This window comes from Streptomyces vinaceus (assembly GCF_008704935.1).
Lineage (GTDB): Bacteria > Actinomycetota > Actinomycetes > Streptomycetales > Streptomycetaceae > Streptomyces > Streptomyces vinaceus.
Map to the genome: position 1 here is coordinate 2,855,783 of NZ_CP023692.1, position 113,495 is coordinate 2,969,277.

Genomic DNA, 113,495 nt, shown 5'->3' on the forward strand with positions numbered 1-113,495 from the left:
ATGTGGCCGGTTTGCAGTTCTTGACCGGGACATGCCATAAGAGCACGCTGTGCGCGTCCGCACGGCTACCCCACACTCCCACCCAGGAGAACGCATGCGGCTCCACACACGACGCAGGGCCGCCGTCACGGCGGCCCTGCTCGCTCTCGCGCTCGGCGCGCCCGCCTACGGCATGAGCGCGACGGCGGCACCGCCCCCCACCCCCTCGACGGCCACCCAGGACGAGGCGATCGCCCAGTACGAGGTCAAGGGCCCGGCCACGGCGGCCGAACGAACGGCCCTGCTCCGTACGGGCGTCTCGATCGACGAGGTCGACGCCCGCTCGGTCGTCGTCAGCGCCGACCCCATGCAGGCCAAGGAGCTGCGGGCGCTGGGCTACAAGCTGACCGCGCTGCCCGGGCCCCCCGACCGCTCCGAGCGGGGGGTCGCGGCGACCCCGATGGACTTCCCGTCCAAGGACTCGATGTACCACAACTACGCCGAGGCCAACGCGGAGATCGACCAGCGCATCGCGCAGTACCCCTCGATCATGAGCAAGAAGGTGATCGGGAAGTCGTACCAGGGCCGGGACATCGTCGCCATCAAGATCAGTGACAACGTCGCGACCGACGAGAACGAGCCCGAGGTGCTCTTCACGCACCACCAGCACGCCCGCGAGCACCTGACCGTCGAGATGGCGCTCTACCTGCTCAAGGAGTTCGGCTCCAAGTACGGCACCGACTCGCGGATCACCGACATGGTCAACGGCCGCGAGATCTGGATGGTGCCGGACCTCAACCCGGACGGCGGCGAGTACGACATCGCGACCGGCTCGTACCGCTCCTGGCGCAAGAACCGGCAGCCGAACGCCGGCTCCTCGTACGTCGGCACCGACCTGAACCGCAACTGGGACTACAAGTGGGGCTGCTGCGGCGGCTCCAGCAGCAGCAAGAGCTCCGAGACCTACCGCGGCGCGGCCGGCGAGTCGTCCCCCGAGGTGAAGGTGGTCGCGGACTTCGTGCGCAGCCGCGTGATCGGCGGCAAGCAGCAGATCACCGCCTCGATCGACTTCCACACGTACAGCCAGCTGGTGCTGTGGCCGTTCGGGTGGACGTACAACGACACGGCGCCGGGCCTGACCGCGGACGACCTGGCCGTGTACAAGACCATCGGCACGAGCATGGCCCGCAGCAACGGCTACACGCCGGAGCAGTCGAGCGACCTGTACATCACGGACGGGACGATCGACGACTGGCTGTGGGGCAACCAGAAGATCTTCACGTACACCTTCGAGATGTACCCGTCCGAGTCGGGCAGCGGGGGCGGCTTCTACCCGCCCGACGAGGTGATCGAGCGCGAGACGTCGCGCAACCGCGACGCCGTGCTGCAGCTGCTGGAGAACGCGGACTGCATGTACCGCTCGATCGGCAAGCAGGCGCAGTACTGCACGTGATCCGGGACCGGATCGGGGCGCCCCACCGCCAGGGGGGCGCCCCTCGCCGTGCCTACGGCCTCATCCGAGGACGGCGAGGGCGTCGATCTCGATGAGCAGGCCGGCGGGCAGGCCCACGTAGACCGTGGTGCGGGCGGCCGGGGCCTCCTTCAGGCCCTGCTGCTCGAAGTAGGCGTTGTAGAGCTCGTTCATCTCGGCGAAGTGACCGGTGTCGGTCAGGTAGACGCGGATCATCATCACGTCGTCCCAGCCCGCGCCGCCGGCCTCCAGTACGGAGCGGACGTTCTCCAGCGTCTGGAGGGTCTGCTCGCGCAGGGTCGGGCCGGCGGGCGTGGGCGCCTGGCCGTCCACGTGCGGGAGGAAGCCGACCTGGCCGGCGACCTGGAGGATGTTCCCCTTGCGCACGCCGTGCGAGAAGCGGGCCGGCGGGGTGGTGTGGGTCTCGGGGGTGATGGCGGTCTTCTCGGTCACGGGGTGTCCTCGTCGTGGTGTGGGGCGTGCGGGGAGCCGGAGTACTCCCGGCTGATGGTGTCTGCGGTGCGCCGGACCAGGGGGAGCAGTTCGAGCAGTTCCCCGGCGGTGACGACGACGCTGGGCGCCGAGACGGACAGGGCCGCGACGGCCCGCCCGTCCGGCCCGCGCACGGGCGCGCCGAGGCAGTTGACCGACTCCTCGTGGCCGCCGAGGTCAGTGGCCCAGCCCTGTTCCCGTACGAGGGACAGCTCGCGCAGGAAGGCCTCCGCGTCGGGGGTGGAGCGGGCGGTGTGGCGGGGGTATTCGATGCGCTCGGCGAGGGCCCGCCGCTCGGCTTCGGGGAGGTCGGCGAGCAGCAGTTTGGCGACGGCGGCGACGGTGAGGGGGACGGGCCGGCCGATGCGGGAGTACATGCGGACGGGGTAGCGGCTCTCCACCTTGTCGATGTAGACGACCTCGTCGTCCTGGTGGAGGGCCAGGTGCACGGTGTGGCCGGTGAGGCGGTTGAGCTCGACCAGGTGGGGGTGGGCGACGGCGCGGACGTCGAGGTTCTCCACGGCCTCGGCGGCGAGCGCGATGAGCTGGGCGCCCAGGCGGTACCGGCCGTCGTTCTGCTGGCGGTAGACGAAGCCGTGCTCGTGCAGGGTGCGCAGGAGCCGCAGGGCGGTGCTCTTGTGGACGCCGAGCTCCTCGGCGACCTCGCCGAGCCCCGCCGGACCCCGCGCGAGCAGCGGCAGGATCCGCAGCGCCCGCTCCACCGACTGGCTCACGCCGTGCCCTTCCCTGCCGCCGTCGCCGTTCGGAACCCGTGCGCGTGGCCGCCCGTTGACCCCTCGTACGCAGGATGCTAGACAGCAAGCGGCACAACACGCAACGGGCGTTGCAGAGCATGCAACGCGAGGAGGAATCCGCATGGGCAGCGACGCAGTCCGACGGCTCGCCGACGAACCGCTCGACCACCGGTTCAAGGGGCTGCCGCCCGACGCCCAGCGGGCGGGCCTCACCGTCGGGCAGCTGGCCGCCGAGAAGCGGGACCTGTACGGCGGCGGGTTCACCACCCCCGTACTGACCCTCGACGCCGAGGCGCTGGAGCACAACCTCACCGCCCTCGGCGCGTACGCCGCCCGCCACGGCCTCGCCTTCGCGCCCCACGGCAAGACCTGCATGGCCCCGCAGCTCTTCGAGCGCCAGCTGGAGCACGGCGCCTGGGGCATCACCGCCGCCGTCCCCCACCAGGCCCGCGTCTACCGCGCCTTCGGGATCCGGCGGATCTTCCTCGCCAACGAGCTCGTCGACCCGGCGGCGCTGCGCTGGGTGGCCGCCGAGCTCGCCGCCGACCCCGGCTTCCGTTTCGTCTGCTACGTGGACTCGGTGCGCGGGGTCCAGCTGATGGACCGGGCCCTGCGAGGGCAGCCCCAGGTCGTCGACGTCGTCGTCGAACTCGGGGCCGGCGAGGGCGCCCGCACCGGCGCGCGCACCGACGAGGACTGCCGGGCCGTCGCCGACGCCGTGGCCGGGGCTGCGACCCTGCGCCTGGTCGGCATCGCCGGGTACGAGGCCGAGGTCCCCGGCGCCGACCCGGAGTCCGTACACGCGTACCTGCGCCGGATGACCGCGCTCGCCGTCGAGTTCGACCGGGCCGGGCGGTTCGCCGCCGATCTCGACGAGATCGTCGTCAGCGCCGGCGGCTCCGCCTGGTTCGACGCCGTCGCCGACGTGTTCGCCGAGCTCCCGGAGCTCTCCCGGCCCGTGCTCAAGCTGCTGCGCTCGGGGGCGTACGTCTCCCACGACCACGGCTGGTACACCCGCCTCACCCCCTTCAACCGGGTCCCGGAGGAGGGCGGTCTGCGCCCCGCCTTCCGGCTCTGGACGCAGGTCGTCTCCCGCCCCTCCCCCACGCAGGCCTTCGTCAACGCCGGCAAGCGCGACATCGCCTACGACCTCGGCCTGCCCGAGGCCGAGCTGGTGCGCGACGCGCTGACCGGCGAGGAGCGCCCGGCCACCGGGGTCCGCGTGGTCAAGCTGTCCGACCAGCACGCCTGGCTGGAGACCGACTCCGAACAGGACGTACAGGTCGGGGACTGGGTGGCGCTCGGGATGTCCCACCCGTGCACGATCTTCGAGAAGTGGCCGCTGATCCCGGTCGTCGAGGCCGACGGCACGGTCACCGACTACGTCCGCACCTTCTTCTAGCCGAGCCGGGCAGGTGGACCTGGTCATCCGCGGGGCCCGCGTCGTCGACGGCACGGGCGGGCCCTCGTACACCGCCGACGTGGGCGTCCACGAGGGCCGCATCGCCGAGATCGGCCGGATCCGCTCCGGCGGCCGGCACACCGTCGACGCGTACGGGCTCGCCCTGGCCCCCGGCTTCGTCGACATGCACGCCCACAGCGACCTCGCCCTGCTCCGCGATCCGGACCACAGCGCCAAGGCGGCGCAGGGGGTGACCCTCGAAGTCCTCGGCCAGGACGGGCTCTCGTACGCGCCGGTCGACGACCGGACGCTCGCCGAGGTGCGGGCGGCCGTCACCGGCTGGAACGGCACGGGCGAGGACATCGACTTCGACTGGCGCGACGTGGGCGGGTACCTGGACCGGCTCGACCGCACCGGCATCGCCGTCAACGCCGCGTACCTCGTCCCGCAAGGCACCGTCCGCGCGTACGCCCTCGGCTGGGAGGACCGCCCCGCCACCCCCGCCGAGCTCGACCGGATGCGGACGCTGGTCGCCGAGGGCCTCGCCCAGGGCGCGGTCGGCATGTCGTCCGGGCTCACCTACACCCCCGGCATGTACGCGTCCGGCGCCGAACTGACCGGGCTGTGCCGGGTGGTGGGCTCGTACGGGGGCTACTACTGCCCGCACCACCGCTCGTACGGGCGCGGCGCCCTGGCCGCCTACGCCGAGATGGTCGCCCTGGCCCGGGAGGCCGGCTGCGCGCTGCACCTCGCGCACGCCACCATGAACTTCGCGGAGAACGAGGGCCGGGCGGACGAGCTGCTGGCCCTCCTCGACGAGGCCCTCGCCGCCGGGGCCGACATCAGCCTCGACTCCTACCCGTACACCCCCGGCTGCACCACCCTCGTGGCGCTGCTGCCGAGTTGGGCCAACGAGGGCGGTCCGCGGGCCGTGCTGGCCCGGCTGCGCGACGACGCCGAGTCGGAGCGGATCCGGCACGCGCTGGAGGTGACCGGGGCGGACGGCTGCCACGGCGTCCCCGTCGACTGGTCGACGATCGAGATCGGGGGAACGGCGGACCCGGCGCACGGGGCGTACGTGGGCACGCGGTTGCGGGACTGGGAGAGCGCGCGGCGGCTGCTGCTGGCGGACCGGCTGGGACCCACGGTCCTCCAGCACGTCGGCCACGAGGAGAACGTCCGGGCGATCATGCGCCACCGGGTGCACACCGGCGGCTCCGACGGGATCCTCCAGGGCGCGAAACCGCATCCGCGGGCGTACGGGACCTTCCCGCACTACCTCGGCCACTACGTGCGCGAGCTCGGCGTGCTCTCGCTGGAGGAGTGCGTGGCCCATCTGGCGGGCCGCCCGGCGGCCCGACTGCGGCTGGCGGAGCGGGGGTTGGTGCGGGCCGGGTACCGGGCCGACCTCGTGCTGTTCGATCCGGACACGGTGGCGGCCGGGGCGACGTACGAGAACCCCCGCGTGCTGCCGAGCGGCATTCCGCACGTGCTGATCGACGGCCGGTTCGTGATGCGGGACGGGCGCAGGACGGAGGTCCTGGCGGGGCGGTCGGTCCGCAGGACTCCGTACCGGGGCCGTTGACGGCTTCCGCCTACGATGGGCGGCATGCTCGCCTTCGTCCCCGCCGCGCTGTTTTTCGTCCTCTTCTGCGTGAGTGTGCGGGAGGACCGCCGGCGCTTCCGGAACGCGGTCCTCCTGGGCCTCACCCTCATGTGCGGGTCGATCGGCCTGCTGTTCCAGATACCCGGACTGCCGTCCCCACTGGACGCGATCGCGGTCCTGCTGGTGCTGGTCGTGCCGACCCTCGGCACGCTCGTCCTCGGCGGCTACCTGATCCGCAACGGCCTGACGATGCTCCGCAAGGAGGGCCGCAGTCCGACCAACATGCTGTCCATGGCGGCGGGGCTGGGCATCTTCGCGCTGATCGCGCTGGTCCTCGGGGTGGCGGGGCGGGGCTCCCGGACCCTGGACACGGTGGTGGCGGGCCTCGTCATGCTCGTCGGTTACGTCTCCTTCCTCTTCCTCTGCTTCCTCGCCTACGCCTTCCTGTACGGGCGGATCACGGTGCGCGGGGACGTCGACTACGTGGTGATGCTGGGCTCCGGGCTGATCTGCGGCGAGCGGGTGCCGCCGCTGCTGGCGTCCCGGCTGGAGAAGGGCCGGCAGATCCACGCCGCCCAGGTGGCCCGGGGCGGGCGGACCCCGCTGCTGCTGGTCTCGGGCGGGCAGGGGTCGGACGAGAAGCTCTCGGAGGCCCGGGCGATGGCCGACTGGCTGATCGCGCGGGGCGTCCCGGAGGAGCAGATCCGGCTGGAGGACCGCTCGGCCACGACGAAGGAGAACCTCGCCTTCAGCCGCACGATCATGGCCGGTGCGGACCCCGGCTACCGGTGCGTGGTCGTCACCAACAACTTCCACGCCTTCCGGGCCGCGATGACGGCCCGCGCGGCCGGGGTCAACGGCCAGGTGCTCGGCTCCCCGACGGCCACGTACTACTGGCCGAGCGCCACCCTGCGCGAGTTCGTCGCGGTGTTCTGGGAGCACAGGACCGTGAACCTGAGCATCTGCGCCGCGATAGCGGCCGTGACGGCCTTGGCGGCGGTCGCCACGGCTTAGGCCGTTCAGGCCGTGTCTTCGGGGGTGCGGGGCCGCGCGCGGGGGCGGCGGTCCAGTAGCCGACCTCCGCGGACGCGGCTCCGGGGGCGGCGCCCTTGAGGACGACCTGGCCCAGGATCCGCCCCCCGTCCCCCACGGCCACGGCCTCCCGGCCCGCCCCGGACTACACGACGGCGAAGGCGAAGCGGCTGCCCGTCTCCCATCCCTCCTGCTGCTCGCGGACCCACCGCGCCGCGCTCGCCTCGTCGCGGACGTCGGCGCGGGCCCAGCGGCGCAGGGCCTCGTCCCGGTACGCCTCCACCAGGTCGGCGGCGTCGGACGGCCGCCACCGGCGCAGCAGGAGGGCGGGGGCGGTCGGCGTGGCGGCGGCCTCCAGCCGCGGAACGATCTCGTCCATGGGCCGAGGGTAGGGGTCCGAAGTGCGTTCATGGCGATGCCGCCGGAGGATGAGGGGACCGGGGGCCAGGAAACCGGGGGCGATTGCGAGGAGGTATCCCGATGGACAGTGAATCGGGCCAGCAGCCCAAGCGGCCGGCGAAGCTCTTCAGTGGCGGGGAACGGCCGTACGACCCTGAGGACCTCGTGATGGTGCAAGGCATGGAGCCGACTCCGGAGCGGCTCGAAAAGGCGCGCCAGCTGATCGAGAAGGAGGGGCCGCAGGTCATCGAGCGCTACCTGCCCTGACGGGGCGGTGGCACGCACGAGGCTGCTGGTGGCCCCGACCGCGGGCGCCGTTCCCGGGCCGGGGCCGCGCGGGCCGTCGCGAAGGGCTGCCGTCGGCGGCGGGAGCCCCGACAGGTGTGCTCGCGGGCGGCCGCATCCAGAATCGGCGAAGGATCGTTAAGCCGCGCGGGGGTCTGATTTCGGAGGCACCGCCATGCAGACGATCACCATCGACTGGGACCACCCCGCCGACCCGCGCCGGAGCCGCGAGCGGGACCACGTACGGGACTACGTGACCACCGGCGGACTCGACGGCCACCTGTGGCACGGGGTCCCCACCCTCCTGCTCACCACGCTCGACCGGACCACGGGCCGGACCTCCCGGACCCCGCTGATCTACGTCGAGGACGCCGGCCGCCACATCGTGCTCGCCGCCGACTGGGGCGCCGCGGAGCACCCGGCCTGGTACCGGAACCTGACCGCCCACCCGGAGGTCCGCCTCCAGGTCGGCGCGGCCGTCTTCCAGGCCGAGGCCCGCACCGCGTGCGCGGTGGAGCGCGAGGTCTACTGGCCCGCGATGACGGCCCTGTGGCCCCTCTTCGAGGACTACCAGGCGGCCGCCGCCCCGCGCGAGATCCCCATGGTGATCATCGGCAAGTAGCTCCGCTCAGGCGTGGTCGTAGACGGTGACGGCCACGCCCCGGGCGCACAGGGCCCCGCCGATCAGCGGTTCGACGCGCTCCCACTTCCCGCCGGCCAGCCCGCAGCCGATGCGCGGCATGTGCACCGAGGCGCCCAGGCCGAGCGCCTCCCCGCCGAGCGCCGCCAGGCAGCGCTCCAGCGCGTCGTAACGGATGGGCGGGCCGCCGCTGCCCGTACGTATGCCGCGCTGGGCGACCATGTTGGCCACCCAGGTGTCCGGCCGCACCTGGACCAGCCGCAGCGCGCCGAGCCCGAAGTCGTTTCCGCTGCGGCTCCGGTGCCACGCCCGGTAGTCCCGCTCGGGCTCGGGCCAGCGCTTGGAGAGCGCCAGCACGAAGCCCTTGCCCCAGCCCCCGATGTCGTTGCACACGTGCGCGATCACCTTCGGCCCCTTGGCCTGAGGACTGGTCGCGTCCCCCGCGATGATCCGTAGCTCCTTCATGTCCCGCCCCTTCCCCCTGCGACGAGCCTAGGCGCGGCCACTGACAACGGCCCCGGCCCCCGGCAACGGCGCCCGGCCGGGGGCTCGGGGTCAGAGGTATTCGCGGGCGAATTCCATCGCCCACTCCACCGCCGCGATCGGGACGCTGCCCGACAGGGGGTCGATGCTCAGCCGGGCGACCTCCCAGCCCTGGTCGTGCTCGCGGTGGATCGCGAAGTGCGCCTCCTCGGCCCACCCGGCGCCCTCGCCGCCCGCCCCGCCCCGCGGTGCCACCAGGAACTCGATCGCCCGGTCGTCACCGTCCGTGCCCTCCGTACGGATCGCCATGTCGCCGACCGTGAACTCCACCGCTGTGCCCCCACCTTCTCGCGCCTTCGACCCTCCGTCGGGTCAAGCCTGCGCCGGGGCGGCGCCACGACGCATGAGTGCGCGTACTCATGCCCGTACTCAGGCCCCGTACGCGCCCCCCGGGCCCGCCCCCCGACGTGACGAGTGCAACACCACGGATCCGGCGCCGTCCGGATCCACGTATTCCGCAGGCCGCATCGCGTCGGTGGCCGCCGTTTCGAAGGGCGGACCGGGCCGCCACCGTCCCATCATGCGAAACGGGACATATCCCTCCCCCACTCCCGTCCGGAATACCTCGGCGGACCGGCCGCGCGGCCCGTAAGCTCCCGTCATGCAGGTGATCCAGTCAACGAAACTCGCCAACGTCTGCTACGAGATCCGCGGGCCCGTGCTCGAAGAGGCCATGCGGCTCGAAGCAGCAGGTCATCGCATCCTCAAGCTGAACACCGGCAACCCCGCGGCCTTCGGCTTCGAGTGCCCTCCGGAGATCCTTGAGGACATGCTCCGCAACCTGGGCAACGCCCACGGGTACGGGGACGCGAAGGGGCTGCTCTCCGCGCGCCGCGCGGTCATGCAGCACTACCAGACCAAGGGCATCGAGCTGGACGTCGAGGACATCTACCTCGGCAACGGCGTCTCCGAGCTGATCCAGATGTCGATGCAGGCGCTGCTCGACGACGGCGACGAGGTGCTGGTCCCGGCCCCGGACTACCCGCTGTGGACCGCTTCCGTCAGCCTGGCCGGCGGCACCGCCGTGCACTACCGCTGCGACGAGCAGTCCGACTGGATGCCGGACCTCGCCGACATCGAGCGCAAGGTCACCGACCGCACGCGCGCGATCGTGATCATCAACCCGAACAACCCGACCGGCGCCGTCTACGACGACGAGATGCTGCGCGGGCTCACGGACATCGCCCGCCGCCACAACCTGGTCGTCTGCTCCGACGAGATCTACGACCGGATCCTCTACGACGGCGCCACGCACACGAACACCGCCGCCATCGCACCCGACCTGCTGACGCTCACCTTCAACGGGCTCTCCAAGAACTACCGCGTCGCCGGCTACCGGGCCGGCTGGATGGCGGTCTGCGGGCCCAAGAAGCACGCCTCGTCGTACATCGAGGGCCTGACGATCCTGGCCAACATGCGGCTGTGCGCGAACATGCCCTCGCAGCACGCCGTCGCGACCGCCCTCGGCGGCCGGCAGTCGATCGAGGACCTGGTCCTGCCGGGCGGGCGGCTGCTGGAGCAGCGCGACACCGCGTACGACCTGCTGACGCAGATCCCCGGCATCACCTGCGTGAAGCCCAAGGGGGCGCTGTACCTGTTCCCGAAGCTGGACCCGGCCGTCCACAAGATCAAGGACGACCGGCAGATGGTCCTCGACCTGCTGCGGGCCGAGAAGATCATGGTCGTGCACGGTACGGGCTTCAACTGGTCCGAGCCCGACCACTTCCGCATCGTGACGCTGCCGAACGCCAAGGACCTGGCGGACGCGGTGACCCGGATCGGGAACTTCCTGGACGGGTACGGCCAGCCGTAGCGGGCCCGGCGGCAGTCGTTGCCGGATCGAGGACAACTTTAGAACCGATCCAATGTAGGATGGCCTCCTGACCACGCAGGAGGCCTCCTCATGTACGAGCCGATCCGCACGAAGCCGGTCGTCCACCGTGTGGGCGGTCACCACTCCGACAGCCACGCGGGGTACCCGCAGAGCAGCCGCGGCGAGGCGCTGGACATCCAGCTCGCCGGGCACCTGGCGGCCCTCCTCGCCGTCACCGACGAGCTCGGCCTCGACGGCGCCGCCGCGCGGATCGCCGCGCAGGTGGCCCGGCTGCGGGGCACCGACCCGGTGCGGGTGGCCCACGCCGACACCGCGGATGCCGGTGAGCTCGCCGCCCTGCACCAGCGGGCCCACGACCTCGCCGGACGGGCTCTGGTCGTCGCCGCGTCCCGCGCCGACACCACCGTCGCGATCCTCGCCGCCGAGCGGATGGACGCCCACGCAGCCGCGCTGAACCTGGCCGGCAGCCACTGATCGGCCCCGGTCCGGGGCCGCGGAGGCTCCGGACCGGGTGCCATGCCTTTCTATGGGGTCGTCGTGAAGTCCGCGGCCGCCACCCCGCACCAGGGGACGGTGGACGCCGGCCAGATCGGCCCCAGCGCCTCGGCGCGCTCCCTGGCGGTCGGGGCCACGTTCGGGAGTTTCACCAGGGCCTGGGGCGAGCGGCCGGCGGCCGGGTCCCGGTCGGCCTTCTCGCGGAACTCCACCGTGACCACGTACGCGCCCGTGCCCTCGGGGCGGCCCGAGACCTCCACCGTCGCCACCACGCGGCGGCTGCCCGGGTCGATCCGGCAGCCGGTGACCCGTACGTCCTCCACCGCCGGCCGCGGCGGCGCCGCGCCCGGCTCGCCGCTGGCCCACACGTACAGGCCCAGCGGGGCGAACACCAGCAGGCCGGCCAGGACCGTCAGACCGACCGCCCAGCCCTGCCACTTCAACGCGCTCACGCCCATGGGACGATCCTCCCGGCCCGCCGCCCCGCCTGCCAGCACCGGCCGATCCACACAGCATTTCGAAGTGGGACCGCCTGGACACCTGACGTTCATGCAACCTGACGCGGAACGTGGGTTTCCGCGAGCACGCTGCACCCGTGAGACGCATCCTAGGAATCGCACTGGCGGTCCTCCTCCTCGGCGGCGTGATCGCCGTCGCGCTCGCCGGAGGAGAGGACGAGCCGCCCACGGCAACGAAGACCGTGAAGGGCGTCATCGGATCCGAGAAGTCCGAATACTTCCGCGACCCCGACGTCGTCAAGGCCCTGGCCGACAAGGGCTACACGGTGAAGACCGAAACGTCCGGCTCCTGGGCGATGGACCAACTCGCCCTCAAGGACTTCGACTTCGCCTTCCCCGGCAGCAGCGAGCCCGCACCGGAGATCGAGGCCGCGGCCGGCGTCAAGGGGGCGCAGACCACCAAGCCGTTCTTCTCCCCGCTCGTGGTCATCGCCCGCTCCAACGCCGCCAAGGTGCTCGTCGACAACGGCCTCGCCACGACGAACGGCAAGAACTCGGGGACCCTCCTCATGGGCCCCTACCTCAAGGCGGCCGCCGAGGACCGCAAGTGGCAGCAGCTGTCCGGCTCCGCCGCCTTCGCCGAGCTGACCGGCACGGTGTTCATCAAGACCACCGACCCGACGACCTCCAACTCCGGGGCGCTGTTCCTGGCCGCCACCTCCAACGTCGCCAACGACAAGACGGTGGTCTCCGACGAGGCCGGGATCGACCGCACCGCGCCCCTGATGCAGAAGCTGATCCGCGTCCAGGGCGCACTGGAGCCGAGCACCGACGACCCCTTCCGGGCCTTCATCTCCGGCAGCGGCGAACCGCTCATCCTGGCGTACGAATCGCAGGTGGCCTCCCTTCTCCAGCAGAAGCCCGGACCGGGGGCCACCGACGGCATGGTGGTCCTCTACCCGGACACCACCGTCAACTCCCCGCACACCTTCGTGCCGATCAGCGAGAAGGCCAAGGAGCTCGGCTCCCTCCTCGCCAACGACCCGAAACTGCGCGAGCTGGCCGTCCGGCACGGGTTCCGGCCGCAGAACGGCGTGGCCGAGTTCACCGCGGCCACCGCCGCGCACGCCGCGTACCTCAACCCGGAGCTGACCGGCATCCGCCAGGTCAGCGCACCGACCGTCAAGATCCTCATGGCGCTTGCCGCGCGCGCCAAGAGCTAGGGGGCCCACACATGACGCTGACACCACCGCAGGACGGCCCGCTCGTCCTCACCGCCCCCGAACCCGTCTCCCCCGTCGAGCGGGAGCAGGCCTCGGGCCTCGTCCCCCTCCAGGACGGGGTGCGCGAGGAGATGGCCCGCCGGGCCGGGGAGTACGTCGGCTCGCTCGCCGGGGTCGACACCCGCTCCCCCGAGTTCGCGAGCCGGATCGGGGAGATATCCGCACTCGGCGCCGGCGACATCCGCAACGCCGCCCAGCAGTCCAACCGGATGCTGGACCGGGCCGTACGGTCGCTGGGCACCGACGGGGGCGGCGACGCCCAGGCCCGCGTCGCGGGCTCCCTCGTGGAGCTGCGCCGCACCGTCGAGGACCTCGATCCGCGGGACACCCCCGCCAAGGGGGCCCGCAAGCTGCTCGCGAGGCTGCCCGGCGGCAACAGGTTCCGCGACCACGTGGCCAAGTACGCCTCCTCGCAGGCCACGCTGAACGCCGTCGTGGGCGCGCTGCGCAGCGGCCAGGACGAGCTGCGCCGCGACAACGCGGCCCTGCACACCGAGCGGGCCCGCCTGTGGGAGACCATGGGCAAGCTCCAGGAGTACGCCGTCCTCACCGAGGCCCTGGACACCGCCGTCGAGGAGCGCATCGAACAGATTGGGCGCACGGATCCGCAGGCTGCCGACGTGATGCGCGCCGACCTGCTCTTCCCGGTCCGGCAGAAGCGGCAGGACCTGCTGACCCAGCTCGCGGTCTGCGCGCAGGGCTACCTGGCGATGGACGTGGTCCGGCGCAACAACGACGAGCTGATCAAGGGCGTCGACCGGGCCGCCATCACCACCGTGTCCGCGCTGCGCATCGCCGTGATGCTGGCCTCGGCCCTCGACAGCCAGCGCGCGGTGGTGGAGCAGGTCAACGCCCTGAGGGGCACGACCGAGGAGCTGATCCGGGGCAACGCGGACATGCTGTCCACGCAGAGCGGCGAGATCCAGCGGATCGCGGCCGATCCGGCGGTGGGCGCGCAGACGCTGCGCTCGGCCTTCGCGCAGATCTACGAGACGCTGGACGCCATCGACACGTTCAAGGCGCAGGCGACCGAGAACATGGCCGTCACGGTCGAGTCCCTGACCGGGGAGCTGCAGACCGCCTCGGCGTACCTGGCCCGTACCCGCACCGCGGGTGTGCTGGAGGGTGGGCAGCGATGAGCGTGCGCGGCGCATCGGTGCGCGGACGGCTGGCGGCGGCGGTCGCGCTCGCCGCGACCTTGCTCGGGGCTTCGGCCTGCGACTCCGGCTCTCCGGATCCGGCGAAGCCCACCCGGTCGGCGTACCAGGAGGGCAAGCTGCGCGTGCTGGCCTCCAGCGAACTGGCCGACATGGAGCCGGTGCTGAAGGCGGCGAAGGCCGCCACCGGGGTCGGCGTCGAGTTCACCTGGTCGGGCACCCTGGACGCGGCCGAGCAGGTGGCCTCCGGGAAGGCCGACGGCAAGTACGACGCGATCTGGCTGTCCTCCAACGACTATCTGCGGCTGCGCCCGGAGGCCGCCGGGAAGCTCAGCAGCGAGACGCCGGTGATGTCCTCGCCGGTCGCGCTGGGCGTGCGGGCGGACGCGCTGGCCCGGCTCGGCTGGAAGCCGGAGGAGGTGACCTGGTCGACGGTGCACGAAGCGGTCGCCGCCGGGAAGCTGACGTACGGGATGACCGATCCGGTGCGCTCCAACTCAGGTTTCTCCGCGCTGATCTCGGTGGCCTCCGGGCTGTCGGGCGCGCAGGCGGCGCTGACCGACGCGGACGTGAGGACGGCGCAGCCCAAGCTGAAGGAGTTCTTCGCCGGGCAGAAGCTGACCTCGGGCTCCTCCGGCTGGCTGGCCACCGCGTACGCCAAGCGCGGGGACGTGGACGCTCTGGTGAACTACGAGTCCGTGCTGCTGTCCATGAACCGGGACGCGAAGACGGACCTGACGGTGATCCGGCCGCGCGACGGGGTGGTCACCGCCCACTACCCGCTGACCCTGCTGACCTCCGCCCCGGCCGGGGCGCGCGAGTCGGGGCGGGCGCTGACGGACTACCTGAGCGGGGCCGAGGCCCAGAAGGCGATCACCGAGAAGACCTTTCGCCGGCCGGTGGCGGCCGGGGTTCGGCCGGCGGCCGGGCTGAACGCGGACAAGCGCCGCGAGCTGCCGTTCCCGGGCACCCGCTCGGTCGCGGACGGGCTGCTGGCCTCGTACGAGAACGAGCTGCGCCGGCCCTCCCGGACGGTGTACGTGCTGGACACCTCGGGCTCGATGGAGGAGGACGACCGCATCGGGCGGCTGCGCTCGGCGCTCACCGAGCTGACGGGGACGGGCGATTCGGGGACCGGGCAGCGGTTCCGTGACCGTGAGGAGGTGACGCTCCTGCCGTTCGGCGACAAGGTGAAGAAGGTGCTGACGCACGTCGTCGAGCCGGGCAACCCGGGGCCCGCGCTGGACGCGATCCGGGGCGATGTGACATCGCTGCGGCCGGAGGGGGGTACGGCGGTGTACGGCAGTCTGAAGGCCGCGTACGAGCACCTGGGCAAGGGCAACGCGGACGCGTTCACCTCGATCGTGCTGATGACGGACGGGCAGAGCGGCGACAAGGCGAAGGACTTCGACTCCTTCTACGCCGGGCTGCCGGACGCGCAGAAGCACACGCCGGTCTTCGCGGTGCTGTTCGGGGACTCGGACCGCAAGGAGCTCACGCACATCACCGAACTGACCGGCGGGCGGCTCTTCGACGCCACCGACGGCAACGGCTCGCTGGACGGGGCCTTCGAGGAGATCCGTGGCTACCAGTAGATCCCTCGCGAGAAGGCTCGGCGCGCGTCTGCTCGCCTACGCGGAGTCGAAGAAGAACCTGGCCGCCAGCGCCTGCGGGGTGGCCGGGCTGGGCCTGACCGTCACCGGGGCGGCGGGTACGTACTGGCCGGTGGTCGTGGCGGGGCTGTACGCGGCGGGCGCGCTGATCGCCCCGCCGGAGCGGCCGGCGCCGCCGCCGCCCGGGGGCCCCACCGAGCAGCTCAACGACGTCCGGGAGCGGTTCGGACGGCTGCGGGAGTACGTGGCCGAGGTGGACCTGCCGGATCCGGCCGACGGCCGGCTCGCGGAGCTGATGGAGCTGTACGGGGCGCTGCTGGAGCCGGGGTGGGTGGCCGATGTGCTGGCCGCCGACCCGGAGTCGGTGCACGCGCTGTCGCGGGCGATCGAGCTGGACGTGCCGGAGTGCGTGGACACGTACAACCGCACGCGCTGGTGGACCCGGCTGACGCCGGGCGGTGAGTCGCCGGAGCGCCACCTGGAGCGGCAGCTCTCGCTGCTGTACGAGGAGGCGGAACGCCTGACGGCGGACCTCCGCGAAGCAGAGGTCCGCCGTCAGCAGACGCACACGACCTACCTGGAGGAGCGCGGACAACACTCCTGACAGGTACGGGGCCGGTGCTGCGGTGGGAACCGCTTGGTCGGGGGCTCCCACACCCAGGTGCCCGGAGTCTCCTCCGGACAGGTCTTTCAGCCCAGGCGCTCGACGAGCGCGTGGTACTGGTCCCACAGCTCCTTGGGAGTGTGGTCGCCGTAGGTGTTCAGGTGCTCGGGGACCAGGGAGGCCTCGTCGCGCCAGACCTCCTTGTCGACGGTGAGCAGGAAGTCGAGGTCCGCCTCGGGCAGGTCCAGGCCGTCCAGGTCAAGGGAGTCCTTGGTCGGCAGGATGCCGATGGGGGTCTCGACGCCGGCGGCCTTGCCGTCGAGGCGCTCGACGATCCACTTCAGGACGCGGCTGTTCTCGCCGAAGCCGGGCCACACGAACTTGCCCGCGTCGTTCTTGCGGAACCAGTTCACGTAGTAGATCTTCGGGAGCTTGGACTGGTCCTTGCCCTTGGCCACGTCGACCCAGTGGCCCATGTAGTCGCCCATGTTGTAGCCGCAGAACGGCAGCATGGCGAACGGGTCGCGGCGCAGCTCGCCGACCTTGCCCTCGGCGGCGGCGGTCTTCTCGGAGGCGATGTTCGAGCCGATGAAGACGCCGTGGTTCCAGTCGAAGGACTCGGTGACCAGCGGGACGGCGGAGGCGCGGCGGCCGCCGAAGAGGATCGCGGAGACCGGGACGCCCTTGGGGTCCTCCCACTCGGGGGCGATCGTCGGGCACTGGGAGGCCGGGACGGCGAAGCGGGCGTTGGGGTGGGCCGCCGGGCTGTACCCGTTTTCCGTCTGGGCGGACTCCGGGGTCCAGGCGTTGCCCTTCCAGTCGATGAGGTGCGCGGGCGCCTCTTCGGTCATGCCCTCCCACCAGACGTCGGAACCGTCCGGGGTGAGCGCGACGTTGGTGAAGACGGTGTTGGCGTACATCGTCTTCATGGCGTTGGCGTTGGTGTGCTCGCCGGTGCCGGGGGCCACGCCGAAGAAGCCGGCCTCGGGGTTGATCGCGTACAGGCGACCGTCCTCGCCGAAGCGCATCCAGGCGATGTCGTCGCCGATGGTCTCGACCGTCCAGCCGGGGATCGTGGGCTCCAGCATGGCCAGGTTCGTCTTGCCGCAGGCGCTCGGGAACGCGGCCGCGACGTACTTCGCCTCACCCTGCGGCGGGGTGAGCTTGAGGATCAGCATGTGCTCGGCGAGCCAGCCCTCGTCGCGGGCCATGACGGACGCGATGCGCAGGGCGTAGCACTTCTTGCCGAGCAGGGCGTTGCCGCCGTAGCCGGAGCCGAAGGACCAGATCTCGCGGGTCTCCGGGAAGTGCGAGATGTACTTGGTGGTGTTGCAGGGCCACGGCACGTCGGCCTGGCCCTCGGCGAGCGGAGCGCCGAGGGTGTGGACGGCCTTGACGAAGAACCCGTCGGTGCCGAGCTCGTCGAGGACGGGCCTGCCCATGCGGGTCATGGTGCGCATGGCGACGGCGACGTAGGCGGAGTCGGTGATCTCGACGCCGATCGCGGAGAGCTCGGAGCCGAGGGGGCCCATGCAGAAGGGGACGACGTACATCGTCCGGCCCTTCATGGAGCCGCGGAAGATACCTTCCTGCCCGGCGAAGACCTCCCGCATCTCCGCGGGGGCCTTCCAGTGGTTGGTCGGGCCCGCGTCCTCTTCCTTCTCGGAGCAGATGAAGGTCCGGTCCTCGACGCGCGCGACGTCGGACGGGTCGGAAGCGGCGTAGTACGAGTTGGGTCGCTTGCCCTCGTCCAGCTTCTTGAACGTGCCCTTGGCGACGAGCTCCGCGCACAGGCGCTCGTACTCGGCCTCGGAGCCGTCGCACCAGACGACCTGGTCCGGCTCGGTGATCGCTGCGATCTCGTCCACCCAGGAGATCAGCTCCTGGTGGGTCGTCGGGAGGGGAAGGGGAGCCGCGTTCTCGCGCGCCACGATTGCTCCTTGAAGAGGGGTTGTTTGGTGTTTGCCCCGTGGGGGCTGCGACCCGGATGCTTCGCGCTCCGCTCATCCGGTGCCGACCGCACTCATCTGATCATCCGGTGCATGTGCGCATATGTCCAGGGGGCCTCTCACGTGAGCATCGCCACTCCCGTCAATCTTCCGTAAAGCGCACTAACGGAAACCTACGGACCCGTAGGTAGCATGGCGGCCATGACTTCTGACGCCGCCGCCGCTCCGGCCGCACCGGAGGCCAAGCCGCTGATGCGCGGCTGGCTGCACACCGGGATGTTCCCTGCCGTGGTCATCGCGGGCCTGGTGCTGATGGCCTTCACCGAGTCGACGCGGGCGCGGGTGGCGTGCGGGGTGTACGTCCTCACGGCCTGCCTGCTCTTCGGCGTCAGCGCCGTGTACCACCGCGGCACCTGGGGGCCGCGGGGCGAGGCGATCTTGCGGCGTCTGGACCACGCCAACATTTTTCTGATCATCGCAGGGACCTATACCCCGCTGACCGTGCTCCTGCTCCCGCCCTCCACCGGACGGACGCTCCTGTGGGCCGTGTGGATCGCGGCCGCGGCCGGCATCGCCTTCCGGGTCTTCTGGGTCGGCGCCCCGCGCTGGCTGTACACCCCCTGCTACATAGCGATGGGCTGGGCCGCGGTCTTCTTCCTGCCCGACTTCCTGCACACCGGCGGCATCGCGGTCCTCGTGCTGGTGATCGTCGGCGGGCTCCTCTACAGCGCGGGCGGCGTGATCTACGGCATCAAGCGCCCGAACCCCTCGCCCCGCTTCTTCGGGTTCCACGAGGTCTTCCACTCGCTGACCCTGGCCGCCTTCGTGGCCCACTACGTCGGCATCTCGCTCGCCGCGTACCAGCACTGAGCCGGGCCGAACCCCCGTCAGGAGCCCCGGCGCCCGTCGGCGCCGGGGCTCCTGACGTCACGGGCGGCTACGTGCAGGCGTAGCCGTCGCCGTCCGGGTCCAGGCGCAGCGGGTCGCTGCCGTTGACCTTCATGCGCTTCGGGTACTGGTGGGCGGCCAGCCAGTCGCAGCGGGCCTTCGTGGTCTCCTCGACCTCCGCCGGGAACCTCGTCGGCACGCACTGGCTCGCCGAGCCGTAGTGCCGGTCGCAGCCGGCCACGGTCGGGGCGACGGGAGCCGAGTCCCGCTTCGCGGGGTTCGGTTCGGGGGCGGCCCGCGGGGCGTCCGCGAAGTCGTGGACGTGCGGGGACGGGGCCTCCTCCGCGGCCGCGAGCGCCGAGGCGCCGCCCAGGTGCACCCAGGTCGCCACCGACGGGACGCCGTTCGCGTCGACGCCGAAGAGCATGTACCAGCCGGGCGGGGCCAGGTTCGGGTTGCTGGTGACGTTGAGGTCGACGGTCGTGTCGTTCACCACCGACAACGGCAGGTCCACGTACCGCTGGTTCGGGTCCGAGGAGTGCGTGACCGCCGCCGGGCGGATCAGCTCCGCCTTGGCGATCGGCCGGTCGACGGTGATGCGCTGCGTGTCCCCGTACACCCACTGCGTGTCGATCACCGACGTGAGCTTCGGGCGCGCGCCCTTGAACAGGTACGGCGGGGTGTAAATCGACACGTTGTGGTTGTACGTGCCGTTGCCCGGGTTGTCGCCGACCGCCATGACCCGGCCGTCGGGCAGCAGGAAGGCGCCCGAGTGGTACGTCCGCGGGATCGGGTCGGCCGGCAGTCCGGCCTTGTAGGTGTTGGTCACGGGGTCGAAGAACGAGGCCTCGAAGACCGGGTCGGCCCGGTCGTGCAGCCCGCCGCCGGTCTCCAGCACCTTGCCGTCCGGCAGCAGTACGGCCGACACGTACATCTTGCCCTCGGCCCCGGTCTGCGCCCGCCTGACCCCGCCCACGTCGACCAGGCCCTGCGGCAGGTCGGGGCCGGCGGTGTACGCGGGGCTCGGCGCCTTGAGGTCGATCAGCTCGGTGAGGCGGTGGGCCGCCGGGTTCGACTCGTTGTTGCCGCCGCCGATCGTCAGGACCCGCTGGTCCTGGGCGGGCGGCAGCAGCACGCTCGCCGACTCGTCGCGCTCGTCCTTCTTGCGCAGTCCGGGTACGTCCGTGACCGTGTTCGCGCCGTAGTCGTAGACCGACGCGCCGCTGCCCTGGGTGCCGTTGCCGAAGGTGTGGCTGCCGGAGTAGAAGAGCCGCCCGTCCTGCATCAGGATCATCGAGGGGTACAGACCCCAGTACGACCAGGTCTGGTTGACCTCGTTCAACGGCAGCCACTTGTTCTGCGCCGCCGAGAACCTCTCCGCGGTGACGTTGCCCGTCGAGTCCTCCTTCAGGCCGCCGAAGGAGATCACGTCGCCGTTGCCGAGGACCGTCGCCGACGGGTACCAGTGCCCGCCGTTCATGTCGTTGGTCCGCGTGTACGCCTCGGTCGCCGGGTCGAAGACGTAACTGTCCCTCAGCCCCTGGTAGCCGATCTTGCCGTCGGCGGACGGGTACCCCTTGTTGCCGCTCATCACGAGCACGCGGCCGTCCGACAGCTGCACGTGGCCCGAGCAGAACATGTCCACCGGCGTCGGGATCGTCTTGAAGGACCCGTTCGCCGGGTCGTACACGGCCGAGGTGAACGTGCCCGCATTGAACTGGGCGATGTCGTTGCCCGAGCCCGCGATCAGCAGCACCTTCCCGTTCTTCAGCACGACCGCGTGCATCGAGCGGATCGGGTTCTTGGCGGGGATCACCTCCCACCTGCCCTTGGCGCACTCGTCGGGCGTGCCCGTGCAGGCGGGCTGCGGCGGGGCGGCGCCCACTTCCTCCAGCGCGTAGTCGTCGGTGGTGAGCGTGCCCACCCCGTAGACCGAGAGCCCCCACGTGATCTTGTCGGTGCCGGGCGGGACGGCGGGCGTACGGACCTCCGTTCGCGCCCACGCGGCGCTGACGGGCGGGTTCTGCAGGTCCGTCCAGTACTGCCAGCCCGCCGTGGTGTCGTGGCGGAAGACGGTCACGGACACGTCCGGGGTGTTCGACTTGTACCAGGCGGACAGGTCGTACTGCCTGCCCGGTACGACGGTGGGCGCACACGTGGTGTTCTCGGTGACCAGGGCCTTGCGGTCGCCGCTGAGGCGGCGGGTGAGCGAGACCTTCATGGCCTTGGTGCCGCTGTGCGCGTCGGCGACGGTCGCGTAGGTGAAGTCGTTGTCGCCCCAGCCGGACTTCTCCCAGCAGGACGGCATGTCCGCGCCGGGTGCTCCGGCGGTCTCGAAACCGGCATTGGTGAGCAGATTGGGCGGTCCGGCCGTGGCCTGCTGCGGTGCGGTGAGCAGCAGGCCCGCGGTCATCGCCCCGACGGCGGCCAGGGCGGCGCGCCGCCCGGCCTTCCGCCGGATGTTCGCTGGCATGGACGGTTCCCTTCTGTCTGTTCCGTGCGGCGGCTCGGTGGAACTCAACTCCCGTCGCCGCGAGTGGTACGGGTCGTGCGCGGCAGGTAGACGAGGGCCTCGGTGGCGGCGAACCGCAGGACGAAGGTGGTGACCAGGGCCAGGGCCGTGGCGGGCAGCACCTGCATGCCGAACCGGGCGACGAACAGGGCGATCAGCGGGATCCGCAGCAGCAGGTCGGCATTGGCCAGCAGGGCGAAACGGCCGACCCGGTCGGCCCAGTGGCGGTGCCGGCGCCGTTCGCGGAAGAGCAGGATCTCGATGAGGACGAAGTTCCAGACCACCCCGGCCTGGTTGGCGGCGATCTCGGCCGGCAGGTAGTGCACCCCGGCGTGCGTGAGCAGCCACAGCGCGAACAGGTTCGGGACGAAGCCGGAGAGCCCGATCAGCCCGAAGCCGATCATGCGGGCCAGCGGGGTCGCGGAGCGCAGCGCGGCAAGGTGGGCGAGGAACCGCAGCCCCTCGCGGGCCCCGGACTTGGACTCGCCGCAGTAGCGGTCCTGGAAGACGAACGGCACCTCGGCGACCTTGGCGGGCCGGCAGCGCACGGCCAGCTCCAGCAGGATCTTGTAGCCGAGGGGTTTGAGGGCGTCCGCGGTGACCAAGGGGCGGCGCATGGCGAAGAATCCGCTCATCGGGTCGCTGATCCCGCGCAGGGCGCGCGGGAAGAGCCCCTTGGTGAGCCAGGTCGCGCCGCGCGAGACGGCCACGCGGTAGTTCCCTGCGAGTCCGGCCCGGCTGCCGCCGGGCAGGTAGCGGGAGGCGACGACGAGGTCGGCGCCGGTGCGTTCGCCCTCCCCGACGAGCTCGGGCACCAGGTGGGGCGGGTGCTGGAGGTCGGCGTCCATGACGACGATCCAGTCCGTACGGGCCCGTTTCACCCCTTCGACGACGGCGCCTCCCAGCCCCCCGACCGCCCGCTCGCGGTGCAGGACGGAGACCGGGAAGGGCAGGTCGGGGGCGGCCTTCTCGATGACGGCCGGGGTTCCGTCCGTGGAGTCGTCCACGAACAGCACCGCGCAGGGCAGGTGGGCGGGGAGCGAGGCGGCGAGCCGGCTCAGCAACTCGCTGATGTTCCCCTCCTCGTTGAAGGTCGGGATGATGAGGGTGACGCTGCCCGCCGCGCGCTCGGCCTCCTCCTGCCGCTCACCCGGAATGGATACTTCCGGATCGCTCAGGGCGTGCGGGGTCCACAGGTCCTCGCTCATGGCGGTCAGCTCCCGTCGGCTCGGTCGGTCCTGCGGATCTCGATGCGGTCCTCGCCGGAGCCGAAGACGGCCACCACGCTCGAATGCTCCAGCGCGGCCTTCACGTTGGGCAGGTCCACCGCGTCCCGGCGGACGGTGGGCGAGGAGACCACGTAGTCGATGTCGCGCCAGCCGCGCGGCAGGGTCTTGGTGACGGCGGGGTCGAGGTCGGCCTTGTAGAACCAGACGGCGCCGAGCCCGGGCTGGAAACCGTGGTGCACGGCGTCCAGCCAGAGCGCGTCGTCCACGAGGACCCGGGTGCGCCCGGGATCGGGGACCTCCCGGCCGAGCCAGGCGGCGGCCTGCCGGTACGGGGCGTTGGCGTCGGCCGTGAGCGCGGTGCGGTCGCCCTCGTACCAGCGCGGCAGGACGTACACCGCGGCCGACAGGGCGAGTACGCCGATCAGCGCGCGGCGCCCGATCAGGCGCGACCGGCGCTCCCCGGGCGCCCGGCGGCGACGCAGCACCGCGTGCGTGACGCTGGCCGCGCCCCCTGCGAGGACCAGCGCGAGGAAGGGCAGCGCCTGGATCACGTACATCGCGGGCAGGTAGCCGGAGGGCCGCATCGCGACGGCCGCGAGGATCACGGCGGCGAGCGCCGGGCCCGCGAGCGCGCGGGCCGTGACGGACCACCTGGGGGTGGCGAGCAGCAGGAGCGCTCCGGCCAGCCCGCCGAGCGGCAGGACGGTGTCGTAGTACAGCCAGGACCGGAGCACGCCGTTCGAGCCGGATCCGGGGGTGAGGACGAAGCCCGAGCCCGGGCGGCTCATCTGGTACGTGATGCCGTCGATCAGCGAGACGTGCCCGGCACCGGGCAGCAGTTCGCTGTTGAGCAGCGCGTACAGGGGATAGGAGAGCCCGATGAGCGCGCAGGCGGTGACGGCCCCGGTGACGGCGAACTTGCGGGTGTCGCGGTGGCTGTGGCGCCACATGGTCACCAGCAGCGCCGGGAGCACCACCAGCATCGTCTCCTTGGTCAGGACGGCGGTGGCGGCGGCGAGTCCCGATCCGAAGTGGTGCCACAGGTGGCGGCTGGGGGACGCGGCCAGGCAGAAGGCCAGCAGCATCCACAGGACGGCGAGGTTGTCGAGGAAGATCTCCCGCTGGAGCACGACGGAGAGCGGGGAGAGTCCGAAGAGGGCCATCGCGAGGGCCCCGGCCCAGCGCGGCAGCCAAAGCCGGCGGGCGAGCACGTAGATCAGTACCGAACTCGCGGCCGAGACGGCGAGCATCGAGAAGCGCATCGGCGCGACGGTCATCCAGTCGGGCACGAGGAGCGAGGGCAGGTAGGTCAGGCCCGCTATCTGGATCCAGCCGAGCGGCGGATGGTCGTACCAGTACGTGTAGTGCGCGAGGCCGTCGCCCTGCTGGACGGCCCACGCCTGGGCGAGGTACGTGCCCTCGTCGTCGCTCAGGGTCGGGAAGTTCGTGATGTTCCAGCCCTGGACGAGGACGATCGCGAGCAGGACGGCCCCGCAGAGCAGCAGGTCGGGGCGGGAGGAGCGGAACCGGACGAGGGGGTGGGCCGGGGCGGGCGGCCGGACCCCGAGTCCGCCGGGACGGGTTCGCTGCTGCGGGATCAGAGGTGCGGTGCCGGCGGCCGTGGCGGTGCCGGGCCGGGGATCAGTGGCCGTGGGCAGGGTGGCGGTCACTGGTGGCCGTCCTCTCGGATCGCGGTGGACGCGCCGGCGGCGGAGACCGCGGCGGTGGCGCTGATCGGAGCGAGGTGGGCGCCGGTGTGGCTGGTCAGCTCCCACTCGTTGCGGCCGCGCTGCTCGCGCCAGACCGCCCGGATCGCGGCGCCGGCCAGCATCACCTGGTAGAACGGGCCGCCGACGACGAGCTTGAGGTAGTGCACGAAGCGGACGCGCAGCCCGTACTGGCGGCCGAAGTCGTGCAGGCCGACGATCTCGAAGACGAACGTCACCATCGCCGTGATCATGGGGAGGAAGGTGATGATCGCGATGCCGACGGGCACGTCGAGCAGGACCGCGACGGCGAAGTTGAGCGGGATGATCACCCCGGAGGCGGCCTGCATGAACGGGGTCATCAGCGTGTAGCGGGCCAGCCAGCGCTGGCCGCGGCCGGGCAGCCGCTGCCAGTCCTTCTTCCGGTAGACCTGCAGGAAGCCCTGGTTCCAGCGGGTGCGCTGCTTGAGCAGGCTCATCAGCGAGCCGGGCGTCTCCTCGCGGGTGACCATGTCGCAGTCGTACGCGACGACCACCTTCTTGCCGGCCGAGGAGAGGCGCACGCCCAGGTCGCAGTCCTCGGCGAGGCAGTTCTGGTCCCAGCCGCCGGCCTCGCGGAGCACCTCGGTCCGCACGAAGACGGTGTTGCCGCCGAGTGGGATGAACCCCTTCTCGGCGTGCAGGTGCAGCCGGGAACGGAACCAGAAGAAGTACTCCAGGCAGTTGCGCAGGCTGTACCAGGAGGAGTGGAAGTTGATGAGCTGGACCCCGCCCTGGACCACGTCGGCCGCGGTGGCGCGGAAGGCGTGGTCGACGTGGGCGAGCAGTTCGGGATGGACCTGGTCCTCGGCGTCGAAGACCCCGACGATGTCGCCCCGGCAGTGCGGGAGGGCGGTGTTGAGGGCCTTCGGCTTGTTCTTGGTCTCGTGGTGGTCGACGACGACCCGTACCCGCTCGGGGGCCCGCGCGGCGGCGGCCTCGGCCACGGCGGCGGTCGCCGGGTCGTCGTGTCCGACGATGACGATGATCTCGTAGTCGCCGTGGCTCGATTCGAGCAGCCGGTCGATCGTGTGGCTCAGGACCGCCTGCTCGTGCCGGGCCGGCAGCAGCAGCGAGAAGGCCAGCCGGCCCTCGCCGTCGGGGCGGTCGAACCGGGTGGAGGCCAGCGTCTCCGGCGTGCGCCACGCGTGCATCTGCCACCACAGCGTGAAGGCGGCCATCCAGAACAGGGCAAACGAAATCCCGAATATGACAACAGAGGTGTACAAAACGTCCCCCACAGACATGCCGCGGCACCCGGCGGCGATCGGCAAACCCCCCAGGGGATCGAGGCGGGCCCCCCGGCCCGCCCGCCCCTGCTTCCCCCAGCTCCCCCTGCTTCCCCCTCGGGCGCACCCCCCGGTGCACCCGCTCGGCGGCTCCCCCTGACGTCCGCAGACACGAGAGTAGGCAGCGAAAATGAAACCCAGGAGCCGCGGGGATAAAAACCAGGTTTCCGAACTGTCGGACCAGCAACTGGAATTGACGCTACTCCGGCGGATTCAGGGGCGAACCGCACCCAACTGACCAGCCAGCTCGACCGGGTCCGTCGTAGGCCGCGCGCAGACGAAATGTCGACACACATACGCCGTCGGAAGGTCGTGTACGAGTGTGCGCTCGTCCAGGAGGGGGAACTCGCCCCCGCTGCCGTCGGCCGCCCGCGGCAGCCCGGCCGCCACCACCGCCCCGGGAGCCGTCCCCAGCAACGCCGCCCGGTGCAGCGCGGCCAGCGCCGGATCCTCGGGGTGGCCCACCACGGCCACCTCGCGCGGACCGTCGAGCAGCGCCTCCGCGACCGCGAGCCCGTGCCCGATGAACCGCGGGACGCGCGGACCCAGCGCGTGCACGACCCCGAGGGCCCGCTCGGCCGCCGTACGGTGCGCCTCGGACCCGGTGTGCGCGGCGTACGAGAGCAGCGCGCCCGCCGCGGCCGTCCAGCCGGAGGGGGCCGCGGTGTCGGTCGGGTCCTGGGGGCGCCGGATGAGCCGCTCGGCGTCGTGCGCGGTGTCGTAGAGGGAGCCGTCCTCCGCGGTGAACCGGTCCAGGACGAGGTCGACCAGGAACCCGGCGAACTCCAGCCAGACGCCCTCTCCGGTCACGGCCGCGAGCGCGAGGAAGCCCTCGGCGACGTCGCCGTAGTCCTCCAGGACCCCGGCATTGGCGCCGACGCGGCCGTCCTTGCTGGTCCGGGCGAGGCGGGCCCGGCCGTCCATGTGCACGCGCACCAGCAGGTCCGCCGCCTCGGTCGCCCGCTCGATCAGGTCCGGCCGCTCGAAGTACGCCCCGCACTCCGCCAGCGCCGCGATCGCCAGCCCGTTCCAGGCGGCGACGACCTTGTCGTCGCGGCCGGGCGCGGGCCGCTCGGCGCGCGCCGCGAGCAGCCGCCGCCGGATGCCGTCGATCACCCCGGCGTCCACGACGGGCCCGTCCTGCGGCAGCTGGAGCACGGACTTCCCGTGCTCGAAGGTGCCCTCGTCGGTCACCCCGAAGTAGGCGGCGGCCAGCGCCGCGTCGTCCGCGCCGAGCACCTCGGCCAGCTGGGCGGGGGTCCAGGCGTAGTACGCCCCCTCGACGTGCTCGCCGCTCTGCGGGTCCTCGCTGTCGGCGTCGAGCGCGGAGGCGAAACCGCCCTCGCTGGTGCGCAGCTCGCGCACCATGAAGTCGGCGGTCTCCAGGGCGACGCGCCGCGCGAGGTCGGAGCCGGTGGCCCGCCACAGGTGCGCGTAGACCCGGCACAGCAGCGCGTTGTCGTAGAGCATCTTCTCGAAGTGCGGAACGACCCATTCCCGGTCGACGGAGTACCGGGCGAACCCGCCGCCCAGCTGGTCGTAGATCCCGCCGCGGGCCATCGCCTCGCAGGTGTCGGCGGCCATCTGGAGGGCCCCCTCGCCGCCGGTGCGCGCGTGGTGGCGCAGCAGGAACTCCAGCACCATGGACGGCGGGAACTTCGGCGCCCCGCCGAAGCCGCCGCGGACGGCGTCGTACTCGCGGGTGAGCCTGAGCAGGGCCCCGGCCAGCTCCTCGGGACCGGGCGTGCCGGCCTTGCCGTAGTCCAGCTGCCGCCCGGCGAGGTCCCGTACGATCCGCTGCGCGACCTCGTTCACCTCCTCGGGCCGCCCCACCCAGGCGGTCCGCACGCCTTCGAGGACCTCCATGAAGGAGGGCATCCCGTGCCGGGGCTCGGGCGGGAAGTACGTCCCGAAGTAGAACGGCTCGGCGTCGGGGGTCAGGAACACGGTCATGGGCCAGCCGCCCTGCCCGGTGGCGGCCTGCACGGCCTCCATGTAGACGGCGTCGACGTCGGGCCGCTCCTCGCGGTCCACCTTGATGTTGACGAAGTGCTCGTTCATGTAGGCGGCGGCCAGCTCGTCCTCGAAGGACTCGTGCGCCATGACGTGGCACCAGTGGCAGCTGCTGTACCCGACGCTGAGCAGCACCGGCACCCCGCGCTCCCGCGCCTCGGCGAAGGCCTCCGGCGACCAGGGCCACCAGTCGACGGGATTGTCCGCGTGCTGCAGCAGATACGGCGAGGTCTCATGGGCGAGGCGGTTCGACATGGCCCCATCCTCGCGCACGGGACGGGACGCCGCCGGGAGCCCGGAACGGCGTGCCTGCCGGGCGCCGGCCGGGCGCCGAGCGGGGGCCACGGCACGCCGGGTGCATCGGGGGCCGCTTGCGCGAGGTGGAACGTACATATATGCGCGGGAGCGGGGGGAGTTGGGTCAACTCCCTCTGATCTAGCTCAGATTCCTCGCGCTCGCGGCAGTCCCGGCGGACACTTGGGGCCACGTTGCCGGAGCTCTCTTGAGGGGGATGCCGATGCGGGACAGCCATCGCGGTGAGGCCGAGCGACTGTTGGAGCGGGCCGTGGACGAGGAGGCCCGGCGGGGGGCCGGGACCGGCACGCCGGTCGACACGGCGGCGCTGACGGCGCGCGGCCTGGAGGCGCTGGACGCGCTGGCGGCGAGCGCCGCCGAGGAGTACGCGGCGTACGTACGGGCCCTGGACGAGGCGGCGGCCGGGGACGAGTCCCTCGGCGAGGCCTTCCGGCGCGGGAACACCTCAACGGCCCTGCTCGTGACGGCGGTTGCGGCGGCAGCGGCCGTCGGGGCGGACCTGTCGCTCGGGGTCGGGGCCGGTACGGCACTGGCGGCCGGCGCCGTCACCGGCCTCGCCGGGGCGGTGGCCACGGTCGCCAAGGTGACCGCCCTGCACCTGCCCGCCGCGAACCGGCGCGCCGGGGTGCGCGGCCGGCCCGGCGGGCCGGAGCAGCTGCGGCTGCAGTGGCTGACGGCGCTGGAGGTGCGCGGGATACGACCGTTCCTGGAGCAGCAGCGCACGGTGGCCGCCGCGGCGCGGGGGCCCCGCCAGACCTCCCGGACCGCCGCCCCCCAGCTGCGCGGCACCGACCGCAGCGCGGAGGCCCGGCGGCGCAGCGTACTGGAGCAGTCCTTCGGTCAACTCCCCCAGACGGCCGTCTCGTTCTCGGGCCGCCGCGCCGAGCTGACCCGGATCGCGCAGTGGGTCCAGGCGGCCCGGGCCAGTACGGAGACCCGCCCGGTCGTCGTGGTGCTGCACGGCGAGCCGGGCGTGGGCCGCACGGCCCTCGCCCTGCGGGCCGCCGGCGCGCTGCGCGACCAGTTCCGCGGGGCCTGCGTGGTGGACCTGCGGGGCGGCTCGCTCAGCGGGGAGGCGCCGCTGCCGATCCGGGAGGCGCTGCTGCACCTGCTGAACCGGCTCGGCGCACCGCGCGAGCAGCTGCTGTTCCGCGAGGGGTCCTCGGCGGAGCAGCAGGTACGACGCCTGCACGAGCTGTACCACCAGCACCTCCAGGGGCTGCCGGTCACGGTGCTGCTGGACGACGCCGTGGACGCGGAGCAGGTGCGGATGCTGGTGCCGGAGCGGTCGGAGAGCCTGGTGCTGGTGACGTCCCGGAAGCCGCTGGAGCTGCCCGGCCTGTCGGCGTGGGTGCACCAGCTGCCGGTGGAGCGGCTCGGGGAGGCGGAGAGCGCGGAGCTGGTGCGCGCGGGGGCCGAGGCGGCCGGTGCGGTCCCGGCCCCGACCCCGACCCCGACCCCGGTCCCGGCCCCGGTCCCGCAGAAGGAGGACGGGGCGGACGCCCTGCGGGCCCTGCTCGCGCTCGGCGGCGGGCTCCCGCTGGCCCTGCGCGTCCTGGCCCCGCTGGCCCCGCTCGCTCCGGCCGAGGCGCAGCCCCCGGCCGGTCCCGACGCGCTGGAGGGCGCCCTCGCGCTGGCCTACGTACGGCTGCCCGAGGAGCGGCGGCGGCTGCTGCGGCGCCTGACCCTGGCCGGGCGGGCCTCGCTGGGGCCCTCGGCCGCGGCGGCGCTGATCGACGCCGACCGGGCGGCCGCCGGGCTGCTGCTGCGCGAGCTGGCGCAGGCGGGCCTGCTGGACCACGTGCGCGGGGAGCGGTACCGGATGCACGACGCGGTGCGCTCGTACGCGGCGGCGCGGCTCGCGGCGGACGAGGACCGGGCCGAGGCCTCGGCGGCGCACGGCCGGCTGATCCGCAACTACGCGCAGCTCGCCGACGCGGTGATCCGCATGGTCGACGGGAAGATGTCGACCCGCGCCCACCACTTCGGCGGCCACGGCTTCGCCTCGCTCGACGCGGCGCTGCGCTGGCTGGACGACGAGTCGAGCTTCATCACGGCCGCGCTGCGGCACTCCGAGGACGTGGACCAGCAGGCCGTACTGGACCTGCTCGGGGCGCTCTGCGACTTCTGCCTGCTGCGCGGGGACCTGTACCGGCTCGGCGAGATCAACGAACTCACCCTGGCGGTGGAGGCCGCCCGCCAGGGCGGTCCCGGCGAGGGGCGCCTGGTCCGCTCCGTGCAGTGGCGCACCGGTATCGCGGCCCGCCAGCTCGGCGAGCTGGACAAGGCCCGGACCACGCTGACCTCGGTGGTCGACCAGTACCGGGAGGCCCACCAGGACGCCGGCGCGGGCATGGCCCTCATCTCGCTCGGCATCACCTTGCACCACCAGGGCCAGCTCCCGGAGGCCGCGGCCCGCATCCGCGAGGCGCTGGTGCTCCAGGAGCCGGACGAGCTGGCCGGCGACCGCGCGTGGGCCCTGCACGCCCTCGCGGCGGTGGAGCGCGACCGCGCGCACCTGGCGGAGGCGGCGCAGCTGCTGGAGCGGTCGCTGGCCCTGCACCGGGAGAGCGAGAGCGTCCACGGTGAGGCGTGGGCGCACTTCCAGCTGGGCCAGGTGCACCTGAGGCTCGGCGACGTCCCGGCGGCGGAGGCGGAGCTGAAGCTCGCCCTCGACCTGTACGGGCGCACGCGCGACGAGCGCGGCCAGGCCTGGGCGCTGACCCAGCTGGGCCGGGCCCGCGTCGTCGACGGGGACACCGGCCCCGCGGTGGAGCGGCTGCGCGAGGCGCTGGCCAGGCACCGGGAGCAGGAGGACGCGCGCGGCGAGGCGTGGACGCTGTACTACCTCGGGCAGGCGCTGGAGGAGGGCGGCGAGCGCGACCAGTCGGTACGGGAGCTGGAGCGGGCCCGCACGATGTTCTCGCGGATGCGGGACGTGTACGGGCTGGCCCACGCCCGCCATCACTCGGGCCGGGTCACGCGCGACCAGCGGGCGGCGCAGACGGGGAACCTGCGCAACTCGGGGTTCGCCCGGCAGCTGCTCATGGACGCCCGGGCGGACTTCCGGCGGATCGGGCTGGCCCACGGGGAGGCGTGGACCTGCCTGGAGCTGGCGGTGATCGACGCGGGCAACGGACGGGTGGCGCAGGCGCTGGGTCTGTGCGAGGAGGCGGCCCGGCTGTTCATCTCGTACGGGGACCGGCGCGGGGAGGACTGGGCCCGCTTCCTGCGCTGCACGCTGCTGCCGTACGCGCTCCCGGGCGGTGCGGGCGTGGAGGAGGCCCGGGCGGAGCTGGCCCGGCTCGCCGCCGCGCCGCACACGATGCGGGACGGGCGCCTGGAGGACGGCCTGGACGCCTACGCCGTGGTGCTGGGGCGCGGGGTGGATCCGGCGGAGGGCTGGCAGGCGTGGCGGCTCGGGCTGGTCCCGAACCTGCACTCGCGGGAGATCATGGGGGTCCCCATGCCGCCCGCCTCGCCGGCGTGACGACCGGGCGGGCCGGCCGTGCGGCCGCGCGGGCCGGAGCCGGTCGCGGCCGGCCGCCGTACGGACCCGCCCGCTGCGGACCGGCCTGACGGGCGAGCCGCGGGCAGCCCGCGCTCACCGCCCCGCCCGTGGCGGGGCGGCGGCGGGCCGGCACCCGGAGCCCGGGCGCGACATGCCGGTGGAACGGCTCCCTACGGGGCCTTCTCCGCCGCCGGGGCGGCGACGGCGGCCGCTCCGGCCTCCGGGGCCTCCTTGAAGTCGACCCGGCCCATGTGCCGGCTCATCGACTTCATCAGGCCCCACACCGCCAGGGCGAGGGCCGCGAACACGATGAAGCCCAGGACGCCGGGGGTCACCTTGTTCTTGTCGAAGGTGTCCCCCGCCAGCGGAAGGAGCTCGGTCAGTGCTGCCTGCGTAGCGCTCATGGCTACGCATTCTCCCGGATGCCCTCGAAGAGGTCGGACTCGGGGAGGGAAGTGTCGACGAGCGACTTCGCGAGCTCGTACTCCTCCGTGGGCCAGACCTCCTTCTGGATCTCCATCGGGACGCGGAACCAGCCGCCGTCCGGGTCGATCTGCGTGGCGTGCGCGACGAGCGCCTTGTCACGGATCTCGAAGAAGTCGGCGCACGGCACGTGCGTGGTCAGGGTCCGCTCCTTGCGCTCGAACTCCTTCCAGCGCTCCAGCCACTCCCCGTAGGGGGACTCCATGCCGCGCGAGAGCAGCGCCTCGTGCAGGGCGACGGTGCGCGGCTTGTTGAAGCCCTGGTTGTAGTAGAGCTTCTGCGGCTGGTACGCCGGGCCGAACTCGGCCTCCGGGTACTTCTCGGTGTCCGCGGCGCCCTCGAAGGCCACCATCGAGATCTTGTGGGTCATGATGTGGTCGGGGTGCGGGTAGCCGCCGTTCTCGTCGTACGTGGTGATGACCTGCGGCCGGAAGGCGCGGATCTTCTTCACCAGGCGGCCGGCCGCCTCGTCCACGTCCTCCAGGGCGAAGCAGCCCTCGGGCAGCGGGGGCAGCGGGTCGCCCTCGGGCAGCCCGGAGTCGACGTAGCCCAGCCATTCCTGGTCGATGCCGAGGATCTGGCGCGCCTCGTCCATCTCCTTGGCGCGGACCTCGTGGATGTTCTCCTCGATGTACTTGTCACCCTGGAGCTTGGGGTTGAGGATCGAGCCCCGCTCACCCCCGGTGCAGGTCACCACCAGCACGGGAACCCCTTCGGACACGTACTTGGCCATGGTGGCCGCGCCCTTGCTCGACTCGTCGTCGGGGTGGGCATGGACGGCCATCAGTCGAAGCTGCTCGGTCAAGACAGGATCCTCTTTGAGTCGTCAGGGCGTTCGCCTCCTATAGTGACCGAATCGGGGGGTGGAAAAATTCCGGGGCTGCCCCTGGGAACCTTCAGTTCTGCCCTCCCGAAAGGAACGATCAATGAGCGCGGTGCGCGAGGGGCTGCCCGAGGGCCGGTACGGCCGGTCGGCGGACGAGCGTGCGGACCGCAAGCTCAAGATCGTCGGCTCGGTGCTGGGCGTCGGGCTGCTGGGCCTGGTCGGGTGGATCGGCTGGGACTACGTCGCGGGCCAGAGCGTCAGCGCCGAGGTGATCAAGTTCCAGGTGGTCTCGGACACCGAGGTGAAGGTGCACCTGGAGGTGCGCAAGGACGCCGGGGTCACCGGGGTGTGCACCCTGAGCTCCCAGAACGAGGAGCACGCCGAGGTGGGCCGCGCGGACTTCACCTTCGGGGCGAAGGACACGCGCGTGGACGAGATGCTCTCGCTGAAGACCACGGGCCGGGCGACGATGATCGAGCTGGTGGGCTGCCAGGCCGCGGACAAGGGCACCACGCCGACGGCAGGCTGACCTCTTTCCTGCTCACGGGCCCGATGACACACTTCATACACATGGTGTCCTCCCCCTTTTCTTCCCGAATTGTTAGGCTCGTGGTTTCGCCCGCCGCTGGCGGACAAGTAGTCCCCTGTACCGACGAGGAGCACCCGTGACCCAGACGAGCGAGAGCGTCACCTGGCTGACCCAGGCGGCGTACGACCAGCTGAAGGCCGAGCTGGACTACCTCTCTGGTCCCGCACGCACGGAGATCGCCACCAAGATCGCAGCCGCCCGCGAGGAGGGCGACCTGCGCGAGAACGGCGGTTACCACGCGGCCAAGGAGGAGCAGGGCAAGCAGGAGCTCCGCGTCCGCCAGCTGACGCAGCTCCTGGAGAACGCCAAGGTCGGCACCGCGCCCGCCTCCGACGGCGAGGTCGCGCCCGGCACGGTCGTCACCATCGCCTTCGACGGCGACGAGGACGACACCATGTCCTTCCTGCTCGCCTCGCGCGAGTACGCGTCCTCGGACTTCGAGACCTACTCCCCGCAGTCCCCGCTGGGCACGGGCGTGATGGGCAAGAAGATCGGCGAGAACGCCGAGTACGAGCTGCCGAACGGCAAGAAGGCCACGGTCAAGATCCTGGACGTCAAGCCCTTCCAGGGCTGATCACCCCACCCGTACGAGGAAGCCCCCGCCGGATCTCCGGCGGGGGCTCTCCCGTGTCCGGGGACCCCGGCGCGGCCGGCCTACGCGCTCGCCGAGCGGTACTTGCGGACCGACAGGGTCCGGAAGACCACGATGATCAGCACCGACCACAGGACCGAGGCCGTGACCGGGTGCTGCATCGGCCAGGCCGCGGGCGCCTCGTACCCCGGCGGGAAGTTGCCGAACAGCAGCCGGGCCGCCTGCACCGTGGCGCTGAACGGGTTCCACTCGGCGATGGTCCGCAGGAAGGGCGGCATGTTCTCGGCGGGGACGAAGGCGTTCGAGATGAACGTCAGCGGGAAGAGCCAGATCAGCCCGCCCGAGGTGGCCGCCTCCGGGGTGCGCACCGACAGGCCGATCAGCGCGCCGATCCAGGAGAACGCGTACCCGAGCAGGAGCAGCAGCGCGAAGCCCGCCAGCACCTCGCCGGGGCTCGTGTGGGTGCGCCAGCCGACGAGCAGGGCGACGACGGCCAGGACCACCAGGGTGAGGGTGGTCTGGACGAGGTCGGCCAGCGTGCGGCCGGTCAGGACCGCGCCGCGGGCCATGGGCAGCGAGCGGAAGCGGTCGATCAGCCCCTTGTGCATGTCGTCGGCGATGCCCGCGCCCGCGCCGGCCGTGGCGAAGGTGACGGTCTGGGCGAAGATGCCGGCCATCAGGAACTCGCGGTAGGCGGCGGGCGAGGTGCTGCCGCCGACGCTGATCGAGCCGCCGAAGACGTAGCTGAAGAGCACGACGAACATGACCGGCTGGATGACCCCGAAGATGATCATCTCGGGGATCCGGGACATCCGGATCAGGTTCCGCTTGGCGATGACCAGGGAGTCGCTGACGCCCTGGACGATGCCGCCCCGGGGGCGGGGCGCCGCGAGCTCGGGGGTCGGGGAGGTGGTGCTCATTTCTGCGCCTCCTCGTCGTTCAGGGCCGCCGTGTGCCCGGTGAGGGAGATGAACACGTCGTCGAGGGTCGGGCGGCGCAGGGCGATGTCGTCGATCTCGATGCCGCGGGAGTCCAGCTCGCGGATGACCTCGGCGAGCAGCTTGGCTCCGCCGCTGACCGGGACGGTCAGCTTGCGGGTGTGGTCCTCGACGGTGGTCTCGCCCTTGCCGAAGCCGGCGAGCACGGCGCGGGCTGCGGCGATGTGCTCGCGCTCGTGGACCACGACCTCGACGCGCTCGCCGCCGGTCCGGGCCTTGAGCTGGTCGGAGGTGCCGCGGGCGATGACCTTGCCCTGGTCGACCACGCAGATGTCGTGCGCGAGGTGGTCGGCCTCCTCCAGGTACTGGGTGGTGAGCAGCAGGGTGGTGCCGCCGGCCACGAGCTCCTGGATGACGTCCCAGAGCTGCTGGCGGTTGCGCGGGTCGAGGCCGGTGGTCGGCTCGTCCATGAACATCACGGGCGGGCGGACGACGAGTGCGGCCGCCAGGTCCAGGCGCCGGCGCATGCCGCCGGAGTACGTCTTCGCGGTGCGGTCGGCGGCGTCGGCGAGGTGGAAGCGCTCCAGCAGCTCGCCGGCCCGGGCCTTCGCCGCCCTGCCCGTCATCTGGTAGAGCCGGCCGACCATCTGGAGGTTCTCGCGGCCGGTCAGGTACTCGTCGACGGCCGCGAACTGGCCGGAGAGGCCGATGGAGCGGCGGACTTCGTTGGGGTGCTTGAGGACGTCGATGCCGGCGACCACCGCCCTGCCGCTGTCCGGCCGGAGCAGGGTGGTCAGGACGCGCACCGCCGTGGTCTTGCCCGCGCCGTTGGGGCCGAGCAGGCCCAGCACGGTGCCTTCGGGGACATCGAGGTCCACGCCGTCCAAGGCCCGTACCTCGCCGAAGGTCTTCACCAGACCTTCGGCGTAAATGGCGCCTGGCATAGGGATTCCCCCTGTGGGTATCGGGCCGGTGAACCGGTACTTTCCCAGGCAAATCTTAGGGGCGCCGGTCAAGTACCGCCCGGGTGTCAGCCCGCGCCGAGGTACGTGACGTTCACGGTGAGCAGGCTCTCGTTCGACTTCAGGTTCACCGTGGTCGACTGCTTCGTGCTGCCGATCAGCAGCACCCAGTCCGTCTTCTCGTAGCTCTGCGGCGCCGTCTCCCGCCAGCCGAGGTGCTTGAGCTGCTCCCCCAGCCGCGGCAGGGCCCATTCCGCCTGCTGCGTGGTCGTGACCGCGGTCCAGTCGACGACGCTCGCGTTCTTCGTCGTGTTCGCGTCGCCCGAGCCCTTGCCCTTCTCGGGGTCCAGACCCGCCGCGCGCAGCGAGGACTTGACCTCCTCGTCGACGGTGTCGCGGCCGAGCGGCGCCCCGGTGGGCTTGGCGGAGGGCTTGGCGGAGGGTTTGGCCGACTGGCTCGCGGCCGGCTGCTGCGGCCCCGCCGCGCCGGATCCGCCGGAGGACGAGCAGCCCGCGAGGGCGAGGGCCGCCGAGGCCGCCAGAGCGATGACTGCCGCTGATTGCGGTCTGACGCGAATGTGCACCGAGAGACTCCCACCCCATGTGAATGTGGCCGGGAGTCTCACACAAACGGCCGGATTCCGCACCCCTGTGTCACCACCGAAGGGGACAAGACCTAGCTCATCACCGTGTATCCGGCACCGTGGAGGGAGCGCGCGACCTCGGCGCAGTGCTCCGGGCCCTTGGTCTCCAGGTGCAGCTCCACCTCCACCTCCGTGAGCCCCAGCCGCGGATCGGTCCGTACGTGGCTCACGTCCAGCACGTTCGCGTCCACCGTCGACAGCACCGCCAGCAGCCCCGCCAGCGCCCCGGGCCGGTCCGCCACCCGCAACCGCAGCGACAGGTAGCGGCCCGCCGCCGCCATGCCGTGGCGCAGGATCCGCTGGAGCAGCAGGGGGTCGATGTTCCCGCCGGACAGGACGGCCACCACCGCGCCGCCTCCCCCGTACAGCTCGGGGCGGCTCAGCAGGGCGGCCACGGGGCTGCACCCTGCCGGTTCGACGACCAGCTTGGCGCGCTCCAGGCAGAGCAGCAGGGCGCTGGAGAGGGCGTCCTCGGAGACCGTGCGGACGCCGTCGAGGAGCTCGCCGATGATGTGGAACGGGATGTCGCCGGGACGGCCGACCTTGATGCCGTCGGCCATCGTGACCGGGTTGTCGACCGAGACCGGGTGCCCGACGCGCAGCGAGGGCGGGTAGGCGGCCGCACCCTCCGCCTGGACGCCGATGACCTTCACGTCGGGGCGCAGGGCCTTCACCGCGACCGCGATGCCCGCCGCGAGGCCGCCGCCCCCGATGCCGACGAGGATCGTCCGCACCTCGGGGCACTGCTCCAGGATCTCCAGGCCGACCGTGCCCTGGCCCGCGATGACGTCGCGGTGGTCGAAGGGGTGGATGAACACCGCCCCGGTGCGGTCCGCGTACTCCTGGGCCGCCGCCAGGGTCTCGTCGACGACGTGCCCGTGCATCCGCACCTCGGCCCCGTACTCCTGCGTCGCCGCCACCTTCGGCAACGGCGCCCCGACCGGCATGAACACCGTCGAGCGGACGCCGAGCAGGGAGGAGGCGAGGGCCACGCCCTGCGCGTGGTTGCCGGCGCTGGCCGCGACCACGCCGGCGGCCCGCTGCTCGGGGCGCAGGCCGGCGATGCGCACGTACGCCCCGCGCAGCTTGAAGGAGCCGGTCCGCTGGAGGTTCTCGCACTTGAAGTGGACCGGGGAGCCGGTGAGGGCGCTCAGGTGCCGGCTGTTCTCCATCGGCGTGACCCGGGCGACGCCGGAGAGCATCTTCTGGGCCCCCCGGACGTCGTCGAGGATGACCTGCGGAACGGGCACGGGCACGCGGTAGTTCATGCGGCCAGTCTCGCAGCCCCCACCGGTCACGGCACCGGGCACGGCTCGGGCAGGGATCAGGGCAGGGATCCGGGGCCCGCACAGCGGCTACAGCGGCTACAGGGGCCCACAGGGGGCGAAATCACGCCATCCGGGACGGGCCCGCCGCCCGGGTCCGGACCGCCCGTATCAGTTCTCGTACGAGGCGTACGGGCCGCCCCACGGCCGCGTACTCTGTCCCCCAACCTTGTCGGCCCCACGCGAAGAGAGCTCACGGCCATGCCCTCCAACCCGGCCAATTCCGACCTGCCCACGGCGGCCGAGGCGTCCGCCGAAGCCGGGCTCCTCGACGCGCTCCAGCACCAGGTGGCCGTCTTCGCCCGGCGCGCGGAGCAGACCCGCCTGGGCGGGGTCGGCCAGGCCCGCAACTCGATGGACCGCGCCGCGTACCTGCTGCTGAACCGGCTGGACCTGGAAGGCCCGATGGGCGTCAAGGCGCTCGCCGGCGGCATGGGGATCGACTCCTCCACCGTCACCCGCCAGGTCGCGCCGCTCGTCGACAGCGGCCTGGTCAAGCGCACTTCGCACCCCGAGGACGGGCGGGCCGTGGTCCTCGCGCTCTCCCAGCGGGGGCTCGCCCGGCTGGAGGAGGTCCGCTCCTCGCGCCGCGAGCTGATGGCGCGGGTGACCGAGGACTGGTCCGAGGAGGAGCGCGAGTCGTTCACCGGGCTGCTGACCCGGTTCAACGGCTCGCTGTCGGAGCTGATGGGCGCGGCTTCCGAGGCGGGCCCCGCCTCCTGAGGTCCGGGGCGCTCCGCCGGCCCGATCCGGAGTCCGTCCGACCTCTTGGCCGGGCGGCCCGCTGCCCGCACTATGTGGCCTGTGGACGACCACGGGCCGGGCACCTACGCGGAGTTCGAGGCCTTCGTCGCGGGTGCGGCGGGGCGGCTCCTGCATGTCGCCGTCCTGCTGACCGCCGAGCCCGAGGCCGAGCCCGCCGCCGCCCGCCGGCTGCTCGCCGGCGCGCTGGCCCGTACGTACGCGCAGTGGCGCCGGGTCCGCCGCGACGACCCGTACGACCGCACCCGCCAGGAGCTGTGCGCCGCCTTCGCCCGCACCGGCTGGCGCCACCACGGCGGTACGGGGCTCCTCGCGCCCCTCGGCCCGCTGGAGCGGCTCGTCCTGGTGCTGCGCGTGTACGAGGGCGTCGCCGAGGAGGTCACGGCCGCCCAGCTGGGGCTGCCGGTCGAGCGGGTGCGGGCGCTGTGCACCCGGGCCGTGGCGCAGGTGCGCTCCCGGGAGGCGGCGTGAGCGCCGCCGACCGCAAGGAGGAGCAGGTCAGGCGGCTGCTGGAGGGTCCGCGCCCGGTGGTCCCGGCCGGGCTCGCGGCGAGCGCCGCGGCCCGTGGGGACCGGCTGCTGCGCCGGCGGCGGGCACTGCGGCGGGCCGGCTGGACGCTGCTGGCCGCCGCGGCGGTGGCCTTCGCGGTGTGGGCCTCGCTGACCCGGCCGTGGGAGGTGCCGCCGAGCGGTGTGTCCCCGCCCCTGGAGGGCTGGTAGCCACCGCCCGGCGGCTCTCGTCGTACGGGTCGGCTAGCCGAGGGCCCGGGTCAGGTCCGCGATCAGGTCGTCGGCGTTCTCGATGCCCACCGAGACGCGGATCAGGTCCGCCGGGACCTCCAGGGCCGAGCCGGCCACCGAGGCGTGGGTCATGCGGCCCGGGTGCTCGATGAGGGACTCGACGCCGCCGAGGGATTCGGCCAGGGTGAAGACCTTGGTGCGGCCGCAGACCGCGACGGCCTCCTCCTCGCCGCCGGCGACCTGGAAGGAGATCATTCCGCCGAAGTTGCGCATCTGCTTGGCGGCGATCTCGTGGCCCGGGTGCTCGGGCAGGCCCGGGTAGAGGACCTTGGTGACCTTCGGGTGGCGCCTCAGCACCTCCACGATCTTCTCGGCGTTCTCCGCGTGCCGGTCCATGCGGACGGCCAGCGTCTTGATGCCGCGCAGCACGACCCAGGAGTCGAAGGGCCCGGCCACGGCGCCCATCGCGTTCTGGTGGTAGGCCAGCTCCTCGCCCAGTGCCGCGTCGGCGGCCACCAGCGCGCCGCCGACCACGTCGGAGTGGCCGCCCATGTACTTGGTCAGCGAGTGCACGACCACGTCCGCGCCGAGCGCGAGGGGCTGCTGGAGGTAGGGCGAGGCGAAGGTGTTGTCCACGACCAGCTTGGCGCCGGCCGACCGCGCGATGTCGGCGACGACGGCGATGTCGGTGATGCCGAGCAGCGGGTTGGACGGGGTCTCGACCCAGATGACCTTGGTCTTCGGGGTGAGGGCGGCCCGTACGGACGCCGCGTCGGAGGTGTCGGCCACCGACCACTCCACGCCCCAGCGGGAGACGACCTTCGCGAACAGGCGGAAGGTGCCGCCGTAGGCGTCGTTCGGGATGACCACGTGGTCGCCCGGGGAGAGCAGCGTACGCAGCAGGCAGTCCTCGGCGGCGAGCCCGGACGCGAAGGCGAGGCCGCGGGCGCCGCCTTCCAGCGCCGCGAGGTTCTCCTCCAGGGCGGTGCGGGTCGGGTTGCCGCTGCGGCTGTACTCGTAGCCGCCGCGCAGTCCACCGACGCCGTCCTGCTTGTACGTGGACACCTGGTAGATCGGGGGCACGACCGCGCCGGTCAGCGGGTCCGCGGTGTTGCCCGCGTGGATCGCGCGGGTCTCGAAGCTCTGGTGCTCGTGGCTGTGGTCGCTCATGGGCAGAGCTTATGGGAGGCCGGGCCGGAGGGCGGGGTGGGGCATTGGCCTTCGCGCGGGTGCGTCTGGTTCGCTTGGGTGCATGGAGATTCTGTGGTTCCTGATCGCGCTCGGCCTGCTCGTGGCCGCCTTCAGCCCGTACATACGGCGCAGGCGGGGCGGCGGCCTGCGTCTGGTCGCGCCGGGCAGCCCCGACGCGGCCGACCCCGAGAACTACGGTTTCGCCCGCCAAGAGCACCTGGACATCCGGGTGCCGGGTCCCGACGAGGACCTGATGGACGCCCTGGACACCGTGCAGCGCACCGGGCAGTGGCAGGCGGCGTCCCAGCTGCTGGCCGGCACCCCGAAGGAGGGCGAGCTGCGCTGGCAGCGGGTCCAGGCCTTCGGCGGGGCCGCGGCGCTGGAGCTGGTCGCCGAGCCGGGGGCCGGCGCGCGCTGGCTGAAGGCCTGGCGGCTGGAGGCGGAGAAGGACGCCGGCGGCGCGCAGGTGCACGCCGAGCTGCTGGTGCAGCAGGCGTGGCGGCATTCGGGCGGCGTGGGCTCGACCGACCACCGGATCATCCTGGAGGAGGCCCGGGAGGCCTGCCGCAAGGCGGCGCTGCTGGCGCCGGGCGACCCGGTCCCGTTCATCACGGAGCTGGCGGTGGCGCGGGCGCTGGGGTACTCGGAGGCGGAGTTCGACGCCCTGTGGGCGAAGGTCATCGACGTCGCGCCGACGCACATGGGCGCGCACCTGGCGGCGCTGCACTACTGGTGCGAGAAGTGGCACGGCTCGCGGGAGAAGGCGGACGCCTTCGCGCACGCGGCCGCCGCCCGCGCCCCCAAGGGCTCGCTGCTGGCGGCGCTGCCGCTGTTCGCGGTGTACGAGCACGTGCCGGACGTGGTCCTGACGAACTACTGGCGCGGCGCGGTGGTGACCCGGGCCGTCGAGGGCGCGCTGTACGCGGTGCACACCGCCCGCCAGGACGACCCGATGCTGGCCCACGTACGGCACATGCTGCTGTCGTTCCTGGTGCCCATGGAGCGCTGGGCGGAGGCGATGGAGCAGATCCGCCACGTCGACGGCTGCGTGGGCGCCCTCCCGTGGTCGGTCTCCGCGGACCCGGCGGCCCAGTACGCCGTCTTCCGCGCCCTGGCGGTGGCCGGCTACGAGGCCAACGGCGGCTCCCCGGCCACCCTCCCCCACTGACACCGCCGCGCCCGCGGGTGGCAGCCCTCCCCCCTGACTCCCACCCGCGGCAGCCCGGCACATAAGGTTGCTGTAAAGGCCCTAGGGGCCGTACGTGTGCCCAGAGCCGCAAGCCGCACCCGCTCTCTGTACCGCGCACCCGTACTCGTCACTCGCACCTGCACCGTTTCGTCCCGTGGGGGGATCTGTCCATATGGGCGCATCACTGCGCGCGCTGCGCGCCCTCGTCCTGCTCGCAGGCTTCTACCTGCTCGGCTTCATCCTGCTGGCCGTGCTCGCGGCCGCCGACTGGGCCACCGTCACCTGGCTGCACGGCGGCGTGGCCGCCAAGGTCCTCATCGTCTCGGCGGTCCTCGCGGTCCCGATCGTGCGCGGCATGTTCATGCTCCGCACCCCCAAGGGCGACCCCCTGCGTGGCGTCCCCGTCACCGAGCAGCAGGAACCCCTCCTGTGGCGGACGGTCCGCCACATCGCCGACCAGGTCGGCACCCGCGCCCCCGACGAGATCCTGCTGATCGACGAGGTCAACGCCGCCGTCAGCGAGGACGCCCGGCTGCTGGGCCTGCTGTCCGGCACCCGCCGCCTCTACCTCGGCCTGCCCCTGATGACGGGCCTGGACGAGATGCAGCTGCGCGCCGTGCTCGCCCACGAGATGGGCCACTACGCCAACCTCGACACCCGCCTCACCCCGTTGATCGTCCGCGGCCGCGCCCAGCTGATCCGCACCATCGAGCACTTCCACGAGCGCGCCGACGCCAAGGTCGCGGGCGAGCGCGCCCGGCAGGAGAAGGCCGCCGAGAAGCGGCTCGCCAAGGGCAAGCAGGCCAAGGAGGTCGACACGGCCGGCCAAGGCGCGATGTACCGGGCCATGGCGAAGATCTACACGGGGTACGCGCACTTCTACATGCGGGCCACCCTCTCCGGCAGCCGCCGCCAGGAGCTCGCCGCCGACATGGCCGCGGTCCGCGTCGCCGGCCGCGACTCCGCCGCCTCCGCACTGCGCGAGCTCAACGCCCTCGGCCCCGCGCACGACTTCTACATGGACTCGTACGCCACCCTCGGCGTCGGCGCGGGCCTGCTGCCGCGCTCCGGCCAGGTCTTCGGCGGCTTCCGGCAACTGCTCGACGCCCGCGCGCAGGAGCTGGAGGGGCTGCGCCGGGAGCTGTCCACCGAGCCCGCCTCCGCGTACGACTCCCACCCCGCGCTCGCCGAGCGCGTGGCCCGCATCGAGGCCCTGCCCGACGACGGGCGGGCGGCGCAGGCCACCCGCCCGGCGATGGAGCTCCTCGCCTCCCCGGATGCGGCGCTGGCCGCTCTGGAGCAGGCGGTCCTGACCCCGCAGGCGCTCGCGCTGACGCGGCTGGACTGGGCGGACCTCGTCCACGAGAGCATGACCGCGTACGTGGGCCGGGGCGCGCAGGAGGTCCGCGAGGCCATCACCGCCGAGGGCGTGTCGCCGGAGCCGGCGGCCCTGCTGGACGCGATCGACGCCGACCCGGCGCTGCGCTGGCGGATCGCCGACCGCTTCCCGAAGTCCGAGGAGGCGGCGGCCGCCACGGGCCGCGCGGCCCGCGAGTTCACCCGGCCCGTCCTGCGGAGCGCCCTGAGCCGGCTGGTCACCGCCGACCTCACGGCCCGCGGCGCCGCCCGCTGGCAGCTGTCCTGGTCCGACTCGGCCGAGTTGCGGTTCGCGACCGAGGGCTTCGAGGACCAGCTGGAGCTCGCCCTGGACGCCCTCGTGGCGGACCGTCCCGACACCGAACCCCTTCGAAAGCTGGTGCTCGTCCGATGCTCGGCCTGATCGTCTTCGGCGTCCTCCTGCTGGGCGGCGCCGCCTACCGCTTCATGACCGCCCGTACGAAGACCCTCCAGGGCCGGATCGCCGCCGCCGAGGCGGACAGGGGGGCCGCGCAGGACCGTACCGCCGCCGAGAAGGCCGAGAAGAAGGCGCGCGAGGCGGCCGCGGTCGTCGCGCTGGGCTTCGTCGCGGAGGAGGACCTCGACACCGAGCAGGCGCAGCCCGCGCCGCCGGAGCGGACGGCGGCGATCGCGGCCGTCCGCAGCGGCGACTGGGAGGCGGGCGCCTCCTACGTGGAGGCCGCCGGCTCGGACTGGGAGGAGCGCTGGCAGCGCGTGCGCGCCCTGGCCGAGGTCGCGGCGGAGGACGACGCGTGGCTGCTGGCGTGGCACGCGGCGCGCCCGTCGGACCCAACGGCGGCCCTGGTCGATGCCGACACCGCCGTGCAGGTCGCCTGGAACGTGCGCGGCAGCCAGGCCGGCAGCCGCACCACGCAGGAGCAGTTCCGGCTGTTCCACGAGCTGCTGGTCAAGGCACAGGCCGCCGCCCACGAGGCCCAGCGGCTGGCCGACCCGGCCGACCCGGTCCCGTACATGGTGGAGCAGCCGATCGCGCAGGGCCTGGGCTACCCGCACGACCGGTACGAGAAGCTGTGGGCCGAGATCACCGGGCGCGACCCGAGGATCCTGACCGCACACACCACGGCCCTGCAGTACTGGTGCCAGAAGTGGCGCGGCTCGCACGAGCTGGCGCTGGCCTTCGCCCATGCGTCCGCGGCCTCGGGCGCACCCGGCGAGCTGCTGTCGCTGCTGCCGCTGGTGGCCTACGTCGAGCAGGAGCTGCACGAGCAGGAGCTCACGCCGGAGACCTTCTTCAAGGAGCCGGGGCCCCGGGCGGCGGTCGACGCCGCGCTCATGGACCTGGCGGCGGCCGACCCGGCCGACCGGCGGGCGGTCCGGCTGCGGCACGTCCTCGCGTGGCTGCTGTTCTGGCAGGACCGTGACGCGGAGGCCGTGGAGCAGTTCCGGGTCATCGACGGGTACATCGGCGCGCTGCCCTGGTACTACTCGGGGACGCCGAAGGGCCGGTACCTGTACGCCCGGAACTGGGCCGTGCTGGCCACCACGGCCGAGCACGGCGCGTGAGCGGCGCGGAAGCAATGACGGAAGTATGACGTGGCGGGCGGGGGCGGGCCCCGGGGGAATCCCGGTCCGCCCTCGCCCGTTGAAGGGAGCACCCACTAGGAGGGAATCATGTTCTCGTACCGCCGCACGCCCGAGCTCCCCACCCGCGAGGAGGCCCTGCCGGGCCGCACGACCCCGCAGTTCTCGCTCCCGGACCGGCACACCGTCCTCGGCAACCCGCTCGCCGGCCCCTACCCGGCGGGGCTGGAGGTCGCCGACTTCGGCCTGGGCTGCTTCTGGGGCGCCGAGCGCAAGTTCTGGCAGACCCCGGGGGTGTGGACCACGCTGGCCGGCTACCAGGGCGGGTTCACCGAGAACCCGACGTACGACGAGGTGTGCTCGGGGCAGACCGGCCACACCGAGGTCGTACGGGTGGTCTTCGACCCGGCGCAGGTCTCGTACGCCACCCTCCTGAAGCTGTTCTGGGAGTCGCACGACCCCACCCAGGGCTTCCGCCAGGGCAACGACGTCGGCACCCAGTACCGCTCGGCGATCTACACCCACTCCGAGGCCCAGCAGGCGGAGGCCGAGGCCTCCCGCACCGCGTACCAGCAGGTCCTGACCGCGTCGGGGTACGGCGAGATCACCACGGCGGTCCTCCCGGCCGCGGAGCGCCCCTTCTGGCCCGCCGAGGCCTACCACCAGCAGTACCTGGACCGCAACATTGACGGCTACTGCGGCATCGGAGGCACGGGGGTGGCCTGCCCGATCGGCATCGCCAAGGCTCCAGGGGAATAACCGCCCACTCCGCCGACCCGGCGCCCGAGCGGCTGGCCCGGCTCTGGCAGGGCCTGACACCTGCCGGACCGCTGCTCCTTCATGAGGCTGAAGACCGCATACAGCGATCGGTGGGTGCGCTTCCACAGCCTTCCGGAGCCGAAGCGCTACGCGGCGGACGAAGAGGAGTACGCGATCGTCCTGGACCGGTACAACACGGTCCTGGACGAGCTCTTCGCAGGCGGCGAGGTGTACGTCGTGACGCCACCGCCACGCCGACTGGCTGTCCTCCCACCCCTCCGGCTACTGATCAGGACGGGTTGTATCCGTATGCCCGCATCGCGTCCAGGTGGAGCTCGTACGGACCGAAGCAGTCCGCGGCCAGGGTGGCCACCCGGGCGCCACAGGGGCAGGCACGGTTGAGTCCGCGGTCGCCGGACGGACCGCAGCATCCGCCGCTCTTCTCCCCATCCGGTAGCGGCCGGAGATCAGGTGCGTCTTCCGGGTGGATCACGATGTTGTTGCGCGGCCCGGCGGAGACCATTGCCACCCCTTCGTCGCTCCGCCAGGGCCCACGCGGTTGGGCAGGTCCGCCTTTTTCCTGGTCGGGATGCGGCACGTACGGAGCGCCCCAGGGTTCGGTCTCGATCGCGTAGTGCCCTTGCGGCAGTGGGGCCGGAGCCCGCCGACTCTCCTTGTCGCGCGCTTCCTCGTCGGGCGCCGAGGGAACGGCGGGCAGCGGCGTCAGGTTTGGCGTGAGGCTGCCGCCGCAGTTGACACACAGGAAAACGGTCATGCTGCCGTTGTAGCCGCCGCGCACGTCCCCACGCATCATCGATTCCAAGCGGAAACGACTGTCCCATTGCGGAAACGCCGACATCTGGCGGCAAGGATGCTGCGGAAGCTGTCCGGTGGCCCGGAGTGCCGGAACGGAACGTGCCCAACCCTGGGGGCTGCCCGAAGGTGAGACTGCCGTCGTGGTCCCGGCAGCCGTCCTGGAGGAGTACTTCGGTGCTCAGCGGTGAGGAGTTCGGCCGACTCTTCGAAACCTTCGAGCAGACCGCGTTCCGACTGGAGACGCTCAGCGTCTACGACGCGAAGGAAACCACGTGCAGGCAGCGGTAGTCCATATCCACATGACGAACAAAGGGGTACCAGCCAGAGGGCGGTGCCCCTTCCTTTTCGGCTCCCCGTCACTCCCGCCAGTTCGGGACCAGCAGGTCAGGGTTGAACGGGCGCCGACCTCCGCCACCCACGGGCAGGACGATCACCGCGTGCAGTGCCTCCCTGATCAGGGCACGCTTCTGCGCCAGGTCCAGCTGGCCGGAGGTCCAGCGCTCGCGCACGTCGCCGGTTACTTCGGCTGCACGCTGCTGGTTGAGGACGTGACGGGTACGGTCCGCGCGGAGTTCCTTGACGCGCGCTTCCATTTTCTGATTCTGAGGGAAGAACAGCTCATCCGAGATCTGGTCCTCCTGCCACGCCTGGAGCAGCTTGCGCTGCTTCTTCGTCAGGCGGGCCAGCTCTTCCTCCCCCACCCATTCATCGTCCGCATGCTTCGTCCTGGCCGCCCGTTCCTCCAACTTCGCGAGGACTGCCTCCGTGACGAACTCGTCAATCTTGGCTCCATTGCGACCCGTGCCGCCACAGCCGCCCATTTCCTTGCTGGGGCACTGGTAGAGATAGCCACCGGAAAGGTCCGGTCGGGCAGTGGCGCGGAGCGGCGCATTGCAGATCGGTCCGTCCGCACTAGGCTTTCCGCATCGGAGGATTCCCGTCAGCAGGTAGGACGGAGTGCGGTAGTCAGTGACCGATCCGCCGGACTTCACGTTGGGTCCGACGCGCGCCGAGAAGATGGCGTCGATAGCCATCCACTCCTTCGGCGTGATGACGGGCTCCCAGCGACCCACGATCGGCACGCCGTTGGCATCACGCACCAACTCGCCATTGTGCTTCCGCCAGCCGCACAGCCGCGGGTTCCACAGCGCGAGCTTGAGGGAGCGACTCGCCCACTCCTTGTCGTTGATCGTGCGAACGCCGGCTTCCCGCCACTCGCGGAGGATCGAGTGCAGGGACTTGCCCGCGATCACCTCGCGAGCGCCCTTCGCCAGCCACGCCGCCTCCTCGGGATTCAGCGCGAGCTTGTCGGGCTGCCAGCCGAAGGGGCGCTTCCCACCCACCGGAATGCCCAGCTCGGCGCGGGCGCGGTGCGAGCGCCGCGCACGCCGCTGCATCTTGCGCACCTCCATCTTGGAGATGACCACGCCGAAGAGCCCCATGGACTCCACGTCCTCGCTGTAGAGGTTCTTCGGCCCCTTGGCATCGGCGTAGAGGCGGCCCTCCTCGTAGGTGAGCGCGTCCACGAACCGCTCGTAGTCGCCGGCCCGCCGCGTGAGCCGGTCGTCCGCGACGACGACGACGCCGCGCACCGGCTGTCCGTCCGGCAAGTGGCCCGCCTTGAGGGCCTTCACCAGCGCCTCGAAGTCCGGGCGAACCACGCCCGCCTTGGCCGCGGACAGGTCGTTGTCGGTGTAGTGGTGCACGATCGTCCAGCTGAGACGGGCCGCCGTCGCCCCGTTCACCTTGTGCTGGTCCTCGACGCCGTGGCCGTCCCTGGCCGTGTCGGCGGAGATACGGGCGTACGAGACAACCGGGATCACCGGTGCCGCTTCGTTCACTTCCCACCCCTTTACGAAGAGTCACTAATTCTCCGCAAAGAGGGGTGGTACCTCCAGCAGTACCTGGTTAATAACCCGGACGGGTACTGCGGCATCGGCGGTACGGGCGTCAGTTGCCCGATCGGCGTGGCCAAGGCCAACGGCTGACCCTCCCGCCCGGCCCTGCACCCGTGTCCGGGCGGAGGGCCGCGGCGCGCGATCCGAGCGGTGCCCGGCGGCCTGGAGGCCGGGGGGGGGCGGCGGCCGGAGGCGTCAGATCGTCGAGGCGTCGATCACGAAGCGGTAGCGGACGTCGCTGGCCAGGACCCGGTCGTACGCGGCGTTGATCTCCGACGCGGGGATCAGCTCGATCTCCGAGCCCAGGCCGTGCTCCGCGCAGAAGTCCAGCATCTCCTGCGTCTCCGCGATGCCGCCGATCATCGAGCCGGCCAGGGTCTTGCGGCCCTGGATGACGGAGAACAGGTTCAGCTCGACCGGCTCCTCCGGGGCGCCCACGTTCACCAGCGCGCCGTCGACCTTCAGCAGGCCGAGGTACGCGTCGAGCGCGAGCGGGGCCGAGACGGTCGAGACGACCAGGTCGAAGCTGCCGGCCAGCTCCTCGAAGGTGGCCGGGTCGCTCGTGGCGTAGTAGTGCGAGGCGCCCAGCCGCAGGCCGTCCTCCTGCTTACGCAGCGACTGCGAAAGGACGGTGACCTCGGCACCCAGGGCCGACGCGATCTTCACGCCCATGTGGCCGAGCCCGCCGAGGCCGACGATCGCGACCTTCTTGCCGGGGCCCGCCTGCCAGTGCTTGAGCGGGGAGTACAGGGTGATCCCGGCGCACAGCAGCGGGGCCGCGACGTCGAGGGGCAGCCCGTCGGGGATGCGGACGGTGTAGTTCTCGTCGACGACGAGGTGCGTGGAGTAGCCGCCGTAGGTCGGCTCGCCCTGCTTGTCGCGGTCGTTGTAGGTACCGGTCATGCCCTTGACGCAGTACTGCTCCTGCCCGCGCAGGCAGTACTCGCACTCCCGGCAGGAGTCGACGAAGCAGCCGACGCCGACGTGGTCGCCGACCGCGAACTTCGTGACGCCCGGACCGACTTCGGCGACGACACCGGCGATCTCGTGGCCCGGGACCATCGGGTAGATGCCCTCGCCCCAGCCGTCGCGGACCTGGTGGATGTCGGAGTGGCAGATGCCGGAGTACTTGATCTCGATGAGGACGTCGTGCTCGCCCACGGGGCGTCGCGCGACGGTGGTGCGCTCCAGCGGGGCCTTCGCGGCGGGGGCGGCGTAGGCGGCGACCTGGGTGGCGGCTGCGGCATTGTTGAAGGACATGGTGGGGGCTCCTCGGGCACTGCTGACGGTCTGCGTGCGGTGAACGATTCCGTACCGGGCCGCCGGCAGCCACGCCCCTGTCCTGCCTAGGACCGGCGGTCCTACCCCTGACGGGGTCAGGCACACGGCCCCGCCGTCCCGGCCGCCCGGGGATACTGGCGTCATGGACCAGCTTGATCAGCGTGCCGAACTGGGCGAGTTCCTCCGCTCCCGCCGGGCGCGGCTGCGCCCCTCGGACGTCGGCCTGCCGGACTACGGCCGCCACCGCCGCGTACCGGGGCTGCGGCGCGAGGAGTTGGCGCAGCTGGCGGGCGTCTCGGTGGCGTACTACACGCGCCTCGAACAGGGACACGGGCAAAACGTTTCCGTGGAGGTGCTCGACGCCATCGCCCGGGCGCTGCGCCTCGACGGCACGGAGACGGCCCACCTGACGCACCTGGCCCGCCCCAGGCCCCGCCGCCAGCGCGCCAAGCAGTACCGGGCCGAGCACGTGCGCCCGGAGCTGCGGACCCTGATGGACGCGATGGACGGGGTGCCGGCGTACCTCCTGGGGCGGCGGCAGGACGTCATCGGGTGGAACCGCCTGGCCGCGGCGGTGTTCGGGGACTTCGGCCTGCTGCCGCCCCAGGAGCGGAACCTCGTACGGCTGGTGTTCCTGGACCCGGCGGCGGCCGAGCTCTACGCGGACTGGGACTGCCTGGCCTGCCGGGTCGTGAGCAGTCTGCGCATGTACGCGGGCGAGCACCCGGACGACGAGCAGCTGTCCGCGCTGGTCGGTGAGCTGTCGGTGAAGAACGAGGAATTCCGCCGGCTGTGGGCGGCGCACACGCTGGCGGACAACAAGACGCACGGGGTGAAGAACCTGCGGCACCCGCTGGTCGGCGAGCTGTCCCTGTCCTTCGAGACGCTGGCCCTGCCGGGCGATTCGGCTCAGGTCCTGGTCACCTACCACGCGGAGCCGGGTTCCCCCTCGCAGGACGCCCTGCGGATGCTGGCCTCGTGGTCGGCGCCCGACGCGCCCGGCGCCACCGCCTTCCCCGCCTCGCCCGCCTTCCCCGCCTCGCCCGCCTCGCCCTCTTCCTCCTCCGCCGACGGGGCCGCGGCCTGAGCCGCAGCCCCGGCGCCGGTCGGGGTCCCGGTCCCGGTCCCGGTGCCCGGAAACGACGGATGGCGGGGAGCCCCCGCCGTTTCCGGGGGGCTCCCCGCCATCCGCGGGGTTCGGTCGGGACCGGGGGTCAGGGGGCCGTCAGGAGGCCGCGCCGGCCTTCCAGTCCGCCCAGCTCATGTTCCAGCCGTTGAGGCCGTTGTCCGGCTTGATGGTCTTGTCCGGCGAGTTGACCACCGTGACCACGTCACCGATGAGCGAGTTGTCGTAGAACCAGGCCGCCGGCTGGTTCGGGTCGTTGGCACCCTGGGCGTCGTTCAGACCGACACAGCCGTGGCTCGTGTTCACGCTGCCGAAGATCGAGTCCGATCCCCAGTAGTTGCCGTGGATGAACGTGCCGGACTGGGACAGCCGCATCGCGTGCGGGACGTCCTTGATGTCGTACTCGCCCTTGCCCTCGCTGTTCTTGAAGCCGACGGTGGAGCCGTCCATGCGGGTCTCCTTGAACTTCTCGGAGATCACCATCTGGCCGTTGTACGTCGGGTTCTCCGGGGAGCCCGCCGAGATCGGGATGGTCTTGAGGACCGCGCCGTCCCGGGTGACGGTCATCTTCTTCGTCTTCGCGTCGACCGTCGAGACCTGACTGCGGCCGATCTTGAAGGTGGCGGTCCGGTTCTGCACGCCCTTGACGCCGGGGGCGCCCTGCACCCCGTCCAGCGCCAGCTTCAGCGTGACGGTGGAGCCGGCCTGCCAGTACTGCTCGGGGCGGAAGTCCAGGCGCTGCGCGCTGAACCAGTGCCCGACGACCTCCTGGCCGCTGCTGGAAGTGACGGTGATCGCCGCCTGGACCGCCTTCTGGTCCTTGATCGCCTTGTTGAAGGTGATCGAGACCGGCATGCCCACGCCGACGGTCTGGCCGTCGTCCGGTATGAACGAGCCGACGAAGCTGTTCTCCGGGGAGACGGTGGTGAAGGAGGCGTTCTCGTGCGCCTCCTTGCCCGCCTCGTCCTTGGCGGTCGCGGACAGGGCGTACTTCGTGGAGCGCTTCAGCGCGGCGTCCGGCTTCCAGCTCTTGCCGTCGGCGGCTATCTTGCCCGCCACGGCCGCGCCCTCGGAGGTCTTCAGCTCGACCGTCGTGAGGGTGCCGTCGGTGACGGCGACATTGGCGGCGTCGTTCAGGCCGACATTGGTCGCGCCGTCCTTCGGCGTGATCGTTATCTTGGCCTTGGAGGCGTCCTTGGCCGCGGCCGCGTCCACGTCCGACTGGGACTTGCTGCTGCTCGTGTCGCCGCCCTTGGCCTTGCCGTCGTCGTCGCCACCGCCGCAGGCCGAGAGCACCAGCACGCCACCGAGTACGGCGGATATGGCCACCAGGGACCTCCTCCGCCGCTTCTTGTCCGTCCTCACACGCCACTCCATCGTTGCCAGAACCCCCGAGCTTCCCCCGGCCAGCGCCGGGTGGTGCCCCGATCAAGGCAGGGAGACAGGCCCCCTGCCTCGCACCAGTCAACGCGTTCCGGGCCCGGACGGTTCCACATCACGTTTGAATGTGGGCAACCACACGGTCAGGCGTTGTCGGTCGTCTCTTCGTCGTACTCCCCATCTTCCTCGCCGAGGTCCCACTCCATCGACTCGGGGTCGTATTCGACGGGCTCGCTGCTCCAGGAGGCCTGGGCCAGCTCCACGCCGGGGATGTCCGCGACCAGGTCAGTGGGGTCGACTAGGTACGCGAGCGCCTCCGATTCGTCTTCCCGTACGGCCGATTCGGCGTGGCCGCGCTCCTCGTCCGGCATGAACTCGTCGGCCTCGATGTGCGCGAGTGCGGCGCCGGTGAGCGCCTCGGCGTCGGGCACCTCCAGTACCAAATCAACGCGAAGGCGGACGTATCGTGATGTGTCAGAAGGGTTCATACGACGGAGACTAAGCCCGCGGCAGCCCCGACTTTCCCACGACCCGCCCTTGTCCGTAGCATCACCGCACACGGCCAATTCGCTGCGTCCGCAAGGGGGATCGCACCGTGTCCGCACGTCGTCCGCTGCTCACCGCTCTCGGAGCGACCACCCTCCTCGCCGCCCTGTGGTTCGTCCCCTCGGCCGGCGCAACCGCACCGGGGCCCACGGGATCCGATCCCTCCGCCTCCACCACGTCCTCCGGTTCCGGTTCGGATTCCGGTTCCGATTCCGCCGCGCCCGGGTCCGCCAACACGGCCGGGGCCGGTTCGGTGACCACGCTGGTCTCCGGTTCCCACGACGGCTCCGGCGACGCCGCGCAGAGCGCCGGCCAGGTTCCGCTGGGCCTCGCCGACACCGGCGGCATCGACACCACCCCGTACCTGCTGGGCGGCACGCTCTGCCTGGGCCTCGGGGCCGGGTTCGTCACCTTCTCCGTACGCCGCTCGCAGGCGGCGTAGGCCCCCGGGCCCGTACGCCAGTACGTCTGTACGTCTGTACGTCTGTACGTCAATACGCTCGTACGCCCGCACCGGCCGACGCCGAAGGGCCGTCCCGGAAAGACTTCCCGGGACGGCCCTTCGCGGTACCTGTACGGCCGCCGGCCGCCGACCGCCCGCTAGGCGAGCGGGCCCGTGACCGGCTCCACCGCTGCGACGAGGCCGCCGGAGCGGACGAACGCGTCGGCCGCGGCCAGGTCGGGGGCGAGGAAACGATCCGGCCCGGGACCCTCCACACCGGCCGCCCGAGCCGCCGCGATGGCCGCCCGGCTCGCCGGGGCCGGGGTCAGCCCGTGCCGCAGCTCGATGGCCCGGGTGGCCGCGTACAGCTCGATGGCGATGATCCGGGTCAGGTTGTCGACGGCGGTACGGAGCTTGCGCGCGGCCGACCAGCCCATCGAGACGTGGTCCTCCTGCATGGCGGAGGACGGGATCGAGTCGGCGGAGGCCGGCACGGCCAGCCGCTTCATCTCGCTGACCAGGGCGGCCTGCGTGTACTGCGCGATCATCAGACCGGAGTCGACGCCGGCGTCGTCCGCGAGGAACGGCGGCAGCCCGTGCGAGCGGTTCTTGTCGAGCAGCCGGTCGGTGCGGCGCTCGGCGATGGAGCCGAGGTCGGCCGCGGCGATCGCCAGGAAGTCCAGGACGTACGCCACCGGCGCGCCGTGGAAGTTGCCGTTGGACTCCACGCGCCCGTCGGGCAGCACCACCGGGTTGTCGACGGCCGAGGCCAGCTCGCGCGAGGCGACGAGGGCGGCGTGCGCCATGGTGTCGCGGCCGGCGCCGGCCACCTGCGGGGCGCAGCGCACCGAGTAGGCGTCCTGCACGCGCGGGGCGGACTCCTCCTGGAAGTGCCCGGTGAGCCCGGATCCCTCCAGGACGGCGGCCATGTTGGCGGCGGAGGCGCCCTGGCCCGGGTGCGGGCGGATGGCGTGCAGCTCGGGCGCGAGCACCTTCTCGGTGCCGAGCAGCGCCTCCAGGGTCAGCGCGGCGGTGATGTCGGCCGACTTGTAGAGCTTGTCGAGGTCGGCGAGGGCCATGACCAGCATGCCGAGCATGCCGTCGGTGCCGTTGAGGAGGGCGAGGCCCTCCTTCTCCTTGAGCTCGACGGGCCGGATCCCGGCCTCGGCGAGCAGCTCGCCGGCGGGGCGCACGACCCCGTCCGGACCCTCGGCGTCGCCTTCGCCCATCAGGGTGAGCGCGCAGTGCGAGAGCGGCGCGAGGTCGCCGGAGCAGCCGAGCGAGCCGTACTCGTGGACGACGGGCGTGATGCCCGCGTTGAGCACGTCGACCATCGTCTGCGCGACGGACGGCCGGACGCCGGTGTGGCCGGAGGCGACGGTCTTCAGGCGCAGGAACATCAGGGCGCGCACGACCTCCCGCTCGACGCGCGGGCCCATGCCGGCGGCGTGCGAGCGGACGATGTTGCGCTGGAGCTGGGCGCGCAGCTCGGGGCTGATGTGCCGGGAGGCGAGGGCGCCGAAGCCGGTGGACACCCCGTAGACGGGTTCGGGCTTGGCGGCGAGGGCGTCGACGATCTCGCGGGCGCGGGCGAGGGCGTCGAGCGCCTCGCCGGACAGCTCGATCCGCGCGTTGCCGCGGGCGACGGCGATGACGTCCTCGGCGGTGGTCCCGGACGTCCCCACCACGACAGTGTGCATATCCATATTCAGCACCCTACGGACTGAATCGCTTCATGTCACTAGCGAGTTTCACGGGCGCCCCTTACGTCGCCTGCACGGCTCACGCCCGGCCCCGGAAGCGGCGGCGCTCCCCGGCCGCCTCCCGCGGGGCGGCGTCGGCCAGGCGGACGACGGCGGTGTCCCGGCCGGCGACGACGGGCTTCGGGGAGCGGGCGGCCTTGGCCTTGTACTGGGCGGCGTCGGCCAGCCGGAACAGCCTCCGGGAGGACTTCACGGGCCCGATCGGGTCCCCGGTCGAGGCCACCCCGCAGGCCACCCCCTCCCCGAGGTCCAGCTCGGCCGCGCGCAGGCACAGCTCCTCGGTGACCCGTACCACCTCGTCGGCCGGGGGCCCCACGCTGACCAGGCAGAACTCGTCGCCGCCGAGGCGGGCGGCGAGCGCGCCGGGCAGCATGGCCCCGCAGAGGCTGAGCACGGACCCGAACCGCTCCAGCAGCCGGTCGCCCATGGCGTGGCCGAGGGTGTCGTTGACCTTCTTGAGCCCGTTCAGGTCGCAGACGACCAGGCTGACCACGGCGGCGCCCCGCCGGTGCTCCTCCAGGGCCTCGTCGAGCCGTATGTCGACGGCTCGGCGGTTGGCGAGGCCGGTCAGGGGGTCGGTGAAGGCGAGGCGGCGGGCCTCTTCGAGCCGCTCGTTCTGGGCGAGGCCGGCGGCGACCACGGCCGCCAGGACGGTCGCGAACTCGGCGTCGTCCTCGTCGAAGTCGGGCAGGCCGGCGTCGCGGGCGACGTACAGCTCGCCCCAGGCGCGGCCGCTGAGCACGATGGGCGCCACGACGCAGGTGCCGCGCCCGCGGCGGCGCAGGGCCTCCCCGCGCCGCCCGGGGCGGCCGCCGCCGGCGGCTTCCACCCAGGCGTGCGGGCCGCCGCCCCCGGCCCAGCGCTCGTGCAGGAACTCGGTGATCTCGGGAAAGTCGTGGACGGGATAGGACTCGTCCTCGGGGAACTCCTCCTCCCCGCCGCGCAGCGCGCCCTCGTTCACGAGCACGCGCAGCCGCCCCCGCTCCCGCTCCCAGGCGGAGATCGCGGCGAACGAGCCGTCCAGTGCGAGCCGGGCCCCGCGGGCGGCGGCCCGTACGCTGTCCCGCGGCGCGCATGCGGCGGCCATGGCCTGCGCCAGGCCCACGACGGCTCGCAGCCGCCCGTCGACTCCCATCACCCCAGATTAGGGAGTTTTGCCCCCTAGTGCCCCGGCCAGTTCGGGCGGCGCTTCTCGTTGAAGGCCGCCACGCCCTCCGCGCGGTCTCCCGAGAAGGCCACCGTCCGCCAGGCCGCGTCCTCGATCTCCAGGCCCGCCGCCAGGTCCATCCCGTGGCCCAGGCGCAGGGCCCGCTTCGCCGCCCGCAGGCCCACCGGGGAGTTCGCCGCTATACGGGCCGCCAGCGCGAGCGCCTCCGCCCGGTCCGTACCCGCCGCGACCACCGAGTCGACCAGGCCCAGCGACAGCGCCTCCGCCGCCTCCACCCGCCGCGCCGTGAAGATCAGCTCCGCCGCCCGCGCCGCGCCGACCCGCCGCGGCAGCAGCTGCGTACCGCCGCCGCCCGGGATCACGCCCACCGAGACCTCCGGCAGGCCGACCACCGCGCTCTCGTCCGCCACGATCACGTCGCAGGCCAGCGCCAGCTCGAAGCCGCCGCCCAGGGCGAAGCCGTGCACCGCCGCGATCGTGGGCATCGGCAGCTCCAGTACGCCCCCGTACGCGCCCCGCGTGGTCGGCCGCTGGCGCACCAGCTCCGCGTCCGAGAGGGAATTGCGCTCCTTGAGGTCGGCGCCGACGCAGAACGCCCGCTCCACCGCCGACGACAGCACGACCACCCGCACCGAGGCGTCCGCCGCGAGCTCCGCGCACGCGTCGCCGATGGCCCGCGCCATCTCCGTCGACACGGCGTTCATCGCCTTCGGCCGGTCCAGGACCAGCTCCGCGACCCCGTCGTCATGCCGGCGCACAGCCACGAACTCAGACACGAAAGACCCTCCCGGTTAACGAACGTTACCCGGGGATCTTAGGCTTCCGCCGGGTCAGCGACCAGGGCTCCACGACCCCCAGACCGCGCACCGGCCGCTGCCACATCGGCTGGAGCGCGAAGCGGTACGCCTTCCCGCCGCCCTCCTCCGCCTCGGCCTCCTTCTCGGAGACCGGCGCCGCGCCCGTCCGGCCCAGTTCCTCCGCCATCGCCCCGTCGACGAGCACCGCGTCCTTCGGCGCTATCGACGTCAGCCGCGAGGCCAGGTTCACGGTGGTGCCGAAGACGTCGCCCATCCGGGTCGTCACCGTCCCGAACGCCATGCCCACGCGCAGCTCCGGCATCTGGGCGTCCGCTTCCATCGTCTCGATCAGCCGCAGCGCGATCTCCGCCGCCGTCGCCGCGTCGTCGGCGCAGTACAGCACCTCGTCGCCCAGCGTCTTGATCAGCCGGCCGCCGTGCGCGGCCACCAGGTCGGCCGAGGTCGTCTCGAAGGACTCGACGAGCTCGCCGAGCTCCTCCTCCTCCAGCCGCCGCGTCAGGCGCGTGAAGCCGACCAGGTCCGCGAAGCCCACCGCGAGCCGCCGGTCGACCATCTCCTCGTCGTCCGCCACCTGCACCACGCGGCCGGTGGCCGCCGCCAGCTGGCGGCGCCACACGTAGACGAGGAACTCCTCCAGCTCCGGCAGCAACAGCTCGACCAGCGGGTACGTGACCTCCGTACGGGTCATCCCCGGCTCCGGCGGCTCCGTCAGACCCTCCAGGAAGGAATCGATCTGCCATTCCGCCAGCCGGGCGGTGGTCTGCCCGGTGGACCGCGCCACCTGCACGGCCATCGGCTCGCTCAGCAGCCCGGCCTCGACCAGGCCGGCGAGGCGGCGCAGCGCCAGTACGTCGGCCTCCGTCAGGGCCTTGGCCTGGCCGATGTCCGCGAAGCCCATGGCCCGCCAGAAGCGGGAGGCGAGCTCCATTGAGACCCCGGCGCTGCGGGCCGCCTGGAACGGGGTGTACCGGCGCTCCGCGCCCAGGATCAACTGCTCCAGGCGGATGGCGAGCGGGTCGGCCGTCGGCTGCGCCGTGTGGTCGACCTCGTGGTGGGGAGTGTGCTGGTCGCGTCCGATCGGGGTGCCGGGACTGCCGGCCCCCTGGCCGGACTGGCCCGTACCACCCGTCCGGGAGGCGGACGCGCCGGACGTAGGGTCGTCGACGGTCAAGGGCCGCCTCCTGTCCATTCCGTGCGCACTGCCCTGCCGAACCGGGTGATCACCGGTAGGACCGGGATCGCCTAAACCATACGGCAGGTGTGCCGTAGCTCACTCCCCACTCCCCGCGGCGGGGGCCGCGACGCCGGGCCGGCCAGGGGGCGCCCCCAGGGGGTGTCCGGCGGGCCATGGCCGGGTCCGGGGCGGACCGACCCCGATCCGAAGGACACTCCCTAGCGCACCGACCTCAGGTGCACCACGTCCCCGGCTCCCACGGCCTCGTGCTCGCCCTCGGCCGTACGGACGACGAGCCGCCCGTCCGCGTCGACCGCTTCGGCCGTACCGGTGAGCGTGCGCCCGCCGGGCAGGTCGGCGCGTACGTGCCGGCCCAGGGTCACGCAGTCCGCCGCGTACGCCTCCTGGAGCCCGCTGGCGGCCGGATCGCCGCCCGCCGCCCGCCAGTCCCCGTACCACTGCTCCAGGGCCCGCAGTACGGCCTTGAGCAGGGGTTCCCGGTCCGTCACGGTGGCCTTGGCCAGGACCAGCGACCCGGCTTCCGGCACCGGCAGCTCGTCCTCGGTCAGGGTCACGTTGAGCCCGATCCCGATGACGACGCCGTCGCCGACGCGCTCCGCCAGGATGCCGCCGGTCTTGCGCTCCTCGCCGTTCACGTGGACGAGCAGGTCGTTGGGCCACTTGAGGACCGTGTCCACGCCGGCGGCCCGCGACAGCCCGCTCGCGGCGGCCACCCCGGCCAGCAGGGTCAGCCACCCCCACCGCTCCTGCGGTACGGAGTCGCCCGGCTTGAGCAGCACGGAGAAGAAGAGCCCGGACCGGGGCGGCGCGACCCAGCTCCGGTCGAGCCGGCCGCGCCCGGCGGTCTGCTCCTCGGCGACGAGCACGGCCCCCTCGGGCAGCCCCCCGGCCCGGGCCGCGAGATCGGTGTTGGTGGACCCGGTGGAGGCGACCACCTCCAGGGAGGTCCACAGCCCCCCGTCGCTCACGAGGGCCCGCTCCAGCGCGGCGCCCCCCAAAGGCGGCCGCTCAAGGTTCGACCAACGACCGGCGGAAGCCGCACCTGATGCATCTGATGGCGTCATGCAAGCCAGATTAGGTGTGTCAAACGCCGCACTGCCGAGCGCCATGCCCGCCGATACGCTACGCACCAGTAGCCAGCAGTAGTCAATCAATTGACCAGGCAGTTGAGACCACACAGGGAGCCGCGACCCCGATGTCACAACCCTCAGAGCCGATCGACATGCACACGACCGCGGGCAAGATCGCGGACCTGCAGCGCCGCATCGACGAAGCCACTCACGCCGGGTCCGCGCGCGCGGTGGAGAAGCAGCACGCCAAGGGGAAGCTGACGGCGCGTGAGCGGGTCGCCCTGCTGCTGGACGAGGGGTCCTTCGTCGAGCTCGACGAGTTCGCCCGCCACCGCTCGACCGCCTTCGGGCTGGAGAAGACCCGCCCGTACGGCGACGGCGTCGTCACCGGCTACGGCACGGTGGACGGCCGCCCCGTGGCCGTGTTCTCGCAGGACTTCACGGTCTTCGGCGGCGCCCTCGGCGAGGTCTACGGGCAGAAGATCATGAAGGTCATGGACTTCGCCCTGAAGACCGGCTGCCCGCTCGTCGGCATCAACGACTCCGGCGGCGCGCGCATCCAGGAGGGCGTCAGCGCGCTGGGCATGTACGGCGAGATCTTCCGCCGCAACGTCCACGCCTCCGGCGTCATCCCGCAGATCAGCCTGATCGTGGGCCCGTGCGCCGGCGGCGCCGTGTACTCCCCCGCCATCACCGACTTCACCGTGATGGTCGATCAGACCTCGCACATGTTCATCACCGGCCCGGACGTCATCAAGACGGTCACCGGCGAGGACGTGGGCTTCGAGGAGCTCGGCGGCGCCCGCACCCACAACTCCACCTCGGGCGTGGCCCACCACATGGCCGGGGACGAGAAGGACGCCATCGAGTACGTCAAGTCCCTGCTGGCGTACCTGCCCTCGAACAACCTCTCCGAGCCGCCCGCCTTCCCCGAGGAGGCGGACACCGAGGTCGGCGACACCGACCGCGAGCTCGACGTCCTGATCCCGGACAGCGCGAACCAGCCGTACGACATGCACACCGTGATCGAGCACGTGCTCGACGACGCGGAGTTCCTGGAGACGCAGTCGCTGTTCGCGCCGAACATCCTCACCGGCTTCGGCCGGGTCGAGGGGCACCCGGTGGGCATCGTCGCCAACCAGCCGATGCAGTTCGCCGGCTGCCTGGACATCGACGCCTCCGAGAAGGCCGCCCGCTTCGTGCGGACCTGCGACGCCTTCAACATCCCGGTGCTGACGTTCGTGGACGTGCCGGGCTTCCTGCCGGGCACGGACCAGGAGTACAACGGAATCATCCGGCGCGGCGCGAAGCTGATCTACGCCTACGCCGAGGCCACCGTCCCCCTGATCACCGTCATCACCCGCAAGGCGTTCGGCGGCGCGTACGACGTCATGGGCTCCAAGCACCTCGGCGCGGACCTGAACCTGGCCTGGCCGACCGCCCAGATCGCCGTCATGGGCGCGCAGGGCGCGGTCAACATCCTGCACCGGCGCGCCCTCGCCGAGGCGGAGGAGGCCGGCACCGCCGAGGAGACGCGGGCCCGGCTCATCGCCGAGTACGAGGACACGCTGCTGAACCCGTACACGGCCGCCGAACGCGGTTACATCGACGCGGTGACCATGCCGTCGGAGACCCGGGCCCACGTGGTCAAGGGGCTGCGGCAGCTGCGCACCAAGCGCGAGTCGCTGCCCCCGAAGAAGCACGGCAACATCCCCCTCTAGGACGCTGGGAGGCAGTCCCGTGGTGATCAAGGTCGTCAAGGGGAATCCGACGCCCGAGGAGCTGGCCGCCGCACTGGCGGTGGTCCAAGCGCGCGCGGCGGCGCTGGCGTCGGCGCCGTCGGGCGCCGCGCCGGTGGCCGACGCGTGGTCGGCGCCGGCCCGGGTGGCGCGGCGGACGCTGCCGCAGCCGGGGCCGCGCGCGTGGGCCCGTACGTACTGGCCCGGATAGCCGGCCCGGTCCGTACCGACCGGCCCGGACCGGCCCGGACGGGCCCCCCTCCGGTCGTGAAGATGACGTGAACGGACTGCGGCGCCTGAGTACCCGTACTCAGGCGCCGCACCCGTCGGCGGGGCCAGGATCGGGGCATGCTCTGGTCAGACCCGAAGAACGAGCCGCCCAAGGACATGCGCGACGCGCAGGCGATGGTCCGGCGGATGACCGTCGTGGTCGTCCTCGCGATGCTGGTGGTCGTGTACGTGCTGGGAGTGGGCTTCTGAGGCGTGTTCCGGGCGGGAACCCCGCGCCTACGATGGCGGGCATGACTGCTGCTGCCCAGGCCCCGGCCCACGCCCTCGTCCTCGCCTCCGCCTCGCCCGCCCGGCTCAACCTGCTGCGGCAGGCCGGGCTGGCCCCGCACGTGATCGTCAGTCACTTCGACGAGGACGCGCTCAGCGCGGATTCCCCGTCCGAGCTGGCCCTGGCGCTGGCCGAGGCCAAGGCGGGGGTCGTGGCGGCCCTGGAGGAGGCCGCGGGCGCCCTGGTGATCGGCTGCGACTCGGTGCTGGAGCTGGACGGCGAGGCGCTCGGCAAGCCGGCGGACGCCGCGGAGGCCACGGCCCGCTGGAAGTCGATGCGCGGGCGGGCCGGCGTACTGCGCACCGGGCACTGCGTGATCGACACGGCGACCGGCCGTCAGGTCTCGGCCACGGCCTCCACGACGGTCCGGTTCGGCGAGCCGACGGACGCCGAGGTGGCCGCGTACGTGGCGAGCGGCGAGCCGCTGCACGTGGCCGGGGCCTTCACCCTGGACGGGCTGTCGGCGCCGTTCATCGAGGGCATCGACGGGGACCACGGGAACGTCATCGGGCTGTCGATGCCGCTGCTGCGCTCCCTGCTGGCCGAACTGGGCGTGTCGATCACGGATTTGTGGGCTTGAGCTCCCCGAACCCCGCAGGCGGGGCGCCAGGGCCCGCGGGGGCGCCCCCTGCGGGCTCCCCGGCCGCGCCCTGGGCCGCGTCCCCGGCCGCGCCCTGGGCCGCGTAGAGCATCAGGGTCAGCACCAGCAGGCACAGGATCACCATCGTCACCGCGAAGGCGCCCCAGCCGACCAGCCCGACGGCGAGGGCGCCGAGCACCCCGTGGGTGACGGCGGCGGTGACGAGCACGACGCGGGCGAAGGTGCCGGGCGCGCGGTCGCGTACGGCCGCCACGGCGAGGAGTACGGCGCACAGCAGCAGGAACGCGCCGATCCCCGCCCCCATCGCGTAAGTCGCCATAGACATGACATTCGGATCCATGCCCGCTATGGACATCGACTGGTTGCTGGTGGTCTTGCCGAGCACGACGTGGACGAGGACCAGCACCGCCGCCTCGGCGACGAGCACGACCGCGGCCAGCCCGGCCACGAGTCTGCGCAGTACGACGCCCACGGCGAATCCACCCCCCACAGCGACCACGAGCCCGTCCGACGCCCTGGAGGCTACTAACGGGTAAACGTATGGACAAGGGGTCCGGGCAGCTTCGTTACGCGGGGTGCGCTCTCCGGCGATCACGCAAAGAATGTGTGGGCCGTTCGTAGGGACTCGACAAAGAATCACCGGGGCCCGCTGACCGGGCGAACAGAGACCTCGGATGGGTGACGGGGTTACTGTGCAGTCGGGGATCCCCCTGACCTGGGGCGCCACAAGGGCTTTCCTCACTCGAGGTGGACTCGAATCACACTCCGTGTGGGCAAGGTCACCTCTAGGGAAGGGTCGAAACGCCGTGTGGGCTGTCCCTAAACTCAGCTTGTTTCAAGGAGGGAGCCATCGTGCGCAAGGTGCTCATCGCCAACCGTGGCGAAATCGCTGTCCGCGTTGCTCGGGCCTGCCGGGATGCCGGAATCGCAAGCGTAGCCGTCTACGCCGATCCGGACCGGGACGCTCTGCATGTCCGCGCGGCCGACGAAGCGTTCGCGTTGGGCGGTGACACCCCGGCCGCCAGCTACCTGGACATCTCCAAGGTCCTGCAGGCCGCAGCCGATTCCGGCGCGGACGCCATCCATCCCGGATACGGCTTCCTCTCCGAGAACGCGGAGTTCGCCCAGGCCGTGATCGACGCCGGCCTGACCTGGATCGGCCCGCCCCCGCAGGCCATCCGCGACCTCGGCGACAAGGTGGCCGCCCGCCACATCGCCCAGCGCGCCGGCGCCCCGCTCGTCGCGGGCACCCCGGACCCGGTCTCCGGGGCCGACGAGGTCGTCGCGTTCGCCCAGGAGCACGGCCTGCCGATCGCGATCAAGGCCGCCTTCGGCGGCGGCGGCCGCGGCCTGAAGGTCGCCCGCACCCTCGAAGAGGTCCCCGAGCTCTACGACTCGGCCGTCCGCGAGGCCGTCGCCGCCTTCGGCCGCGGCGAGTGCTTCGTCGAGCGCTACCTCGACAAGCCGCGCCACGTCGAGACGCAGTGCCTGGCCGACTCCCACGGCAACGTGGTCGTCGTCTCCACCCGCGACTGCTCGCTCCAGCGCCGCCACCAGAAGCTGGTCGAGGAAGCCCCCGCGCCGTTCCTGTCGGAGGCCCAGAACGCCGAGCTGTACGCGGCGTCGAAGGCCATCCTGAAGGAGGCCGGCTACGTCGGCGCCGGCACCGTGGAGTTCCTGGTCTCCGCCGACGGCCTGATCTCCTTCCTGGAGGTCAACACCCGCCTCCAGGTCGAGCACCCGGTCACCGAAGAGGTCTCCGGCATCGACCTCGTCCGCGAGATGTTCCGCATCGCCGACGGCGAGGAGCTCGGCTACGGCGACCCCGTCCTGCGCGGCCACTCCATCGAGTTCCGCATCAACGGCGAGGACCCGGGCCGCGGCTTCCTGCCCGCCCCCGGCACCGTCACCAAGTTCGCCCCGCCCACCGGCCCGGGCGTCCGCCTCGACACCGGCGTCGAGTCCGGCTCGGTCATCGGCCCGGCCTGGGACTCCCTGCTGGCCAAGCTGATCGTCACCGGCGCCACCCGCGAGCAGGCCCTCCAGCGCGCGGCGCGCGCCCTGGCCGAGTTCGAGGTCGAGGGCATGGCCACGGCCATCCCCTTCCACCGCGCCGTCGTCGTCGACCCCGCGTTCGCCCCCGCCGACGGCAACCCGTTCACCGTCTACACCCGGTGGATCGAGACCGAGTTCGTCAACGAGATCCCCGCGTTCGCCGCCCCGGCGGCCGAGGACGCGGAGGACGAGCCGGGCCGCGAGACGGTCGTCGTCGAGGTCGGCGGCAAGCGCCTGGAGGTCTCCCTCCCGTCGTCGCTGGGCATGACGCTGGCCCGTACGGCAGCGGCGGGCGGTGCGAAGCCCAAGCGCCGCGCGGCGAAGAAGTCGGGCCCGGCCGCCTCGGGCGACACCCTGGCCTCCCCGATGCAGGGCACGATCGTCAAGGTCGCGGTCGAGGAGGGCCAGCAGGTCAACGAGGGCGACCTGATCGTCGTACTGGAAGCCATGAAGATGGAGCAGCCGCTGAACGCGCACCGCTCCGGCACCATCGTCGGCCTCACCGCCGAAGTCGGCGCCAGCCTCACCTCGGGCGCCACCATCTGCGAGATCAAGGACTGACCCCGCAGACCGTACGGAACGAAGTCGGCCCCCAGGACCCTTCCGGATCCTGGGGGCCGATCTCATGTCCGGCTCCCGGCGGCTACCAGGTGCCGGGCTGTGCCGTCCAGCTCTTCACCGGAGGCTCGAACCCGCCGTCGGCCTTGGCCTTGAAGCCGAAGAACGCGTTGCTTCCGGCGGAGTAGTTGTACATGATCGCGATGTCGTCGCGACCGTCCTTGTCGAGGTCGCCGGAGACCGGGTTCCCGGTGTTCTCCAGGTACCAGGAGTTCTCGGCGCTCTCCCAGCTCTTGACGGGGGCGTTGACCCCGCCGTCGGCCTTGCCCGTCAGGGTGAACGCGGCCGCGCGGCCGTTGTCGTACCTGTACAAGATGGCGGCGTCGGCCCGGCCGTCGCCGTTGTAGTCGCCCGACGTGAGCTTGGAGCGGTTGTAGTCCCATACGCCCGGAGCGGCGCTCCACGACTTGACGGGAGCCGCGAAGCCGCCGTCGGGCTTGCCGAACAGGGTGTACATCTCGACGGAACCGTCGCCGTGGCCGTACAGGGCGAGGATGTCGTCGCGACCGTCCTTGTTGAAGTCGCCCGTGACGTGCTTGGACTCGTTCCAGCACCAGTTGCCGGCGCCGGAGTTCCAGCTGCCGAACTGCTGCTCGAACGTCCCGTCGGCCTTCGCGAGGAAGGTGTGCGTACCGGTGGAGCAGCCGCCGTGGTCGAACATCATGGCCACGTCGTCGCGCTTGTCACCGTTGAAGTCGCCGGCGACGAGCTTGGCGGCCTTGGCGTTCCAGTTGCCCGCGGGGACGTAGGCGCTGCGCGGCAGGCTGGTGAAGGTGCCGTCGGCGTTGCCGAGGAAGGTGAACAGGGCGTTGGCGTCCTCGTAGTCGTACAGTGCGGCCAGGTCGTCGCGGCCGTCGTTGTTGAAGTCGCCGACGACCCACTGCGACTGCTTGACGCGCCAGTTCCACGCGCCGCTGTTGAAGCCGAGGACCGGGGCGCCGTATCCGCTGCCGTCGGCCTTGCCGGGCGCCAGGTAGAGCGCCATCGCGTCGCTGCCGAAGTCGTAGACGGTGGCCACGTCGGCCCGGCCGTCGCCGTTGAAGTCACCTCCCAGTTCGGTGCGCTTGTCCATGGTGCGATCGTTCGCCTTGTGCTCGACGCTGACGCCCGTGGTGTGGTTGTGGCGGATGTAGCCGCCGGAGAAGTCCTCGCGGGGGCCGCCGTAGACGTCGTACTCGTCCGACTGCGGGTAGCCCAGCCAGCTCTTCTCGGCGCCGAGGCTGACCCACTTCTCGCGGATCGTGCCGCGCACCGACCAGGCCTTGGCCGTCGTGGTGGTCCAGTAGATGGACGCCGTGTCGGAGGTCTGGCCCTTGTGGCGGAAGTGGTTGTAGCGGCCGACGTTGTCGGGGTGGTTGATCTCGTCGGTGGTCGGGTAGCCGAGCGGGCCGCTGGGGCCGCCGAGCTCGATGTACTTCTTGTAGATGGTTCCGCGCACCGACTGGCCGCCGAACTCGAACGTGAAGTAGATGGCCCCGCCGCCACCGCCGCTGAAGGTGCTGAACCAGCCGTTGTTGTCGAAGGTCACGGCCTCGTCGGAGGTGGGGTAGCCCATGACGCCCCGTTCGGCGCCCAGGCTCATCCACTTCTGGCGGATACCGTTGATGATGGTCCAGGCACCGGTGTTCGGGTGCCAGTAGATGGAGCCGTTGTCGCTGCTCTCGCCGTCCTTGCGGAAGTGCACGAAGCGGCCGACCGCATCGGTCGATTCGGTGATGTCGGTGGTCGGGTAGCCGAGCGCGGCGGTGCCGCCCGCGGCGTTGAACTTCGCCAGGATCGGTCCGCACAGCTGGCGCGGGGTGGTCGTACCCGGCTTGGTGAACGCCTGGCACTCAGACCACGGCGTGCCGCCGAGGACCAGCTTGCGGCCGGGGCCGAAGACGGACCCGCCGCTCAGGGCGCGGCCCGGGAACTCGGTGATCTGGCCGTTGCCGTCACGCGACCAGAGGTCGGCGTACCCGTCCTTCTCGAAGTCGCCGTCGCTGGACAGGTGCGGGTAGGCGGCGCCGGTGAAGCCGCTGCCGATGGAGGCGGTCCGGGCGGCCGGATCCGCGTACACCGTCAGGTCGATCAACGCGGGCGAGGTGTTGGCGGTGGTCTTCTTGCTGGTGTACTGGTGGATCTTGCCGCTGACCGTGTCGCGGGCCCAGATCTCCGGCAGCGCGTCGCCGTTCAGGTCACCGGGCGTCATGATCGTCATGTTCTGCCAGTCGGCGTTGCCGAGCAGGATCGGCTCGAAACCGGGGAAGGCGAGATCGCCGGTCAGCGTCCCGAGGTAGAGCCACAGTTTGGGGCCCTCCTTGATCAGCACGTCGGGCACGTCGTTGTCATCGGTCTTGCCGTCGCCGTTGTCGTCGTTGACGCTGCCGATCGACACCACCTGGTCAGCCTGTGCCCAGTGGTTGTGCTCCTCCGCCCCGGCGAAAGCCGTCATCTCGAAGCCCTTGGCGTCCAGGGGCTGCAGGTCGCCGTCACCCTTGCCGGGGTATACCCACAGCGTGTTGCGACTGGGGTCGCCGTTCTGCGGCCGCAGGACGAGGAGGTCCTCGATCAAGTCCTCGCTCCAGCTGTTGCGATGACTCATCGACTTGACGTTGGCGAAGGAGGCGTGGTTCAGCTTCCTGGACAGGCCGAACGTACCGTCGCCCTTGCCCGGGTGCATCCACAACTGGCCGGAGCCCGGGTCGACGCTCCACAGGTCGACGGTGCCGTCGCCGTTGAGGTCGCCGGGCTTGTCGCGCACCGGCTGGCGCTTGGCGTAGAAGAGGTAGGACTTCAGGTCCGAGCGGTTGTTGGAAGCATCCAGGCTGCGGACGTACATCACCTGCGGGCCGGCCGCGGTCGGCGTGTACTTGACGTCCACCGAGCCGCCGGCGGTGGCCGGGCTGGCCTCCTGGACCTTCGGGTCGGACTCGGTCCACCACTGGTACTTCGTGATGTCGTTCTCGCCGCCGGAGGTCAGCTTGAACGTTCCCTCGGTGCGGGCGTAGCCGGTGTTGTCCGGCTCGTTCTCGGGGAACTGCACCGAGGACACGCCCGGGAGCGAGGCGGGGCGGGTCGCGTCGATGGTGAACAGGCACTGGCCGGCCCAGGGGCCGTCCGCCGTCCCGTCGTTGCCGCGGACGTCCCAGCGGTAGGTGTTACTGCCCAGGCCCGCGGCGGGGATCGTCAGCTGGGCCATGTTGCCGTTGGCCACGGGGACGCGGGCGGTCTTCAGCGTGCCGTAGTCGTTCGCGTTCCAGTAGTGGAACTCGGCGGTCAGCGCGTTGTCCTCGGCGTCGGAGACGCGGGCGCGCAGCACGACGTTGTCGGTCGTGCCCATCTGGCCGCCGTTGCAGGCCACCGACGGGCTGGAGCTGCGCTCGTACGGGGTGGTGGGCAGCGTGTTGAACTTGGTCGAGATGCGGGCGCTGTCCGGGTTGAACTTGCGCCACGACACGTCGACGGTGTCGTTCGCGGACTTCAGGCCCATGGTCCACGCCGGCCAGTGGTAACGGGCGGCGTCGGCGACCGCGGAGGTCACGTTCAGCTCGATGGTGTCACCGTCACCGGGGCAGTTGCGGCCCCCGAAGGACTGGCCCGAGGCGTCGACCAGGCGCTTCCAGGCGGGCTGGTTGTTCCAGGTGGTGCCGCCGCCGATGGCGTCGGTGTCCCAGATCTGGAGCTGACCGGACTGGCAGCTCCAGGAACCCGCGTACTTCTGCTGGATGCGGAAGGTGGATTCCAGGATCTGCTTGTCCCACATGGACCCCATGCCGACCTGGAAGAAGGTCTTCGCGCAGACGGTGCCGCCGTTGGCGCCGTCCTTGGCGCAGCCGACGCGGGCCTCCTTGCTGAGCGTGCCGCCGTTCCAGTAGTTGGTGTTGGCGGAGTTCGCGTAGGCGGTGTGCTTGTAGGCGATCGCCCAGGCCGACTTCCAGTCGTCCCGCCACACCGGGTCGATGACGACCGGGTAGGTGGTGGCTGCGTCCGTGAGCAGCTTGCGGTCGGGCTTCAGGGTGAGCTTGGAGCCCTTGAGGTCGACGCCGAGGTCGGCCTCCTTCGACCCGTTGGAGATGCCGTCGACGGCGGGCACCGGCGGAACCGGGGCCGGGGCCTGGGCGGCGGCCCCGGCGGCCGGGGCAGCCCGCAGGCCGGAGGTCTTGGCGGCGTCCGCGGCCTTGGGAGCGGCAGCCTTCGGGGCCGCGTCGGTCGTCGGGCCCGTCGTCCCTGCGGTGGACTCGGGGAGGATCTTCTCGGCGCCCGAGTCCCACATCTGCGGCTTGGCGGCGCTGAAGAGGGTCTGTCCGGCCGGATCCACCGCGCGGAGCTCGCCGCTCGCCTCCTTGCGGACGGTGACGCCCTTGCCTTCGAGACCGAAGTCGAGGCTGGCGAGGGCCGGGTTCTCGGCGGCCTTGCGCGTCTTGACGACGATCTGGTGCGAGAAACCGCTCACGTCGGCGCTGATGCGCAGGTCCACGTCCTCCAAGACGTTCGCGTACGTGGCGCTGTTGCCCTCCAGCTTCGGCGCGGGCAGCGGCGTCGGCCAGGTGAGGGAGACGTCCCGGCCGTCCTTGCGCATGGTGGCCAGCGCGCCCGTGCCCCCGCCGGAGAAGGACAGGCCCACGGCGGTCGCGGCCGGGGCTATGCGCCCGCCGTCCACCTTCGCGAGCGTGGTGTCCGCGTCGACGAGCTTGCCGCCGCGGTAGACGCGTACCGGCACCAGCGCGTGATTCGCGGTCAGCGTTCCGTCCGGGTTCGCCCAGACGTCGTCCGTCTCCGTGCGCTTCGACTCGATCTCGACGGGCTTACCGGACTTCTTCGCCTCGCCCTTGGCCTTCGTCTCCGCCGCGGCGTCGGCCAGGCGCTCCTTGACCTTGTCGGCAGCGGCGGCGCCGGCCTTGCCCGCGGCCACGGCGGGCAGGCCGCCGAGCAGCGTGGAGGTCAACGCGGCGGTCAGCACGGTCGCCGTGGCGAGCACCGGCGTTCTGCGGGAGGGCGGATCGTCGACGCGGGCGCGCGTCGTGAATGGTCTCACTGACAGGTCCTCAACGGTTGGTGCGGTGGCCGCGCCGGAGCGGCGACCGATGACTGGGACGACCCTCCCGCCATGGACGAATTTGAGCCATCCTGGCGGTCGGCCACCCCGACTGTTCGAATGATTTGTAGCAGTCGGCGGCGCCCTTTCCGGACGGAAGTCCTCGAAGGGCGGCGACCGTCGGAGGTTCCACAAGATTGCCGCGAGAAATTCGACACTTTCGCTGTGCAACCTTTTCGCAACTCGCTGACCTGCACCCGGACGCCAATATTCCGCTTATAGGGACCCCAGAAGACTTCGACGCACCGCGCACTCCCTTGTTAAGTTCAGCGCCGTTGCCCATGAGCGCGGTGGACCGAACCGTCGCGCGCGACGACTTGGAGTGTTCGAATTTTGAAGAGATCCCAGGCGCACGCTTTGCGTGCGCCTCTGAGGCGTGTCTGGCGGTGGCCGATACCGGTGCTGGCGCTCAGCATGCTGACCGCCGGCCTCACGGCCACCCCCGCCATGGCGGCCGGTTCCGACCTGAAGAAGCCGGGGCTGCAGAAGCTCACGAAGGTCGGCGGAGCACCCGTCACCGGCAAGCCCGCAGCGGGCCCCGCCGAGTCGCAGAAGAAGGCGTGGAAGTCCTCCGCGCCGAAGATCGCCTGGCCGAAGGCGGGTTCGGCGGAAATCGCCCTGCCTGACGCGTCCGCACCGCCGGTCGTCAGTCTGAAGTCGGCCCCCCAGGGCGCGGCGGGGGCATTCGCCCTGGGCCCGTCCAAGGCCCCGGGCAACCCCGTCAAGGCGGGCACCCTCCCGGTGACGGTCGCCGCGCTCCCGGCCTCGTCGGCAGCGGGCCCCAAGGCCGGTGCCAAGGCCGGCGCCGCCCCGCAGAGCCTCGCGGCCGACGCGCCCGCCGAGCAGGTGAAGCTGAAGGTCGACCTGCTCGACCAGACGGCGGCCAAGAAGGCCGGCCTGGCGAACAGCCTTCTGCTGAACGTGAAGCGCACCGACACGGGCAAGGCCGCGGCGCCCGTCTCCGTCGAGCTCGACTACGACGCGTTCAAGAACGCGTACGGCGGCAGCTGGGGTTCCCGGCTCCGGTTCACGGCCGTTCCCGCCTGCGCGGTGACGACGCCGAACAAGCCGGAGTGCAAGGGCAGCATCCCGGTCACCACGAAGAACGACCCGGTGACCGGCAAGCTCGTCGCCACGTTCACGGCGCCCTCGCCCTCCGCCCCCGCCCAGTCGGCCGTCCCGTCGGACAAGGCCGACATGAACCTGTCGGCCGCGAACACCGCGAACACCGCGGTCTTCGCGGCCGCCGCGGGCAGCCAGGGCATGATGCTGGCCGCGAGCCCGGGCGCCGACGGCGCGAACGGCACGTTCAAGGCCACTTCCCTGAACCCCTCGGGCGCCTGGCAGGCCGGCGGCTCGGCGGGTGACTTCTCCTGGTCCTACCCGCTGGACATCCCCGCCTCGCTGGGCGGTCCGAGCCCCTCGCTCTCCCTGGGCTACTCCAGCGCCCAGATCGACGGCCGTACCTCGGCCTCCGCGCAGCAGACCTCGTGGGTCGGCGACGGCTGGGACCTGGCCTCGAACTACATCGAGCGGGGCTACGTCCCGTGCAGCCAGGACAAGAAGGCCGGGTCGGGCTTCAACAACCCGAAGGACGACACCGGCGACCTGTGCCACGGCGCACCGATGGTCACCATGTCGCTGAACGGCGGCTCCACCCAGCTCGTCCTCGACGACACCACGAAGAAGTGGCGGCCGGCGAAGGACGACGGCTCGCGCATCGAGCTGCTCCAGGGCGCCTCGAACGGCGACAAGGAGGGTGACCACTGGCGGTTCACCAACCCCCAGGGCATCCAGTTCTACTTCGGTCTGAACAGGGTCCCGGGCTGGACGACGGGCAAGCCCGTCACCAACTCCACCTGGAACGTCCCGGTCTACGGCAACCAGCCCGGTGAGCCCTGCTACAACGCGACGTTCGCCGACGCGGTGTGCGACCAGGCGTACCGCTGGAACCTCGACTACGTGGTCGACCCGCGCGGCAACGCGATGACCTACTGGTACCAGAAGGAGGTCAACCACTACGGCTCGAACTACAAGATCGCGGGCGGTTCGACCGCCCGGGCGTACGACCGTTCCGGCTGGCTGGACCACATCTCGTACGGTCTGCGCAGCGACAACCTGTTCGCCGAGGCCCCGGCCCAGGTGAACTTCGCCGTCGCCGAGCGCTGCCTGGTCACGTCCTCCTTCGACTGCGACCCGGCGAAGCTGAAGCCGGAGGTCGCCTGGGACATCGCGAAGAACTGGCCCGACACCCCCGGTGACCAGCTCTGCGCCGCAGGCGAGGAGTGCAAGGGCCGGTTCACGCCGACCTTCTTCACCCGCAAGCGCCTGACCGAGGTCAGCACCTCGGTGTGGAACGGCACCGCCCGCAAGCCGGTGGACTCCTGGAAGCTGACCCAGGACTTCCCGATGACCGGCGACGGCACGGACTACCCGCTGTGGCTGGGCGAGATCAAGCACACGGGCAAGAACGGCATGGACACGGCGCTGCCGCCGGTGAAGTTCCGCGGCAAGCAGCTGCCCAACCGCGTGGACGGCGCCGCCGACGGCAAGCCGCCGTACCTGCGCTACCGCATCGAGGCGATCGACAGCGAGACCGGCTCGACGATCCTGGCCCACTACAAGGACCCGGAGTGCCGCGCGGCCAACCCGCGCGTCATGCCGACCTCGCCCGAGTCGAACACCCTCCGCTGCTACCCGGTGATCTCCGAGATCCCGGACCCGACCGATCCGCAGCACGAGAAGAAGCTCTACGTCACCGACTGGTTCCACAAGTACGTCGTCGACTGGGTCCAGGAAGAGGACCGCAACGGCAACTCCCCGACGCGGCGCACCGAGTACGAGTTCCTCGGCAACCCCGCGTGGGCGTACGACGACGAGACCGAGATGATGCGTCCCAAGACGCGCACCTGGTCCCAGTGGCGCGGCTACGAGAAGGTACGCACCTTCATCGGCCAGGCCCCCGACAAGCGCTCCATGACGGAGACGCTGTTCTTCCGGGGCCTCGACGGCGACCGGCTCTCCCCCTCGGGCGGCAAGAAGTCGGTCAAGGTCAAGGACTCCGAGGGCAACGAGATAGCGGACCACCGCCTCTACGCCGGCCAGACCCGCGAGGTCCTGGCGTACAACGGCGAGGGCGGCGCGCTCGAAGCGGCGACGACGTACACCCCGTGGCTGTACGGCCCGACGGCGACGCGCCTGCGCAAGGGCGCCGTGCCGGAGGAGGACATCGAACCCCAGCAGTCCTTCGTCCAGCAGACGACGGGCGTCAACTCCCGCATCCTCCTGTCGGAGGGCCGCGGCTGGCGGCGTACGGCGATGAGCACGACGTACGACAACCGGGGCTTCGCCCAGTCGGTGTCGAACCTGGGCGACGTCGCCGACCCGTCGGACGACAGCTGCACCCGCTACGAGTACGACGAGGACCAGACCCGCTGGATCATCGCCCGCCAGAAGCGGGTGGAGACGGTGGCGAAGGCGTGTGACGCCACCAACGTGCAGCGCCCGGCGGATGTCACTGCGGACGCGCGGATGTACTACGACGCGGCGGGCAACCTGAAGTCCACCGAGTCGCTGTCCGGCTACAACGGGTCCACCCCGGTCTACCAGACGGACGGCAGCGCGACCTTCGACGCGTACGGCCGCATGAAGACGACCACCGACGTCTTCGGCAAGACCTCCAAGGTCGACTACACCCCCGCTTCGGGGCAGATCGTCACCAAGGTCGTCTCCACCAACTCCGCGGGTCACACCGAGACGACGGAGACCGACCAGGGCCGCGGTTCGGTCCTGGCCAAGCAGGACACCAACGGCCGCCGCCAGGTCATGGAGTACGACGGCCTCGGCCGGCTCCTCAAGGTCTGGTCCCCGGACCGAGACCCGCTCTCGAAGTCCCCGGACGGCGAGTTCTCGTACGACGTCCGCACCGACGGTCCGGTCGTCATCAGCAACAAGAGCCTGCTGGACGACGGCACCTACCGCACCAGCTACGACATCTACGACAGCAGCCTGCGCATCCGCCAGACCCAGATGGAGGCCCTCGGAGGCGGTCGGCTCATCACCGACACCTTCTACAACAGCCTCGGCCAGGTCTGGAAGTCCAACGGCGCCTACTACACGGCCGGTGCTCCTTCCGGCGTCCAGTGGGAACCCAAGGACAACGAGGTCCCGTCCTCGACGGTGACCGAGTACGACGGCTCCGGCCGCTCGACCGCGCAGATCTCGCGCAAGTTCGGCGAGGAAACCTCGCGTACGACCACCTCGTACGGCGGCGACAACATCACCGTCGACCCGCCGAAGGGCGAGACCCCGACCCGGGCCTTCCTGGACGGCGCGGGCCGCAAGACGGAGCTGCGCTTCTTCCGCTCGGACTCGCCGACGGGGGCGTACGACAAGACGACGTACGCGTACAACCAGCGCGGTGCGCTTGAGTCGGTCGTCAACCAGGCGGGCGACAAGTGGGGCTTCGAGTACGACATCCGCGGTCGCCAGACCAAGCAGACGGACCCTGACAAGGGCACGACGACGATGACGTACGGCCAAGGCGACCGGGTTGCTACCGTCACCGACGCCCGCGGCAAGGTCATCGCTCCCGAATACGACGGGCTGGGCCGTGTCGTGGCCACCCATGAGGGGTCGCTGACTGGTCCGACGCTGATGTCAACCACCTTCGACACCCTTCCGGGTGCCGTCGGCCTGCCGGTCGCCTCGACGCGCTACGTCAATGGCAAGGCCTACACGCAGGAGGTGACCGGCTACGACAGCGAGTACCGCCCGACGGGGACGAAGATCACCATCCCCGACTCGGAGGGCGCACTCGCAGGTTCGTACAGCTTCGGCAGTGGGTACCGGCCGAACACCGGTCTGATGGCATGGACGAGTCAGCCTGCCGTGGGCGGGCTGCCGTCCGAGACCACCAGCATGAAGTACAACCATCTCGAGCTGCCCACCATCATGGGCATCCAGGGAAAGACCTTCGTCGGTAGCGTCGACTACTCGCCCATGGGTGACGTGTTGCGCACGGAGGCCGGCCCGGCCGGATCCCAGGTCTACTCGACGAACTTCTACGACGAGCAGACTCGCCGCCTCACTCGGACGGTGAACGACAAGGAGAAGGCACCCAGCCGGATCAATGACACGTCGTACGAGTACGACGCGGTCGGCAACATCCTGAAGATCACGGACAAGGAGGGCCCGGAGGCCTCCGCGACCACCGACACCCAGTGCTTCGCATACGACTACCTGCGCCGCATGAACGAGGCGTGGACCTCGACGGACGACTGCGCGGCCCAGCCAGGCGCGTCCGGTCCCGACTCGAAACCCAAGGTGGGCGGCCCGAGCGCGTACTGGAGCTCGTACAGCTTCGATGCTGCGGGCAATCGCACCAAGGAGGTCCAGCACTCCCCGACCGGTGACCTGACCAAGGACGTCGTTCGCACCTACACGTACGGCACTCCCGGTCAGGCCGGCGCCAACGGTCTGAAGAAGGTCGACACCACCGGGCCGGGCGGCTCCCGTACCGAGTCCTACGGGTTCGACGAAGCGGGCAACACCAAGTCCCGCACGATCCAGGGGAACACGCAGAACCTGGAGTGGGATGCCTCGGGCAAGCTGGCGAGGGTAGTCAAGGGCTCCGAGACGACCGAGTTCGTCTACGACGCCGGTGGCAACCGACTGATCAAGCGTGAGCCGTCCGGCACGACGCTGTACTTGCCGGGCACAGAAGTCAAGCTCACGGCCGCGGGCAAACTGGAGACCACGCGCTACTACGCCCACCCAGCCGGCGCGACGATGGTTAAGACGGCCAAGGACGGCGTCATCACGACGTCGTACCTGATGGGCGACCAAAACGGCACGGCGACCACGGCCGTGGACACCACCACCATGGCGGTCACCCGCCGCAAGTTCACGCCGTACGGGGAAGCCCGCGGAACGACCCCGTCCATATGGCCGGGCAAGGCGAACTTCGTCGGCGGTGAACTCGACGAGTCCACTGGCCTCGTCCATCTGGGTGCTCGCGAGTACGACCCTGCGACGGGCCGGTTCCTGTCGGTCGACCCGGTGCTCGACTTCAACGAGCCCAAGCAGATGAACCCGTACGCCTACGCGAACAACTCGCCGGTGACGTTCAGCGACCCGAGTGGTCTGTCGATCGCGCCGCCTGTGATGCCGATCAAGGACTTCTCGGACGCCGAGGCGGCCTGGGCGAACATGATCCAGGGCAAGAGCGCGCTGGACATCGCGCTCGAAGTCGCGATGGGAATCCTGAAGGACGCATCGGGATACAACGACATCCGTGACTGCCTGGGCGGCGACTGGGGCGCGTGCGCCGGCCTCGCCCTGGATGCGGCACTGCCGTTCGCCGGCCGCGCCAAGCGCATCCTCAAGGCGCTGGATCGAGCCTGGGATGCCTTCAACAGCTGGTCGCACAAGCTCGCCCTCGCCCGGGACATCCTCAGGCGAGTCGAGCGTTACCAGCAGGCGATGGCCAAGTATGCCGAGGACCTGGCCGAGTGGAAACGGCAGATAGAGGAGGCCGCCGAACGCGCGAGAAAACTGGAGGAAGAGGCAGCAGCGGCCCGAAGAAGGGTGCAGGAGGCAGCAGCCGCAGCTGCAAAAAAGGCCGACGAGGCCAAGGCCACAGCAGCCAGGCAGGGCAAGTCCTCCGCGACGAAGGCGAAGAAGGCCGACGGCGACGGCAAGGCTTCGAAGTCCGCAGAGGCGAAGAAGGGTGACGCTCCGAAGAAGTCAAAGGCCAAGGAGACGGACAGCGGCGGCTCCGAGCAGGGCGAAACCTGCAACAGCTTCGTCCCCGGCACCGAAGTCCTGCTGGCCGACGGCTCCTCCAAGCCCATCGAGGACGTTGCCATCGGCGACGAGGTCGTGGCGACCGATCCGGAGTCCGGGGCCACCACGGCCCAGCCGGTCGTCGCGCAGATCATCGGCGAGGGCGAGAAGAAGCTCGTCGAGATCACGATCGACACGGACGGCGAGAGCGGTGACGCGTCCGAAAAGCTGACCGCGACGGACGGCCACCCGTTCTGGGCGCCGAGTCTGGACAGGTGGCTGCAGGCGACCGATCTCACGGCCGGCGACTGGCTTCGGACCTCGTCCGGAACCTGGGTCCAGGTCACCGAGGTCAAGCGCTGGGACCAGTACCAGAAGGTCCGCAACCTCACGGTCGCCCGTGAGCACACTTACTACGTGCTCGCTGGAGCCAGTCCGATCCTGGTCCACAATTGCGATCACGTAGCACTTGGTCGTGACACCAAGGAAGCCAACGTCAAGGAGTTCGCCGAAGCGATCGGCGCCAGGCACCTCATGGGCGCCCTCTCGTCCGAGTGGCGGAACGAGGTCCACAAGGCCATCGCCAACGTCGCGAGCGGAGAGGGCAAGATATCCTTCCTGCTGGACGGGTTGGACGGCGGTAAGCAGGGTCCGGCCGCTGCACTCAAGAAGGCCCTTGAGGCGGCAGGGTCAAAGGGGGGCGCGATGCATACCCAATGGGAATTGATCCAAATCCATGAGGCAGGCCTGATGGACAAGGTCGACTTCTATCGCTGGAATCGAAGGGCCGACGCGTACAAGGTGGTGAAATGAACCTCCTCCGAGCCGAACCCGACATAATCGACGATCGGGAATTCAGCCTGATCGACTACCGCCACGGTCATACCTATGCGGTCGTCCGCGGCTTCCCCGAACCCGATGACGACGCCCCGGGCGGGGCACCCACGAGGGTCCTCGACCTGCTCTTCGCGGGCGTCGAGAGGATCTCCTGCGGCAAGGACGTCGGGACCGTACGGGTTCACCGGGCCAGCGCTTCCGAACGCCAGGCCCTCGCGGCCAGGATCGGAAGGATTCGTGCGGATGATTCCGTGTTCTTCTTGAAGGCGGACTCCACGGAGGACTACATCATCGCCTCACGGCTGTACTGGGCTGAATTCGATCTGCCCTACGGGTCCATGAGTCCACTGGCCTCAGAGGATTCCGATTACCGAAGAGATCATCCCGCCGTGGGCGACACGGTGAGATTCTCTGACTGACGAGCTCGTCAACTGAAGCGCCCGGCCGGGGTTTCCTCCGGCCGGGCGTTTTCGCTGTCCCGCCCCTCCGAGGCGACAGAACGGACGGTGGTCACCGCCGCCGGAGGTCCGCCACCCTTGCTCGGTCGCGGTCTCCCGGCTGGGGGTCCGGGAGGGGGGCCGTGCTGCGGAGTTGGTGGGCGCCCCGGCGCTGGACCGGGAGGGGGGACTCCCGGCGCGGGCGGCGGCCCGCCATGCCCTCGCCCGCGCCGCCGGGGGCCACGGCTCCGGCGATCGTGATCTGGACGCCCTGGTCCGCGAGGGCCTGGAGCTCCGTGGCCGCGCGGTCGTCGTGCGGCGGCGGCTCGTCCGTGACCAGGCGGGTCATCACGTCGGTCGGCACCGTCTGGAACATGGTGTCGGTGCCCAGCTTGGTGTGGTCCGCGAGGACCACCACCTCCGCCGCCGCCTGGACCAGGGCCCGGTCCACGCTCGCGCTCAGCATGTTGGACGTGGACAGACCGCGTTCCGCGGTCAGACCGCTGCCCGACAGGAAGGCCCGGGAGACCCGCAGCCCCTGGAGGGACTGCTCCGCCCCGCTGCCGACCAGCGCGTAGTTGGAGCCGCGGAGGGTGCCGCCCGTCATCACCACCTCCACCCGGTTGGCGTGGGCCAGGGCCTGGGCGACCAGCAGCGAGTTGGTGACGACGGTCAGGCCGGGCACCCGGGCGAGCCGGCGGGCCAGCTCCTGGGTCGTGGTGCCCGCGCCGACGACGACGGCCTCGCCCTCTTCGACGAGGGAGGCCGCGACATCGGCGATGGCGGTCTTCTCCGCCGTCGCGAGATGGGACTTTTGCGGGAAGCCGGATTCGCGGGTGAAACCGCCCGGCAGCACCGCACCGCCGTGCCGGCGGTCGAGGAGTCCTTCGGCCTCCAGTGCCCGCACGTCCCGCCGTACGGTCACTTCGGAGGTCTGGACGACGCGGGCGAGCTCCCGGAGCGACACCGCTCCGTTGGCCCGCACCATTTCGAGAATCAATTGGCGACGTTCTGCAGCGAACACGAAACTGACAGTAACCCCAACGACCGTCTTGTTTCAGCTCCTTGCGCCGGAATACCGAAGTTGTCCATAAAACAGGGCGACTAGTGGTATACGCGGCGAGGCGGTTGAGTGAACGTCACTCCACCGCCCCGGAGCCCGCCCCAAGTCCCCCCTGACGTGGGGCGGTTGCCGTGCTCAGACCTCGCCGGCCGCCTTGCGCGTGTGCAGCTGCCGCGCCACCTCGGCGATCGAACCCGACAGCGAGGGGTACACCGTGAACGCGTTTGCGATCTGCTCGACGGTCAGGTTGTTGTCGACTGCGATCGAGATCGGGTGGATCAGCTCGCTCGCCCGCGGGGAGACCACCACGCCGCCGACCACGATTCCGGTGCCCGGACGGCAGAACAGCTTCACGAACCCGTCCCGGATCCCCTGCATCTTGGCGCGCGCGTTGCGCAGGAGGGGCAGCTTCACGACACGGGCGTCGATCTTCCCGGAGTCCACGTCGGCCTGGGTGTAACCGACAGTGGCGATCTCCGGGTCGGTGAAGACGTTCGACGAGACCGTCTTGAGGTTCAGCGGGGCCACCGCGTCGCCGAGGAAGTGGTACATCGCGATGCGGCCCTGCATGGCCGCGACGGAGGCCAGCGCGAAGATCCCGGTCACGTCGCCGGCCGCGTACACGCCCGGCGCCGACGTACGGGAGACCTTGTCGGTCCAGATGTGCCCGGACTCCTTGAGCCGGACCCCGGACTCCTCCAGGTTCATGTCCTTGGTGTTCGGGATCGCGCCGACCGCCATCAGACAGTGCGTACCGGTGATGACCCGGCCGTCGGACAGCGTGACCTCGACGCGGTCGCCGACCCGCTTGGCGGACTCGGCGCGCGAGCGGCCCACGACGTTCATGCCGCGGCGCCGGAAGACGTCCTCCAGCACGGCCGCCGCGTCCGGGTCCTCGCCGGGCAGCACGCGGTCGCGCGAGGAGATCAGCGTGACGCGGGAGCCGAGGGCCTGGTACGCACCGGCGAACTCGGCACCGGTGACGCCGGAGCCGACCACGATGAGCTCCTCGGGGAGCTCGTCGAGGTCGTAGACCTGGGTCCAGTTCAGGATCCGCTCGCCGTCGGGCATGGCGTCGGGGATCTCGCGGGGGTGGCCGCCGGTCGCGATCAGCACGGCGTCGGCCGTCAGGATCGTCTCGGTGCCGTCGGCGGCGGTGACGATGACGTCGCGCGTGCCGTCGATGCCCTGCGGGCCGCCCAGCTTGCCGCGGCCCCGTACGACGCGGGCGCCGGCCCGGGTGACGGAGGCGGTGATGTCGTGCGACTGGGCGAGCGCGAGGCGCTTGACGCGCCGGTTCACCTTGCCGAGGTCCACGCCGACGACGCGCGCGGCCTGCTCGATGTGCGGGGTGTCGTCGGCCACGACGATGCCGAGCTCCTCGTACGACGAGTCGAAGGTCGTCATGACCTCGGCGGTCGCGATGAGGGTCTTGGAAGGTACGCAGTCGGTGAGGACGGACGCGCCACCGAGGCCGTCGCAGTCGACGACGGTCACCTCCGCGCCGAGCTGGGCCCCCACGAGGGCCGCCTCATACCCGCCGGGTCCGCCGCCGATGATCACGATCCGGGTCACGAAAACTCCGCCTCACGTCTACCCGGCCGGCTGCCGCCCCGGCCGGGGCTTCCGGGGGTCTCCCCGGGGGATGCATTCCGTGCCCCATTGTCCCGCACGCTTCAAGGTGCTTCTCCCCCGGTCCGGCCATCCGTGAGGACGGCCGGGCACGCGGCCCGCCCCGCCCCTCCCGTACCCTCGACCTCATGTCGCTCTACGCCGCGTACGCCGGCAACCTCGACCCGCGGCTGATGACGCGCCGCGCTCCGCATTCGCCGCTGCGCGGCACGGGCTGGATCAACGACTGGCGGCTGACCTTCGGCGGCGAGCAGATGGGCTGGGAGGGCGCCCTGGCCACGATCGTCGAGGCCCCGCGCCACCAGGTGTTCGTCGCCCTGTACGACATCGCGCCGCTGGACGAGGACTCGATGGACCGGTGGGAGGGCGTCGGGCTCGACATCTACCGGCGGATGCGGATCCGCGTCCACACGCTGGACGGCGAGGAGCCGGCGTGGTGCTACGTGCTGAACGGGTACGAGGGCGGCCTGCCCTCGGCGCGCTACCTCGGCGAGATCGCCGACGCGGCCGAATCGGCCGGGGCCCCGCACGACTACGTGATGGAACTGCGCAAGCGCCCCTGCTGACCGCGCGAGCGTCCCGACCGACCGCGCTAGCCTCCCGGCCGACCGCGCGAGCGCCCGACCGACCGCGCCATGGGCCCGACCGACTGCGCGAGCGTCCCCGCCGGGCGAGGCGAGCCCCCCCCCCTGACGGCGCGGGTCCCCCTGACGGCCGCGGGCCGGGGGGTGAATCCCGGGGGGCATTTCGGCGGAAACGACAAGGCAACGATCCGAACACCGTGAGCTGCGCCATCTACGCGCGTAGGCAATGCTCGGTTACGCTCGTCTGCGTGAACGCATCTGTTACCGACCCCTTCGCCGACGCCACCGCCGCAGCCGCCCGCCTGCGTGAGCTGACCGGCGCCGAATCCCACGATGTCGCCCTCGTCATGGGCTCCGGCTGGGCCCCCGCCGCAGAGGCGCTGGGCGCCCCCGAGGCCGAGTTCCCCGTCACCGAGCTGCCGGGCTTCCCGCCCGCCGCGGTCGAGGGCCACGGCGGCAAGATCCGCTCGTACAAGATCGGCGACAAGCGCGCCCTGGTCTTCCTCGGCCGGACCCACTACTACGAGGGCCGCGGCGTAGCCGCCGTCGCCCACGGCGTGCGCACCGCCGTCGCCGCCGGCTGCAAGACCGTCGTCCTGACCAACGGCTGCGGCGGCCTGCGCGAGGGCATGAAGCCCGGCCAGCCCGTCCTGATCAGCGACCACCTCAACCTGACGGCCACCTCGCCGATCGTCGGCGCGAACTTCGTGGACCTGACCGACCTGTACTCGCCGCGCCTGCGCGCGATGTGCAAGGAGATCGACGAGACCCTCGAAGAGGGCGTCTACGTCCAGTTCCCCGGCCCGCACTACGAGACCCCGGCCGAGATCAACATGATCCGCGTCATGGGCGCCGACCTCGTCGGCATGTCCACCGTGCTGGAGGCCATCGCCGCCCGCGAGGCCGGCGCCGAGGTGCTCGGCATCTCCCTGGTCACCAACCTGGCGGCGGGCATCTCCGGCGAGCCGCTGAACCACGAAGAGGTGCTCCAGGCCGGCCGTGACTCGGCCGCGCGCATGGGCAAGCTGCTGACGCAGGTCCTCGCCCGCATCTGAGCCGGCACCCGAGGCATCGGCACCGTACGAGAGACAAGGCGGAAGCAGTGGCAGTGCAGGAACAGGACGACCTGATCACCCGGGCGCGGACCTGGCTGGCGGAGGACCCGGACCCGCAGACGGCGGCGGAACTCGCCGCGCTCGTCGAAGCCGGGGACGTCACCGAGCTCGCGGACCGGTTCTCCGGCACCCTGCAGTTCGGCACGGCCGGGCTGCGCGGCGAGATCGGCGCGGGCCCGATGCGGATGAACCGCTCCGTGGTCATCCGGGCGGCGGCCGGCCTCGCGGCCTATCTCAAGGCCCAGGGCCACGCCGGCGGCCTGGTCGTCGTCGGCTACGACGCCCGGTACAAGTCCGCGGACTTCGCCCGCGACACCGCCGCCGTGATGACCGGCGCGGGCCTGCGCGCGGCCGTCCTGCCCCGACCGCTGCCGACGCCGGTCCTCGCGTACGCCATACGGCACCTGGGTGCCGTCGCCGGCGTCGAGGTGACCGCGAGCCACAACCCGCCCCGGGACAACGGTTACAAGGTCTACCTCGGCGACGGCTCGCAGATCGTCTCCCCCGCGGACGTCGAGATCGCGGCGGAGATCGCGCGCGTGGAGACCCTCGCCTCGGTCCCCCGTCCGGAGTCCGGCTGGGAGGAGCTCGGCGATGAGGTCCTGGAGGCCTACCTGGCCCGTACGGACGCCGTCCTGACCCCCGGCTCCCCCCGGGGCGTGCGGACGGTCTACACGGCCATGCACGGCGTCGGCAAGGACGTCCTCCTGGCTGCCTTCGCCCGGGCCGGCTTCCCGGAGCCGGTGCTGGTCGCCGAGCAGGCGGAGCCGGACCCGGCCTTCCCGACGGTGGCCTTCCCCAACCCGGAGGAGCCGGGCGCGATGGACCTGGCCTTCGCCAAGGCCGCCGAGGTCCAGCCCGACATCGTGATCGCGAACGACCCCGACGCCGACCGCTGCGCGGTGGCCGTCCCCACCGCGGACGGCTGGCGCATGCTCCGCGGCGACGAGGTCGGCGCGCTGCTGGCGGCCCACCTGGTCCACAAGGGCGCGACGGGCGTCTTCGCCGAGTCCATCGTGTCGTCCTCCCTCCTGGGCCGGATCGCCGAGGCCGCGGGCGTCGGCTACGAGGAGACCCTGACGGGCTTCAAGTGGATCGCCCGCGTCGAGGGCCTGCGGTACGGCTACGAGGAGGCGCTGGGCTACTGCGTCGACCCCGAGGGCGTCCGCGACAAGGACGGCATCACGGCCGCCCTGCTGGTGGCGGAGCTGGCCTCGAAGCTCAAGGAGCAGGGCCGTACGCTGACCGACCTGCTGGACGACCTGGCGATGGAGCACGGCCTGCACCACACCGACCAGCTGTCGGTCCGCGTGGAGGACCTGTCGGTCATCGCCGACGCGATGGCCGCGCTGCGGGCGCAGCCGCCGGTGGCGCTGGCGGGCCTGCGGGTCGCGTCCGCCGAGGACCTGACCCGGGGCACGGAGGCGCTGCCGCCGACGGACGGCCTGCGCTACTACCTGGAGGGCGACTACAAGGCCCGGGTGATCGTGCGCCCGTCGGGCACGGAGCCCAAGCTGAAGTGCTACCTGGAGGTCGTGGTCCCGGTGGCCGAGGCCTCCGACCTGACGGCGGCCCGCGTGCGCGGCCAGGAGATCCTGGACGCGATCAAGAAGGACCTGTCGGCGGCCGCCGGGATCTAGGGGGCCGGACACGGCCCGGCCGGCACCCGCCCCGCGACGGCCCCCCGAGCTCCGGCCCGGGGGGCCGTCGGCGTTGCCGGGACGTACGCGCGACGGGCCGCGTCCGCACGCACCGATCGTTGCCACCCCGGCTTGATGATCATTAGGTTGGGCCCCATGCAGCCGACTTTCGTACTGGTTCACGGAGCCTTCTCCAACTCCTTCGCCTTCGCACCGCTCCAGGCCGAACTCGGCCTCCTGGGGCACCGTTCGGTCGCCGTCGACCTGCCCGGCCACGGTTTCGCGGCGACCTACACCCGCGCCTACCAGACGCCGCAGGACCCCGCGGGCCTCGCCGCGGCGCCCGGCTCGATCAAGGGCGTCACGCTCGCCGACAACGCCGCGCACCTGATAGGGATCCTGGAACGGGCCAAGCGGAACGGGCCGGTGATCCTCGTCTCGCACAGCCGCGGCGGCATGACGGCCACGGTCGCGGCCAACGCGCGGCCCGACCTGATCGACCGCATCGTGTACGTCTCGGCCTGGTGCCCCGTCGATCTCCCGGTCGGCGACTACTACGCCGAGCCGGAGATGGCCTCGGTCGACTCCGCCGCCCTGGGCCTGGCGCTGGCCGGCAACCCGGCCGAACTCGGCCTGCTCCGCGTCAACTTCCGCACCGCGGACCCGGACGCCCTCGCGGCCTTCAAGGCCGCCTTCCTCGCCGACGGCACCGAGGAGGAGTTCCTGGCCTTCCTCAACACCTTCCAGCCCGACGAGAACCTGGACACCGGCACCTCTGACGACCGGGCGCAGGCCGGGACCTGGGGCCGCATCCCGAAGACCTACGTCCGCCTGGCCGGCGACGCGAGCCTTCCGCTCGCCCTGCAGGACCGGCTGATCCGCGAGGGCAACGCGCTGACGCCGCAGAACCCGTACGACGTCCGCACCCTCGAAGGCAGCCACCTGAAGTGGCTGGTCGACCCGGCGCCGGCGGCCCGCGTCCTGGGCGAACTCGCGGCGCAGGCGGGCTAGCGGCCTAGCCGTCTGGCGGGAAGCCGCCTAACGGGAAGCCGAGGGCGCCGGGGTCGGCGTCGGGCGGACGAGTTCGCCCAGCGTGGGGACCGACTCGGGGCGGGAGCGGACCGCCTCCGTGCACTCCCACGCGCGCGGCGGGTCCGTGTCCGGGCCGCCCAGGACGACCGGGCCCGGGCCCGCCGAGACGGCCTCGCTGCCGGCCAGCGTGCACACCACCTGCGACAGCGCCACCGGCGGCAGGTCCTCGGGCTTCCGGCTGATCCGTATCGTCCCCGCCGGGTCGCCCGCCCGCGCCGGGGCGACCGTCAGCCCGCCCGGGACCCCGGTCGTGAACCCGGCGTCCCGCTCCTGCGCCGACGGCTCCCGCTCCAGCGCCTCCAGCAGCGCCTCGGCCACCAGCACCACCGGGTCCCGTACCGGCTTCTGCTCCGGTACGGGCACCACCCGTTCCACGCCGACCAGCTGCGATCCGCACACCAGCTCCACCGTGGCCCGGAAGCCCTGCACCCCGCTCTGCGGCTGCGGCGTGTCGCACGACACCCGCGAGGGCGCCGCGCCGACGTCCACCGGTACCGTCGTCGCCCTGATCCCGCACGCCGAGGTCAGCAGTACGAGGAGTACCGCCCCGGCCCTACGCGTCCGCTTCACCGGCGATCACCTTTCCCACGTCCACCGGCAGCCGCAGCGTGAACAGCGCACCGCCCCCGGGCCCGTTGGCCGCGGTGATCTCTCCCCCGTGGATGTGCGCGTTCTCCACGGCGATCGACAGGCCCAGCCCGCTGCCGTCCGACTTCGGCCGCGAGGCGCTGGCCTTGTAGAACCGGTCGAAGACGTGCGGCAGCACCTCCTCGGGGATGCCCGGCCCGTTGTCCTGGACCGCGATCACCAGCCACTCGCCCTCGACGACCACCGACACCCGTACCGGCGAGCCGCCGTGCTTGAGCGCGTTGCCGATCAGGTTGGCGAGGATGACGTCGAGCCGGCGCGGGTCGAGCCGCGCCACGATGCCCCGCTCCGCGTCCAGTTCGACCGCGTCGAGCCATGCCCGCGCGTCGATGCAGGCCGTGACCTGGTCGGCGACGTCCACGTCGTCCAGGACCAGCTTGGCCGTCCCCGCGTCGAAGCGGGTGACCTCCATCAGGTTCTCCACCAGCACGTTCAGCCGCCGGGTCTCGCTGACCACCAGCCCGACCGCGGGCGCGACCATCGGATCGAGGTACTCGACCTCCTCCTCCAGCACCTCGGCGACCGCCGTCAGCGCCGTCAGCGGAGTGCGCAGTTCGTGCGACATGTCCGCGACGAAGCGCCGGCTGGCCTCCTCGCGGGCGCTCATGTCGGCGACCTTCTTCTCCAGCGCCTCCGCCGTCTTGTTGAACGTGTGCGACAGGTCGGCCAGTTCGTCCGTACCCGACACCTCCAGCCGGTGGTCCAGCTCGCCCTCGCCGAGCCGCCGCGCCGCGTCCCCCAGCCGCTGGACCGGCTTGAGCACCGTACGGGCCGCCGCCTGCGCCAGCAGCGCGGACCCGAGCAGCGCGAGGCCCGTCGCGATGGTCAGCGACCAGCCGAGCGCGTTCAGGTCGTCCCGCTCCTGCGCCAGCGACTTGTACATGTAGCCGGTGGGCCCGCCGCCCACGATCCGCGTGCCGCCCACCAGGTACGGGTTGCCGCGCGGCTTCGTCCGCTGCCAGTACACGTGGTACTCGGCGTCGTTCGCGGCCGTCGCCTTCTGCCGGTCGTTCACGGCGCGTTGCAGCGAGCCCGGTACGTCGTCCAGCCCGAAGGAGTCGGGACCGGCCGCGCCGAACACCTTGCGGCCGCCCTGCTCGTCGACCAGCAGCACGCTGTAGCCGGGGCTGCTGCCCGCCATCAGCTCGGCGGTGCGCTGCATCTCCTCGGGCGTCGGGTCGGCGGGCAGCGCCGCGGCCCGGTTCTGCATCTCCTGGCGGAAGTCGCCGAGGGCGGCGTCCTGGGTACGGGTGAGCACGGCCTCGCGGTTGAGCCAGTACGCGATCCCGGACGCGGACACGGCGGCCACCAGCGCGACCAGGGAGAACACCATCAGGAGCCGCAGCCGCAGGCTGGTCCAGCGCCGGCCCGCGAACAGGGCTTTGATCACTGCGGCGAGTCCAGCCGGTAGCCGACTCCCCGGACGGTCCGGATGAGGGTGGGCGAGGAGGGCACTTCCTCGACCTTGGCCCGCAGCCGCTGCACGCAGGCGTCCACGAGCCGGGAGTCGCCGAGGTAGTCGTGCTCCCAGACCAGGCGCAGCAGCTGCTGGCGCGAGAGCGCCTGGCCGGGCCGGCGGCTGAGCTCCAGCAGCAGCCGCAGCTCGGTCGGGGTGAGCTGGAGGTCCTCGCCGTTCTTGGTGACCGTCATGGCGGCCCGGTCGATGACCAGGGAACCGAACACGGCGGAGTCGCTGGCCTCCCGTTCGCCGCGGCGCAGGACGGCCCGGATGCGGGCGTCGAGCACCCGGCCCTGGACGGGCTTGACGACGTAGTCGTCGGCGCCGGACTCCAGGCCCACGACGACATCGATGTCGTCGCTGCGGGCGGTCAGCAGGATGATCGGCAGCTGGTCGGTGCGGCGGATCCGCCGGCACACCTCGAAGCCGTCGATCCCGGGCAGCATGACGTCCAGCACGATCAGGTCCGGCCGCTGCTCGCGCAGCAGTTTCAGGCCGTCCTCGCCCGTCGCCGCGGTGGCCACACGGTGGCCCTGGCGAGACAGGGAGAGTTCGAGGGCCGTGCGGATGGCGTCGTCGTCCTCGATCAGCAACAGGAAAGGCACGGGCTCATTCTGTCCCATCGACCGTTCGGAGTTCGACCGTCGGGTCCAAGGGATCGCACGGGCGCCCCGCGGGAGTCGCTGTGACAGGCCTGTGACAGTCGGCGGACACCGCGGTTAAGTCGGCCGGGCAGTCTTCTACCAACGAAACCGAGCAGGATCCGAAGCAGACTCCACGACGGGGGGCGCGAGATGAACACGCTGCACAGCACCACCACCAGCGCGGTTGTCACGCGGCTGCACGATGTGAACCGCCGGGCAGGTGCCCGTTCGGTGACGGTCGCCCGTCCGCGGCCGGCGCACACGGTGGCCATCGACGCGAACACGTACCAGACCGCCTCCGCCCTCCCGGTGCAGCGCACGCCCGAGCTCTCCGCCACTTCGGAGGCCGAGTTCACGGCGTACGTGCAGGAGCGGCGGGCCGCCCTCTACGCGACGGCCTTCCACCTGACCGGTGACCGTTACGAAGCCGAGGACCTGCTCCAGAGCGCGCTGTTCTCCACGTATCGCGCCTGGGACCGGATCAGCGACAAGGCCGCCGTCGGCGGGTACCTGCGCCGCACGATGACGAACCTGCACATCAGCGCCTGGCGCCGGCGCAAGCTCAACGAGTACCCGACGGAGGAGCTCCCGGAGACGGCCTCCGACACGGACGCGATGCGGGGTACGGAGCTGCGCGCGGTGCTGTGGCAGGCGCTGGCCCGCATCCCGGAGCCGCAGCGCACGATGCTGGTGCTGCGGTACTACGAGGGCCGTACGGACCCGGAGATCGCCGAGATCCTGGGCATCAGCGTCGGCACGGTGAAGTCGAGCATCTGGCGCTCGCTGCGTCGGCTGCGGGACGACGAGGCGCTGAGCTTCGGCAGCGACGAGGCGGAGTCCTTCGGGGAGCTCGTCGCGTAACGCGGCACACCAAGACCATGGGCCAGGGGGCCCGTCCTACGGGGGTGGGACGGGGGCCTGCGGGGGGAGAAGGCGGGATCGGGCGGCCGGGGGTCCGCATGGTCCCGCCTTCTCGTACGTCCGGCGCGGCTACGGGGTGTCCGGTGTGTGAGGTGCCCGGCGCTACCGGGTGTCCGGCGCGTCGGCTGTCCCCTGCTACCGGGTGTCCGGTGCTACGGGGTGCCCGGCGCTACGCCGCGGCCGTCGTGCGGTGGCGGCCCGCCGCGCAGGCGGCCAGGCGGCCGAGCGCCTCGTCGCGGGCGCAGGCGTGCGCGCCCAGGGCGGTGTGCCGGGCCACGATGCCCCGCTCCGCCCGCATCAGCCGCCATCCCCTGCGCAGCAGGAACGGCAGCGACTTGCGGCCCTCGCGCAGGTCGCGCGCGAGCCTGCGGCGGAACGTCGTCGAGGGCCGCCCGCGCAGGCAGATCGCGTCGGCCAGCAACCCCATCTCCTGGCACCGGGCCACGATGTCGGCCGCGAAGATCCCCTCCGCGATGAACAGCGGGGTGCGGGAGATGTCCAGCGTCTCCGTACCGGTACGGGAGGAGGTGGCGATGGAGTACACCGGCACCTCGGTACGGCCGCCCGCGCACAGCTCCACGATCGCGGTGACCGCCGCGTCCGCGTCCCACGACTGCGGCGAGTCCCAGTCGATGTCGGAACTGCCCTCGACCAGCGGGAGGCTCGGGTCGTCCGCCTCCTTGTAGAAGTCGTCCAGACGCAGCACCGGCAACCCGGAGCGGGCGGCCAGCCTGGACTTGCCGGACCCCGAGGGCCCGGTCAGCAGGACGACACGCGTAGGCAAAGGAGAGGAGGCGCTCACAGGACACCAGTGTGAACCATTCCCCCGCGCAGGGGATGCCTCCGGTGGGCGGTTGGTATCGAGGATCACACCTCAACTACGCTGCGTACGCACGCGACTACGACCTCAGGCGGGATCCCCATGGCACGTCACGCAGCCCCCGGCAGCTCCACGCTGCGCTCCGCAGGCATCACGCTCTCCATGGCCGGTGCGGCCCTGGCCATGGCCGCCGGTGGCGCGCAGGCCGGTGAGCTCTCCGTACCCGCGGCCCTCGACGGGGTCGCGAACCCCATCGCGAACCTCAAGGTGAACCCGCTGGCGCACACCGGCGTGGATCCGCTCGACAACGGCGTGGCCACCAGGGTCGCCGACTTCCCCGCGGTCGGCACGACCATGGTCACGGGGATCCTGACGCAGGGTCCGTCCGTCGGCGAACTGCCGCAGGCGGCCGCGTCCTCGCTGCTCGGCCCGCTGCTGCCGCGGTAGCGGTCACAGCCGCAGCGGCCGTACCAGGGCGCGAAAAGGCCCCGGCAGCGAGCACCTCCCAGCGCTGGCTGGGGGGAGGGACGCTGCCGGGGCCGGTTTCGCAGGGGGATCCGTCAGTACGAGGATCCGCCCGAACCCAGCGAACCCGTCGGGTGCCAGACCGTCTTCGTCTCCAGGAACGCCGTCATGCGCGACGTGCCCGGGTCGGCGCTCCAGTCGTCCACAGGCTGTGGACGCAGGACGCGCTTGAGGTTGTCGGCCGCCGCGATCTCCAGCTCCTTGGCCAGCGCCGCGTCCGCGCCCGCCAGGTCGATCGCGTTGACGTCCTGGTGGGACGCCAGGTGCGGGCCCATCTCGCCGGCCTTGCCGGACAGGATGTTGACCACGCCGCCGGGCAGGTCGGAGGTGGCCAGCACCTCGCCCAGGGAGAGCGCCGGGAGCGGCGCCTTCTCCGAGGCGATGACGACCACCGTGTTGCCGGTCGCGATCACCGGGGCGATCACCGAGATCAGGCCCAGGAACGAGGAGTCCTGCGGGGCGACGACCGTGACGACGCCCGTCGGCTCCGGGGTGGAGAGGTTGAAGAACGGACCCGCGACCGGGTTGGCCCCGCCCACGATCTGGCCGATCTTGTCGGTCCAGCCCGCGTACCAGACCCAGCGGTCGATGGCCGCGTCGACGACGGCGCCCGCCTTCGACTTGGACAGGCCCTCGGCCTCGCCGACCTCGCGGACGAACTGCTCGCGGCGGCCCTCCAGCATCTCGGCGACGCGGTAGAGGATCTGCCCGCGGTTGTACGCGGTCGCGCCCGACCAGCCACCGAAGGCCTTGCGGGCCGCGACGACCGCGTCACGCGCGTCCTTGCGGGAGGACAGGGGGGCGTTGGCCAGCCACTTGCCCTTGGAGTCCTGCACCTCGTACACCCGGCCGCTCTCGGAGCGGGGGAACTTGCCCCCGACGTACAGCTTGTAGGTCTTGAAGACGCTCAGACGCGCCGACGACGACTCAGACATCGAGGTAGCCCTCCAGGCCGTGGCGGCCGCCCTCGCGGCCGAAGCCCGACTCCTTGTAACCGCCGAAGGGCGAGGTCGGGTCGAACTTGTTGAACGTGTTGGCCCAGACGACGCCCGCGCGGAGCTTGTTCGCGACCGCGAGGATGCGCGAGCCCTTCTCCGTCCAGATGCCGGCGGACAGGCCGTACTGGCTGTTGTTGGCCTTGGCGACGGCCTCGTCGGGCGTACGGAACGTCAGCACGGACAGCACCGGGCCGAAGATCTCGTCGCGGGCGACGGTGTGCGCCTGGGTGACGTTCGTGAAGAGCGTCGGGGCGAACCAGTAGCCGGAGGACGGCAGCTCGCACGCCGGGGACCAGCGCTCGGCGCCCTCGGCCTCGCCGGTCTCCGCGAGCGCGGTGATCCGGGCCAGCTGCTCGGCGGAGTTGATCGCGCCGATGTCGGTGTTCTTGTCGAGCGGGTCGCCCAGGCGCAGCGTGGAGAGGCGGCGCTTGAGGGAGTCCAGCAGCTCGTCGTGGATCGACTCCTGGACGAGCAGGCGCGAGCCCGCGCAGCAGACCTGGCCCTGGTTGAAGAAGATGCCGTTGACGATGCCCTCGACGGCCTGGTCGATGGGGGCGTCGTCGAAGACGATGTTGGCGCCCTTGCCGCCCAGCTCCAGGGTGACCTTCTTGTCCGTACCGGCGATCTGGCGGGCGATGGCCTTGCCGACCGCGGTCGAGCCGGTGAAGGCGACCTTGTTGACGTCCGGGTGCTCGACGAGGGCCGCGCCCGCGTCCCCGTAGCCGGTGAGGATGTTCACGACGCCCTTGGGCAGGCCCGCCTGGCGGCAGATGTCCGCGAAGAACAGCGCGGTGAGCGGGGTCGTCTCGGCGGGCTTGAGGACCACCGTGTTGCCGGTGGCGAGCGCCGGGGCGATCTTCCACGCCAGCATCAGCAGCGGGAAGTTCCACGGGATGACCTGGCCGGCCACGCCGAGCGGGCGCGGGTTCGCGCCGTAGCCCGCGTGGTCGAGCTTGTCGGCCCAGCCCGCGTAGTAGAAGAAGTGCGCGGCGACGAGCGGGAGGTCCGCGTCGCGGGTCTCCTTGATCGGCTTGCCGTTGTCCAGGGTCTCCAGGACGGCCAGCTCGCGGCTGCGCTCCTGGATGATCCGGGCGATGCGGAACAGGTACTTGGCGCGCTCGGAGCCGGGCAGCGCGGACCAGGTCACGAAGGCCTTGCGGGCGGCCTTGACGGCGCGGTCCACGTCGGCGGCGCCGGCCTGGGCGACCTCGGAGAGGACCTCCTCGGACGACGGGGAGACGGTCTTGAAGACCTTGCCGTCGGCGGCGTCGGTGAACTCACCGTCGATGAAGAGCCCGTACGAGGGGGCGATGTCGACGACGGAACGCGACTCGGGGGCCGGTGCGTACTCGAAAAGGGATGCCATGGTGATCAGTCCACCGTCACGTAGTCGGGACCGGAGTAACGCCCGGTGCTCAGCTTCTGGCGCTGCATGAGCAGGTCGTTCAGCAGGCTGGAGGCGCCGAAGCGGAACCAGTGGTTGGACAGCCAGTCCTCGCCCACGGTCTCGTTGACCAGGACCAGGAACTTGATGGCGTCCTTGGTGGTCCGGATGCCGCCGGCCGGCTTCACGCCGATCTGGATTCCAGTCTGCGCCTTGAAGTCACGGACGGCTTCGAGCATCAGCAGCGTGTTGGCGGGGGTGGCGTTGACGCCGACCTTGCCGGTGGAGGTCTTGATGAAGTCGGCGCCCGCGAGCATGCCGATCCAGGAGGCCCGGCGGATGTTGTCGTACGTCGACAGTTCGCCGGTCTCGAAGATGACCTTGAGGCGGGCGGCGGTGCCGTCGGGGCGTACGCACGCCTCCTTGACGGCCTTGATCAGCTCGTACGTGTCCAGGTAGCGGCCGGCGAGGAAGGCGCCACGGTCGATGACCATGTCGATCTCGTCGGCGCCGGCGGCCACGGCGTCACGGGTGTCGGCGAGCTTGACGGGCAGCGCGGCGCGGCCGGCCGGGAAGGCCGTCGCGACGGAGGCCACCTTGACGTCGGCGCCGTTCAGGGCGGCCTTGGCGGTGGCCACCATGTCGGGGTAGACGCAGACCGCCGCGGTCATGGGCGTGCTGCGGTCGGTCGGGTCGGGGTTGACGGCCTTGGCGGAGAGCGCTCGGACCTTGCCCGGGGTGTCCGCACCCTCAAGCGTGGTCAGGTCGATCATCGAAATGGCCAGGTCAATGGCGTACGCCTTGGCCGTGGTCTTGATCGAACGGGTACCGAGCGCGGCCGCGCGGGCCTCCAGGCCGACGGCGTCTACGCCGGGCAGCCCGTGCAGGAAGCGGCGCAGCGCGCTGTCGGACGTCGTCACGTCAGCGAATGCGGTGAGGGTGGTGGGCATGGTCACCAGATGAGCATATCTACGCGCGTAGCGGCCTGTCACCCCCCACGGGCGCACATCTGTGCGGACCGGGGCACATCCGGGCGTGGCGGGGGCCGGGGTGCGGACCGAACCGCGGACCGCTGACCTCCGCTTTTCCTGTTACATGGCGGAGACAGGAAGCCCATGGTTCAGTCGAACAAGATCCGTAAATTTCTCTTCAGCAGCCCGCCAGACCTCACCGGATGAAAGCCTCGGCAGAGAACCCGTAGAGAAAAAGGGGCATGCGACTCTCCCACCTTCCCGCGACACAGCTTCCAGGAGTCGTTATGCGTTCCGCCCTCCGCACCTCGATCGTCACCGCCGCCCTCGCCGGGGCCCTCCTCGCACCGGCCGCGACCGCGCTCGCCGCGCCGGCCGCGCCGGCCGTGACGCATTCGGTGTACGGGACGGTCTCGGACGACGACCGCTACGCGGGCGAGCCGGTCTACATCGGCGGGGGCCTCGTCGCGGTGCTGCGCAACGGGCCCGAGGGCCCCGAGGCCTGGATCCGCGCCGTGGGCGAGCAGTGGAAGCCGGGCGACGTCTACATGGTCCGCGTCCTGACCATGCTGGACCGCTCCCACACCGGCGACACGGTGGGCGGGCTCAGCCTGAAGCTCACCAAGGCGGACACCAGCACCCCGGTGCTGACGGTCACCAAGGACGGCGCCACCGCGTCCTACCCGCTGCCGAAGGCCGAGTCCCCGAAGGCCCCGGAGGCGCCGAAGACCCCGGTCGAGCCCGCCCCGCAGGACCCGAAGTCCCCCGAGACCCCGAAGACCCCGGTCACGACGGCCGACGACGACCGCTACGACGGGGAGATGGTGCTCGTCGGCAAGGGCCGGCTCGCGGTGCTGCGCAACGGCGCCGAGGGCCCCGAGGTCTGGATCCGCGCCGTCTCCGAGGACTGGAAGCCGGCCGACGGCTGGGCGGGCCGCGTGCTGGCGACGCTGAACCCCTCCGCCCCCCACGCGGTGGTCGACGGCACCGACTACCGGCTCGCGAAGACGGACGACGGCCGCTACGGCCTCACCGTCCGCGTGCAGGGCGCGGGCGCCTCGGACTTCTACCTGCTGCCGGCGGCCGCGCCCACCACCAAGGCCCCCGCCAAGGCCCCCGCCGAGGCCGCCTCCGTGAAGCAGGCCGCCGACGTCAAGCCGCAGACCGGCGCGCAGACGGTGGTCGTGCCGCAGGGCGCGGTCGCGGCGGGCGCCGAGGTCGCCGCCGAGGACACCGACGACACCACCACCCTGGCGGCCGGCGGCGGTCTGCTCGCGATCCTCGCCGGGCTCGGCGCGGCATGGGCCGCCCGCAACCGCGGCTCCCGCGGCCGCGCCTGACCCGCCTCGGTGACGGCCGGGAGGCACGCCCCCTGCACCTCCCCCGCATCGCCGGCAAGATCCGCATCACCGCATCGCCGGCATCACCGCAACACCCGGAGCACCCGGAGCACCCGGAGCACCCGCAACACCCACAGCACGTCACGGCCCTCCTCAGGCCACGCAGTACCGCACCACCCACACCCCTTCCGGCGGGCCGCCTCCACGGTGGCCCGCCGGGCCCGTTTCCCCGGAGCTCCCCCATGGCCCGCCGCCCCCGTACCCCGCTCGCCGCCGCCCTGCTCGGCCCGCTCGTCCTCGCCGCCCTGAGCGGCTGCACCGGCACGGCGGCCGCGCCGGCGCTCCCGCCCGCGCCCCGCATCGCCACGGCCCCGGCGCCGGCCCCGTCCGCCGGGGCGGCGTCGGCCGCGCCCGCCGCCGCGCTGCCCGCCTCCGAGCCCGTACGGGTACGGATCCCCGCGGCCGGCGTGGATACGGGACCGCTGCTGAAGCTGGGGCTGGCCGCCGACGGCACGGTCGAGGTGCCGTCCGTCGCGGACGGGGACCGGATCGGCTGGTACACCGGGGGCGTCACCCCGGGCGAGACCGGCCCTGCCGTGCTGATCGGGCACTACGACACCGCGCGCGGCCCGGCCGTCCTGCGCGACGTGGCCAAGATCCACGCCGGGGACGAGATCACCGTCTCCCGGGCGGACGGCGGCGCCGCCGTCTTCCGGGTGCGCGCGCTGGAGCAGGTCGACAAGAGGCAATTCCCGACCGCCCGGGTGTACGGGAACACCGCGCACCCCGAGCTGCGGCTGATCACCTGCGGCGGCGAGATCACCGACGGGCACCGCCCGGACAACATCATCGTGTACGCCGATCTCGTCGGCTGAGATGACGTGAGGCAGAATCGGCCCCATGAGCAGCCAGCAGCCCCCTGAAGAGCCGGCGTACGAAGACCGGGTCTACCGCTCCCCCATGGCCGTCGTCACCGGGGTCCTGCTGCTCGCGCTCATCGCGTGGCTGTGCGGGGACGCCCTCGTGCGGGGCTCGGGGAACACCCCCTGGTTCGCCGCGGCGATCGGCCTGCTGGCCGTACCGCTGACCGTGGCGTTCACCGTCCGCCCGGCCGTTTTCGCCAATGCCGACCGGATGCGCGTGCGGAACCCGTTCCGGGTCATCGAGCTGCCCTGGGGCGCCGTGGACGCGGTGCGCGCGGGGTACTCGGCGGAGGCGCTGGCGGACGGGTCGAAGTACCAGCTGTGGGCCGTCCCGGTCTCGCTGCGCGCGCGGAAGAAGGCGAACCGGCAGCAGAACCGGCAGTCGCTCCCCGGGCGCGGCGGGCTCGCCGGCCGGGGCGCGGGCTCGGCGGGCGGGTCCGGGGCGGCGGCCGCCGCCGATCCGCAGCTGGCCCCGGCCGATCAGGTGGTCGACGAGCTGCGGCAGCTGGCCGAGCGCGGTGCCTCGCGGCCCGGCGCCCAGGGCGGCGTGCGCGTGCGCTGGGCGTACGAGATCATCGCCCCCGCGGTCCTCGGCGCCTTGTCCCTGGTCGTGCTGATCGCCGTCCGCTGACGCCGGCCCCCGCGCCCGGCAGTCCCGGCCGCGCCCGGCCCTGATGGGCCGTACGGGCCGGTGCGGGCCCGCTCACGGCTTGCGACCGGAACCGCGGCCACCGGGGTCTGCGTCCTCGCACATGTGCAGCGCAACGAGGTCGGCCGCAGTGCCGCCACCGCCATTCACCTCCGGCTCCGGCTCCTGGGCGGGGGGCTGCTGGTCGCCCACCTCCTCCTCGTCGGCTGGCTCACCCTGCGGCCGCTGGACGTGCCCTGGGCCGCCGCGGCCAATCTGACCCCGCTGGAGGGGATCCGCGCGGACCTCTCGTACGGCCCGCTGGAGGCGGCCCGGCGGATCGGTGAGAGCCTGGCGCTGCTGGCCCCGCTCGGGGTGCTGCTGCCGCTCGCCAACGGGAACCTGGCGCCGTCGCCGCTGGCCGCGTGGTCCTCGCTGGGCCGTACCGCCGCCGCGGGCCTGCTGGTCTCGCTCCTCATCGAGATGCTCCAGAGCGGCGTTCCCGGGCAGGTGGTCGACGTGGACTCGGTGCTGCTGAACGGGCTGGGCGTCGTCCTCGCGCACGTGGCCGTCGTACCGGCGCTGCGTGCGCGGCTGCGGCGCGCGCGCCGCTCCGAGCGGTCCTCTCAGGGGTCCACCCCGAGAATTCCCAGGGTCGGGCTCGGCCCCTGGACCGACGTCCTGTCCGCGGTGCCGCGGGAGTATTGAGGCATCGCGGGAAAACCTCCCGCCGAATGCCCCGGAGGAGAACCCATGAGCGCCATTGTCCGCCCCCGTGACGGTCGCTGGATCGGCGGCGTCTGCGCCGGACTGGCGCGTCGCTTCGGAATATCCGCGAACACGATGCGCCTTATTTTCGTCGTCTCGTGCCTGCTGCCCGGTCCGCAGTTCCTGATCTACCTGGCGCTGTGGCTGCTCCTGCCGAACGAGAAGTCCGCCTCCAACGCCTGGTAAAGCGGAAGAGGCGGGGATCCCGGGTCGTCAGCCCGCGCCGCGGACCTTTTCCAGCTGCTTGTCCGCCACCTCTTGCGGGACCAGCGCCTTCTGCTGGCCCCCGGCGACGTTGAGGGCCATCAGCCGTACGACGGTGGCGCCCTGGCGGACGACGACCACGTGGACCTGTGCCGAGACGCTCTGGGCGGCCGCGGTGGTGGTCCAGCTGACGGTCTCGTCGCCGGCCGTCTTGTACTCGGCGGCCCGTACGTCGCGGTAGCTGCCGCTCTGCTTGTCGACGGTGGCGGTGAAGCCCGTGCCGCAGGCGCCGACGGCGCTCTTGAGGCGGGCGATGAGCGCCTTGGCGTCGCCCTCGGCGTACGAGCTGACGGAGGCGGAGACGGCGAGTCCGACCTGCTTCTGGGAGCCGATGCCGCGGTTGACGGTCTCGCGGGCGGCCGGGTCCGGCTTGTCGCCCATGATGTCGGCCAGGGGCTGGCAGGCCTTGCGGTCGGCCTGCGGCTGACCGTCGGGGGCGTTCGGGTTCTTGCCCTGCGCCGAGACCTGGTAGCCGGGCAGATCGCCCTGTTCGAGGGCGGAGCGCTCCAGCTTGCTCGCTCCGGCCTTCGGTGCGGCCGCGCCGCTCGGGGTGGTGCCCGGGGTCGCGGCGGCCGAGCCCGAGGGGGCCGAGCCCTTGGGGTCGGGCGTCTTGCCGGCCGCGGGGGCTTCCTTGTTGCTGCTGCACCCCACGGCCCCCAGGAGGAGGGCGGGGAGCAGTGCGGCGGTGGCCGCTCCGACCGTGACTCGTGCCTTCAAGCGCATGACCGATGACCTCATACCCAGTGCGTCGGCGGGCAGTTGGTGGTGATCGTGGCACACGCCACGACGTGGCACACACCCGATCGAACGAGCGTGCGCCACGTGCGTGCGCGTACGAAAATCCGCGGGGGTTCCGCGGAGGGCCGGCGGGGATCAGCCGCCGAGCGGCGGTGGTCAGCCGCCGAGCGCGCCGCCGATGGGCAGGCCGCCGAGGGTGGGGCCGACCGCGTCGGTGAGCTGGTTGAGGGGGGCGGCCGGGTCGCTCGACTGCTGGCCGTCCTCGGCGCTGACCTTCTGCTGGCTCGTGAGTCCCTGCGCGGCGCCGGTCACGGTGCCCAGCGCGTCGCCGAGGCCGACCGCCGGCAGGGCGGGGGCGGCGGAGGCGGTGCCCGCGGCGGCGGCGACGAAGGCGGCGCCGATGACGGCGGCACCGAGGGTCTTGGCAGCTGACTTCTTCATGAAGATTTAGTCCTTGCGACGGGGAATTGAGCGGCTCCGCAAACTAGTCACTTCAAACCCCAGCCCGCAAACATACGTAAATACGAGAAAGCGCCCGGGAATTGCTCCTCCCGGGCGCTTTCCGTCTGTCATGCCATGGCCTAGGCCACGACAGAACCGCTGGTCGAGACGGTCTGCTGGAACAGCCATTCCGACTTCAGCTCGGCATAGCCGGGCTTGATGACCTCATTGATCATGGCCAGTCGTTCATCGAAAGGAATGAACGCGGACTTCATCGCATTGACGGTGAACCACTGCATGTCGTCGAGCGTGTAGCCGAAGGTGTCGACCAGGTGCTCGAACTCGCGGCTCATGCTGGTACCGCTCATCAGGCGGTTGTCGGTGTTGACCGTCAGCCTGAAGTGCAGCTTGCGCAGCAGCCCGATCGGGTGCTCGGCGTACGAGGCGGCCGCGGCGGTCTGCAGGTTCGAGGTGGGGCACATCTCCAGGGGGATGCGCTTGTCCCGGACGTACGAGGCCAGCCGGCCCAGCTTCACGGAGCCGTCGGCGGCGACCTCGATGTCGTCGATGATCTTCACGCCGTGACCCAGGCGGTCGGCGCCGCACCACTGCAGGGCCTGCCAGATCGACGGCAGGCCGAAGGCCTCGCCCGCGTGGATCGTGAAGTGGTTGTTCTCGCGCTTGAGGTACTCGAACGCGTCCAGGTGGCGGGTGGGAGGGAACCCGGCCTCGGCACCGGCGATGTCGAAGCCGACCACGCCGTTGTCGCGGTAGCGGTTGGCCAGCTCCGCGATCTCCAGCGCGCGGGCGGCGTGGCGCATCGCGGTGAGCAGGGCGCCGACGCGGATGCGGTGGCCGTTGGCCTTCGCGCGGCGCTCGCCCTCGCGGAAGCCCTCGTTCACGGCCTCGACGACCTCTTCGAGGGTCAGGCCGGCTTCCAGGTGCTGCTCGGGCGCGTAGCGGATCTCGGCGTACACGACGCCGTCCTCGGCCAGGTCCTCGGCGCACTCGGCGGCGACCCGGAACAGCGCCTCCTTCGTCTGCATGACGGCGCACGTGTGCGCGAACGTCTCCAGGTAGCGCGGCAGGGAGCCGGAGTCGGCGGCTTCGCGGAACCAGATGCCCAGCTTGTCGGCATCGGTCTCGGGGAGGTTCTCGTAGCCGACCTCGCGGGCCAGCTCGATGATGGTCCCGGGGCGCAGGCCACCGTCGAGGTGGTCGTGGAGCAGCACCTTCGGGGAGCGGCGGATCTGATCCGGGGTCGGCAGGTTGGGGGTCTCGCTCGTCATCCGGGCACTCTACTCCTACGCGCGTAGAGCAGCGCGCCGGCGACAGGGGTCGATACGTAACAGAGACCGTACGGACGGGTCGCGTACACCTGTCAGTCTGAGACTGTTCCGCCATGGCACAGCATGCGCCGCCGGCGCGCGGGGCCCGCCTGGGGCGGGCGGCCGGCGCGAACGGCTCGGTCTCAGAAGGCAACACGGTCAACGGGGTCGTCCTCTTACTTCCCGGCGGGTCCAGATGGTCCCCCGGCCCGGTACGCCCGCTGGCCCGGGCGCTGGTCCGGGCGGGCGGGGCGGACGGGCTGGTCACGCACACCGTGCTGCACGCCAGGGGCGCCTGCCGGGAGGACGATGCCCGGTGGGCGGCCGACGAGGTGGTGCGCAGGTACGGGGACGTGCCGGTGTGCCTCGCCGGGTACGACGCGGGAGGCCGGGCGGCGCTGCGCGCGGCGGGCCACGAGGCCGTCAACTCGGTGCTGGCCCTTGCCCCTTCCCTGGGTGAGGCGGTCTGCGCGGACTCCCCGGAACCGGTGAAACAGCTGTCGGGGCGGCAGGTGCTGATCGTGCACGGGACGAACGACGCGCACAGCGACCCGGAAGCATCGTTTCGGCTGGCGGCGCAGGCGAAGAAGGCGAACCGTTCCACTTGCCGGTTCGAGGTGCACTCGGACGGGCACCGGCTGCGCGAGCACCAGGCGGAAGTCGTGGCGCTGTCCGTGGATTTCGTGCTGGGCTCGATGTTCACGGGGCGGTTCTCGCGGCCGGTGACGGACGCGCTTGCCGCGCCGCCGCCGCTGGGGCTGCGCATGCCGCTCGCGAGCGGGTTCGGGCGTTCGCTGCGGGGATGAGGCTCCGGGTCGGCCGAGCGTAGAGTGAGGAGTGGACTCGGGGCGCTTCTCCGCGGGAGGCGATGCGGTATGGCCGCGATCGTGCGCAAAAGCTTCGACCAGGCGGACGAGACCCGTCCGTTCGCTGACGGCAAGGGCCGGCTCGACGTGATCCAGACCGACGGCGGGGCCGTGGGCCGTGCGGTGTTCGAGCCGGGCTGGCGCTGGTCGCAGCACATCAAGCCGCTGGCGGGTACGGACAGCTGCCAGGCCGCCCACACGGGTTACGTGGTGAGCGGCCGGATGAAGGTGGTCATGGACGACGGGGCGAGCGAGGAGTACGGCCCCGGCGACTTCATGCAGGTCGAGCCCGGCCACGACGCCTGGGTCCTCGGCGACGAGCAGTGCGTCGCCGTCGACTGGACCGGCTTCGGCGCGTACGCGCAGCCGGCCTCCTGACCTGACCCGCGCCGCTCTCAGCCCGCCGGCAGCCACACCGGGTTCGTGAACGCCGCCAGGGCGCCCGGCAGGGGTGGGAGCGTGGCGGGGTGGCGGACCTCGGCCCGTACGTACGCCGAGCGGGCGGGGCTGGTGCGCCATTCGAGGGCCGCGTCCGTCGAGGTCAGGGCCAGGCCCTGGTCGGTGACCAGCCTCAGTTCGCAGCCGGGGGCGCCGGTGACCGCGAGCCGGATCAGGACGTCCGCGTCCGGGGCCGCGCGCAGCCGTTCCCCGACCCCGGCGCGCTCCCCGCGCGGGCCCACGGCCTCGAAGGCCACCGAGACGCCCGCGGACTCGGCTCCGTAGGACCGCCCGGCCCGGATGCCCGCGAGGATCGCCTCCCGCGTCAGGTCCTCGGCCAGGACCACGGTCTGCGGGCCGCCGACCAGGTCCGGGTCGCGGTGGTGGTCGCTGTTGGCCACGGCCGGCAGCCAGTGCTCGCCGTCCGCGCCGCGCAGGGTGGCGTCCCAGGAGGCCAGGGAGACCTCGTCGTCCGGGGTCCAGGGCCCGTTCCACACCTCGACGGCGTCGGCCTCGCCGAAGCCGAACTTCCAGGCGCAGCCGATGCAGGTGGCGTGCGGGTGGGCGGGTACGACCAGGCCGCCCGCGCCCCGGATCGTACGGGCGAACCGGCCGAAGCGGTTCTCGCGGGCCCGGTAGCGCCAGTCGACGAAGGTGCCCGGGTCGGTGCCGACGGCCAGGACGTGGCCGGTGCGGGTGGTGATCTCCTCGCCGGTCATGATCAGGAGGTCCGGGGAGAGCGCGTCGGCCCAGGCGGCGTGCGCGCTGTGGGTGTTGTGCTCCGAGGAGTTGATGAAGTCCAGGCCGGCCGCGCGGGCCAGGGCCGCTATCTCGGCGGGGGTGCGCCGCCCGTCGGAGTGGACCGAGTGGATGTGGCAGTCGCCCCGGTACCAGGCCCGGCCGCGGCCCCGGGCGCGCTGGGGCGGGTGGACGGGGCGGGGGGTGCGGCCCGGCTCGCCGAAGGTGAAGCGTGCGGTGATCTCGTACGGCAGTCCCTGGGGGGCGACGGTGTACGGGCCGAGCAGGACGTGCCAGCGGCCGGCGCCGATCGGGCCGGGCAGGTAGCCGGGGGTCGCCTCGTCGGCGCGGAGGAAGAACTCGCTGCGGGCGCCGCCGGACCAGCCGCGGAAGCCGCGGCCGCCGAGGCCGGTGCCGTGCTCGTCGAAGATGCCGATGTCGAGGGCGTTGCCGGGGGTGCCGGGCGGTACGGGGGGCCTGCCGTACGTGTACGACACCCGTAACTCGCGTACGCCGCGCGGTACGTCGAGGGGTATTTCGACGAAGTCGGGGGCGCCCGGGGGGATCGTGCCGCTCAGGATCCTGGTGTCCGGCGAGGGCGCGGACAGGTGCGGGGTGGTGACCGCGGCGGCGCCGGAGACGCCGCTCGCCAGAACTTCACGCCGAGTGAGGGCCATGTCCCCACGGTGGCGGCGGTACGTGAATCCCGCGTGAATCCGGGGTGAGGGGTCCCGGGCGGCCGCCGAGCAGGGCCGCGGACCGGTCCAGGGCGCGGGCCAGGGAGCCCGCCGTCGGGGCGGTGGCCAGGACGTGGGCGTGGTGCAGCGAGCCGGTCGGGGGCCCGAGCACCGTCGCCCCCGGCGGCACCTGGAGCCCCACCCGGAACACCCCCGGCACGGCGCGGGCGGCGGCCAGTGCGGGGCGGGTCCGGGCGAGGCGGGTGCCGGGCGGGAAGTCCACGTAGCGCAGACCGGCGTACGCGGCGCGCGGGTGGTGCGCCGGCTCGGGCAGTCCCAGTCCGGCGGCGACGCCGAGGGCGAGCACGTCGGTGCCGTGGGCGAGCCGGAGCAGCGAGACGAGCTCCTCGGCGCCGGGGTGGGCGTGCGCCTCGATGAGGCGGGGGCCGTACGGGGTGAGGACGAGCTCGGTGTGGGAGGGCCCGTCGCGGTGTCCGGCGAGGTCGAGGACCCCGCGCACCAGGGCCCGTACGGACGCCGCGGCCTCGGCCGGGAGCGCGACGGGCAGCTCGTGCCCGGTGGCGGTGACGGCGGCGGCCCCCGGACCCGGGATCCGGCGGGTCCAGCCGAGGACGCGGTGGCGGCCCTCGCGGGAGAGGGCCTCGACCGCGAGCTCGGGGCCCTCCAGGTACTCCTCGACGAGGAGGTCGGTGACCTCGGGGTAGTCGCGGACGGCGGCCTCCGCCCCGGCCGGGCCCGCCAGCAGCCGCACTCCCTCGCCGAGGACGCCCGAGCGGGGTTTGACCACGCAGGGGAAGCCGATCAGGGCGGCGAGGAAGGGGATCAGCGCGGCGCGCCCGCAGCGTACGAAGGAGACGGGCCGCACGGCGTGTAACGCGTTGGAGCGGGCGCGCAGGGCGGCCTTGTCCATGAGGGCGGCGACGGCCGCGGCGGGGGTGCCCGGCAGGCCCAGGGCCTCGTTGGCGCGGGCGGCGGCCAGCGCCGCGGCCGGGTCGAAGCCGAAGACGCGGGCCCGTCCGCGGCGGACCGCGTCCAGCCGGCCGACGGCGGTCACCAGGCGGCCGTGGTCGCGCCAGTCCGCCGGTACCCGCCGCTCCGCCCCCTCACGGTCGGACGGCACCGGCGGACCCGGCGCGACCACCACGGTGCGCGCGCCCGCCCGTCGGGCGGCGGCCACCACGGCGGGGCGCGGGCTCAGCAGGACCGCCATGGGCCCCCGCCCGGTCCTCCGTGCCCGCTCCCGCTCCCCCGTCACCGCGTTTCCCCCTTCACCCGGTGTGACCACTGTGCCGGTTCGGCATATGCGCCATGCGCCGAATCGGGCGTCGTCTTGCCGCCTTGCGGGAATACGAGGGGTTTATAAACATCCACAAGCCGGGACGAATACGCCTATGCCAGCCGTGCCAGCCGACGAAGCCGATCCGCCGTCCGGGGGCGACCTGAGCCGCGCAGCCCGGCGGCTGTACGCGTACGCCGTGGAGCGGCACTCCTTCGCCGAGGCCGAGGCCACCGCGGACCTCGGGGCGCGGGCGGCCGCCGCGATCACCGAGCTGGCCGCCGCGCACCTGCTCCAGCGGGCCCCCGGCAACGGCCGGGACCGGTGGAGCGCGGTCGCGCCGCGGGCGGCCGCGGCCCGGGCGCTGGCCCCGCTGGCCCTGCTCGTACGGGAGACCCACGACGAGATGGACCGGCTGCGCGGCCGGCTGGAGGCGCTGGTCCCGGCCTACGAGGCGGGGGCGGCGCACCTGGAGCGCAACGGGTCGGGGCCGGCGGAGCTGGAGCTGGTCACCGACCTGGGGGCGGTGCGCGGGCTGATCGCGGAGCTGGTCGCCGGATGCGGGCAGGAGCTGCTGACCTCGCAGCCGGGCGGGGGCAGGCCGGTGGAGACGCTGGAGGAGGCGATCGGGCGGGACGAGTCGCTGCTGGGACGCGGGGTGCGGATGCGTACGGTCTACCAGCACACGGCGCGCTACTCGCGGCCCACGGCGGCGTACGTGGAACGGGTGACGGCGCTGGGGGCGCAGGTGCGGACGCTGGGCGACGGGCTGATGCGGATGCTCGTCTTCGACGGGCGCACCGGGGTGATGTCGGTGCCGGACCGCGCCGGGGCGGCGCTGGTGGTGCGCGAACCCGCGGTGGTGCACTTCATGGCGGCGGCGTTCGAGCGGGCGTGGGTGGCGGCGGAGCCGTTCCCGACGACGGTGGGCCCGGAGGCGGCGCGCTCGCTCTCGGACGAGCTGCGCCAGCTGATCGTACGGCTGCTGGCGGAGGGCCTGGAGGACAAGGTGATCGCGCGCCGGCTCGGCATGTCGGAGCGCACCTGCCAGCGCCACATCGCGGAGATCATGCGCGCGGTGGGCGCCAAGTCCCGCTTCCAGGCGGGCTACTTGCTCTCCCCGGCCGCCCCGCCGGCCGACGCGGGCGGCGCGGCCGACGCGGACGACACGGGCGGCGCCGGGTCCTGACCCGGCTGCCCGAGGTGCCCGCCGTGCAGTTCGGGGATGAGGCGGCCGCGGCGGGAGAGCAGGAACCGTTTGAACTCGGCCACCGGGCGGGTGTCGCGGTGGCCGTCGAGCCAGGCCACGCCGATCTCGCGGACCGCGCGGGGGGCCGTCACCGTCAGCTCGACCACCCCGGGACGGGGCACGGCCGGGGGCGGCAGCAGGGCCACGCCCAGGCCCGCCGCGACCAGCCCGCGCAGGGTCTCGGCCTCCTCGCCCTCGAAGGCGACCCGGGGGGTGAACCCGGCCTCCGCGCACAGGTCGTCGGTGATGCGGCGCAGACCGTAGCCGGCCTCCAGGGTGACGAAGGTTTCCTCGGCGGCCTCGGCGAGGCGGATGCGCTTGCGCGTGGCCAGGCGGTGGTCGTCGGGGACCACCAGGCGCAGCCGCTGCTCGTCGAGGCGGCGGGCGACCAGGTCGGGGGCGTCCGGAAGGGGCGAGGTCAGGCAGAGGTCGAGCTCACCGGCCCGCAGTTTCTCCAGCATGGCCTCGCCGTAGTTCTGCACCAACGAGAAGCGCACGCGCGGGTGGTCGGCGCGGAAGGCGCGGATCAGCCCGGGCACGGTCTCGGGGCCGAGCGTGTGCAGGAAGCCGAACGCCACCTTGCCGAGGGCCGGATCGGCGTCCAGCTGCACCGACTCGGCGGCGCGGGCGATCTCGGCGAGGGCCCGCTCGGCCGAGGCGAGGAAGGTCCGCCCGGCGGTGGTGAGGGCGACGGTGCGGCCCTTGCGGGCGAACAGGGTGACGCCGAGGTCCTGTTCGAGGCGGACCATGGCCCGGGACAGGGTGGACTGCGGGACGCCCAGCTCGTGGGCGGCGCGGGTGACGTGCTCGTGGCGGGCGACGGCGGCGAAATACGCCAGTCGCGGGGCCAGCAAACCTGTCACCGCCATGTCTTCTTCGTAACGGTTCATTGACAGGCACCCTTCCGAGCTGCACTCATGCACCAGTGGATCGATTATCGCGGTTCTGTGCATTGGACGCATGAAACGAGGCGGGTCTACGGTTTTGGCATGCCTCCCGTTCATACCGGGGCACCTGTCACCACGGGTGCCTCCACCCCGTCGTCTCCTGCCGCACCGGAAGCCCACGCCCCCGGCCGCCCCGGCTACCGCCGCATGAGCCTCGCGCTCTTCGCCGCCGGCCTCGCGACGTTCGCCCTCCTCTACTCCACCCAGGCGCTGCTGCCCGCGATCTCCGACGGGTTCGGGGTGACGGCGGGTCAGGCCAGCTGGACCGTGTCCGCGGCCACCGGCGCCCTCGCCCTCTTCGTCCTGCCGCTCAGCGCGCTCTCCGAGCGCTTCGGGCGGACGCGGATGATGACCGTCTCCATGCTGGTCGCCGTCGGCGTCGGCCTCCTCGTGCCGTTCGCGCCGAACCTGGAGTGGCTGGTGGTGCTGCGCGCCGTCCAGGGCGCGGCGATCGCCGGCATCCCGGCCTCCGCGATGGCGTACCTGGCGGAGGAGGTCAAGCCGAAGGCGCTGGTGGGCGCGATCGGCCTGTTCGTGGCGGGCAACTCCATCGGCGGCATGAGCGGGCGGCTCGTCACCGGCTGGGCGGCCCAGGCCTGGGGCTGGCGCGGCGGACTGCTGGCCGTCGGGGTCATGGCTCTGGCCTGCGCGGTGGCGTTCCTGGTGCTCCTGCCCCGGGCGCGGTTCTTCCGCCCGGCCTCGCTGAACCCGCGCGCGGTGGGCCGTACGGTCGCCGGGCACCTGCGGGATCCGCTGCTGCTGCGCCTGTACGGGATCGGCGCGCTGTTCATGACCGTGTTCGGCGCCGTGTACACGGTCATCGGCTACCGGCTGGTGGACGAGCCCTTCTCCCTCGGACAGGGCGTGATCGGGTCGATCTTCCTGATCTACCTGGTCGGTACGGTCTCCTCGGCGGCGGCCGGGCAGCTGGTGGCCCGGGCGGGGCGGCGCGGGGCGCTGTACCTGGCGGTGACCACGACCGCGCTGGGCCTGCTGCTGTCCCTGGCGGACTCGCTGGCCGCGATCCTGGCCGGGCTGGTCCTGATCACCGCCGGTTTCTTCGCGGGCCACGCGGTGGCGTCGGCCGCGGTGAGCCGGACCGCGGCCTCGGGCCGGGCGCAGGCCTCGGCGCTGTACCAGTCCGCGTACTACCTCGGCTCCAGCGCGGGCGGCACGCTCGGCGCGCTCGCCTACCACTCGGCGGGCTGGGCGGCGACGGTGGGCATCGCGCTGCTGGCCGTGCTCGGCGTCGTGTCGATCACCCTCTACGGATCGCACGCGGCGCGGGCGGAGCGGCGCCACGAGCGGCGCCACGGTTCGCTGGCCGCCGCACGCTGATACGGAGGCGGCGGGACCGGTGCATACGGCATCGGTACGAGCGGAATTACGGAGCCCGGAGGCACAAGCCGCCCCGGGCTCCGGCGCGTTGCGCCTCCCCGCCGGGAAGGAGTGGGGCGGGAGGGAGTACGACGTGACATACATGCGGATGCGTACGGGGCGGCGGGCGGCGGCGGTGGTCTGCGGGGCGGTGGCGCTCGCGGTCCCGCTGGTGGTCGGCGGGGGCGGCGCGGCGCGGGCCGCCGGCTCGTGCAACATGACCACGGGGCCGTACCAGCGGCAGGTGGAGCAGTTCCTCGGGCGGCCGGCCGACGGGTCGCAGTCCGCGGCCGACTGCCAGGCGATCAAGGCGTTCCAGGCGAAGCACGGGATCACCCCGACCGCGGGGTACGCCGGGCCGCTCACCTGGCAGACCATGAGCACGATGCTGGCGCAGCGGGCGGCGGGCACCGACCCGAACAAGGACGGCAAGTGCCCGGTGGACCTGGGCCGGATCGCCTGCGTCGACCTGACCCGCCAGCTCAGCTGGGTCCAGGACGGCGCCGCCCTCACGTACGGCCCGGTCCCGGTGCGGACCGGGAAGGACGGCACCGAGACCCGGACCGGCCTGAAGCGGATCTACTACCGCAGCATCGACCACTGGTCGACGATCTACGACGTGTCGATGCCGTACGCGCAGTTCTTCGACGGCGGGATCGCCTTCCACTCGGTGGAGAAGAGCATGTGGAACCCTCCGGGGTCGGGCGGGTGCGTCAACATGCGGTCGGCGGACGCCAAGGCGTACTGGAACCTGCTGGCCAAGGGCGACGACGTGTACGTCTACGGGCGCAAGCCGGGCACGTAGGCGGGGCCCGCGGGGCCGTCCGGCTGCCGTTGTCAGACCCCTCCGGTAGCTTTCGAGGTATCGGACCTACTGGGGGAAGACAGTCATGAGTGACGTCGCCACGAGTATCGAATCCGACCTGGACGCGGCGATGGACCGCTACCGGGTCGAGCTCACCGGCTACTGCTACCGCATGCTCGGCTCTTCGTTCGACGCCGAGGACGCGGTGCAGGACACGTACGTCCGGGCCTGGCGAAGCTTCGACAAGTTCGAGGGCCGCTCCTCGCTGCGCTCGTGGCTGTACCGGATCGCCACGAACGTCTGCCTGGACCTGCTGAGCGCGGGGAAGAAGCGGGCCCGCCCGATGGACCTCAGCGCCCCGCAGCACCAGGCCTCCGCCGTGCTCAACGAGCGGCCGGAGGTGACCTGGCTGGAGCCGGTGCCGGACGGGCGGGTGCTGCCGCAGACCGCCGATCCGGCCGAGATGGCGCTGGCGAAGGAATCCGTACGGCTGGCGTTCGTGGCGGCGCTCCAGCACCTGCCGGCGAAGCAGCGCGCGGTGCTGATCCTGCGCGAGGTGCTGGCGTGGAAGGCGGACGAGGTCGCGACCCTGCTGGACACGACGGTGGCCTCGGTGAACAGCGCCCTCCAGCGGGCCCGGGCGACGCTCTCGGCGACCCGGATGCGCGAGAGCCAGACGGCGGACCCGCTCGACGCGGAGCAGGTGAAGCTGCTGGAGCAGTACCTCTCGGCCTTCGAGGCGTACGACATCTCGCGGCTGACGGCCTTGCTGCACGAGGACGCGGTGCTGTCGATGCCGCCGTTCGACCTGTGGCTCCAGGGGCCCGCGGACATCGCGGCGTGGCATCTGAACCAGGGCATCGGCTGCAAGGGCTCCCGCCTGGTGCCGACCACGGCGAACGGGCTGCCGGCCTTCGGCCAGTACCGGCCGCGGGAGGACGGGGCCCCGGGGTGGACGCCGTGGGCGCTCCAGGTCCTGGAGGTCTCAGACGGGCGGATCACCGGACTGAACGCCTTCCTGGACACCGCCCGCTGGTTCCCCCTCTTCGGCCTCCCCGAGCAGCTGGAGGAGTCCGACCAGGCCCAGCAGGGCGCGTAGCGCGGGCGAGGCCCCGACCACCCGCAGCGGCCGCCCGCGCGCGGCGAGCCGCAGCCGGGCCAGGGCCTCGACGAGCGCGAGGTCCGGCGCCGTGACGGCCCCGACGTCGCATTCCACGGCGTCCGCCCCGTCCTCGTACAGCTGCGTCAGCCGGGCGCAGAGCAGGGCCGCGTCCCGCCGGGTCGGGGCGGGGCCGGGCAGTACCAGTCGGGTGATCTCCACGCAGGGGTGACTGCCCGGGCCGCCGGAACTCATCGGCAGCGTCACCGGTCCCACCCTGCGGAACGGGACCGGCGGGCGTCCGCCGGTCCCGTTCACCCGCAAGGGAAGCCGCAGGTCAGGCGATGCGGTCCAGGACGATCGGCGTGGCGGTGAACGCCGTGCCGGCCGGGGCGATGTCGTACGTGCCCTCCAGGGAGGCCAGGGCGTACTCGAACTTCTCCGGGGTGTCCGTGTGCAGGGTCATCAGCGGCTGGCCGGCGGTGACCGTGTCGCCCGGCTTGGCGTGCAGCTCGATGCCCGCGCCCGCCTGCACCGGGTCCTCCTTGCGCGCGCGGCCGGCGCCCAGGCGCCAGGCGCCCACGCCGACGCCGTACGCGTCCAGGCGGGTCAGCACGCCCGAGGAGGGGGCGGTGACCACGTGCTGCTCACGGGCGACCGGCAGGGCCGCGTCCGGGTCGCCGCCCTGGGCGGAGATCATCCGGCGCCAGACGTCCATCGCGGAGCCGTCCGCGAGGGCCTTGGCCGGGTCGGCGTCCTTGATGCCCGCCGCGTCCAGCATCTCGCGGGCCAGCGCCAGGGTCAGGTCGACGACGTCGGAGGGGCCGCCGCCGGCCAGGACCTCGACCGACTCGCGGATCTCCAGCGCGTTGCCGGCCGTCAGGCCCAGCGGGGTGGACATGTCGGTGAGCAGGGCGATCGTCTTGACGCCGCTGTCCGTGCCGAGCGCGACCATCGTGGAGGCGAGCTCGCGCGCGTCCTCGATGTTCTTCATGAACGCGCCGGTGCCGACCTTCACGTCGAGGACGAGCGAGCCCGTGCCCTCGGCGATCTTCTTCGACATGATCGAGGAGGCGATGAGCGGGATGGCCTCGACGGTGCCGGTCACGTCGCGCAGCGCGTACAGCTTCTTGTCGGCCGGGGCCAGACCGTCGCCCGCCGCGCAGATGACCGCGCCGGTGGTGTCCAGGACGTGCAGCATCTCCTCGTTGGAGAGCAGCGCGCGCCAGCCGGGGATGGACTCCAGCTTGTCCAGGGTGCCGCCGGTGTGGCCGAGGCCGCGGCCCGACAGCTGCGGTACGGCCGCGCCGCACGCGGCGACGAGCGGGGCCAGCGGGAGGGTGATCTTGTCGCCGACGCCGCCGGTGGAGTGCTTGTCGGCGGTCGGGCGGGACAGGGAGTCGAAGTTCATCCGCTCGCCCGAGGCGATCATCGCGGCGGTCCAGCGCTTGATCTCGGCGCGGTTCATGCCGTTGAGCAGGATGGCCATCGCCAGCGCCGACATCTGCTCGTCGGCGACGACACCGCGCGTGTACGCGTCGATGACCCAGTCGATCTGCTCGGGGCTCAGCTCGCCGCGGTCCCGCTTCGTACGGATGACGGAGATGACGTCCATGTGGTGCTTCCTTCTACGCGCATAGAGAGGGTGGTGAGAGAAGAGAAGAAGAGGGAAGTGCGACGGCCCCCCGCCCGGCAAGGGGCGAAGGGCCGTCGCACGGCTATCCGAGGTGGTCCGGACCGAAGGACTGCGGCAGCATCTCGGCCAGCGGAAGGATGCCCTTCGGGGTCTCCACCAGCAGGTCCGGGCCGCCGAACTCGAAGAGCAGCTGGCGGCAGCGGCCGCACGGGACCAGGATGTCGCCCTTGCCGTCGACGCAGGTGAAGTGCGTCAGGCGGCCGCCGCCCGTGGCCTGGAGGGAGGAGACCAGCCCGCACTCGGCGCACAGGCTGAGCCCGTAGCTGGCGTTCTCCACGTTGCAGCCGACGACCACGCGGCCGTCGTCGACGAGGGCGGCTACGCCGACCGGGAAGTGCGAGTAGGGGGCGTACGCCCGGGACATGGCGTCCCGGGCGGCCTCCCGCAGGGCCTCCCAGTCGGGGTGGATCGCCGTCGTCACTTGCCCTGGCCCTTGCGGTACGGCAAGCCGTCCGCCTTGGGCATCCGCAGTCGCTGCGCGGAGAGCGCGAGCACCAGGAGCGTGGTGACGTACGGGGCGGCGTCGACGAACTGGCTCGGGACGGCGTCGGTCAGCGCGTACCAGAGGAACAGGCCGGCCGCGCAGGCCGCGGCGATCGCGCCCTGGACGTACTTCTTCTTGTACAGCTGCCACACGAGGACGATCACGAGCAGGATCGCGAGGAGCAGCAGCATCGCGTGGACGTTCTCGGAGCCGCCGCGCAGCCGGAGGCTGTAGGTGAAGCCGAAGAGGCCCGAGCCGAGGGCCATGCCGCCCGGCATCCAGTTACCGAAGATCATCGCGGCGAGACCGATGTAGCCGCGGCCGCCGGTCTGGCCCTCCTGGTAGATACCGGTGGAGACGATCGCGAGGAACGCGCCGCCGAGGCCGGCCATCGCGCCGGAGACGACCACGGCGATGTACTTGTACTTGTAGACGTTGACGCCGAGGGACTCGGCGGCGACGGGGTTCTCACCGCAGGAGCGCAGGCGCAGACCGAAGGAGGTCCGCCACAGCACCCACCAGGTGGCGGGGATCAGCAGAATCGCCACGATCGTCAGCAGCGACAGGTTGGTGACCAGGCCGCCGAGCACGCCGGCGAGGTCCGAGACCAGGAACCAGTGCTTGCCCTGCAGCGTCGCCAGCCAGTGCGAGAGCCCCGGGATCGTGACCTCGGTGATCGGGTCGATGCGCGGGGACTGCTTGGATGAGCCGCCGGGGGCCTTGTCGAAGGTGAAGTTCGACAGGTACTGGGTGAAGCCGACGGCCAGGATGTTGACCGCCACACCGGAGACGATGTGGTTCACGTTGAACGTGACCGTGATGATCGCGTGCAGCAGGCCGCCGAGGGCGCCGCCGACGATGCCCATGAGGACGCCGGTCCACGGACCCCACTGGTAGCCGGCCCAGGCACCGAACCAGGTGCCCAGGATCATCATGCCTTCGAGGCCGATGTTGACCACGCCCGCGCGCTCGGCCCACAGGCCGCCGAGGCCCGCGAGGGCGATCGGCACGGCGAGCTGGAGGGCGCCGGAGACCTGGCCGACGGAGGTCAGGTCGTCGGCGCCGGAGATGACCCGAACCAGCGAGATCAGGGCGAGGCCGCCCGCGATCATCAGCAGGATCCAGGGGAGGGTGACCTTGCGGCGTCCGCCGCCCTTCTTGGGCGCGGCGCTCGTCGCGGAAACGGTGCTGGTGCTCACGCCGCGACCTCCTTGTTGTCGGTCTTGAGGGCGTGGCCGGCGGCCAGCTCTTCGCCGACCTTCTGCTGCTGGCGGCGGATGCCGTAGCGGCGGACGAGCTCGTAGCTGACGACGACGGCGATGACGATCAGGCCCTGCATGATCGTGCCGATTTCCTTGGCGTAGCCGTTCTGGTCGAGGCCGGCCGAGGACTTGTCGATGAAGGCGAGCAGGAAGGCCGAGAAGAAGATGCCGACCGGGTTGTTGCGGCCGAGCAGCGCGACGGTGATGCCGGTGAAGCCGATGCCCAGCGGGAAGGACAGGTTGTACGTGTGGGACTCGCCGAGCAGCAGCGGCATGCCCGTCAGGCCGGCGACCGCGCCCGAGATGAGCATCGCGGTCATGATCATCTTCTTGGGCTCGACACCGGAGGCCTGCGCGGCGGACTCGCTGGCGCCGGAGGCGCGCAGGTCGAAGCCGAAGCGGGTGCGGTTGAGCACGAACCAGTAGACGACGCCGAGCGCGAAGGCCACGAAGGTGAAGCCGTAGATGTCGCCGCCGGGCAGCGAGAGGGCCGGGAACCAGCCGGACTCCGGGATGTCACCGGTGGTCAGGTCGTTCGAGCCGGCCGGCTGGACGCCGAGGTTCTTCGGCAGCAGCAGCCACGCGATCACGGAGGTCGCGATGGCGTTGAGCATGATCGTGGAGACGACCTCGCTCACGCCGCGGCGGGCCTTGAGGATGCCCGCGATACCGGCCCAGAAGGCGCCGGTCGCCATGGCGACGAGCACGATCAGCAGGATGTGCAGCGGACCGGGCAGCGCCACCTTCGCGCCGACCACGGCCGAGATCATCGCGGCGAGGCGGTACTGGCCGTCGACGCCGATGTTGAAGAGGTTCATCCGGAAGCCGATGGCGACGGCCAGGGCTGCCAGGAAGTAGATGCCGGCCTGGTTGACGATCAGGACCTGGACGTCCTCGTAACTGGCCTGGTCGATCATGATGCGCAGCGGGTCGATCGGGTCCACGCCCGAGGCGGCCAGCACGATCATGGTCAGTACGAAGGC

101 protein-coding genes and 2 pseudogenes (1 of these 103 cut by a window edge) are annotated in these 113,495 nt (G+C 71.9%); 52 read left to right on the forward strand and 51 right to left on the reverse strand.

Going from position 1 to position 113,495, the window contains the following annotated elements; all coding sequences use genetic code 11:
- Positions 1-94: 94 nt before the first annotated feature.
- Entirely contained in the window at positions 95-1,432 is a 1,338-nt protein-coding gene (locus tag CP980_RS12525; protein ID WP_150528183.1) for a M14 family metallopeptidase, read from the forward strand.
- A 60-nt stretch (positions 1,433-1,492) separates the two neighbouring features.
- On the opposite strand, the gene CP980_RS12530 is transcribed toward CP980_RS12525, so the two are convergent.
- A complete protein-coding gene (locus CP980_RS12530) occupies positions 1,493-1,903 on the reverse strand; it encodes a RidA family protein (protein WP_132756355.1) in 411 nt (136 codons plus the stop codon).
- Positions 1,900-2,676 carry an IclR family transcriptional regulator gene (locus CP980_RS12535; RefSeq protein WP_150528184.1) on the reverse strand — a complete coding sequence of 259 codons (777 nt, stop codon included), beginning with the start codon at positions 2,674-2,676 and terminating at the stop codon, positions 1,900-1,902. The genes CP980_RS12530 and CP980_RS12535 overlap by 4 nt, the downstream gene beginning before the upstream one ends.
- 142 nt (positions 2,677-2,818) lie before the next feature.
- Here CP980_RS12535 and CP980_RS12540 point away from each other — a divergent pair, with 142 nt between their 5' ends.
- Genes CP980_RS12540 through CP980_RS12550 form a run of 3 tightly spaced genes read left to right on the forward strand, consistent with a single transcriptional unit; the run spans position 2,819 to position 6,719 of the window.
- Positions 2,819-4,099, forward strand: a complete 1,281-nt coding sequence (locus CP980_RS12540) for an amino acid deaminase (protein WP_150528185.1) — start codon at positions 2,819-2,821, stop codon at positions 4,097-4,099.
- A 13-nt stretch (positions 4,100-4,112) separates the two neighbouring features.
- Complete coding sequence (locus CP980_RS12545; protein WP_150528186.1) at positions 4,113-5,684, forward strand: N-acyl-D-amino-acid deacylase family protein; 1,572 nt, start codon at positions 4,113-4,115, stop codon at positions 5,682-5,684.
- Positions 5,685-5,708: 24 nt separating this feature from the next.
- Positions 5,709-6,719 carry a YdcF family protein gene (locus tag CP980_RS12550; RefSeq protein ID WP_132756347.1) on the forward strand — a complete coding sequence of 337 codons (1,011 nt, stop codon included), beginning with the start codon at positions 5,709-5,711 and terminating at the stop codon, positions 6,717-6,719.
- Between the two features lie 163 nt (positions 6,720-6,882).
- Here the strand turns inward: CP980_RS12550 and CP980_RS36555 are convergent, their stop codons facing one another.
- On the reverse strand, positions 6,883-7,116 hold the full coding sequence (locus CP980_RS36555; RefSeq protein WP_150528187.1) for a GNAT family N-acetyltransferase: 234 nt from the start codon (positions 7,114-7,116) through the stop codon (positions 6,883-6,885).
- Between the two features lie 101 nt (positions 7,117-7,217).
- On the opposite strand from CP980_RS36555, the gene CP980_RS12560 reads away from it, so the two are divergent.
- Both CP980_RS12560 and CP980_RS12565 read left to right on the forward strand, forming a co-directional pair.
- Positions 7,218-7,403 carry a hypothetical protein gene (locus CP980_RS12560; protein WP_099889746.1) on the forward strand — a complete coding sequence of 62 codons (186 nt, stop codon included), beginning with the start codon at positions 7,218-7,220 and terminating at the stop codon, positions 7,401-7,403.
- Between the two features lie 193 nt (positions 7,404-7,596).
- Positions 7,597-8,043: a nitroreductase/quinone reductase family protein gene (locus CP980_RS12565; RefSeq protein WP_132756345.1), complete on the forward strand. Its 447-nt coding sequence runs from the start codon at positions 7,597-7,599 to the stop codon at positions 8,041-8,043.
- A gap of 6 nt (positions 8,044-8,049) precedes the next feature.
- On the opposite strand, the gene CP980_RS12570 is transcribed toward CP980_RS12565, so the two are convergent.
- The gene (locus tag CP980_RS12570) at positions 8,050-8,526 is read right to left on the reverse strand and encodes a macro domain-containing protein (protein WP_150528188.1); all 477 of its coding nucleotides are present in this window, start codon (positions 8,524-8,526) and stop codon (positions 8,050-8,052) included.
- A 90-nt stretch (positions 8,527-8,616) separates the two neighbouring features.
- Entirely contained in the window at positions 8,617-8,874 is a 258-nt protein-coding gene (locus CP980_RS12575) for a hypothetical protein (RefSeq protein WP_150528189.1), read from the reverse strand.
- 331 nt (positions 8,875-9,205) lie between these two features.
- Here CP980_RS12575 and CP980_RS12580 point away from each other — a divergent pair, with 331 nt between their 5' ends.
- Entirely contained in the window at positions 9,206-10,417 is a 1,212-nt protein-coding gene (locus CP980_RS12580; RefSeq protein WP_150528190.1) for a pyridoxal phosphate-dependent aminotransferase, read from the forward strand.
- 90 nt (positions 10,418-10,507) lie between these two features.
- Positions 10,508-10,912, forward strand: a complete 405-nt coding sequence (locus CP980_RS12585; RefSeq protein ID WP_150528191.1) for an SCO4983 family protein — start codon at positions 10,508-10,510, stop codon at positions 10,910-10,912.
- 50 nt (positions 10,913-10,962) lie between these two features.
- Here the strand turns inward: CP980_RS12585 and CP980_RS12590 are convergent, their stop codons facing one another.
- A complete protein-coding gene (locus tag CP980_RS12590; RefSeq protein ID WP_132756335.1) occupies positions 10,963-11,385 on the reverse strand; it encodes a hypothetical protein in 423 nt (140 codons plus the stop codon).
- Between the two features lie 143 nt (positions 11,386-11,528).
- On the opposite strand from CP980_RS12590, the gene CP980_RS12595 reads away from it, so the two are divergent.
- The 4 genes from CP980_RS12595 to CP980_RS12610 are packed head-to-tail and all read left to right on the forward strand — an operon-like array spanning position 11,529 to position 16,048.
- Positions 11,529-12,614 (forward strand): substrate-binding domain-containing protein, encoded by a 1,086-nt coding sequence (locus CP980_RS12595; protein ID WP_132756333.1) that lies wholly within the window; start codon positions 11,529-11,531, stop codon positions 12,612-12,614.
- An 11-nt stretch (positions 12,615-12,625) separates the two neighbouring features.
- Positions 12,626-13,813 carry a toxic anion resistance protein gene (locus CP980_RS12600; RefSeq protein WP_150528192.1) on the forward strand — a complete coding sequence of 396 codons (1,188 nt, stop codon included), beginning with the start codon at positions 12,626-12,628 and terminating at the stop codon, positions 13,811-13,813.
- Positions 13,810-15,426, forward strand: coding sequence for a substrate-binding and vWA domain-containing protein (locus CP980_RS12605; RefSeq protein ID WP_150528193.1), 1,617 nt, complete (start codon positions 13,810-13,812; stop codon positions 15,424-15,426). Before CP980_RS12600 ends, CP980_RS12605 begins: the two co-directional genes overlap by 4 nt.
- Complete coding sequence (locus CP980_RS12610; protein WP_229906941.1) at positions 15,413-16,048, forward strand: hypothetical protein; 636 nt, start codon at positions 15,413-15,415, stop codon at positions 16,046-16,048. Before CP980_RS12605 ends, CP980_RS12610 begins: the two co-directional genes overlap by 14 nt.
- An 86-nt stretch (positions 16,049-16,134) precedes the next feature.
- Here CP980_RS12610 and CP980_RS12615 read toward each other — a convergent pair whose 3' ends face one another.
- On the reverse strand, positions 16,135-17,979 hold the full coding sequence (locus tag CP980_RS12615) for a phosphoenolpyruvate carboxykinase (GTP) (RefSeq protein ID WP_150528194.1): 1,845 nt from the start codon (positions 17,977-17,979) through the stop codon (positions 16,135-16,137).
- 210 nt (positions 17,980-18,189) lie between these two features.
- On the opposite strand from CP980_RS12615, the gene trhA reads away from it, so the two are divergent.
- Positions 18,190-18,867, forward strand: coding sequence for a PAQR family membrane homeostasis protein TrhA (gene trhA / locus CP980_RS12620; protein ID WP_132756325.1), 678 nt, complete (start codon positions 18,190-18,192; stop codon positions 18,865-18,867).
- Positions 18,868-18,934: 67 nt separating this feature from the next.
- On the opposite strand, the gene CP980_RS12625 is transcribed toward trhA, so the two are convergent.
- The 5 genes from CP980_RS12625 to CP980_RS12645 all read right to left on the reverse strand — a co-directional run bounded on the left by CP980_RS12625 (position 18,935) and on the right by CP980_RS12645 (position 27,928).
- Entirely contained in the window at positions 18,935-21,358 is a 2,424-nt protein-coding gene (locus CP980_RS12625) for a galactose oxidase family protein (RefSeq protein WP_229906942.1), read from the reverse strand.
- Between the two features lie 44 nt (positions 21,359-21,402).
- Positions 21,403-22,605: a glycosyltransferase gene (locus CP980_RS12630; protein WP_150528195.1), complete on the reverse strand. Its 1,203-nt coding sequence runs from the start codon at positions 22,603-22,605 to the stop codon at positions 21,403-21,405.
- A gap of 5 nt (positions 22,606-22,610) precedes the next feature.
- A complete protein-coding gene (locus CP980_RS12635; protein ID WP_373312837.1) occupies positions 22,611-24,296 on the reverse strand; it encodes an ArnT family glycosyltransferase in 1,686 nt (561 codons plus the stop codon).
- Positions 24,293-25,618 carry a glycosyltransferase gene (locus tag CP980_RS12640; protein ID WP_373312848.1) on the reverse strand — a complete coding sequence of 442 codons (1,326 nt, stop codon included), beginning with the start codon at positions 25,616-25,618 and terminating at the stop codon, positions 24,293-24,295. The genes CP980_RS12635 and CP980_RS12640 overlap by 4 nt, the downstream gene beginning before the upstream one ends.
- 255 nt (positions 25,619-25,873) lie before the next feature.
- Positions 25,874-27,928: a thioredoxin domain-containing protein gene (locus tag CP980_RS12645; protein ID WP_167535825.1), complete on the reverse strand. Its 2,055-nt coding sequence runs from the start codon at positions 27,926-27,928 to the stop codon at positions 25,874-25,876.
- Positions 27,929-28,190: 262 nt separating this feature from the next.
- Between CP980_RS12645 and CP980_RS12650 the strand changes: the two genes are divergently transcribed.
- Positions 28,191-31,478, forward strand: a complete 3,288-nt coding sequence (locus CP980_RS12650) for a tetratricopeptide repeat protein (protein WP_189998498.1) — start codon at positions 28,191-28,193, stop codon at positions 31,476-31,478.
- A 191-nt stretch (positions 31,479-31,669) separates the two neighbouring features.
- Here the strand turns inward: CP980_RS12650 and CP980_RS12655 are convergent, their stop codons facing one another.
- The gene (locus CP980_RS12655) at positions 31,670-31,903 is read right to left on the reverse strand and encodes a hypothetical protein (protein WP_132756309.1); all 234 of its coding nucleotides are present in this window, start codon (positions 31,901-31,903) and stop codon (positions 31,670-31,672) included.
- 2 nt (positions 31,904-31,905) lie between these two features.
- A complete protein-coding gene (mca, locus tag CP980_RS12660; RefSeq protein WP_150528199.1) occupies positions 31,906-32,787 on the reverse strand; it encodes a mycothiol conjugate amidase Mca in 882 nt (293 codons plus the stop codon).
- A gap of 121 nt (positions 32,788-32,908) precedes the next feature.
- Here mca and CP980_RS12665 point away from each other — a divergent pair, with 121 nt between their 5' ends.
- Both CP980_RS12665 and greA read left to right on the forward strand, forming a co-directional pair.
- Positions 32,909-33,337, forward strand: coding sequence for a DUF4307 domain-containing protein (locus CP980_RS12665; protein ID WP_132756307.1), 429 nt, complete (start codon positions 32,909-32,911; stop codon positions 33,335-33,337).
- 136 nt (positions 33,338-33,473) lie between these two features.
- A complete protein-coding gene (greA, locus tag CP980_RS12670; RefSeq protein WP_099889766.1) occupies positions 33,474-33,971 on the forward strand; it encodes a transcription elongation factor GreA in 498 nt (165 codons plus the stop codon).
- A gap of 80 nt (positions 33,972-34,051) precedes the next feature.
- Here the strand turns inward: greA and CP980_RS12675 are convergent, their stop codons facing one another.
- The 4 genes from CP980_RS12675 to ilvA all read right to left on the reverse strand — a co-directional run bounded on the left by CP980_RS12675 (position 34,052) and on the right by ilvA (position 37,801).
- Positions 34,052-34,909, reverse strand: coding sequence for an ABC transporter permease (locus CP980_RS12675; protein WP_132756305.1), 858 nt, complete (start codon positions 34,907-34,909; stop codon positions 34,052-34,054).
- Positions 34,906-35,871 (reverse strand): ATP-binding cassette domain-containing protein, encoded by a 966-nt coding sequence (locus CP980_RS12680; protein WP_132756303.1) that lies wholly within the window; start codon positions 35,869-35,871, stop codon positions 34,906-34,908. Before CP980_RS12680 ends, CP980_RS12675 begins: the two co-directional genes overlap by 4 nt.
- A gap of 86 nt (positions 35,872-35,957) precedes the next feature.
- Positions 35,958-36,473: a hypothetical protein gene (locus CP980_RS12685; RefSeq protein WP_132756301.1), complete on the reverse strand. Its 516-nt coding sequence runs from the start codon at positions 36,471-36,473 to the stop codon at positions 35,958-35,960.
- A gap of 92 nt (positions 36,474-36,565) precedes the next feature.
- Complete coding sequence (gene ilvA, locus CP980_RS12690; protein ID WP_132756299.1) at positions 36,566-37,801, reverse strand: threonine ammonia-lyase; 1,236 nt, start codon at positions 37,799-37,801, stop codon at positions 36,566-36,568.
- Between the two features lie 258 nt (positions 37,802-38,059).
- Here ilvA and CP980_RS12695 point away from each other — a divergent pair, with 258 nt between their 5' ends.
- From CP980_RS12695 to CP980_RS12705, 3 genes are all read left to right on the forward strand, one after another.
- The gene (locus CP980_RS12695) at positions 38,060-38,581 is read left to right on the forward strand and encodes a MarR family winged helix-turn-helix transcriptional regulator (RefSeq protein WP_132756297.1); all 522 of its coding nucleotides are present in this window, start codon (positions 38,060-38,062) and stop codon (positions 38,579-38,581) included.
- Between the two features lie 81 nt (positions 38,582-38,662).
- Positions 38,663-39,091 carry a sigma factor-like helix-turn-helix DNA-binding protein gene (locus CP980_RS12700; RefSeq protein ID WP_308439341.1) on the forward strand — a complete coding sequence of 143 codons (429 nt, stop codon included), beginning with the start codon at positions 38,663-38,665 and terminating at the stop codon, positions 39,089-39,091.
- Positions 39,088-39,339 (forward strand): hypothetical protein, encoded by a 252-nt coding sequence (locus CP980_RS12705; RefSeq protein ID WP_099889772.1) that lies wholly within the window; start codon positions 39,088-39,090, stop codon positions 39,337-39,339. Before CP980_RS12700 ends, CP980_RS12705 begins: the two co-directional genes overlap by 4 nt.
- A 33-nt stretch (positions 39,340-39,372) precedes the next feature.
- Here CP980_RS12705 and CP980_RS12710 read toward each other — a convergent pair whose 3' ends face one another.
- Positions 39,373-40,530, reverse strand: coding sequence for a cystathionine gamma-synthase (locus CP980_RS12710; RefSeq protein ID WP_132756293.1), 1,158 nt, complete (start codon positions 40,528-40,530; stop codon positions 39,373-39,375).
- Between the two features lie 82 nt (positions 40,531-40,612).
- Here CP980_RS12710 and CP980_RS12715 point away from each other — a divergent pair, with 82 nt between their 5' ends.
- From CP980_RS12715 to CP980_RS36720, 5 genes are all read left to right on the forward strand, one after another.
- On the forward strand, positions 40,613-41,719 hold the full coding sequence (locus CP980_RS12715; protein ID WP_150528200.1) for a hypothetical protein: 1,107 nt from the start codon (positions 40,613-40,615) through the stop codon (positions 41,717-41,719).
- Between the two features lie 193 nt (positions 41,720-41,912).
- Positions 41,913-43,520 carry a M48 family metalloprotease gene (locus CP980_RS12720; protein ID WP_150528201.1) on the forward strand — a complete coding sequence of 536 codons (1,608 nt, stop codon included), beginning with the start codon at positions 41,913-41,915 and terminating at the stop codon, positions 43,518-43,520.
- Entirely contained in the window at positions 43,508-44,662 is a 1,155-nt protein-coding gene (locus CP980_RS12725) for a hypothetical protein (RefSeq protein ID WP_150528202.1), read from the forward strand. The genes CP980_RS12720 and CP980_RS12725 overlap by 13 nt, the downstream gene beginning before the upstream one ends.
- A 108-nt stretch (positions 44,663-44,770) precedes the next feature.
- Positions 44,771-45,439 carry a peptide-methionine (S)-S-oxide reductase MsrA gene (gene msrA, locus CP980_RS12730; protein ID WP_150528203.1) on the forward strand — a complete coding sequence of 223 codons (669 nt, stop codon included), beginning with the start codon at positions 44,771-44,773 and terminating at the stop codon, positions 45,437-45,439.
- An 81-nt stretch (positions 45,440-45,520) separates the two neighbouring features.
- Positions 45,521-45,841: a DUF3885 domain-containing protein gene (locus tag CP980_RS36720; protein ID WP_150528204.1), complete on the forward strand. Its 321-nt coding sequence runs from the start codon at positions 45,521-45,523 to the stop codon at positions 45,839-45,841.
- On the opposite strand, the gene CP980_RS12740 is transcribed toward CP980_RS36720, so the two are convergent.
- A complete protein-coding gene (locus CP980_RS12740) occupies positions 45,729-46,253 on the reverse strand; it encodes a hypothetical protein (protein WP_229906963.1) in 525 nt (174 codons plus the stop codon). The two genes, CP980_RS36720 and CP980_RS12740, sit on opposite strands and share 113 nt — an antisense overlap.
- A 176-nt stretch (positions 46,254-46,429) precedes the next feature.
- Here CP980_RS12740 and CP980_RS36560 point away from each other — a divergent pair, with 176 nt between their 5' ends.
- Positions 46,430-46,543 (forward strand): DUF6879 family protein, encoded by a 114-nt coding sequence (locus CP980_RS36560; protein ID WP_341874192.1) that lies wholly within the window; start codon positions 46,430-46,432, stop codon positions 46,541-46,543.
- 68 nt (positions 46,544-46,611) lie between these two features.
- On the opposite strand, the gene CP980_RS12745 is transcribed toward CP980_RS36560, so the two are convergent.
- Positions 46,612-48,096 (reverse strand): recombinase family protein, encoded by a 1,485-nt coding sequence (locus CP980_RS12745; protein ID WP_150528205.1) that lies wholly within the window; start codon positions 48,094-48,096, stop codon positions 46,612-46,614.
- Positions 48,097-48,144: 48 nt separating this feature from the next.
- Between CP980_RS12745 and CP980_RS35890 the strand changes: the two are divergent.
- Positions 48,145-48,243 (forward strand): annotated as a pseudogene (locus tag CP980_RS35890) (peptide-methionine (S)-S-oxide reductase MsrA); the annotation flags it as partial.
- A gap of 105 nt (positions 48,244-48,348) precedes the next feature.
- Here CP980_RS35890 and CP980_RS12755 read toward each other — a convergent pair.
- Complete coding sequence (locus tag CP980_RS12755; RefSeq protein WP_150528206.1) at positions 48,349-49,413, reverse strand: NAD(P)-dependent alcohol dehydrogenase; 1,065 nt, start codon at positions 49,411-49,413, stop codon at positions 48,349-48,351.
- A 163-nt stretch (positions 49,414-49,576) separates the two neighbouring features.
- Here CP980_RS12755 and CP980_RS12760 point away from each other — a divergent pair, with 163 nt between their 5' ends.
- A complete protein-coding gene (locus CP980_RS12760; protein ID WP_150528207.1) occupies positions 49,577-50,521 on the forward strand; it encodes a helix-turn-helix transcriptional regulator in 945 nt (314 codons plus the stop codon).
- 138 nt (positions 50,522-50,659) lie between these two features.
- Here CP980_RS12760 and CP980_RS12765 read toward each other — a convergent pair whose 3' ends face one another.
- Both CP980_RS12765 and CP980_RS35895 read right to left on the reverse strand, forming a co-directional pair.
- Positions 50,660-51,937: a L,D-transpeptidase gene (locus CP980_RS12765; RefSeq protein WP_132756279.1), complete on the reverse strand. Its 1,278-nt coding sequence runs from the start codon at positions 51,935-51,937 to the stop codon at positions 50,660-50,662.
- Between the two features lie 146 nt (positions 51,938-52,083).
- Positions 52,084-52,371 carry a hypothetical protein gene (locus CP980_RS35895; protein WP_229906943.1) on the reverse strand — a complete coding sequence of 96 codons (288 nt, stop codon included), beginning with the start codon at positions 52,369-52,371 and terminating at the stop codon, positions 52,084-52,086.
- Positions 52,372-52,535: 164 nt separating this feature from the next.
- On the opposite strand from CP980_RS35895, the gene CP980_RS12775 reads away from it, so the two are divergent.
- Positions 52,536-52,928 (forward strand): hypothetical protein, encoded by a 393-nt coding sequence (locus CP980_RS12775; protein WP_132756277.1) that lies wholly within the window; start codon positions 52,536-52,538, stop codon positions 52,926-52,928.
- A gap of 158 nt (positions 52,929-53,086) precedes the next feature.
- On the opposite strand, the gene hutH is transcribed toward CP980_RS12775, so the two are convergent.
- The 5 genes from hutH to CP980_RS12800 form a co-directional block, all read right to left on the reverse strand.
- Complete coding sequence (gene hutH / locus CP980_RS12780) at positions 53,087-54,628, reverse strand: histidine ammonia-lyase (protein ID WP_132757197.1); 1,542 nt, start codon at positions 54,626-54,628, stop codon at positions 53,087-53,089.
- A gap of 82 nt (positions 54,629-54,710) precedes the next feature.
- A complete protein-coding gene (locus CP980_RS12785) occupies positions 54,711-55,826 on the reverse strand; it encodes a GGDEF domain-containing protein (RefSeq protein ID WP_150528208.1) in 1,116 nt (371 codons plus the stop codon).
- A gap of 26 nt (positions 55,827-55,852) precedes the next feature.
- Positions 55,853-56,635, reverse strand: a complete 783-nt coding sequence (locus tag CP980_RS12790) for an enoyl-CoA hydratase/isomerase family protein (protein ID WP_150528209.1) — start codon at positions 56,633-56,635, stop codon at positions 55,853-55,855.
- 25 nt (positions 56,636-56,660) lie between these two features.
- Positions 56,661-57,848: an adenylate/guanylate cyclase domain-containing protein gene (locus CP980_RS12795; RefSeq protein ID WP_150528210.1), complete on the reverse strand. Its 1,188-nt coding sequence runs from the start codon at positions 57,846-57,848 to the stop codon at positions 56,661-56,663.
- Positions 57,849-58,069: 221 nt separating this feature from the next.
- Positions 58,070-58,936 (reverse strand): biotin--[acetyl-CoA-carboxylase] ligase, encoded by an 867-nt coding sequence (locus CP980_RS12800; protein WP_150528211.1) that lies wholly within the window; start codon positions 58,934-58,936, stop codon positions 58,070-58,072.
- Positions 58,937-59,067: 131 nt separating this feature from the next.
- Here CP980_RS12800 and CP980_RS12805 point away from each other — a divergent pair, with 131 nt between their 5' ends.
- The 4 genes from CP980_RS12805 (at position 59,068) to CP980_RS12815 (ending at position 61,820) form a co-directional block, all read left to right on the forward strand.
- A complete protein-coding gene (locus CP980_RS12805) occupies positions 59,068-60,663 on the forward strand; it encodes an acyl-CoA carboxylase subunit beta (protein ID WP_150528212.1) in 1,596 nt (531 codons plus the stop codon).
- A gap of 19 nt (positions 60,664-60,682) precedes the next feature.
- Entirely contained in the window at positions 60,683-60,892 is a 210-nt protein-coding gene (locus CP980_RS12810; protein WP_132756269.1) for an acyl-CoA carboxylase epsilon subunit, read from the forward strand.
- A gap of 137 nt (positions 60,893-61,029) precedes the next feature.
- Positions 61,030-61,161 (forward strand): morphogenic membrane protein MmpB, encoded by a 132-nt coding sequence (mmpB, locus tag CP980_RS36370; protein WP_099889787.1) that lies wholly within the window; start codon positions 61,030-61,032, stop codon positions 61,159-61,161.
- Between the two features lie 32 nt (positions 61,162-61,193).
- Positions 61,194-61,820 carry a Maf family protein gene (locus CP980_RS12815; RefSeq protein ID WP_373312838.1) on the forward strand — a complete coding sequence of 209 codons (627 nt, stop codon included), beginning with the start codon at positions 61,194-61,196 and terminating at the stop codon, positions 61,818-61,820.
- On the opposite strand, the gene CP980_RS12820 is transcribed toward CP980_RS12815, so the two are convergent.
- Positions 61,801-62,313, reverse strand: a complete 513-nt coding sequence (locus CP980_RS12820) for a hypothetical protein (protein WP_229906944.1) — start codon at positions 62,311-62,313, stop codon at positions 61,801-61,803. The two genes, CP980_RS12815 and CP980_RS12820, sit on opposite strands and share 20 nt — an antisense overlap.
- A gap of 380 nt (positions 62,314-62,693) precedes the next feature.
- Between CP980_RS12820 and CP980_RS12825 the strand changes: the two genes are divergently transcribed.
- Entirely contained in the window at positions 62,694-64,457 is a 1,764-nt protein-coding gene (locus CP980_RS12825; RefSeq protein WP_132756265.1) for an acetyl/propionyl/methylcrotonyl-CoA carboxylase subunit alpha, read from the forward strand.
- 82 nt (positions 64,458-64,539) lie between these two features.
- Here the strand turns inward: CP980_RS12825 and CP980_RS12830 are convergent, their stop codons facing one another.
- On the reverse strand, positions 64,540-69,531 hold the full coding sequence (locus CP980_RS12830; RefSeq protein WP_132756263.1) for an FG-GAP-like repeat-containing protein: 4,992 nt from the start codon (positions 69,529-69,531) through the stop codon (positions 64,540-64,542).
- A gap of 459 nt (positions 69,532-69,990) precedes the next feature.
- Between CP980_RS12830 and CP980_RS12835 the strand changes: the two genes are divergently transcribed.
- Both CP980_RS12835 and CP980_RS12840 read left to right on the forward strand, forming a co-directional pair.
- The gene (locus CP980_RS12835; RefSeq protein ID WP_167535826.1) at positions 69,991-77,190 is read left to right on the forward strand and encodes an RHS repeat-associated core domain-containing protein; all 7,200 of its coding nucleotides are present in this window, start codon (positions 69,991-69,993) and stop codon (positions 77,188-77,190) included.
- Positions 77,187-77,633, forward strand: coding sequence for a hypothetical protein (locus CP980_RS12840; protein WP_150528214.1), 447 nt, complete (start codon positions 77,187-77,189; stop codon positions 77,631-77,633). The genes CP980_RS12835 and CP980_RS12840 overlap by 4 nt, the downstream gene beginning before the upstream one ends.
- Before the next feature lie 91 nt (positions 77,634-77,724).
- Here the strand turns inward: CP980_RS12840 and CP980_RS12845 are convergent, their stop codons facing one another.
- Both CP980_RS12845 and CP980_RS12850 read right to left on the reverse strand, forming a co-directional pair.
- A complete protein-coding gene (locus CP980_RS12845; RefSeq protein WP_132756257.1) occupies positions 77,725-78,675 on the reverse strand; it encodes a DeoR/GlpR family DNA-binding transcription regulator in 951 nt (316 codons plus the stop codon).
- 174 nt (positions 78,676-78,849) lie between these two features.
- Positions 78,850-80,289, reverse strand: coding sequence for an NAD(P)H-quinone dehydrogenase (locus tag CP980_RS12850; RefSeq protein ID WP_048475853.1), 1,440 nt, complete (start codon positions 80,287-80,289; stop codon positions 78,850-78,852).
- 185 nt (positions 80,290-80,474) lie between these two features.
- Between CP980_RS12850 and CP980_RS12855 the strand changes: the two genes are divergently transcribed.
- The 4 genes from CP980_RS12855 (at position 80,475) to CP980_RS12870 (ending at position 84,696) form a co-directional block, all read left to right on the forward strand.
- Positions 80,475-80,912, forward strand: coding sequence for a gamma-glutamylcyclotransferase family protein (locus CP980_RS12855; RefSeq protein ID WP_030865395.1), 438 nt, complete (start codon positions 80,475-80,477; stop codon positions 80,910-80,912).
- A gap of 266 nt (positions 80,913-81,178) precedes the next feature.
- Positions 81,179-81,985, forward strand: coding sequence for a purine-nucleoside phosphorylase (locus CP980_RS12860; RefSeq protein ID WP_099889795.1), 807 nt, complete (start codon positions 81,179-81,181; stop codon positions 81,983-81,985).
- Between the two features lie 53 nt (positions 81,986-82,038).
- Entirely contained in the window at positions 82,039-83,685 is a 1,647-nt protein-coding gene (locus tag CP980_RS12865; protein ID WP_150530210.1) for a phospho-sugar mutase, read from the forward strand.
- Between the two features lie 156 nt (positions 83,686-83,841).
- Positions 83,842-84,696 carry an alpha/beta hydrolase gene (locus CP980_RS12870; RefSeq protein ID WP_150528215.1) on the forward strand — a complete coding sequence of 285 codons (855 nt, stop codon included), beginning with the start codon at positions 83,842-83,844 and terminating at the stop codon, positions 84,694-84,696.
- A 27-nt stretch (positions 84,697-84,723) separates the two neighbouring features.
- On the opposite strand, the gene CP980_RS12875 is transcribed toward CP980_RS12870, so the two are convergent.
- Genes CP980_RS12875 through afsQ1 form a run of 3 tightly spaced genes read right to left on the reverse strand, consistent with a single transcriptional unit; the run spans position 84,724 to position 87,489 of the window.
- The gene (locus CP980_RS12875) at positions 84,724-85,347 is read right to left on the reverse strand and encodes a hypothetical protein (RefSeq protein WP_132756253.1); all 624 of its coding nucleotides are present in this window, start codon (positions 85,345-85,347) and stop codon (positions 84,724-84,726) included.
- Positions 85,331-86,758 (reverse strand): sensor histidine kinase, encoded by a 1,428-nt coding sequence (locus CP980_RS12880; protein ID WP_229906966.1) that lies wholly within the window; start codon positions 86,756-86,758, stop codon positions 85,331-85,333. The genes CP980_RS12875 and CP980_RS12880 overlap by 17 nt, the downstream gene beginning before the upstream one ends.
- Before the next feature lie 53 nt (positions 86,759-86,811).
- Entirely contained in the window at positions 86,812-87,489 is a 678-nt protein-coding gene (gene afsQ1, locus CP980_RS12885; protein WP_180291024.1) for a two-component system response regulator AfsQ1, read from the reverse strand.
- Between the two features lie 189 nt (positions 87,490-87,678).
- Between afsQ1 and CP980_RS12890 the strand changes: the two genes are divergently transcribed.
- Positions 87,679-88,389 carry a SigE family RNA polymerase sigma factor gene (locus tag CP980_RS12890; RefSeq protein WP_150528216.1) on the forward strand — a complete coding sequence of 237 codons (711 nt, stop codon included), beginning with the start codon at positions 87,679-87,681 and terminating at the stop codon, positions 88,387-88,389.
- A gap of 229 nt (positions 88,390-88,618) precedes the next feature.
- Here CP980_RS12890 and CP980_RS12895 read toward each other — a convergent pair whose 3' ends face one another.
- On the reverse strand, positions 88,619-89,317 hold the full coding sequence (locus CP980_RS12895; protein ID WP_150530211.1) for a uridine kinase family protein: 699 nt from the start codon (positions 89,315-89,317) through the stop codon (positions 88,619-88,621).
- 54 nt (positions 89,318-89,371) lie between these two features.
- Between CP980_RS12895 and CP980_RS12900 the strand changes: the two genes are divergently transcribed.
- On the forward strand, positions 89,372-89,716 hold the full coding sequence (locus CP980_RS12900; RefSeq protein ID WP_099889801.1) for a hypothetical protein: 345 nt from the start codon (positions 89,372-89,374) through the stop codon (positions 89,714-89,716).
- A gap of 113 nt (positions 89,717-89,829) precedes the next feature.
- Here CP980_RS12900 and CP980_RS12905 read toward each other — a convergent pair whose 3' ends face one another.
- Genes CP980_RS12905 through deoC form a run of 3 tightly spaced genes read right to left on the reverse strand, consistent with a single transcriptional unit; the run spans position 89,830 to position 93,126 of the window.
- The gene (locus CP980_RS12905) at positions 89,830-90,729 is read right to left on the reverse strand and encodes an aldehyde dehydrogenase family protein (protein ID WP_150528217.1); all 900 of its coding nucleotides are present in this window, start codon (positions 90,727-90,729) and stop codon (positions 89,830-89,832) included.
- Positions 90,722-92,158 (reverse strand): aldehyde dehydrogenase family protein, encoded by a 1,437-nt coding sequence (locus CP980_RS12910; protein WP_030865367.1) that lies wholly within the window; start codon positions 92,156-92,158, stop codon positions 90,722-90,724. Before CP980_RS12910 ends, CP980_RS12905 begins: the two co-directional genes overlap by 8 nt.
- A gap of 5 nt (positions 92,159-92,163) precedes the next feature.
- On the reverse strand, positions 92,164-93,126 hold the full coding sequence (gene deoC, locus CP980_RS12915) for a deoxyribose-phosphate aldolase (RefSeq protein WP_099889803.1): 963 nt from the start codon (positions 93,124-93,126) through the stop codon (positions 92,164-92,166).
- Between the two features lie 308 nt (positions 93,127-93,434).
- Between deoC and CP980_RS35090 the strand changes: the two genes are divergently transcribed.
- From CP980_RS35090 to CP980_RS12940, 5 genes are all read left to right on the forward strand, one after another.
- Complete coding sequence (locus tag CP980_RS35090; protein ID WP_167535827.1) at positions 93,435-94,487, forward strand: hypothetical protein; 1,053 nt, start codon at positions 93,435-93,437, stop codon at positions 94,485-94,487.
- 242 nt (positions 94,488-94,729) lie between these two features.
- Entirely contained in the window at positions 94,730-95,362 is a 633-nt protein-coding gene (locus CP980_RS12925; RefSeq protein WP_150528218.1) for a class F sortase, read from the forward strand.
- 25 nt (positions 95,363-95,387) lie between these two features.
- Positions 95,388-96,041 carry a PH domain-containing protein gene (locus tag CP980_RS12930; protein WP_150528219.1) on the forward strand — a complete coding sequence of 218 codons (654 nt, stop codon included), beginning with the start codon at positions 95,388-95,390 and terminating at the stop codon, positions 96,039-96,041.
- A 123-nt stretch (positions 96,042-96,164) separates the two neighbouring features.
- Positions 96,165-96,746 carry a VanZ family protein gene (locus CP980_RS12935; protein WP_132756239.1) on the forward strand — a complete coding sequence of 194 codons (582 nt, stop codon included), beginning with the start codon at positions 96,165-96,167 and terminating at the stop codon, positions 96,744-96,746.
- Positions 96,747-96,791: 45 nt separating this feature from the next.
- Complete coding sequence (locus CP980_RS12940) at positions 96,792-96,992, forward strand: PspC domain-containing protein (protein WP_099889807.1); 201 nt, start codon at positions 96,792-96,794, stop codon at positions 96,990-96,992.
- 27 nt (positions 96,993-97,019) lie between these two features.
- On the opposite strand, the gene CP980_RS12945 is transcribed toward CP980_RS12940, so the two are convergent.
- From CP980_RS12945 to CP980_RS12955, 3 genes are all read right to left on the reverse strand, one after another.
- Positions 97,020-97,793: a hypothetical protein gene (locus tag CP980_RS12945; RefSeq protein WP_150528220.1), complete on the reverse strand. Its 774-nt coding sequence runs from the start codon at positions 97,791-97,793 to the stop codon at positions 97,020-97,022.
- A gap of 171 nt (positions 97,794-97,964) precedes the next feature.
- Positions 97,965-98,249 carry a hypothetical protein gene (locus tag CP980_RS12950; protein ID WP_099889809.1) on the reverse strand — a complete coding sequence of 95 codons (285 nt, stop codon included), beginning with the start codon at positions 98,247-98,249 and terminating at the stop codon, positions 97,965-97,967.
- A 140-nt stretch (positions 98,250-98,389) separates the two neighbouring features.
- Positions 98,390-99,538: an adenosine deaminase gene (locus tag CP980_RS12955; RefSeq protein WP_132756235.1), complete on the reverse strand. Its 1,149-nt coding sequence runs from the start codon at positions 99,536-99,538 to the stop codon at positions 98,390-98,392.
- Between the two features lie 113 nt (positions 99,539-99,651).
- Here CP980_RS12955 and CP980_RS12960 point away from each other — a divergent pair, with 113 nt between their 5' ends.
- Both CP980_RS12960 and CP980_RS12965 read left to right on the forward strand, forming a co-directional pair.
- A complete protein-coding gene (locus CP980_RS12960) occupies positions 99,652-100,383 on the forward strand; it encodes an alpha/beta hydrolase (protein WP_099889811.1) in 732 nt (243 codons plus the stop codon).
- A 69-nt stretch (positions 100,384-100,452) separates the two neighbouring features.
- The gene (locus CP980_RS12965) at positions 100,453-100,821 is read left to right on the forward strand and encodes a cupin domain-containing protein (protein ID WP_099889812.1); all 369 of its coding nucleotides are present in this window, start codon (positions 100,453-100,455) and stop codon (positions 100,819-100,821) included.
- Positions 100,822-100,838: 17 nt separating this feature from the next.
- Here the strand turns inward: CP980_RS12965 and CP980_RS12970 are convergent, their stop codons facing one another.
- Positions 100,839-102,296 carry a CehA/McbA family metallohydrolase gene (locus CP980_RS12970; RefSeq protein ID WP_150528221.1) on the reverse strand — a complete coding sequence of 486 codons (1,458 nt, stop codon included), beginning with the start codon at positions 102,294-102,296 and terminating at the stop codon, positions 100,839-100,841.
- A complete protein-coding gene (locus tag CP980_RS12975) occupies positions 102,277-103,527 on the reverse strand; it encodes an ATP-grasp domain-containing protein (protein WP_150528222.1) in 1,251 nt (416 codons plus the stop codon). Before CP980_RS12975 ends, CP980_RS12970 begins: the two co-directional genes overlap by 20 nt.
- A 190-nt stretch (positions 103,528-103,717) precedes the next feature.
- On the opposite strand from CP980_RS12975, the gene CP980_RS12980 reads away from it, so the two are divergent.
- A complete protein-coding gene (locus tag CP980_RS12980) occupies positions 103,718-104,782 on the forward strand; it encodes a helix-turn-helix transcriptional regulator (RefSeq protein ID WP_229906945.1) in 1,065 nt (354 codons plus the stop codon).
- Between the two features lie 29 nt (positions 104,783-104,811).
- Here CP980_RS12980 and CP980_RS12985 read toward each other — a convergent pair.
- Positions 104,812-105,768 (reverse strand): annotated as a pseudogene (locus tag CP980_RS12985) (LysR family transcriptional regulator); the annotation flags it as partial.
- A 63-nt stretch (positions 105,769-105,831) separates the two neighbouring features.
- Between CP980_RS12985 and CP980_RS12990 the strand changes: the two are divergent.
- From CP980_RS12990 to CP980_RS13000, 3 genes are all read left to right on the forward strand, one after another.
- Positions 105,832-107,127: an MFS transporter gene (locus CP980_RS12990; RefSeq protein ID WP_132756227.1), complete on the forward strand. Its 1,296-nt coding sequence runs from the start codon at positions 105,832-105,834 to the stop codon at positions 107,125-107,127.
- 142 nt (positions 107,128-107,269) lie between these two features.
- The gene (locus CP980_RS12995; protein WP_132757191.1) at positions 107,270-107,971 is read left to right on the forward strand and encodes a L,D-transpeptidase family protein; all 702 of its coding nucleotides are present in this window, start codon (positions 107,270-107,272) and stop codon (positions 107,969-107,971) included.
- 85 nt (positions 107,972-108,056) lie between these two features.
- On the forward strand, positions 108,057-109,070 hold the full coding sequence (locus CP980_RS13000) for a sigma-70 family RNA polymerase sigma factor (RefSeq protein WP_150528224.1): 1,014 nt from the start codon (positions 108,057-108,059) through the stop codon (positions 109,068-109,070).
- Here the strand turns inward: CP980_RS13000 and CP980_RS13005 are convergent.
- The 5 genes from CP980_RS13005 to CP980_RS13025 form a co-directional block, all read right to left on the reverse strand.
- Positions 108,957-109,337 carry an STAS domain-containing protein gene (locus tag CP980_RS13005; RefSeq protein ID WP_229906946.1) on the reverse strand — a complete coding sequence of 127 codons (381 nt, stop codon included), beginning with the start codon at positions 109,335-109,337 and terminating at the stop codon, positions 108,957-108,959. The genes CP980_RS13000 and CP980_RS13005 overlap by 114 nt on opposite strands.
- 70 nt (positions 109,338-109,407) lie before the next feature.
- The gene (locus CP980_RS13010; protein WP_099889820.1) at positions 109,408-110,685 is read right to left on the reverse strand and encodes a thymidine phosphorylase; all 1,278 of its coding nucleotides are present in this window, start codon (positions 110,683-110,685) and stop codon (positions 109,408-109,410) included.
- A gap of 103 nt (positions 110,686-110,788) precedes the next feature.
- Complete coding sequence (locus CP980_RS13015) at positions 110,789-111,187, reverse strand: cytidine deaminase (protein WP_099889821.1); 399 nt, start codon at positions 111,185-111,187, stop codon at positions 110,789-110,791.
- The gene (locus tag CP980_RS13020; protein ID WP_132756223.1) at positions 111,184-112,449 is read right to left on the reverse strand and encodes an ABC transporter permease; all 1,266 of its coding nucleotides are present in this window, start codon (positions 112,447-112,449) and stop codon (positions 111,184-111,186) included. Before CP980_RS13020 ends, CP980_RS13015 begins: the two co-directional genes overlap by 4 nt.
- Positions 112,446-113,495, reverse strand: the 3' portion of a protein-coding gene (locus tag CP980_RS13025) for an ABC transporter permease (RefSeq protein ID WP_132756221.1). 66 nt of this gene lie beyond the right edge of the window; the window shows 1,050 of its 1,116 coding nt (coding positions 67-1,116); the start codon falls outside the window, past its right edge; it ends in the stop codon at positions 112,446-112,448. Before CP980_RS13025 ends, CP980_RS13020 begins: the two co-directional genes overlap by 4 nt.

What these genes read in the sequence shown, in the direction of transcription:
- mmpB (WP_099889787.1), top strand. Translation starts at nt 61,030, where the DNA reads ATGCTCTGGTCAGACCCGAAGAACGAGCCGCCCAAGGACATGCGCGAC.
- CP980_RS12905 (WP_150528217.1), bottom strand. Translation starts at nt 90,729, where the DNA reads ATGTCTGAGTCGTCGTCGGCGCGTCTGAGCGTCTTCAAGACCTACAAG.
- msrA (WP_150528203.1), top strand. Translation starts at nt 44,771, where the DNA reads ATGTTCTCGTACCGCCGCACGCCCGAGCTCCCCACCCGCGAGGAGGCC.
- CP980_RS12665 (WP_132756307.1), top strand. Translation starts at nt 32,909, where the DNA reads ATGAGCGCGGTGCGCGAGGGGCTGCCCGAGGGCCGGTACGGCCGGTCG.
- CP980_RS12605 (WP_150528193.1), top strand. Translation starts at nt 13,810, where the DNA reads ATGAGCGTGCGCGGCGCATCGGTGCGCGGACGGCTGGCGGCGGCGGTC.
- CP980_RS12910 (WP_030865367.1), bottom strand. Translation starts at nt 92,158, where the DNA reads ATGGCATCCCTTTTCGAGTACGCACCGGCCCCCGAGTCGCGTTCCGTC.
- CP980_RS12645 (WP_167535825.1), bottom strand. Translation starts at nt 27,928, where the DNA reads ATGTCGAACCGCCTCGCCCATGAGACCTCGCCGTATCTGCTGCAGCAC.
- CP980_RS12995 (WP_132757191.1), top strand. Translation starts at nt 107,270, where the DNA reads ATGCGGATGCGTACGGGGCGGCGGGCGGCGGCGGTGGTCTGCGGGGCG.
- CP980_RS12550 (WP_132756347.1), top strand. Translation starts at nt 5,709, where the DNA reads ATGCTCGCCTTCGTCCCCGCCGCGCTGTTTTTCGTCCTCTTCTGCGTG.
- CP980_RS13000 (WP_150528224.1), top strand. Translation starts at nt 108,057, where the DNA reads ATGAGTGACGTCGCCACGAGTATCGAATCCGACCTGGACGCGGCGATG.
- CP980_RS12740 (WP_229906963.1), bottom strand. Translation starts at nt 46,253, where the DNA reads ATGATGCGTGGGGACGTGCGCGGCGGCTACAACGGCAGCATGACCGTT.
- CP980_RS12900 (WP_099889801.1), top strand. Translation starts at nt 89,372, where the DNA reads ATGGCACGTCACGCAGCCCCCGGCAGCTCCACGCTGCGCTCCGCAGGC.
- CP980_RS12880 (WP_229906966.1), bottom strand. Translation starts at nt 86,758, where the DNA reads ATGGTGTTCTCCCTGGTCGCGCTGGTGGCCGCCGTGTCCGCGTCCGGG.
- CP980_RS12945 (WP_150528220.1), bottom strand. Translation starts at nt 97,793, where the DNA reads ATGCGCTTGAAGGCACGAGTCACGGTCGGAGCGGCCACCGCCGCACTG.
- CP980_RS12540 (WP_150528185.1), top strand. Translation starts at nt 2,819, where the DNA reads ATGGGCAGCGACGCAGTCCGACGGCTCGCCGACGAACCGCTCGACCAC.
- CP980_RS12765 (WP_132756279.1), bottom strand. Translation starts at nt 51,937, where the DNA reads ATGGAGTGGCGTGTGAGGACGGACAAGAAGCGGCGGAGGAGGTCCCTG.
- CP980_RS12650 (WP_189998498.1), top strand. Translation starts at nt 28,191, where the DNA reads ATGCGGGACAGCCATCGCGGTGAGGCCGAGCGACTGTTGGAGCGGGCC.
- CP980_RS12655 (WP_132756309.1), bottom strand. Translation starts at nt 31,903, where the DNA reads ATGAGCGCTACGCAGGCAGCACTGACCGAGCTCCTTCCGCTGGCGGGG.
- CP980_RS12630 (WP_150528195.1), bottom strand. Translation starts at nt 22,605, where the DNA reads ATGAGCGAGGACCTGTGGACCCCGCACGCCCTGAGCGATCCGGAAGTA.
- CP980_RS12625 (WP_229906942.1), bottom strand. Translation starts at nt 21,358, where the DNA reads ATGCCAGCGAACATCCGGCGGAAGGCCGGGCGGCGCGCCGCCCTGGCC.
- ilvA (WP_132756299.1), bottom strand. Translation starts at nt 37,801, where the DNA reads ATGAACTACCGCGTGCCCGTGCCCGTTCCGCAGGTCATCCTCGACGAC.
- CP980_RS12950 (WP_099889809.1), bottom strand. Translation starts at nt 98,249, where the DNA reads ATGAAGAAGTCAGCTGCCAAGACCCTCGGTGCCGCCGTCATCGGCGCC.
- CP980_RS35090 (WP_167535827.1), top strand. Translation starts at nt 93,435, where the DNA reads ATGCGTTCCGCCCTCCGCACCTCGATCGTCACCGCCGCCCTCGCCGGG.
- deoC (WP_099889803.1), bottom strand. Translation starts at nt 93,126, where the DNA reads ATGCCCACCACCCTCACCGCATTCGCTGACGTGACGACGTCCGACAGC.
- CP980_RS12990 (WP_132756227.1), top strand. Translation starts at nt 105,832, where the DNA reads ATGCCTCCCGTTCATACCGGGGCACCTGTCACCACGGGTGCCTCCACC.
- CP980_RS36555 (WP_150528187.1), bottom strand. Translation starts at nt 7,116, where the DNA reads ATGGACGAGATCGTTCCGCGGCTGGAGGCCGCCGCCACGCCGACCGCC.
- CP980_RS12695 (WP_132756297.1), top strand. Translation starts at nt 38,060, where the DNA reads ATGCCCTCCAACCCGGCCAATTCCGACCTGCCCACGGCGGCCGAGGCG.
- hutH (WP_132757197.1), bottom strand. Translation starts at nt 54,628, where the DNA reads ATGCACACTGTCGTGGTGGGGACGTCCGGGACCACCGCCGAGGACGTC.
- CP980_RS12955 (WP_132756235.1), bottom strand. Translation starts at nt 99,538, where the DNA reads ATGACGAGCGAGACCCCCAACCTGCCGACCCCGGATCAGATCCGCCGC.
- CP980_RS12585 (WP_150528191.1), top strand. Translation starts at nt 10,508, where the DNA reads ATGTACGAGCCGATCCGCACGAAGCCGGTCGTCCACCGTGTGGGCGGT.
- CP980_RS12965 (WP_099889812.1), top strand. Translation starts at nt 100,453, where the DNA reads ATGGCCGCGATCGTGCGCAAAAGCTTCGACCAGGCGGACGAGACCCGT.
- CP980_RS12715 (WP_150528200.1), top strand. Translation starts at nt 40,613, where the DNA reads ATGGAGATTCTGTGGTTCCTGATCGCGCTCGGCCTGCTCGTGGCCGCC.
- CP980_RS12710 (WP_132756293.1), bottom strand. Translation starts at nt 40,530, where the DNA reads ATGAGCGACCACAGCCACGAGCACCAGAGCTTCGAGACCCGCGCGATC.
- CP980_RS12640 (WP_373312848.1), bottom strand. Translation starts at nt 25,618, where the DNA reads ATGTCTGTGGGGGACGTTTTGTACACCTCTGTTGTCATATTCGGGATT.
- CP980_RS12755 (WP_150528206.1), bottom strand. Translation starts at nt 49,413, where the DNA reads ATGTCCTTCAACAATGCCGCAGCCGCCACCCAGGTCGCCGCCTACGCC.
- CP980_RS12960 (WP_099889811.1), top strand. Translation starts at nt 99,652, where the DNA reads ATGGCACAGCATGCGCCGCCGGCGCGCGGGGCCCGCCTGGGGCGGGCG.
- CP980_RS12760 (WP_150528207.1), top strand. Translation starts at nt 49,577, where the DNA reads ATGGACCAGCTTGATCAGCGTGCCGAACTGGGCGAGTTCCTCCGCTCC.
- CP980_RS12785 (WP_150528208.1), bottom strand. Translation starts at nt 55,826, where the DNA reads ATGGGAGTCGACGGGCGGCTGCGAGCCGTCGTGGGCCTGGCGCAGGCC.
- CP980_RS12815 (WP_373312838.1), top strand. Translation starts at nt 61,194, where the DNA reads ATGGCGGGCATGACTGCTGCTGCCCAGGCCCCGGCCCACGCCCTCGTC.
- CP980_RS12970 (WP_150528221.1), bottom strand. Translation starts at nt 102,296, where the DNA reads ATGGCCCTCACTCGGCGTGAAGTTCTGGCGAGCGGCGTCTCCGGCGCC.
- CP980_RS36720 (WP_150528204.1), top strand. Translation starts at nt 45,521, where the DNA reads ATGAGGCTGAAGACCGCATACAGCGATCGGTGGGTGCGCTTCCACAGC.
- trhA (WP_132756325.1), top strand. Translation starts at nt 18,190, where the DNA reads ATGGCGGCCATGACTTCTGACGCCGCCGCCGCTCCGGCCGCACCGGAG.
- CP980_RS12675 (WP_132756305.1), bottom strand. Translation starts at nt 34,909, where the DNA reads ATGAGCACCACCTCCCCGACCCCCGAGCTCGCGGCGCCCCGCCCCCGG.
- CP980_RS12940 (WP_099889807.1), top strand. Translation starts at nt 96,792, where the DNA reads ATGAGCGCCATTGTCCGCCCCCGTGACGGTCGCTGGATCGGCGGCGTC.
- CP980_RS12925 (WP_150528218.1), top strand. Translation starts at nt 94,730, where the DNA reads ATGGCCCGCCGCCCCCGTACCCCGCTCGCCGCCGCCCTGCTCGGCCCG.
- CP980_RS12680 (WP_132756303.1), bottom strand. Translation starts at nt 35,871, where the DNA reads ATGCCAGGCGCCATTTACGCCGAAGGTCTGGTGAAGACCTTCGGCGAG.
- CP980_RS12840 (WP_150528214.1), top strand. Translation starts at nt 77,187, where the DNA reads ATGAACCTCCTCCGAGCCGAACCCGACATAATCGACGATCGGGAATTC.
- CP980_RS12720 (WP_150528201.1), top strand. Translation starts at nt 41,913, where the DNA reads ATGGGCGCATCACTGCGCGCGCTGCGCGCCCTCGTCCTGCTCGCAGGC.
- CP980_RS12580 (WP_150528190.1), top strand. Translation starts at nt 9,206, where the DNA reads ATGCAGGTGATCCAGTCAACGAAACTCGCCAACGTCTGCTACGAGATC.
- CP980_RS12600 (WP_150528192.1), top strand. Translation starts at nt 12,626, where the DNA reads ATGACGCTGACACCACCGCAGGACGGCCCGCTCGTCCTCACCGCCCCC.
- CP980_RS12560 (WP_099889746.1), top strand. Translation starts at nt 7,218, where the DNA reads ATGGACAGTGAATCGGGCCAGCAGCCCAAGCGGCCGGCGAAGCTCTTC.
- CP980_RS13010 (WP_099889820.1), bottom strand. Translation starts at nt 110,685, where the DNA reads ATGGACGTCATCTCCGTCATCCGTACGAAGCGGGACCGCGGCGAGCTG.
- CP980_RS12800 (WP_150528211.1), bottom strand. Translation starts at nt 58,936, where the DNA reads ATGACGCCATCAGATGCATCAGGTGCGGCTTCCGCCGGTCGTTGGTCG.
- CP980_RS12570 (WP_150528188.1), bottom strand. Translation starts at nt 8,526, where the DNA reads ATGAAGGAGCTACGGATCATCGCGGGGGACGCGACCAGTCCTCAGGCC.
- CP980_RS12870 (WP_150528215.1), top strand. Translation starts at nt 83,842, where the DNA reads ATGCAGCCGACTTTCGTACTGGTTCACGGAGCCTTCTCCAACTCCTTC.
- CP980_RS12890 (WP_150528216.1), top strand. Translation starts at nt 87,679, where the DNA reads ATGAACACGCTGCACAGCACCACCACCAGCGCGGTTGTCACGCGGCTG.
- CP980_RS12855 (WP_030865395.1), top strand. Translation starts at nt 80,475, where the DNA reads ATGTCGCTCTACGCCGCGTACGCCGGCAACCTCGACCCGCGGCTGATG.
- CP980_RS12525 (WP_150528183.1), top strand. Translation starts at nt 95, where the DNA reads ATGCGGCTCCACACACGACGCAGGGCCGCCGTCACGGCGGCCCTGCTC.
- CP980_RS12805 (WP_150528212.1), top strand. Translation starts at nt 59,068, where the DNA reads ATGTCACAACCCTCAGAGCCGATCGACATGCACACGACCGCGGGCAAG.
- CP980_RS12975 (WP_150528222.1), bottom strand. Translation starts at nt 103,527, where the DNA reads ATGGCGGTCCTGCTGAGCCCGCGCCCCGCCGTGGTGGCCGCCGCCCGA.
- CP980_RS12930 (WP_150528219.1), top strand. Translation starts at nt 95,388, where the DNA reads ATGAGCAGCCAGCAGCCCCCTGAAGAGCCGGCGTACGAAGACCGGGTC.
- CP980_RS12565 (WP_132756345.1), top strand. Translation starts at nt 7,597, where the DNA reads ATGCAGACGATCACCATCGACTGGGACCACCCCGCCGACCCGCGCCGG.
- CP980_RS12725 (WP_150528202.1), top strand. Translation starts at nt 43,508, where the DNA reads ATGCTCGGCCTGATCGTCTTCGGCGTCCTCCTGCTGGGCGGCGCCGCC.